106 protein-coding genes and 5 pseudogenes (2 of these 111 only partly in view) are annotated in these 113959 nt (G+C 71.4%); 51 read left to right on the top strand and 60 right to left on the bottom strand.

All coding sequences use genetic code 11. The annotated features are described in order from the left end of the window. The 3 genes in view from hydA to IE241_RS02275 are tightly spaced (each overlapping or abutting the next) and all read right to left on the bottom strand, a layout consistent with a single transcriptional unit that may run on beyond the window. A protein-coding gene (gene hydA / locus IE241_RS02285) for a dihydropyrimidinase (protein ID WP_190019850.1) crosses the window boundary here: on the bottom strand, positions 1 to 205 show its start. 1196 nt of this gene lie to the left of the window's left edge; only the first 205 of its 1401 coding nucleotides appear in the window; it begins with the start codon at positions 203 to 205; its stop codon lies off the left edge, out of view. Continuing rightward, complete coding sequence (locus tag IE241_RS02280) at positions 202 to 1542, bottom strand: aspartate aminotransferase family protein (RefSeq protein ID WP_190019849.1); 1341 nt, start codon at positions 1540 to 1542, stop codon at positions 202 to 204. Before IE241_RS02280 ends, hydA begins: the two co-directional genes overlap by 4 nt. Then, complete coding sequence (locus tag IE241_RS02275) at positions 1539 to 2381, bottom strand: nitrilase-related carbon-nitrogen hydrolase (RefSeq protein ID WP_190019848.1); 843 nt, start codon at positions 2379 to 2381, stop codon at positions 1539 to 1541. The genes IE241_RS02280 and IE241_RS02275 overlap by 4 nt, the downstream gene beginning before the upstream one ends. 192 nt (positions 2382 to 2573) lie before the next feature. Here IE241_RS02275 and IE241_RS02270 point away from each other — a divergent pair, with 192 nt between their 5' ends. The 3 genes from IE241_RS02270 to IE241_RS02260 are packed head-to-tail and all read left to right on the top strand — an operon-like array spanning position 2574 to position 4978. Continuing rightward, a complete protein-coding gene (locus IE241_RS02270; protein WP_190019847.1) occupies positions 2574 to 3086 on the top strand; it encodes a MarR family winged helix-turn-helix transcriptional regulator in 513 nt (170 codons plus the stop codon). Beyond that, positions 3083 to 4366: an MFS transporter gene (locus tag IE241_RS02265; RefSeq protein ID WP_229898688.1), complete on the top strand. Its 1284-nt coding sequence runs from the start codon at positions 3083 to 3085 to the stop codon at positions 4364 to 4366. The genes IE241_RS02270 and IE241_RS02265 overlap by 4 nt, the downstream gene beginning before the upstream one ends. Before the next feature lie 60 nt (positions 4367 to 4426). Then, entirely contained in the window at positions 4427 to 4978 is a 552-nt protein-coding gene (locus IE241_RS02260; protein WP_190019846.1) for an isochorismatase family protein, read from the top strand. Positions 4979 to 4987: 9 nt separating this feature from the next. Here the strand turns inward: IE241_RS02260 and IE241_RS02255 are convergent, their stop codons facing one another. The 3 genes from IE241_RS02255 to IE241_RS02245 form a co-directional block, all read right to left on the bottom strand. Continuing rightward, entirely contained in the window at positions 4988 to 6046 is a 1059-nt protein-coding gene (locus tag IE241_RS02255) for a ligand-gated ion channel (protein WP_190019845.1), read from the bottom strand. Positions 6047 to 6114: 68 nt separating this feature from the next. Further along, on the bottom strand, positions 6115 to 7965 hold the full coding sequence (gene ggt / locus IE241_RS02250) for a gamma-glutamyltransferase (protein ID WP_190019844.1): 1851 nt from the start codon (positions 7963 to 7965) through the stop codon (positions 6115 to 6117). Between the two features lie 457 nt (positions 7966 to 8422). Further along, complete coding sequence (locus IE241_RS02245) at positions 8423 to 9325, bottom strand: SGNH/GDSL hydrolase family protein (RefSeq protein WP_229898687.1); 903 nt, start codon at positions 9323 to 9325, stop codon at positions 8423 to 8425. A 136-nt stretch (positions 9326 to 9461) separates the two neighbouring features. Between IE241_RS02245 and IE241_RS02240 the strand changes: the two genes are divergently transcribed. From IE241_RS02240 to IE241_RS02230, 3 genes are all read left to right on the top strand, one after another. Beyond that, the gene (locus IE241_RS02240; RefSeq protein WP_190019842.1) at positions 9462 to 9902 is read left to right on the top strand and encodes an RrF2 family transcriptional regulator; all 441 of its coding nucleotides are present in this window, start codon (positions 9462 to 9464) and stop codon (positions 9900 to 9902) included. A 74-nt stretch (positions 9903 to 9976) separates the two neighbouring features. Beyond that, positions 9977 to 11167, top strand: a complete 1191-nt coding sequence (locus tag IE241_RS02235; RefSeq protein ID WP_190019841.1) for a globin domain-containing protein — start codon at positions 9977 to 9979, stop codon at positions 11165 to 11167. Between the two features lie 134 nt (positions 11168 to 11301). Beyond that, positions 11302 to 11667: a cupredoxin domain-containing protein gene (locus IE241_RS02230; RefSeq protein ID WP_229898686.1), complete on the top strand. Its 366-nt coding sequence runs from the start codon at positions 11302 to 11304 to the stop codon at positions 11665 to 11667. A gap of 12 nt (positions 11668 to 11679) precedes the next feature. Here IE241_RS02230 and IE241_RS02225 read toward each other — a convergent pair whose 3' ends face one another. From IE241_RS02225 to IE241_RS02210, 4 genes are all read right to left on the bottom strand, one after another. Next, positions 11680 to 12546, bottom strand: coding sequence for an amino acid ABC transporter permease (locus IE241_RS02225; protein ID WP_190019840.1), 867 nt, complete (start codon positions 12544 to 12546; stop codon positions 11680 to 11682). Continuing rightward, positions 12543 to 13187 carry an amino acid ABC transporter permease gene (locus tag IE241_RS02220; protein ID WP_190019839.1) on the bottom strand — a complete coding sequence of 215 codons (645 nt, stop codon included), beginning with the start codon at positions 13185 to 13187 and terminating at the stop codon, positions 12543 to 12545. The genes IE241_RS02225 and IE241_RS02220 overlap by 4 nt, the downstream gene beginning before the upstream one ends. Positions 13188 to 13275: 88 nt before the next feature. Beyond that, positions 13276 to 14277, bottom strand: a complete 1002-nt coding sequence (locus IE241_RS02215) for a glutamate ABC transporter substrate-binding protein (RefSeq protein ID WP_190019838.1) — start codon at positions 14275 to 14277, stop codon at positions 13276 to 13278. An 18-nt stretch (positions 14278 to 14295) separates the two neighbouring features. Continuing rightward, a complete protein-coding gene (locus IE241_RS02210; RefSeq protein WP_190019837.1) occupies positions 14296 to 15039 on the bottom strand; it encodes an amino acid ABC transporter ATP-binding protein in 744 nt (247 codons plus the stop codon). Between the two features lie 209 nt (positions 15040 to 15248). Here IE241_RS02210 and IE241_RS02205 point away from each other — a divergent pair, with 209 nt between their 5' ends. Then, on the top strand, positions 15249 to 16064 hold the full coding sequence (locus IE241_RS02205) for a GntR family transcriptional regulator (RefSeq protein ID WP_190019836.1): 816 nt from the start codon (positions 15249 to 15251) through the stop codon (positions 16062 to 16064). A 34-nt stretch (positions 16065 to 16098) separates the two neighbouring features. Here the strand turns inward: IE241_RS02205 and IE241_RS02200 are convergent, their stop codons facing one another. Then, on the bottom strand, positions 16099 to 16539 hold the full coding sequence (locus IE241_RS02200) for a DUF6278 family protein (protein WP_190019835.1): 441 nt from the start codon (positions 16537 to 16539) through the stop codon (positions 16099 to 16101). Between the two features lie 148 nt (positions 16540 to 16687). Here IE241_RS02200 and IE241_RS02195 point away from each other — a divergent pair, with 148 nt between their 5' ends. Further along, positions 16688 to 18556: an SGNH/GDSL hydrolase family protein gene (locus IE241_RS02195; protein WP_190019834.1), complete on the top strand. Its 1869-nt coding sequence runs from the start codon at positions 16688 to 16690 to the stop codon at positions 18554 to 18556. Positions 18557 to 18622: 66 nt separating this feature from the next. Here the strand turns inward: IE241_RS02195 and IE241_RS02190 are convergent, their stop codons facing one another. From IE241_RS02190 to IE241_RS02145, 10 genes and pseudogenes are all read right to left on the bottom strand, one after another. After that, on the bottom strand, positions 18623 to 19402 hold the full coding sequence (locus tag IE241_RS02190; RefSeq protein ID WP_190019833.1) for an exodeoxyribonuclease III: 780 nt from the start codon (positions 19400 to 19402) through the stop codon (positions 18623 to 18625). Positions 19403 to 19441: 39 nt separating this feature from the next. Continuing rightward, complete coding sequence (locus IE241_RS02185; protein WP_190020406.1) at positions 19442 to 20077, bottom strand: MBL fold metallo-hydrolase; 636 nt, start codon at positions 20075 to 20077, stop codon at positions 19442 to 19444. A 60-nt stretch (positions 20078 to 20137) separates the two neighbouring features. After that, positions 20138 to 20410: pseudogene (locus IE241_RS34750) on the bottom strand (carboxymuconolactone decarboxylase family protein); the annotation flags it as partial. A gap of 1107 nt (positions 20411 to 21517) precedes the next feature. Then, positions 21518 to 22396: pseudogene (locus tag IE241_RS34745) on the bottom strand (alpha/beta fold hydrolase); the annotation flags it as partial. Between the two features lie 34 nt (positions 22397 to 22430). Next, the gene (locus IE241_RS02170) at positions 22431 to 23006 is read right to left on the bottom strand and encodes a hypothetical protein (RefSeq protein WP_229898684.1); all 576 of its coding nucleotides are present in this window, start codon (positions 23004 to 23006) and stop codon (positions 22431 to 22433) included. Beyond that, positions 23006 to 24124: an ROK family glucokinase gene (locus IE241_RS02165; RefSeq protein ID WP_190019832.1), complete on the bottom strand. Its 1119-nt coding sequence runs from the start codon at positions 24122 to 24124 to the stop codon at positions 23006 to 23008. Before IE241_RS02165 ends, IE241_RS02170 begins: the two co-directional genes overlap by 1 nt. A gap of 202 nt (positions 24125 to 24326) precedes the next feature. After that, on the bottom strand, positions 24327 to 25151 hold the full coding sequence (locus tag IE241_RS02160; RefSeq protein WP_190019831.1) for an ATP-binding cassette domain-containing protein: 825 nt from the start codon (positions 25149 to 25151) through the stop codon (positions 24327 to 24329). Beyond that, the gene (locus IE241_RS02155; RefSeq protein ID WP_190019830.1) at positions 25148 to 26200 is read right to left on the bottom strand and encodes an ABC transporter permease; all 1053 of its coding nucleotides are present in this window, start codon (positions 26198 to 26200) and stop codon (positions 25148 to 25150) included. The genes IE241_RS02160 and IE241_RS02155 overlap by 4 nt, the downstream gene beginning before the upstream one ends. Further along, positions 26197 to 27207: a sugar ABC transporter substrate-binding protein gene (locus tag IE241_RS02150; RefSeq protein ID WP_444545141.1), complete on the bottom strand. Its 1011-nt coding sequence runs from the start codon at positions 27205 to 27207 to the stop codon at positions 26197 to 26199. The genes IE241_RS02155 and IE241_RS02150 overlap by 4 nt, the downstream gene beginning before the upstream one ends. A 289-nt stretch (positions 27208 to 27496) precedes the next feature. Continuing rightward, a complete protein-coding gene (locus tag IE241_RS02145) occupies positions 27497 to 28246 on the bottom strand; it encodes a GntR family transcriptional regulator (protein ID WP_190019828.1) in 750 nt (249 codons plus the stop codon). A gap of 235 nt (positions 28247 to 28481) precedes the next feature. Between IE241_RS02145 and IE241_RS02140 the strand changes: the two genes are divergently transcribed. Both IE241_RS02140 and IE241_RS02135 read left to right on the top strand, forming a co-directional pair. Further along, positions 28482 to 29111, top strand: coding sequence for a LysE family translocator (locus IE241_RS02140; protein WP_190019827.1), 630 nt, complete (start codon positions 28482 to 28484; stop codon positions 29109 to 29111). Positions 29112 to 29236: 125 nt separating this feature from the next. Then, on the top strand, positions 29237 to 29944 hold the full coding sequence (locus IE241_RS02135) for a DUF6875 domain-containing protein (RefSeq protein ID WP_190019826.1): 708 nt from the start codon (positions 29237 to 29239) through the stop codon (positions 29942 to 29944). A 102-nt stretch (positions 29945 to 30046) separates the two neighbouring features. Here IE241_RS02135 and IE241_RS02130 read toward each other — a convergent pair whose 3' ends face one another. From IE241_RS02130 to IE241_RS02120, 3 genes are all read right to left on the bottom strand, one after another. Next, positions 30047 to 31270 carry a cytochrome P450 family protein gene (locus IE241_RS02130; RefSeq protein WP_190019825.1) on the bottom strand — a complete coding sequence of 408 codons (1224 nt, stop codon included), beginning with the start codon at positions 31268 to 31270 and terminating at the stop codon, positions 30047 to 30049. Positions 31271 to 31322: 52 nt separating this feature from the next. Beyond that, positions 31323 to 33125, bottom strand: coding sequence for a pectate lyase-like domain-containing protein (locus IE241_RS02125; protein ID WP_190019824.1), 1803 nt, complete (start codon positions 33123 to 33125; stop codon positions 31323 to 31325). A 135-nt stretch (positions 33126 to 33260) separates the two neighbouring features. Continuing rightward, entirely contained in the window at positions 33261 to 33716 is a 456-nt protein-coding gene (locus tag IE241_RS02120; RefSeq protein ID WP_190019823.1) for a guanyl-specific ribonuclease, read from the bottom strand. A gap of 173 nt (positions 33717 to 33889) precedes the next feature. Between IE241_RS02120 and IE241_RS02115 the strand changes: the two genes are divergently transcribed. The 4 genes from IE241_RS02115 (at position 33890) to IE241_RS02100 (ending at position 36052) form a co-directional block, all read left to right on the top strand. Next, entirely contained in the window at positions 33890 to 34516 is a 627-nt protein-coding gene (locus IE241_RS02115) for a helix-turn-helix domain-containing protein (protein WP_190019822.1), read from the top strand. Positions 34517 to 34587: 71 nt separating this feature from the next. Beyond that, positions 34588 to 34704, top strand: a complete 117-nt coding sequence (locus IE241_RS33950; RefSeq protein WP_229898683.1) for a DUF6126 family protein — start codon at positions 34588 to 34590, stop codon at positions 34702 to 34704. A gap of 115 nt (positions 34705 to 34819) precedes the next feature. Continuing rightward, positions 34820 to 35479, top strand: coding sequence for a thiaminase II/PqqC family protein (locus IE241_RS02105; protein ID WP_190019820.1), 660 nt, complete (start codon positions 34820 to 34822; stop codon positions 35477 to 35479). Positions 35480 to 35503: 24 nt separating this feature from the next. Continuing rightward, positions 35504 to 36052 carry a GNAT family N-acetyltransferase gene (locus IE241_RS02100; protein WP_190019819.1) on the top strand — a complete coding sequence of 183 codons (549 nt, stop codon included), beginning with the start codon at positions 35504 to 35506 and terminating at the stop codon, positions 36050 to 36052. Between the two features lie 26 nt (positions 36053 to 36078). Here the strand turns inward: IE241_RS02100 and alc are convergent, their stop codons facing one another. Further along, complete coding sequence (gene alc, locus IE241_RS02095) at positions 36079 to 37242, bottom strand: allantoicase (protein ID WP_190019818.1); 1164 nt, start codon at positions 37240 to 37242, stop codon at positions 36079 to 36081. After that, the gene (gene allB, locus IE241_RS02090; RefSeq protein WP_190020403.1) at positions 37239 to 38582 is read right to left on the bottom strand and encodes an allantoinase AllB; all 1344 of its coding nucleotides are present in this window, start codon (positions 38580 to 38582) and stop codon (positions 37239 to 37241) included. Before allB ends, alc begins: the two co-directional genes overlap by 4 nt. Positions 38583 to 38737: 155 nt before the next feature. Between allB and IE241_RS02085 the strand changes: the two genes are divergently transcribed. Next, the gene (locus tag IE241_RS02085) at positions 38738 to 39529 is read left to right on the top strand and encodes an IclR family transcriptional regulator (RefSeq protein WP_190019817.1); all 792 of its coding nucleotides are present in this window, start codon (positions 38738 to 38740) and stop codon (positions 39527 to 39529) included. Positions 39530 to 40521: 992 nt separating this feature from the next. On the opposite strand, the gene IE241_RS02080 is transcribed toward IE241_RS02085, so the two are convergent. Continuing rightward, positions 40522 to 40794 (bottom strand): DUF5955 family protein, encoded by a 273-nt coding sequence (locus tag IE241_RS02080; RefSeq protein ID WP_229898682.1) that lies wholly within the window; start codon positions 40792 to 40794, stop codon positions 40522 to 40524. A gap of 189 nt (positions 40795 to 40983) precedes the next feature. Between IE241_RS02080 and IE241_RS02075 the strand changes: the two genes are divergently transcribed. Then, positions 40984 to 41646 (top strand): nucleotidyltransferase family protein, encoded by a 663-nt coding sequence (locus IE241_RS02075; RefSeq protein ID WP_190019815.1) that lies wholly within the window; start codon positions 40984 to 40986, stop codon positions 41644 to 41646. Positions 41647 to 41730: 84 nt separating this feature from the next. Continuing rightward, a complete protein-coding gene (gene aceB, locus IE241_RS02070; RefSeq protein ID WP_190019814.1) occupies positions 41731 to 43347 on the top strand; it encodes a malate synthase A in 1617 nt (538 codons plus the stop codon). 40 nt (positions 43348 to 43387) lie between these two features. Here aceB and IE241_RS02065 read toward each other — a convergent pair whose 3' ends face one another. From IE241_RS02065 to IE241_RS02025, 9 genes are all read right to left on the bottom strand, one after another. After that, positions 43388 to 44839, bottom strand: coding sequence for a YfcC family protein (locus IE241_RS02065; protein WP_229898789.1), 1452 nt, complete (start codon positions 44837 to 44839; stop codon positions 43388 to 43390). A gap of 170 nt (positions 44840 to 45009) precedes the next feature. Beyond that, the gene (locus IE241_RS02060; RefSeq protein WP_190019813.1) at positions 45010 to 46428 is read right to left on the bottom strand and encodes a nucleobase:cation symporter-2 family protein; all 1419 of its coding nucleotides are present in this window, start codon (positions 46426 to 46428) and stop codon (positions 45010 to 45012) included. Between the two features lie 133 nt (positions 46429 to 46561). Continuing rightward, complete coding sequence (locus IE241_RS02055) at positions 46562 to 47920, bottom strand: 8-oxoguanine deaminase (protein WP_229898787.1); 1359 nt, start codon at positions 47918 to 47920, stop codon at positions 46562 to 46564. A gap of 89 nt (positions 47921 to 48009) precedes the next feature. Then, positions 48010 to 48936 carry a factor-independent urate hydroxylase gene (pucL, locus tag IE241_RS02050; RefSeq protein ID WP_190019811.1) on the bottom strand — a complete coding sequence of 309 codons (927 nt, stop codon included), beginning with the start codon at positions 48934 to 48936 and terminating at the stop codon, positions 48010 to 48012. Between the two features lie 6 nt (positions 48937 to 48942). Next, entirely contained in the window at positions 48943 to 49371 is a 429-nt protein-coding gene (uraH, locus tag IE241_RS02045) for a hydroxyisourate hydrolase (RefSeq protein WP_190019810.1), read from the bottom strand. Further along, a complete protein-coding gene (uraD, locus tag IE241_RS02040) occupies positions 49368 to 49913 on the bottom strand; it encodes a 2-oxo-4-hydroxy-4-carboxy-5-ureidoimidazoline decarboxylase (protein WP_190019809.1) in 546 nt (181 codons plus the stop codon). The genes uraH and uraD overlap by 4 nt, the downstream gene beginning before the upstream one ends. 114 nt (positions 49914 to 50027) lie before the next feature. Next, entirely contained in the window at positions 50028 to 50966 is a 939-nt protein-coding gene (locus tag IE241_RS02035; protein ID WP_190019808.1) for a helix-turn-helix domain-containing protein, read from the bottom strand. 114 nt (positions 50967 to 51080) lie between these two features. Beyond that, a complete protein-coding gene (locus IE241_RS02030) occupies positions 51081 to 51464 on the bottom strand; it encodes a helix-turn-helix domain-containing protein (RefSeq protein ID WP_373300541.1) in 384 nt (127 codons plus the stop codon). After that, positions 51461 to 51715, bottom strand: a complete 255-nt coding sequence (locus IE241_RS02025; protein ID WP_190019807.1) for a hypothetical protein — start codon at positions 51713 to 51715, stop codon at positions 51461 to 51463. The genes IE241_RS02030 and IE241_RS02025 overlap by 4 nt, the downstream gene beginning before the upstream one ends. A gap of 96 nt (positions 51716 to 51811) precedes the next feature. Between IE241_RS02025 and IE241_RS02020 the strand changes: the two genes are divergently transcribed. The 4 genes from IE241_RS02020 to IE241_RS02005 all read left to right on the top strand — a co-directional run bounded on the left by IE241_RS02020 (position 51812) and on the right by IE241_RS02005 (position 56685). Further along, complete coding sequence (locus IE241_RS02020; RefSeq protein WP_190019806.1) at positions 51812 to 52639, top strand: TIM barrel protein; 828 nt, start codon at positions 51812 to 51814, stop codon at positions 52637 to 52639. A 352-nt stretch (positions 52640 to 52991) separates the two neighbouring features. Continuing rightward, positions 52992 to 53960 (top strand): 2-hydroxy-3-oxopropionate reductase, encoded by a 969-nt coding sequence (locus tag IE241_RS02015; protein ID WP_190019805.1) that lies wholly within the window; start codon positions 52992 to 52994, stop codon positions 53958 to 53960. Further along, a complete protein-coding gene (gene gcl, locus IE241_RS02010; RefSeq protein ID WP_190019804.1) occupies positions 53957 to 55765 on the top strand; it encodes a glyoxylate carboligase in 1809 nt (602 codons plus the stop codon). Before IE241_RS02015 ends, gcl begins: the two co-directional genes overlap by 4 nt. A gap of 173 nt (positions 55766 to 55938) precedes the next feature. Beyond that, positions 55939 to 56685, top strand: coding sequence for a hypothetical protein (locus IE241_RS02005; RefSeq protein WP_190019803.1), 747 nt, complete (start codon positions 55939 to 55941; stop codon positions 56683 to 56685). A gap of 245 nt (positions 56686 to 56930) precedes the next feature. Here the strand turns inward: IE241_RS02005 and IE241_RS02000 are convergent, their stop codons facing one another. Both IE241_RS02000 and IE241_RS01995 read right to left on the bottom strand, forming a co-directional pair. After that, the gene (locus IE241_RS02000; RefSeq protein ID WP_190019802.1) at positions 56931 to 58559 is read right to left on the bottom strand and encodes an AMP-binding protein; all 1629 of its coding nucleotides are present in this window, start codon (positions 58557 to 58559) and stop codon (positions 56931 to 56933) included. Further along, positions 58556 to 60352 (bottom strand): AMP-binding protein, encoded by a 1797-nt coding sequence (locus tag IE241_RS01995; RefSeq protein ID WP_373300540.1) that lies wholly within the window; start codon positions 60350 to 60352, stop codon positions 58556 to 58558. The genes IE241_RS02000 and IE241_RS01995 overlap by 4 nt, the downstream gene beginning before the upstream one ends. Positions 60353 to 60498: 146 nt before the next feature. On the opposite strand from IE241_RS01995, the gene IE241_RS01990 reads away from it, so the two are divergent. The 3 genes from IE241_RS01990 (at position 60499) to lysA (ending at position 63473) form a co-directional block, all read left to right on the top strand. Beyond that, positions 60499 to 61341: a helix-turn-helix transcriptional regulator gene (locus tag IE241_RS01990; protein WP_190019801.1), complete on the top strand. Its 843-nt coding sequence runs from the start codon at positions 60499 to 60501 to the stop codon at positions 61339 to 61341. 199 nt (positions 61342 to 61540) lie between these two features. Beyond that, on the top strand, positions 61541 to 61948 hold the full coding sequence (locus IE241_RS01985; protein ID WP_190019800.1) for an SAV_915 family protein: 408 nt from the start codon (positions 61541 to 61543) through the stop codon (positions 61946 to 61948). 169 nt (positions 61949 to 62117) lie between these two features. Next, complete coding sequence (gene lysA, locus IE241_RS01980; protein ID WP_373300575.1) at positions 62118 to 63473, top strand: diaminopimelate decarboxylase; 1356 nt, start codon at positions 62118 to 62120, stop codon at positions 63471 to 63473. 24 nt (positions 63474 to 63497) lie between these two features. Here lysA and IE241_RS01975 read toward each other — a convergent pair whose 3' ends face one another. Then, on the bottom strand, positions 63498 to 63662 hold the full coding sequence (locus tag IE241_RS01975; protein WP_190019798.1) for a hypothetical protein: 165 nt from the start codon (positions 63660 to 63662) through the stop codon (positions 63498 to 63500). A gap of 250 nt (positions 63663 to 63912) precedes the next feature. Continuing rightward, positions 63913 to 64956 carry a serine hydrolase domain-containing protein gene (locus IE241_RS01970; protein ID WP_229898680.1) on the bottom strand — a complete coding sequence of 348 codons (1044 nt, stop codon included), beginning with the start codon at positions 64954 to 64956 and terminating at the stop codon, positions 63913 to 63915. A gap of 931 nt (positions 64957 to 65887) precedes the next feature. Between IE241_RS01970 and IE241_RS01965 the strand changes: the two genes are divergently transcribed. The 5 genes and pseudogenes from IE241_RS01965 (at position 65888) to IE241_RS01945 (ending at position 68353) form a co-directional block, all read left to right on the top strand. Then, positions 65888 to 66103, top strand: a complete 216-nt coding sequence (locus tag IE241_RS01965) for a DUF6243 family protein (protein ID WP_086574882.1) — start codon at positions 65888 to 65890, stop codon at positions 66101 to 66103. Positions 66104 to 66352: 249 nt separating this feature from the next. Next, complete coding sequence (locus IE241_RS01960) at positions 66353 to 66598, top strand: DUF8757 domain-containing protein (RefSeq protein WP_190019797.1); 246 nt, start codon at positions 66353 to 66355, stop codon at positions 66596 to 66598. A gap of 261 nt (positions 66599 to 66859) precedes the next feature. Next, positions 66860 to 67057 (top strand): annotated as a pseudogene (locus IE241_RS01955) (CorA family divalent cation transporter); the annotation flags it as partial. 400 nt (positions 67058 to 67457) lie between these two features. Further along, positions 67458 to 67670, top strand: coding sequence for a hypothetical protein (locus tag IE241_RS01950; protein WP_190019796.1), 213 nt, complete (start codon positions 67458 to 67460; stop codon positions 67668 to 67670). A 68-nt stretch (positions 67671 to 67738) separates the two neighbouring features. Further along, on the top strand, positions 67739 to 68353 hold the full coding sequence (locus IE241_RS01945) for a restriction endonuclease (protein ID WP_373300537.1): 615 nt from the start codon (positions 67739 to 67741) through the stop codon (positions 68351 to 68353). 62 nt (positions 68354 to 68415) lie between these two features. Here IE241_RS01945 and IE241_RS01940 read toward each other — a convergent pair whose 3' ends face one another. The 3 genes from IE241_RS01940 to IE241_RS01930 form a co-directional block, all read right to left on the bottom strand. Further along, on the bottom strand, positions 68416 to 69663 hold the full coding sequence (locus IE241_RS01940; protein WP_190019794.1) for a tyrosine-type recombinase/integrase: 1248 nt from the start codon (positions 69661 to 69663) through the stop codon (positions 68416 to 68418). 45 nt (positions 69664 to 69708) lie between these two features. Next, positions 69709 to 69945, bottom strand: a complete 237-nt coding sequence (locus tag IE241_RS01935; RefSeq protein ID WP_229898783.1) for a helix-turn-helix transcriptional regulator — start codon at positions 69943 to 69945, stop codon at positions 69709 to 69711. A gap of 196 nt (positions 69946 to 70141) precedes the next feature. Then, positions 70142 to 70414, bottom strand: a complete 273-nt coding sequence (locus IE241_RS01930) for a helix-turn-helix domain-containing protein (protein ID WP_190019792.1) — start codon at positions 70412 to 70414, stop codon at positions 70142 to 70144. Between the two features lie 280 nt (positions 70415 to 70694). On the opposite strand from IE241_RS01930, the gene IE241_RS01925 reads away from it, so the two are divergent. Both IE241_RS01925 and IE241_RS01920 read left to right on the top strand, forming a co-directional pair. After that, entirely contained in the window at positions 70695 to 71912 is a 1218-nt protein-coding gene (locus IE241_RS01925) for a DUF3631 domain-containing protein (RefSeq protein ID WP_229898679.1), read from the top strand. A gap of 188 nt (positions 71913 to 72100) precedes the next feature. Continuing rightward, on the top strand, positions 72101 to 72892 hold the full coding sequence (locus tag IE241_RS01920) for a DUF2637 domain-containing protein (protein ID WP_190019790.1): 792 nt from the start codon (positions 72101 to 72103) through the stop codon (positions 72890 to 72892). A 590-nt stretch (positions 72893 to 73482) separates the two neighbouring features. Here the strand turns inward: IE241_RS01920 and IE241_RS01915 are convergent. Together IE241_RS01915 and IE241_RS01910 are read right to left on the bottom strand one after the other, a co-directional pair. Next, positions 73483 to 73686, bottom strand: a complete 204-nt coding sequence (locus IE241_RS01915) for a DUF397 domain-containing protein (protein WP_190019789.1) — start codon at positions 73684 to 73686, stop codon at positions 73483 to 73485. Further along, on the bottom strand, positions 73664 to 74521 hold the full coding sequence (locus IE241_RS01910) for a helix-turn-helix domain-containing protein (protein WP_190019788.1): 858 nt from the start codon (positions 74519 to 74521) through the stop codon (positions 73664 to 73666). The genes IE241_RS01915 and IE241_RS01910 overlap by 23 nt, the downstream gene beginning before the upstream one ends. A 234-nt stretch (positions 74522 to 74755) precedes the next feature. Between IE241_RS01910 and IE241_RS01905 the strand changes: the two genes are divergently transcribed. From IE241_RS01905 to IE241_RS01865, 9 genes are all read left to right on the top strand, one after another. Further along, entirely contained in the window at positions 74756 to 74965 is a 210-nt protein-coding gene (locus tag IE241_RS01905; protein WP_190019787.1) for a hypothetical protein, read from the top strand. A 192-nt stretch (positions 74966 to 75157) separates the two neighbouring features. Beyond that, positions 75158 to 75328 (top strand): hypothetical protein, encoded by a 171-nt coding sequence (locus IE241_RS01900; protein WP_190019786.1) that lies wholly within the window; start codon positions 75158 to 75160, stop codon positions 75326 to 75328. A 258-nt stretch (positions 75329 to 75586) separates the two neighbouring features. Further along, a complete protein-coding gene (locus tag IE241_RS01895; RefSeq protein WP_190019785.1) occupies positions 75587 to 76780 on the top strand; it encodes a radical SAM/SPASM domain-containing protein in 1194 nt (397 codons plus the stop codon). Between the two features lie 10 nt (positions 76781 to 76790). Further along, a complete protein-coding gene (locus tag IE241_RS01890) occupies positions 76791 to 77771 on the top strand; it encodes a hypothetical protein (RefSeq protein WP_190019784.1) in 981 nt (326 codons plus the stop codon). A gap of 30 nt (positions 77772 to 77801) precedes the next feature. Then, the gene (locus tag IE241_RS01885; RefSeq protein WP_190019783.1) at positions 77802 to 78572 is read left to right on the top strand and encodes a creatininase family protein; all 771 of its coding nucleotides are present in this window, start codon (positions 77802 to 77804) and stop codon (positions 78570 to 78572) included. A 74-nt stretch (positions 78573 to 78646) separates the two neighbouring features. Next, positions 78647 to 79861: an arylsulfotransferase family protein gene (locus IE241_RS01880; RefSeq protein ID WP_190019782.1), complete on the top strand. Its 1215-nt coding sequence runs from the start codon at positions 78647 to 78649 to the stop codon at positions 79859 to 79861. Continuing rightward, on the top strand, positions 79858 to 80823 hold the full coding sequence (locus tag IE241_RS01875; protein WP_190019781.1) for a glycosyltransferase family 2 protein: 966 nt from the start codon (positions 79858 to 79860) through the stop codon (positions 80821 to 80823). Before IE241_RS01880 ends, IE241_RS01875 begins: the two co-directional genes overlap by 4 nt. Then, positions 80810 to 81517 (top strand): class I SAM-dependent methyltransferase, encoded by a 708-nt coding sequence (locus IE241_RS01870; RefSeq protein WP_229898678.1) that lies wholly within the window; start codon positions 80810 to 80812, stop codon positions 81515 to 81517. Before IE241_RS01875 ends, IE241_RS01870 begins: the two co-directional genes overlap by 14 nt. A 27-nt stretch (positions 81518 to 81544) precedes the next feature. Then, entirely contained in the window at positions 81545 to 82120 is a 576-nt protein-coding gene (locus tag IE241_RS01865; RefSeq protein WP_190019779.1) for a P-loop nucleotide/nucleoside kinase family protein, read from the top strand. Between the two features lie 88 nt (positions 82121 to 82208). On the opposite strand, the gene IE241_RS01860 is transcribed toward IE241_RS01865, so the two are convergent. Then, positions 82209 to 83561 carry an AbiJ-related protein gene (locus IE241_RS01860; RefSeq protein WP_229898677.1) on the bottom strand — a complete coding sequence of 451 codons (1353 nt, stop codon included), beginning with the start codon at positions 83559 to 83561 and terminating at the stop codon, positions 82209 to 82211. Between the two features lie 344 nt (positions 83562 to 83905). Between IE241_RS01860 and IE241_RS01855 the strand changes: the two genes are divergently transcribed. Together IE241_RS01855 and IE241_RS01850 are read left to right on the top strand one after the other, a co-directional pair. Then, positions 83906 to 84784, top strand: coding sequence for an SMODS domain-containing nucleotidyltransferase (locus tag IE241_RS01855; RefSeq protein ID WP_190019777.1), 879 nt, complete (start codon positions 83906 to 83908; stop codon positions 84782 to 84784). Next, entirely contained in the window at positions 84774 to 85337 is a 564-nt protein-coding gene (locus IE241_RS01850; RefSeq protein WP_190019776.1) for an SLATT domain-containing protein, read from the top strand. Before IE241_RS01855 ends, IE241_RS01850 begins: the two co-directional genes overlap by 11 nt. Before the next feature lie 188 nt (positions 85338 to 85525). Here the strand turns inward: IE241_RS01850 and IE241_RS01845 are convergent, their stop codons facing one another. Then, positions 85526 to 85804, bottom strand: a complete 279-nt coding sequence (locus IE241_RS01845; RefSeq protein WP_190019775.1) for a hypothetical protein — start codon at positions 85802 to 85804, stop codon at positions 85526 to 85528. A gap of 19 nt (positions 85805 to 85823) precedes the next feature. Between IE241_RS01845 and IE241_RS01840 the strand changes: the two genes are divergently transcribed. The 4 genes and pseudogenes from IE241_RS01840 (at position 85824) to IE241_RS01825 (ending at position 88631) form a co-directional block, all read left to right on the top strand. Next, complete coding sequence (locus tag IE241_RS01840) at positions 85824 to 87203, top strand: hypothetical protein (RefSeq protein WP_190019774.1); 1380 nt, start codon at positions 85824 to 85826, stop codon at positions 87201 to 87203. Positions 87204 to 87360: 157 nt separating this feature from the next. Further along, positions 87361 to 87690, top strand: a pseudogene (locus tag IE241_RS01835) (UDP binding domain-containing protein); the annotation flags it as partial. Positions 87691 to 87739: 49 nt separating this feature from the next. After that, a complete protein-coding gene (locus IE241_RS01830) occupies positions 87740 to 88069 on the top strand; it encodes a MazG-like family protein (protein ID WP_190019772.1) in 330 nt (109 codons plus the stop codon). A gap of 103 nt (positions 88070 to 88172) precedes the next feature. After that, positions 88173 to 88631, top strand: coding sequence for an NUDIX domain-containing protein (locus IE241_RS01825; RefSeq protein WP_190019771.1), 459 nt, complete (start codon positions 88173 to 88175; stop codon positions 88629 to 88631). A gap of 47 nt (positions 88632 to 88678) precedes the next feature. Here IE241_RS01825 and IE241_RS01820 read toward each other — a convergent pair whose 3' ends face one another. Then, the gene (locus IE241_RS01820) at positions 88679 to 90106 is read right to left on the bottom strand and encodes a hypothetical protein (RefSeq protein WP_190019770.1); all 1428 of its coding nucleotides are present in this window, start codon (positions 90104 to 90106) and stop codon (positions 88679 to 88681) included. A gap of 355 nt (positions 90107 to 90461) precedes the next feature. Between IE241_RS01820 and IE241_RS01815 the strand changes: the two genes are divergently transcribed. After that, positions 90462 to 91445, top strand: coding sequence for a hypothetical protein (locus IE241_RS01815; RefSeq protein ID WP_190019769.1), 984 nt, complete (start codon positions 90462 to 90464; stop codon positions 91443 to 91445). Positions 91446 to 91615: 170 nt separating this feature from the next. Here the strand turns inward: IE241_RS01815 and IE241_RS01810 are convergent. Further along, positions 91616 to 92364, bottom strand: a pseudogene (locus tag IE241_RS01810) (transposase family protein). Positions 92365 to 92665: 301 nt separating this feature from the next. Between IE241_RS01810 and IE241_RS01805 the strand changes: the two are divergent. Together IE241_RS01805 and IE241_RS01800 are read left to right on the top strand one after the other, a co-directional pair. Next, a complete protein-coding gene (locus tag IE241_RS01805; protein ID WP_190019768.1) occupies positions 92666 to 93082 on the top strand; it encodes an effector-associated constant component EACC1 in 417 nt (138 codons plus the stop codon). Then, positions 93079 to 96846: a caspase, EACC1-associated type gene (locus IE241_RS01800; RefSeq protein WP_190019767.1), complete on the top strand. Its 3768-nt coding sequence runs from the start codon at positions 93079 to 93081 to the stop codon at positions 96844 to 96846. The genes IE241_RS01805 and IE241_RS01800 overlap by 4 nt, the downstream gene beginning before the upstream one ends. A 985-nt stretch (positions 96847 to 97831) precedes the next feature. Here the strand turns inward: IE241_RS01800 and IE241_RS01795 are convergent. From IE241_RS01795 to IE241_RS01760, 8 genes are all read right to left on the bottom strand, one after another. Next, on the bottom strand, positions 97832 to 99004 hold the full coding sequence (locus IE241_RS01795) for a Glu/Leu/Phe/Val dehydrogenase dimerization domain-containing protein (RefSeq protein WP_190019766.1): 1173 nt from the start codon (positions 99002 to 99004) through the stop codon (positions 97832 to 97834). After that, positions 98997 to 100709, bottom strand: coding sequence for a thiamine pyrophosphate-binding protein (locus IE241_RS01790; protein WP_190019765.1), 1713 nt, complete (start codon positions 100707 to 100709; stop codon positions 98997 to 98999). The genes IE241_RS01795 and IE241_RS01790 overlap by 8 nt, the downstream gene beginning before the upstream one ends. Further along, positions 100706 to 101185 (bottom strand): SET domain-containing protein-lysine N-methyltransferase, encoded by a 480-nt coding sequence (locus IE241_RS01785; RefSeq protein ID WP_190019764.1) that lies wholly within the window; start codon positions 101183 to 101185, stop codon positions 100706 to 100708. The genes IE241_RS01790 and IE241_RS01785 overlap by 4 nt, the downstream gene beginning before the upstream one ends. A gap of 58 nt (positions 101186 to 101243) precedes the next feature. Then, the gene (locus IE241_RS01780; protein ID WP_229898676.1) at positions 101244 to 102509 is read right to left on the bottom strand and encodes a beta-ketoacyl-[acyl-carrier-protein] synthase family protein; all 1266 of its coding nucleotides are present in this window, start codon (positions 102507 to 102509) and stop codon (positions 101244 to 101246) included. After that, complete coding sequence (locus IE241_RS01775; protein WP_190019762.1) at positions 102506 to 104020, bottom strand: class I adenylate-forming enzyme family protein; 1515 nt, start codon at positions 104018 to 104020, stop codon at positions 102506 to 102508. Before IE241_RS01775 ends, IE241_RS01780 begins: the two co-directional genes overlap by 4 nt. 98 nt (positions 104021 to 104118) lie before the next feature. Continuing rightward, entirely contained in the window at positions 104119 to 104415 is a 297-nt protein-coding gene (locus tag IE241_RS01770; protein ID WP_190019761.1) for an acyl carrier protein, read from the bottom strand. A gap of 52 nt (positions 104416 to 104467) precedes the next feature. After that, positions 104468 to 105496, bottom strand: coding sequence for a 3-oxoacyl-ACP synthase III family protein (locus IE241_RS01765; RefSeq protein ID WP_190019760.1), 1029 nt, complete (start codon positions 105494 to 105496; stop codon positions 104468 to 104470). A 115-nt stretch (positions 105497 to 105611) separates the two neighbouring features. After that, positions 105612 to 106934, bottom strand: coding sequence for an MFS transporter (locus IE241_RS01760; RefSeq protein WP_229898675.1), 1323 nt, complete (start codon positions 106932 to 106934; stop codon positions 105612 to 105614). Between the two features lie 235 nt (positions 106935 to 107169). Between IE241_RS01760 and IE241_RS01755 the strand changes: the two genes are divergently transcribed. Continuing rightward, positions 107170 to 107508: a PadR family transcriptional regulator gene (locus IE241_RS01755; RefSeq protein WP_229898674.1), complete on the top strand. Its 339-nt coding sequence runs from the start codon at positions 107170 to 107172 to the stop codon at positions 107506 to 107508. Next, positions 107505 to 108467 (top strand): HAAS signaling domain-containing protein, encoded by a 963-nt coding sequence (locus IE241_RS01750; protein ID WP_190019757.1) that lies wholly within the window; start codon positions 107505 to 107507, stop codon positions 108465 to 108467. The genes IE241_RS01755 and IE241_RS01750 overlap by 4 nt, the downstream gene beginning before the upstream one ends. Positions 108468 to 108592: 125 nt before the next feature. On the opposite strand, the gene panD is transcribed toward IE241_RS01750, so the two are convergent. The 3 genes from panD to IE241_RS01735 all read right to left on the bottom strand — a co-directional run. Further along, positions 108593 to 108964, bottom strand: a complete 372-nt coding sequence (gene panD / locus IE241_RS01745; protein WP_190019756.1) for an aspartate 1-decarboxylase — start codon at positions 108962 to 108964, stop codon at positions 108593 to 108595. A 32-nt stretch (positions 108965 to 108996) separates the two neighbouring features. Then, positions 108997 to 109209 carry an MbtH family protein gene (locus IE241_RS01740; protein WP_190019755.1) on the bottom strand — a complete coding sequence of 71 codons (213 nt, stop codon included), beginning with the start codon at positions 109207 to 109209 and terminating at the stop codon, positions 108997 to 108999. Between the two features lie 102 nt (positions 109210 to 109311). Next, on the bottom strand, positions 109312 to 113959 hold the 3' portion of the coding sequence (locus tag IE241_RS01735) for a non-ribosomal peptide synthetase (RefSeq protein ID WP_229898781.1). 1802 nt of this gene lie beyond the right edge of the window; the window shows 4648 of its 6450 coding nt (coding positions 1803-6450); its start codon lies beyond the right edge, outside the window — the gene reads right to left on this strand; the stop codon is at positions 109312 to 109314.

Below are 113959 nucleotides of genomic sequence, written 5' to 3'. Positions count from 1 at the left end.
GGTCGAGGTGCGTGTGGGCGTCGACGCCGCCGGGGATGACGTACTTCCCCGTGGCGTCCAGGGTGCGGTCGGCGTGCCAGCCTTGGGCGAAGGCGCTGCCGGACGCGGCGAGGGCCGCGACCTTGCCGTCCTCGACGAGCACGTCGGCGCTGGTCTCTTCGGCGGCGGTGATGACGAGGCCGCCACGGATGGCCGTCGTGGTCATGGCCGTTCCTTTCCGGCGATGGTGAACTGCACTTGGCGCAGCACCGTTTCAAGGGCGGCTGCGCCCTCCTCCGCCTCGGTGATGGTGAGGGACAGCGGCGGCGCGATGCGCAGGACGTTGGCCTCGCGGCCGCCCTTGCCGATCAGGAGGCCTTCCTCCCTGGCCAGTTCGAGGACGAGGGATGCCGCTTCCGGCGAGGGCGATCCGTCGTGCTCGACCAGCTCGATGCCGATCATCAGGCCGCGGCCGCGCACCTCACGGACGGCGGGGAAGCCTGCGGTGACGGCGCGGAGCCGCTCGATGAGCAGGCCGCCGACCCGGCGGGCGTTGCCCTGGAGGTCGTGTTCCAGGAGGTGGGTGAGGTTGGCGAGGCCGGCGGCCATGGTGACGGGGCTGCCGCCGAAGGTGGAGATGGAGTTGGCGTCGAGGCAGTTCATGACCTCGGCGCGGGCGACGACGCCGCCGACGGACATGCCGTTGCCGATGCCCTTGGCGAAGGTGAGGAGGTCGGGCGGGCCGTGCTCGGCGTGGGCCTGCCAGCCCCAGAAGTGGTCGCCGGTGCGGCCCCAGCCTGTCTGCACCTCGTCGGTGATCCAGAGGATGCCGCGCTCGGCGAGGACCTCGCGGAAGGCGGCGTAGAGGCCGTCGGGCGGGGAGGTGAATCCCCCGACGCCCTGGACCGGTTCGGCGATCAGGGCGGCCACCCGGCCGTGGGTCTGGCCGAGCATGTCCGTGAGGTCGGCGACGCAGGCGGCGGTGAAGTCGGCGTCGGACAGGTGGGCGTAGGGGCCGGAGGTGCGCACTCCGCCGTGGACGTAGAGCGTCTGGAGCGGCGAGAGGCTGGTGGGCGACCAGGAGGAGTTGCCGGTGATGCCCACGGCGGAGAAGGAGCGCCCGTGGTAGCTGTTGCGCATCGCCAGGATCTGGTTGGAGCGGCGGTAGGAGGTGGCCAGCAGGAGGGCGGCGTCGTTGGCCTCGGTGCCGGAGGTGGTGAAGAAGACGCGGGCGTCGGGGATGCCGGAGAGGGCGGCGATGCGCTCGGCGAGCTCGACCATGTGCCGGTCGAGGTAGAGGGTGGAGGTGTGCAGGATGCGCCCGGCCTGCTCGGACACGGCCTTGGTGACCTCGGGCAGGGCGTGGGCGGTCATCGTGGTGAGGATGCCGCCGAAGAAGTCGAGATAGCGGCGGCCGCGGGCGTCCCAGACGTGGCGGCCCTCGCCGTGGGTGAGCTCCAGGGGCTCGCGGTAGTAGAGGGAGAGCCACTCGGGCATCACCGCGCGGTGCCGGGCGTGCAGGTGGGTGGCCGGGGAGCCGCCCGGCCCGGGCGCGGAGGTCATGGCCGGACCAGCCCGTCGTAGGCGTCGGGCCTGCGGTCGCGGTAGAAGGCCCACTGCTGCCGGACGTCCTCGATGAGGCCGAAGTCCAGGTCGCGGACGAGGAGTTCCTCCTTGGTGTCGCTCGCCACGTCTCCGACGAACTGCCCCCGGGGGTCGACGAAGTAGGAGGTGCCGTAGAAGTCGTTGTCGCCGTACTCCTCGCGGCCGACGCGGTTGATGGCGGCGATGAAGTACTCGTTGGCGACGGCCGCGGCGGGCTGCTCCAGCTTCCAGAGGTAGCCGGAGAGGCCGCGGGAGGTGGCCGAGGGGTTGTAGACGAGCTGGGCGCCGTTGAGGCCGAGCTGGCGCCAGCCCTCGGGGAAGTGGCGGTCGTAGCAGATGTAGACGCCGACCTTGCCGACGGCCGTGTCGAAGACGGGCCAGCCGAGGTTGCCCGGGGCGAAGTAGTACTTCTCCCAGAAGCCCTTGACCTGGGGGATGTGGTGCTTGCGGTACTTGCCGAGGTAACGGCCGTCGGCGTCGATGACGGCGGCGGTGTTGTAGTAGAAACCGGGGCCTTCGGTCTCGAAGACGGGCACGACGATCACCATGCCCGTCTCGCGGGCCAGCTCCTGCATCCGGCGGACCGTGGGCCCGTCGGGGACGGGCTCGGCCCAGCGGTAGTGCTCGCTCTCCTGCACCTGGCAGAAGTAGGGGGCGTTGAAGACCTCTTGGAAGCCGATCACCTGCGCGCCCTGGGCGGCGGCCGCGCGGGCGTGCTCCTCGTGCTTGGCGAGCATGGATTCGGTGTCGCCGGTCCAGGTGGCCTGGACCAGAGCGGCGCGGACGACATTGGCCATGAGCTGCTCCTTCACGGGGGCGTCAGCCGGGCCGACCGGCCAGGCTGACACGTGTAGATCCACGTGTGGTTGCGACCGTAGGACGCGGCACGCCGCGCGGCAAGACCGTCGATCGTCCTGTGGATAACTCGGCTTGCGCATAAGAACACAGAAAAACTTGCAAGTTTGCCTGTCGATATTTACGGTGGACGCATGCCCGACAAGGAACCCGACCAGAAACCCGGCCAGGAATCCGACCAGGAATCCGGCACGGCCGACGCGGATACCGGCCAGCCGTCCGGCAAGGATCAGGAACGCGCCGCCGCCGATCTGGCCGCGACGGTCTCCCAGCTCATGCGCCGCCTGCGCGTGGCGTCCCCGCAGGGCGCGCTCACCCCCTCGCAGCGCGCCGTCCTCGGCCGTCTGGACACCGCAGGGCCCGCCACCACCGCCGAGCTGGCCCGCGCGGAGCTCGTCCGACCGCAGTCCATGCGCGTCATCGTCGCCAGGCTGGAGGAGCTGGGCCTGGTGACCCGCTCCCCGCATCCCACGGACGGGCGGCAGGTCCTGTTCTCCCTCACGGAGCACGGTGACGAGGCCATCGCCTCCGTACGGCACTCCAAGCACGCCTGGCTCGCCGACGCCATGGCCCACCGGCTCACCCCGGAGGAACAGCGGGCCCTCGCCGACGCCACCCTCCTGCTCAAGCGCCTGGTGGAGGAGTGAAGGCCTTAAGGGCGCCCCTGCGCGCCCGCGGCCCCGGCGCCGCCCCGGACGAGGGCTTCGGCGCGCGCCTGATGACGCCGCTGCTCCTCGGTGCCGTCCTCAACCCCCTCAACAGCACCATGATCGCCACCGGTCTGGTGGCCGTAGGCCGCGACTTCGGCACCGGCCCCTCCGGCACGGGCTGGCTCCTGTCCTCCCTCTACCTCACCAGCGCCGTCGGCCAGCCCGTCATGGGCCGCCTCGCCGACTCCCTCGGCCCCCGCCGCGTCTTCCTCGCGGGCCTCGCCATCGTCTGCGCGGGCGGCCTGCTCGGCACGCTGGCGCCCGCCTTCGGCTGGCTGATCGCCGCCCGTGTGCTGCTCGGCCTCGGCACCTCGGCCGCCTACCCCGCCGCGATGGCGATGCTGCGCGCCGAGTCCCTGCGCACCGGCCGCCCCGCACCCCGCCCCGTGATGGGCCGCCTCTCGCTCGCCGCCCTGGGCAGCGCGGCCCTCGGCCCCACCCTCGGCGGGCTCCTCACCGCGACCACAGGCTGGCGGGGCATCTTCGCGGTCAACGTGCCGCTCGCCCTGCTGGCGCTGGCCGTGGCCCTGCCGTGGCTGCCGCACGACCGCACCGGCCCTGCAGAACCTGTGCGGGGCTCCGTGCAGCAGGGGCCCGTACAGCCGCAGCAGCCCGCCGGCTGCCCGTCCGGCGACTCCCCGACGCGCCACGCCCTCCTGCGCACCTACCTCCGCCACGGGCTCGCCTACCTGACGATCTACTGCGCCCTGTACGGATACGCCCAATGGCTGGAGGAGGCCCGGGGCTGCACCTCCTTCCAGGCCGGTCTGGTCATGCTGCCGATGTCCCTCGCGGCGGCCGTCTGCTCGCTGCTCGGCGCCCGGACGAAGGGCCTGCGCGCCCCGCTCACCACGGCCGCCGCACTGCTCGCCGCGGGCAGCGGCATCCTCGTGGCCGCCACCGGCGGCACCCCGCTCGCCGCGCTGCTGATCGCCTCCGCGCTCTTCGGCGTGCCGCAGGGCCTGGCCTCCACCGGCAACCAGGCCGCCGTCTACGCCCAGGCGCCGCCCGACCGCGTCGGCTCCGCGGCCGGACTGCAGCGCACCGCCCAGTACACGAGCGCGATAGCCGCCACCGGCCTCCTCGCCCTCTGCTTCGGGCGGCAGGCGAGCGACGCCGGGCTCCACCGGCTCGCGGCCGTCACCGGCGCGCTGAGCCTGCTGCTGCTCGCCCTCACCGCCACCGACCGCGCCCTCCGCGCGCGTGCCCGCACCTGACTCCCGTACCCGACCCCCGCACCCGACCCCGACCCCGACCCCGAAAAGGAGTCCACAGCCATGCCCGTCACCACCCTCGACACGACCACCGCCCTCGTCCTCATCGACCTCCAGAAGGGCATCGTGGCGCTCCCCACCGCCCATCCCTCCCAGGAGATCGTCGAGCGCGGCGCGCGCCTGGCCGCCGCCTTCCGAGAGCGCGGCCTGCCCGTCGTCCTCGTCCGGGTCGTCGGCTCCGCACCGGGCCGCTCCGAGGCGCCCCTGCGCAGCGGGCGCCCGCCGGCCGGCTTCGCCGACCTGGTGCCCGAACTCGGCCGGGAGGAGAGCGACATCGTGGTCACCAAGCACACCTGGGGCGCGTTCCACGCCACCGACCTGGACCTCCAGCTGCGGCGCCGCGGCGTCACCCAGATCGTCCTCGCGGGCATCGCGACGGGCGCGGGCGTGGAGTCCACCGCGCGCGCCGCCCACGAGCACGGCTACCACGTGACGGTCGTGACCGACGCCGTCACCGACCCCGATCCGGAGGTGCACCGCATCGCCGTGGAGAAGGTCCTGCCGCGCCTGGCGGAGACCGGCACGACGGACGAGGTGATCAAGCTGCTGGGCTGACGGCCCCGGCTAGCCCACGTAGGCGGCGTACGCGACCATCGCCCCGGCGGCGGCCGCGTACGCCGCGAGGGCGATGACCGCACCGCGGTGGTGCAGCCGCTCGACGCGCTCCGGGTCGCCGCCGCGGACCGTCCAGCGCCAGGACAGCACGGTGGCGACCACGGCCAGCAGCACGTAGACGAGAGTGAGCAGATGCAGCGCGTCGATGAGCGTCAGCCCGACGCTGCTGGTGATGACGGTGTTCACCTGCTGCATGTTGAGCATGACGACGAACAGGCCGCCGCCCAGCAGGGACAGCCTGCTCTGCATCGAGTCGAGCTTCTCCCCCATGCCCAGCTCCTCGCTGTGCGAGGGCAGCAGGAAGGTGGCGGTGCCGATGAGCAGCATCAGGTACAGCGGGCCCGTCAGCTTCCAGAAGATGACGGGGTCGCTGCGCGAGAGGGAGATCTGGACGAGCAGCCTGCTGCGCGTGCTGCCCTTGCCCCTGGGGAGGGTGGCGTCGCCGAAGTTGGTGGGGAAGTGCCGGTCGACCGCAACGAGGCGGAAGCCGGTGATCCGCCAGCCGGGCGGCGCGATCCCCTCGTTCACCCCGGAGTCCTCGTTGTCGGGAACGAACCGGGTCTCCTCGGCCTCCTTACGGGAGGTGATCTTGATTTCGATGCGGTGGCGGTCGAAGGGGAAGGCCCGGACGCCCCAGTCCTGCCGGAAGGTCCCCTGGACCCGGACCACATCCCTGAACATGCCCTTCTCGCTGGTCAGGGCGGGCTCGCTCTTCTCCAGGTCGTCGTTGTAGTTGCTGAACGCCGCCCCGGGCAGCGGGTCCAGGTCGCGCCGCGGGCAGACGCTCCACACCGTCACCCGCGCCCCGAAGGTGTGCCCGACGGGATCGAGGCCGTAGAGGTCGCTGAGATAGGCGCCGGTCCGGCAGGTGCCCGGCTCCGCCGCCGCGCTCGCGGCGGGACTGCCCAGCAGCCACGCCGCGAGCGCGCCGAACAGCGCTGCCAGCATGCCCGGGACGCCGGTGAGAGCCCGGCGCCGGCCTGCGGATTCCTCACAGTGCACAGCCATATGCCGGTGATCCTGACCGGATCGGAGGCCGGAGATTCACTCTCCTCCCTCACCCGCCCGGGCGCATTTCAGCGCACCGGCGGCTTGCCGCTCGGGCGCACCACCATCGCCGAGCCCCCGCCGCGCCGTGTCCGCTCGGCGGCGGCCACCCACCGGCCGTCCGGCAGCAGCTGGACGCCGGTCGCCGCGCCGATCTCCGGGTTGAGCTTGAAGGTGTGCCCGATGGCCTCCAGCCGGCCGCGCAGCGGGCTGTTCCACAGGTCCGGTTCCAGCTCGGTGGCCGCGGCGTTGCGCTGGCTCGCGCGCGGCGCGGCGATCGCGTCGACGAGCGGCATCCCGCGGTCGACGTGGTTGAGGAGGGTCTGCAGTGCCGTCGTGATGATCGTGGCACCGCCGGGCGAGCCGAGGGCGAAGGCGGGCCGCCCGTGGTCGAGGACGATCGTGGGCGACACCGACGAGCGCGGGCGCTTGCCCGGGCCGGGCAGGTTCGGGTCGTGGACGCCCGGGGTGACGGGGACGAAGGAGAAGTCCGTCAGCTCGTTGTTGAGCAGGAAGCCGCGGCCGGGGACGGTGATGCCGCTGCCGCCGGTCTGCTCGATGGTGAGCGTGTACGCGACGACGTTGCCCCACTTGTCGGCGACCGTCAGATGGGTGGTGTGCTCGCCCTCGTAGGGCGTGGGCGCGGCCTTGCCGTGTGCGCCGCAGGGCACCGGGCGGCGCGGGTCGCCGGGCGCCAGCGGGCTGGTGAGCACCGCGCCGTCCTTGATCAGGCAGGCGCGGCTGTCCGCGTAGCGCTGGGAGGTGAGGGCCTTGGTGGGCACGGATTCGAAGGCCGGGTCGCCCACCCAGCGGTTGCGGTCGGCGAAGGCGATCCTGCTGGCCTCGATGTAGCGGTGCAGGTAGGTCTTCGCGTCGAGCTTCGAAAGGTCGCCCTTCTCCAGGATGTTGAGGGCCTCGGCGACCGTCGTGCCGCCGGAGGACGAGGGGCCGATTCCGTAGACGTCCAGGCCCCGGTAGGACGTGCGGGTCGGCGCCTGGCGCTTCGCCGCGTACTCCCGGAGGTCCCGCTCCGTCAGGTCGCCGGGGCGGGCCACGCGCCCGGAGGCCGGGTCGACGGGCGGCTTGCGCACGGTACGGACGATGTCGCGGCCCACCTCGCCGCGGTAGAGGGCGCCGACGCCGCGCTCACCCAGGAGCGCGTAAGTGCGGGCGAGGTCGGGGTTCTTGAGGGTGCTGCCCACGGCGGGCGGGCGGCCGCCGGGCAGGAAGAGCTTCGCCGTCGCCGGGAAGTCCTTGAAGCGGGCCTCGTTGTCGGCCGTCTGCCGGCGGAAGGTGGCGTCGACGGTGAAGCCCGAGCGGGCGATGCGCTCGGCGGGCCGCAGCACCTGGGCGAGCGAGCGGGTGCCCCAGGTGCGCAGGGCGGTGTCCCAGGTGGCGGGGGTGCCGGGGGTGCCGACGCTCAGGCCGCTGGTGACGGCGTCGGCGAAGGGAACGGGCTTCCCCTTCTCCAGGAAGAGGTTCTTGTCCGCGCTCAGCGGGGCGCGTTCGCGGCCGTCGATGGTGGAGACCTGGTGCCGCTTCGCGTCGTAGTGGACGAAGTAGCCGCCTCCGCCGATGCCCGCGGAGTACGGCTCGGTGACGCCGAGCGCGGCCGCGGTGGCCACGGCCGCGTCGACGGCGTTGCCGCCCTTGCGGAGCACTTCGATGCCGGCGGCCGAGGCATCGGCGTCGACGCTGGCCACGGCGCCGCCGTAGCCGGCGGCGACAGGGGTCTTGGCGGGGGTGCGGTCCGCCTCGGCGAGCGGGCCGCCGGGCTGGGCGGCGGCCGGGAGGGCGCCGAGTCCGACGACCAGGGAGGCTGCCGCGGCGAGCACGGGCAGACGTCGGTGCGGGGGCTTCTTCGTTCTCGGGCGGGCCATTCTGCCTCCAAGCGGGCGAGCGGGCCCCGGAGCCTACCCGCGCCGCCACGGCGCGCAACCCCACCGGACACAATCGGCGGTGCCGCGACGCGCCTCCGGCGCGGTGCCAACCACCCCCGCCGTCACGGGGTGCAACCCCCGCACACGCGACCGGCAGTGCCGGACAGACCGCCGCCTGTACGGCACCACCGCACACCACCGTCGCGGCGGGAGGAATCGGCCCACACACTCGCAGAAGCCTGCGCAACAAACCACTCCCGCCGCCGCGGCGCGCGCCCACCACCGAACGCGACCGGCGGTGCCGCACCAGCCTCCGCCCGTACGGCACCGCCGCACACCAGCGTCGCAGCGCGCCGCCGTCGCGGCGGAAGGAAACGCCCAGCACCCGGGCCGTCAGGTGACGGCAGGGTGCCGGGCAAGAACCGGCGCGCCCCCGCGGGAGCGGTGCGCGTGCGCGTCAGCGGCCGCGGGCCGCCGTCGTCACTGCGCCGGCCATGGCGGCCTCACCCTTGGCGTTGGGGTGGAACGGCGCAGCCGGGTTCTCCGGCTGTGCGCCCTCGATCCAGCGGTCCGCGGCGGGCTTGCACACGTCGTGGCCGAGGGTCGGCTTGTAGGTGTCGGCGAAGCGGACGCCGGCCTTGCGGGCCTCGCCCTGCAGCATCGTGTTGAGCTTCTTCTCGGTGTCGCGCAGGTAGGCCACGTCGCCCGCGGCGATCGGCACCGCCGGGAAGCAGCCGGTGCCCTCCTCCGGCATGATCGCCGGGTAGCCGACGAGCACCACGCGCGCGTGCGGGGCGCGCGCGTGCACGTCCTTGAGCACCTTGGCGACCTTGGGCGCGGCGTCGGCGATGCGGGCGGTGAGCTGGTCCGCGCCGCCCTCGGTGTACTTCGTACGGCAGGGAGCGCCGGCCGGGTCGCTCACGGACAGCTGGGCGCAGGTGCCGATGATGTCGCCGAAGCCGATGTCGTTGCCGCCGATACCGAGCGTGACGAGGCGGGTGTCCCGGCCGAGCGCGTTGAGCTGCGGCGGGTTGTCGCCCTGGGCGCGCCACATGTCGTCGGTCTTGGCGCCGCTGCAGCTGACGTCCTTGAAGGACGTCTGGTGCAGGGCCTTCGCGGTGAGCGCGGGGTAGTTGACGCTGGAGCGGGCGCAGTCGCCGCCCGTCTGCTCGGGAACGCCGGGGGCGGAGGTGTAGGAGTCGCCGAGGGCGACGTAGCGCTGACCGCCGGTGGGGGTCGCGGTCGCCTCGGCGTCCGCCGCCGTCGCAGTGCCGGCGACGGACGCCGCCAGGGCCGCCGCCGCGCCGAGCGCCGCAAGTCCCTTCCCGTACCGCCCACCACGTCTGTGCGCGTGTACCACCAGTGCCTCCATGAAATTGTCCGATGTATGTCTTGCGATGATCGCGGACGTCAGACTCGCCGGGTGGTGACCGTCTGTCAACTAACGACCCGAGGTTAAATTGGAGTACAAGAATCGGATTAGGTAGAGTGCAGATGTGCGACTGACCAAGAGCACCGACATAGCGCTGCGCATCGCCATGCGCCTGGCCGTGACCGGCGACGACAGCCCGACCACCCGCGAGGTGGCCGAGGCCGTCGGCGTGCCGTACACCCACGCCGCCAAGGTCGTCAGCAGGATGCAGCACCTGGGTGTCGTCGAGGCCCGCCGGGGCCGCGGCGGCGGACTCACCCTCACCACCGCCGGGCGGACGGGCTCCGTCGGCCGGCTGGTGCGCGAGCTCGAAGGCACCGGCGACGTCGTCGGCTGCGAGGACGATCCACCGTGCCCCCTGCGCGCGGCCTGCCGGCTGCGCGGGGCGCTGCGGAACGCCCAGGAGGCGTTCTACGCCGCCCTGGACCCCATCACCGTCGAGGAGCTGACCGGACCGCCGACCGGACCGGTCCTGCTGAGCCTGGGCACGCACCCGCAGGACTGAACCGCCCTGCCCCTCCACCGGGTCTTTCGCACGACCGAAAATACGCATCCAAGATACCGATTCAAGGAGCGCCGATGCTGTCCCCCAAGTCGACCGAGATCGTCCGCGCCACCCTCCCCGCCGTCGGCGGCGCCATCGGGGAGATCACCCCGCTCTTCTACGACAAGCTCTTCGCGGCCCACCCCGAGCTCCTGCGCGACCTGTTCAACCGCGGCAACCAGGCGAACGGCGCCCAGCAGCAGGCCCTCGCCGGCTCGATAGCCGCCTTCGCGACCGCCCTGGTCGAGCACCCGGAGGCCCGCCCCGACGCGATGCTCTCGCGCATCGCCCACAAGCACGTCTCGCTCGGCATCGGCGCCGAGCAGTACCGCGTGGTCCACCTGCACCTCTTCGCCGCCATCGCGGAGGTCCTGGGCGACGCGGTCACCGAGGAGGTGGCGGCGGCCTGGGACGAGGTCTACTGGCTGATGGCCAACGCCCTCATCGCCCTGGAGGCGCGGCTGTACAAGCAGGCCGGCACCGCCGCCGGGGAGGTCTTCCGCCCCTACCGCGTCACCGGCCGCATCGAGGAGACCGCGGAGGTCACGACCTTCCTGGTGCAGCCGGTCGACGGCCGCCCGCTGCCCGCCGCCCGCCCGGGGCAGTACGTCTCGGTCCGCACGGAGCTCGCGGACGGTGCCCGGCAGATCCGTCAGTACAGCCTTTCCGGCCACCCCGACGACGCGCTGCAGTTCTCCGTCAAGCGCGTGACCGGCGACCCGGCCGGCGAGGTCTCCCAGCACCTCCACGACCGCGTGCCCGTCGGCGCGACCTTGATGATCGGGGCGCCCTGCGGGGACGTGGCCCTCGACGACGGCACCTCGCCCGTCCTGCTGGCCTCGGCCGGCATCGGCTGCACCCCGATGACCGGAATGCTCTCCCACCTCGCCGCGACCGGCTCGCGCCGCCCCGTGATCACCGTCCACGCCGACCGCAGCGAGGCCACCCACGCCTTCCGCGCCGACCTGCTGCAGCTCACGGAGAAGCTCCCGGACGCGGTCGCGCACATCTGGTACGAGCAGCCCGAGGGCGACTGGCCCGCCGACCGCACAGGCTACGCCGACCTCTCCCGCCTCGACATCCCCGCAGGCACCACGGCCTACCTCTGCGGTCCGCTGCCCTTCCTCCGCTCGGCCCGGACGCAGCTCCTGGAGGCGGGGGTCGCCGCCGCGGACATCCACTACGAGGTCTTCGGCCCGGACCTGTGGCTGGGCGCGGACGCATGACACGGCGGCGCCGTCACCCACCGGCGCCCCACCCGCACACAGGCGCCCCTTTTCGTTAGCGCATTCGAGTGACGGGCGGTTCTCCGGCCCACCCGAGGGAAGAGTCATCGCACTCACGTCCGAGGAGGGCTCCCATGCCGTACTCACCCGCCCGTTCGCTCCTCCGCCTCTTCGTCGCCCTGCTCGCGGCGCTCTCGCTGGGCGCGCTCATGGCCGGCCCCACGGCCGCCGACAGCAAGTCCCTCGTCGCACGCACGGTGTCGATGGTGAACTTCCGGTTCGTCCCGCAGACGCTGACGGTCAACGTCGGTGACACGGTCACCTGGGTCAACGACAGCGGCAGCACGCACACCACCACGTCCGACACACCGCGCTGGGACTTCACCGTCGGCCCCGGCCAGTCGTCCCCGCCCGTCTCCTTCAACACCCCGGGGACCTTCCCCTACCACTGCACCCCTCACGCGGGACTCGGCATGACGGGCACCATCACCGTCCAATAGCCGCCGCGGCCGTCACGGATGGATCTGCCCGGCACCCGGCAGCAGGGTGCCGGGCTCCGCCGGGGCGACCTCCACCGCCTCCGTCTTCAGGCTGCGCCGCTGCCGCTTGGCGACCCATGTGGCGAACCACGACAGGAGCATGCACATGCCGATGTAGATCGGGGAGATGATCAGGACGACGGGGATGAACGGCAGCCCGTAGTCGAGGTTGCTGGCGATGAGCTTGCCCGCGTGCAGGAACTCCTCGTAGGTGATGAGGAAGCCGAGCGAGGTGTCCTTGAGCGCCACGACCAGCTGGCTGATGATCGCCGGCAGCATGGCGCGGACCGCCTGCGGCACGAGGACGTGCGTCATCACCTGCGTCTTGCGCATCCCGAGGGCGTACGCCGCCTCCCGCTGGCCGCGGTCGACGGAGTTCACCCCGCTGCGGAAGACCTCCGCGAGCACCGAGCCGTTGTAGAGGGTGAGCCCGGTGACGAGGGCCGGCAGCGGCTGGACCTTGAGGGCGACGAAGACGAAGAAGATCATGACCAGCACCGGCATGGCCCGGAAGAACTCCACGAAGAGCGTGGCGATCCAGCGCACGAGGCGGTGCTCGGAGAGCCGTCCGCAGGCCAGCAGCCCGCCGAGGGCGAGGGAGAGCACGGCGGCGTAGGCGAAGGCCTTCAGCGTGTTGCCGAGGCCCCGCAGCAGCAGCTCCTGGATGCCCTCGTACGCGAACGGCCGCCACTTCTCGGCCGTGAACTGGTTGGTGTCGAAGAGCAGGTAGAGCGCCCAGGCGATGATCCCCAGGATCACGGCGGTGGCGGCCAGGCCGTAGACGAGGTGGCGCCGCCGCGCCCGCGGCCCGGGGATGTCGTAGAGCGCGGTGTCGGTCATCGGGGCACTCCCCAGCGCTTCTCCAGCACGTTGAAGATCGCGCTGATGGACAGGGTCACGATCAGATAGCCGACGGCGATCCAGACGAAGGTCCAGACGATGCTGTAGCCGAGCTCGTTGAGCGGCTTGTACGTGCCGAGGAGCTCGGTCACGCTGAAGGATCCGGCGATCGCGGAGTTCTTGGCGAGTGCGATCAGGGTGGAGCCGATCGGCGGGATGACGGAGCGGAAGGCCTGCGGCAGGACGACGAGGCTCAGGGTCTGCCCGAAGGTCATGCCCAGGCTGCGGGCCGCCTCCCCCTGCCCCGTCGGGACAGTGTTGATGCCCGAGCGCAGGGCCTCGCAGATGAAGGCCGACGTGTAGCAGCCGAGGGCGAGGACGGCGAACAGCTCGAAGGGCAGGACGACCCCGAACCGCGGCAGGCCGAGCAGCACCGCGAAGAACAGCAGCGTCAGCGGGGTGTTGCGCAGCACCGTCACCCACGCCGTGCCGAAGACCCGCAGGGAGCCGACGGGAGCGACGCGGAAGGAGGCCATCACGAACCCGAGGACGAGGGCGAGCAGCGAGGCGTAGACGGTGAGTTCGACCGTGCCGAGCAGCCCTTTGCCGTAAAGGGAGAGGTTGTCGGTGAGGACGTTCACAGCGGGCGCCTCCCGGTGAGGTGACGGGCGGGCCGTTCCGGCCGGGGGTGCGGGGGACGTCCCCCGGGAGAGTGCAGCACGGGACTCCTCAGCTCGCCGGGTAGCGGTCGACGGCGGGCGGTTTCGGGGCGGGCACCCCGGAGAGGCCGAGCGTGGCGTCGTACGCCTTCTTCCAGTCGCCGTTCTTCTCGTGGGCCTCGATGGCGTCGTCCAGGGCGAAGCGCAGGGCGTTGTCGCCCCGGGGCACGCCGATGCCGTAGGGCTCCTTGGAGAAGGGCTTCCCCGCGATCTTCAGCTCGTCGGGGGCCTTGGCCGCAAAGCCCATGAGGATGGTGTCGTCGGTGGTGACGGCGTCGACCTGGAGGCTGAGGAGGTTGTCCACGCAGACCGAGTAGGTGTCGTAGGCGACCGCAATGGCCTTGGGGTACTCGCGCTCGATGCGCTGCAGCGGGGTGGAGCCGGCGGCCGAGCAGACGCGCTTGCCCGCCAGGTCCTGGGGCCCGTTGATGTCCTTCTCGTCGGTGCGGACCAGCAGCGACTGCCCGGCGATGAAGTACGGCCCGGCGAAGCCGACCTGCTTCTTGCGCAGGGCGTTGATGGTGTAGGTGCCGACGTAGTAGTCGATCTGGCCGTTCTGGAGGCCGGTTTCACGGTTGGCGGAGGCGATGGTGCGGAAGTGGATGGTCTTGGGGTCGAAGCCCAGGGAGGCGGACATCATGCGGGCGATCTCGATGTCGTAGCCCGAGTAGACCCCGGTGGCGGGGTCCTTCTCGCCCATGTAGGGCTGGTCCTCCTTGGCGCCGACGACCAGGTGGCCGCGGGCCTTCGCGGCCCGCCAGGTGGGCGAGTCGGGGAGCCGGAAGCCCTGGTCGACGGTGTAGACGGGCAGCGCCTCGGGTTTGGGCCCCTTGACGGGCGGGCTGCCGGGCTTGCCGCAGGCGGCGGCGAGCAGGGCGAGCCCGGCGAGGACCAGGCCGGCCGCTCGGCGGCCCCGCGTGCGGGCTTCTGGAAGGTGCCGGTTTCCTTGCCTGTTCCGGTTCTCTTGCCTGTTCCGGTTCTCTTGCCCGTTCCGCTTCCCATGCCTGTTCATGTGCGCAGCACTCCCCGCTCAGTGCTTGAGGATCTTGGAGAGGAAGTCCTTGGCGCGCTCGCTCTCGGGTGCGGTGAAGAACTGCTCGGGGGAGCGGTCCTCGACGATGCGGCCGTCGGCCATGAAGACCACGCGGTTGGCGGCGGAGCGGGCGAAGCCCATCTCGTGGGTGACGACGACCATCGTCATGCCGTCCCGGGCGAGCTGCTGCATGACCTCCAGCACCTCGTTGATCATCTCCGGGTCCAGGGCCGACGTCGGCTCGTCGAACAGCATCACCTTCGGATCCATGGCCAGGGCGCGGGCGATGGCCACACGCTGCTGCTGACCACCCGAGAGCTGCGCCGGGTACTTGTCCGCGTGGGCGAGCAGGCCGACGCGCTCCAGCAGCTCGCGCGAGCGCCGGTCGGCGTCCTCCCTGGACCGCTTGCGGACCTTCAGCGGCGCCAGGGAGACGTTGGCGAGCACGGTCTTGTGGGCGAAGAGGTTGAAGGACTGGAAGACCATCCCGACCTCGGCGCGCAGCTTGGCGAGCTCGCGCCCCTCCTCGGGCAGCGGCCGGCCGTCGAGGAGGATGGTGCCGGACTCGACGGGCTCCAGCCGGTTGATCGCCCGGCACAGGGTGGACTTTCCGGAGCCGGAGGGACCGATGACGACGACCACCTCGCCCCGGCCGACGGTGAGGTCGATGTCCTTCAGGACATGCAGCTTGCCGTAGTGCTTGTTTACACCACGTAGTTCGATCAGGGGATCGACGGCCATGCCCAGTCCCGCCCACTCTCCGCGCTCTTCGGGTCGACGCTCACCATCCGGGCAAACTATTCCCCTCCATAGGGGACTTCAGCCATGACACGCATTCATATGGGCATTCGTTGCACATTGCCCGCCATTTGCCCTAGGTACACAGACCGGGCCTGGGTACCTAGCCTGAGGGGGACGGACTGGGGGAACTCGGGGGAAAGGAGCCGGGGGTGGGCGACAGCAGGCCCGTCTACCAGCGCATCGCGGACGATCTGCGCCGGCGTATCGACGAGGGCGGGCTCGCCGTGGGCGAGCGCATCCCCTCCCGCTCCGAGCTCAAGCGCGCCTATGCCGCCAGCGACCAGACCGTGGACCGGGCGGTGCGCGTACTGAAGGCCGCCGGGTATGCGGAAGGCCAGTTCGGGCGCGGCGTGTTCGTCACCGACCGGGCGCCGCTCGGCAGCCTGCTCCGCTCCACCGGAGCCGTTGATTCCCCCTTCGCCGCCCAGATCAGGGGGTACGGGCCGCCCGTCCCGCGCCGGGGCGAGCCGTCCGGCGGGCAGCCCCCGCCCGACGGCGGCACGGCCCGCAACACCACCCTTACGTGGGAAGCATCGTCCACCGAAACCGCCGCCCCGGAGCGGATCGCCGAGCGGCTGCAGATCGGCGCGGGCACCCGTGTGCTCTGCACCCAGTACGAATATCTGGCCAATCGGCACCCCGTGCAGCTCGCCACCAGCTGGGAGCCGCTCGCCATCACCGAGGGCACGGACGTCGCCCTGCCCGAGCGCGGGCCCTACGCCCGGCGCGGGGTCCGCGGGCGGCTCGCGGCCATCGGCATCCGGGTCGTGCGGGCCCGGGAGCTCGTGGGCTCCCGGCCTGCGAGCACGCCGGAAGCCGAGGCGCTCGGCTGCGCCGCGGGGAGCTGCGTCACGGTCATCGAGCGCACCCACTTCGACGGCGACGGCCGGGCCGTGGAGACCTCCGACATCGTCGTGCGCGCCGACCGCTGGCGGGTCGAGTACGACATCGCCTTCACCAGCTGAGCCCGCTCCCCCGGCCGCACGCCCCCGCTCCTGGTCAGTTCTCCGCGAGCTCCGCGTACAGCTGCGACAGCTCCGGCACGCCGTCGGCCGCCCACTCCCGGCCCGCCTCGACCACGTCGACCTCCCGGCCGTTGGCGAGCCGCACCACCGGCTGGCCGTCCGGCCAGATCCACCACCCCGCGCCCGGCACCGTACGGATGACGACCGTGCCCAGGTAGAGGCCTGCGTCGTTGCCCAGCCAGGGCAGCAGCTCCGGGTCGTCCCGCCAGCGCGGCTGCAGCTGGTCCAGCGCCTCCAGGGAAGCGGGGGAGTCATCGAGCACCACCCCTGCGGACTGCGCGTGTGTGCGCAGCAGTTCGCACTCGGACAGCAGCTCCGCAAGACCTTCCGGGTCGCGGTCGACCGCGTTCGCCAGCGCCGCACCGCGCCCCGGTCCGTGTCGCTTTCGCCAACTGTCCAAGAAGGGAATGTTCATACCGGACAGGATCGCACTCGCACGGATGGCCCCACCACAGGCGCGCGGCGCCCGACGTGACCGGATGGCCTCCTTGACGTTGCCCATACGTCTCCTTAGCTTCATGCAGCCACTGACCGAGCGGGGAACCAAGGGAGGCATGAGACACATGCTCCGAACGCAGACACCGGGCGGGAGACGGCACAGACGGTGGACGGCGGTGCGGGCTGCGGCCCGGGCCGCCGCGGTGGGGATCGTGGGCGCCGCCTGCGCCGTCGCTGCCGCAAACACTCCGGCGCTCGCCGCCGGATCACAACCCGGTGCGCAACCCGACAGAGAGCCGCTCCCGCTGGAGCGGCTCTTCGACAACCGGGCGGTCAGCGACGACGCCCGCCCCGGCGGTGCCGACTTCGACGGAGCGGGCAACTCCCTCTCCGCCCAGGACCTCACGGCCGCCGGCTGGACGCCCGGCCGCGAACTCGCCTTCGACGGCGCCCGGCTGCACTGGCCACGCTCCGCCGCCGGGAAGCCCGACAACGTCCGCGCCGCAGGGCAGGCCGTCCGCCTCGGCGGCCGCGGGGAGGCCCTGACGTTCCTCGTCGCCGGCACGACGAAGGGCGCGCCGGGCGGCGACGCCACCGGCACGGGCACGGTGCGCTACCGCGACGGCTCGCGCAGCACCTACCGGCTGGCCGCACCGGACTGGCGCAGCGGCCTCCTGACGACGAAGGCCGTCGGCCTGCCCCACCTCAACACGGGCAGCGGGCGCAAGGCGGCGACCACCCGGCTGTACACGGTGTCCGTGCCGGTCGCGCCCGGCCGCGACATCGAATCCGTCGTCCTGCCGCAGGACCCCGGGCCGGAGCGCGACCTGCACGTCTTCTCCCTCGCGCTGCGCGGCGGCAGCCGCGGCTGGACCGGCACCTGGGCCGCCTCCACCTCCGGCTACGCGGCCGTCGGGCCGTGGACGGACCGCACGCTGCGGCTGGTCGTGCACAGCAGCGCCGGCGGGCCCGCGACGCGGATCCGGCTGGAGAACACCTTCGCGCCGCGCCCGGTGCGGATCGGCCGTGCCACCGTCGCCCTGCAGGGCAAGGGCGCGGCCACGGCCGGCGCGCCGCGGGCCCTGGCCTTCGGCGGCCAGGCGGGCACGGTGATCCCCGCCGGTGCGCAGGCGTTCAGCGATCCGCTGGGCTTCCGGGTACCCGAGGGCACCAACCTGCTGGTGAGCATCCACCTGCCGGGCAAGGTGACCGCCGTGCCCGTGCACAGCTACACCAGCCAGGTCTCCTACCTGACCGGTGACGGAAGCGGCGACCGGACGGGCGAGCGCGGCGCGGGGGCGTACACCGGCACGCTGGAGACCTGGCCGCTGCTGACGGGCGTGGACGTCGCGGACGGGCCCGGGTCCGTGGTGACGCTGGGCGACTCGATCACCGACGGCGAGCGGTCGACGCCGGGCGCCAACGGCCGCTGGCCCGACCTGCTGGCGCGGCGGCTGCAGGCCCAGCACGCCCTGCCCCGCTTCGGGATCCTCAACCACGGCATCTCCGGCAACCGCGTGGTGACCGACCGCTATCCGGGCGACGGGACGAGCACCATCATGAGCGGCGTCAGCGCCCAGCACCGGCTGGAGCGTGACGTGCTGGCGCAGACCTCGGCCCGTACGGTCATCGTCTTCGAGGGCGTCAACGACATCCGGTCCGGCACGAAGGCCGGGCAGGTCATCGCGGGGCTCAAGGCGATCGCGGCGCGGGCCCACGAGCGCGGCATGCGGGTGATCGCCGCGACCATCGCGCCCTGCGGCGGCTTCTACGACTGCACGCCGGACGCCGAGGCCCAGCGCACCGCCATCAACCGGCACATCCTGGAGGACGGCGGTACGTACGACGCCGTGTTCGACTTCGACGCGGCCATCAGGGACCCGCAGCAGCCGGACCGGATGCTGCCGGCCTACGACGGCGGCGACCACCTGCACCCCAATGACGCCGGCATGAAGGCGTTCAGCGACACGATCGACCTGCGCAAGCTGCTCTGACCGCGCCGGCCGCCGGGAGAACACGGCGGCACGGGCGGGAGAGCGCGGCGGGCGGGGCGCCCCGGCTCAGACGTCCAGGTCGACGACGACCGGGGCGTGGTCCGAGGCGCCCTTGCCCTTGCGCTCCTCACGGTCGACGAATGCGTCCTGCCTCGCCTTCACGAAGGGGGTGTTGCCGTAGACGAGGTCGATGCGCATGCCCCGGTTCTTGGGGAAGCACAGCTGGCGGTAGTCCCAGTACGTGTACGGGCGGTCGTACTTCAGCGGGCGCGGCACGACATCGGACAGGCCCAGGTCGCGCAGGGCGCCGAGCGCCGCCCGCTCGGCCGGGGTGACGTGCGTGGCGCCCTCGAAGACGGCCGGGTCGTAGACGTCCTCGTCGGTCGGGGCGATGTTGTAGTCACCGAGGACGGCGAACGGGCGCTCGCCCTCCGCATCGGTGGCGACGGCATCGCGCAGGGCCTCCAGCCAGCGGAGCTTGTACGCGTAGTGGTCGTGGCCGACCTCCCGGCCGTTGGGCACGTAGACCGACCAGACCCGGACGCCGCCGCACGTCGCGGAGATCGCGCGGGGCTCCTGCCCGCCGTCGTAGTCAGGGCCGCCCGGCAGACCGCTCACCACGTCCTCCAAGCCCACCCGGGAGACTATGGCCACGCCGTTCCACCGGCCGGTGGCGTTCACCGCGGCCTCGTAGCCCAGCTCACGGAGCTCGTCGAACGGGAAGGCCTCCTCCGCGCACTTCGTCTCCTGTATGCACAGCACGTCCGTGCCGCTGCTCTCCAGCCAGGCCAGCAGCCTCGGGAGACGGGCGGTGATCGAGTTCACGTTCCAGGTGGCGATGCGCATGGAGCAACCCTAACGGCCGGGTCTGACATTCCTCGTGCGTCAGAGGGTCACGCTCTCCCCGGGCGCCAGCCGGGCGTGCTCGGCGCCGACCCGGGCGGGCGTCAGCATCCGGTCGTACACCGGCCGCGCGAGATCGGTGAGCAGCGCGTCGTGAACGTCGATCGCGAGGCGCGGCGCCAGCTCCCGCACGTAGTCGATGACCTCCGAGATCTTGTTCCAGGGCGCCATGACCGGCAGCATCAGCGTGTCCACCGGCACGTCCGGCAGCGTCAGCGCGTCGCCCGGGTGGAAGACCGAACCGTCCACGAGATAGCCCACGTTGGTGATCCGCGGGATGTCCGGGTGGATCACGGCGTGCAGCTGCCCGTGCACCTGCACGTCGAAACCCGCCGCCGTGAAGGTGTCCCCCTCCCCCACCGTGTGCACCCGGCCCGGGTAGGCCGGGGAGATCTGCTCGGCGACGCTGCGCAGCGTCCACAGCTCGGCCGCGGGGTTCGCCTCCAGCGCGGCCCGCAGCCGGTCCTCGTTGAAGTGGTCGGGGTGCTCGTGGGTCACGAGGATCGCGTCGGCGCCGACGGCCGCGTCCGCCTCGCTGAAGGCCCCGGGGTCGATGGCGAGCGTGCGGCCGTCCTTCTCCAGGCGGACGCACGCGTGGCTCTTCTTCGTCAGCTTCAGCTCCATGAGCCCATACTGCTACGCCCCTGCCGCTACGCCCCTGCTGTTACGCCCCTGCTGTTACGCCCCGGAGCCCGTCTCCTCGGCGATGACACGCTGCGCAGCGGCGAACGCGGCGCCTGCGGCGGGCAGGCCGCAGTAGACGGCCGTGTGCAGCAGCGTCTCCTTGATCTCGTCGGGGGTGACACCGCTGCGGAGCGCTCCGCGGGTGTACGGGGCGATCTCGTCGACGTGGCCGCGGGCCGTGAGGGCGGTCAGGGTGATCAGGGCCCTGGTGCGGCGGTCGAGACCGGGCCGGGACCAGGCCCCGCCCCAGGCGGAACGGGTGACGAGGTCGTGGAAGTCGGCGGTGAAGGCGTCCCGGTCCACGGGCTCGTCGCCGAGGACTTCGCGCCGGATGCGCTCGCCGCGCTCGTGGTCGCCGGCGGGGGCGTGCATGTCCGCCGGGGGCGGGCCGAATCCGCGGGGAGCGGCGGAGCCCACGGCGGCGGAGCCGTTGCCGGGGCCGTCCGGGGCCCCGCCGCCCGGGACGGCGGCACCCGACCCGGGAGCCCCGAAACCGGGCACACCTGCGCCTTGAGCGCCGGTCATGCCGGGCAGTCCCGGCCCGGAGGCGGCGAGGCCCGGAGCCCCGAAACCGGCGCCGGTGCCGCCGCCGGCCGGCGCCGGGCCGGGTATGCCTCCGGGCACGGCGGAGCGGGGAGCGCCCACGCCGGGGACAGCGGGCCCCGCGGGATCCTGCGCGCCGGGCCCGTGGCCCGCAGCCCCGAATCGGGCACCGGAAGTACCCGGGGCACCGGGAGCACCGGAACCCGCGGGATCCTGTCCCACCGCCCCGAACCCCGTACCGGAAGAACCCGGGGAGCCCGTACCGGAACCGGACGCACCCGAACCCGCGGGCCCGAATCCCGTACCGGAAACCCCCGGGCCGACCCCTCCGGAGCCGGGGACGCCAGGTCCCTCAGGACCGGGCATGCCGGGCGCGCCCGGACCGGAGGCGGCAGAACCCGCCCCCGGCACGCCGAAGCCGCCGTTGCCGACCGGAGTCGTACCCGCCGTTCCCGGGCCGCCGTCGGCCGATCCCCGTGCGCCCTGACCCGCGAAGGCCTCCCCCGGCGCCCCGAAGCCCGCGCCGCCGCCGGACGAAGCCGTGCCCGGCATCCCCGGTCCACCGAAGCCGGCGCCCGCGCCACCGGCCGAAGCCGTATCCGCCGTTCCCTGGCCGCCGTCGGCGGAGCCCACTCCCGGCGTGCCGAAGCCCGCGCCGGCAGGGCCCCCCGCACCGGGCGCCCCGAAGCCCGTGTGCGCACCGTCCTGGCCCGCTCCCGGCATCGCGGAGCCCGTGCCCCCGGCCCCGCCCCCGCCCGCGCCCGTACCGCCGGAAGGCGAGCCCGTGCCGAAGGCGCCGGACCCGCCGGAGCCCGGCGTTCCGAAGCCCGTGCCGGGCGCGCCCCCGGCCGCCCCCGGCGCCGGAGCGGAAGCCGCGGAAGCCGCAGAGCCCGCCGACACCGTCGGCAGCCCCTGCTGCGTCGACAGCTGCCACGCCGTCGTGAAGTGCCGGACCAGCAGGTCCGTCACCGCCGCCGGCTGTTCGACCGGGGCCAGGTGCGACGCTCCCGGCACCACGGCCAGCTTCGCGTCGTGGATGCCCGCGACGAGGACCCGCGCGTCCGCGGGCGGCGTCGTGGTGTCCTCGGCGCCGACGATGACGAGCGCCGGCACGCTGATCCGGGTCAGCTCGGCCCGTACGTCGAAGGCGGCCAGCGCGTCGCACGCGGCGATGTAGGAGTACGTGTCGGTGGTGCCGACCATCTGCACGGCCCAGTCCACGATGGCGGGCTGGGCACCGGAGAAGTTCGCGGTGAACCAGCGCTCGGGCGCGGAGCGGGCGACGGGGTCGAGCCCGTCCCGGCGGACCGAGGCGCCGCGCTGGCGCCAGGAGTCGGCCGTGCCGTAGCGGGCGGAGGCGGCGACGAGGGCGAGGGAGGCGAGCCGACGCGGGTGGCGCAGCGCCAGGTCGAGGCCGACGGCGGCGCTGAGGGAGCAGCCGGCGTAGCCGAAGCGTTCGACGCCGAGGGAGTCGAGGGTGGCGATGAGCCGGTCGCCGAGCTCGTCGACGGCGGGGGCGGGCGCGGCGGGGGCGCCGCCGTGGCCGGGCAGGTCGAAGCGGAGCACCCGCCAGTGCCGGGTCAGCTCGGGTATCTGGCGGTCCCACATGTGCCAGGTGGTGCCGAGTGCGGGGCCGACGACCAGGACAGGCCCGTCCTCGGGGCCGTCGGTCCGGTACTGGAGGGGCTGCGGGGTCTGCTTCTCGCTCACCCGCGCCACGCTATCCGACGGCCCGGAAGAGCGATCAGGGCGTGGTCGTGGACACCACAAAGACCCGCGGGTACTTCGGGTCGTCGAGGTTGGCGGTGATCTCCAGGGACGGCTTGGGCTTGTCCTGTTCGAGGGTCAGGCCCGCCCAGTGGTGCCCGGTGCCCAGGTCCCAGCCGACCTCGGCGGCCTCGTCCTCGTCGATGGTGACCTCGCCGTCCTCCAGCTCGGAGGCGCTGGTGCCGACGTCGGAGAGCCACTTGTCGAACTTCTCGCGCGTGGTCGTGAACTGCAGGAAGAGCGAGCTCGCCTTCCACGCGTTGGTCTCGTAGCTGGCGACGTCCTCCGCGTAGGGCGGGACGGTCACCTCGTACAGGCGGCGCTGGAGCCGGGTGGGCCAGCCCTCCTCCAGGCCGGACGCGGCCGCCTGCTCCTTCTTGGACTCGCTGCCGCCGCGGCTCTGCATCGCGGAGATGTAGAGGTAGCCGGCGGGGATGGCGATGAGCAGGAAGACGATGACGGCCTTGAGGCAGCGGCGGCCGAAGCCGCCGTCGGCCCGCGGGGGGCCGGGCGGCAGCGCGGTGCGCTCGGCGGAGTGCTCGGTGGTGGTCATCAAGCGCGGCCCGCCCTCGCGTACCGCTCGTAGCGCTCGACGCGGCGGCGGTTGGCGCGGCGGAACCGGCGGGCGACGAGCCGGGCCAGGTCCGCGGCGCCGACCATGCCGGCCTCGGGGCCGAGCTGGGCCTTGACGATGCGGGCCTCGGGGCGGTAGCCGCGGCCGGTGAGGTGGCGGCGGAAGGCGTCCCGGGCGGGCGCGATCAGCAGGTCGTCGGCGGCGCTGACGCCGCCGCCGATGACGAAGCAGGAGGGGTCGAGGGCGGCGGCGAGGTTGGCGATGCCGACGCCGAGCCACTGGCCGATGTCCTGCAGCAGCTCGACGCACATGGCGTCGCCGGAGCGGGCCAGCTCGGTGATGAGGGGGCCGGTGATCTCGTTGATGTTGCCGCCGACGCGGTCGATGATCCCGTACGCGACGGGGGACTCGGCGGCGGCCAGCTCGCGGGCCTCGCGCACCAGGGCGTTGCCGGAGCTGTACTGCTCCCAGCAGCCGCGGTTGCCGCACGGGCAGCGGTGGCCGCCGGGCACGACCTGCATATGGCCGAACTCGCCGGCGACGCCGAACTTGCCGCGCTTGACCTGGCCGTCCTCGAGGATCGCGCCGCCGATGCCCGTACCGAGGGTGATCATGACGAGGTGGTCCTCGCCGCGGCCGGCGCCGAAGCGCCACTCCGCCCAGGCGGCGGTGTTGGCGTCGTTGTCGACCATGACGGGGACGGCGAGGCGGCCGGCGAGGCGGTCGCGCAGCGGCTCGTTGCGCCAGGACAGGTGCGGGGCGAACAGAACGCGGTTGCGGTCGGCGTCGACCCAGCCGGCCGCGCCGATGCCCACGGCGTGCACGTCGTGCCGGTCGGAGAGGTCGAGGACGAGCTCGACGATGGTGTCCTCGACGACCTTGGGGCTCTTGGACTTGTCCGGCGTCTCGGTGCGGACCTTCTCCAGGATGGTGCCGTCGGCGTCGACGACGCCCGCCATCACCTTGGTGCCGCCGATGTCGATGCCGACCGTGGGGACGCGCGGGGCGGTCAGGTGCGAGCGGCGCTCGCGCGTGCCGACGGTGCGGAGCACGGTGGCCCGCGCCGCGCCCCGGTGGAGCTCGCGGTACATGCTCATGAGGCCACCGCCACGGCGTGGAGCTGTGCGGTTCTACGGTCGCTCCGGTTGCGTGCTCGCAAGAGTCGTCGTCCCTGCGGTGGTCTCGGGAGGCGTCGGCCTCGTGGATACGGTCGTGGCCGATTGTGCCTCAAGGAGGCGTTGCGTACCGCATCGCGGGAGGCGGGCCCGCCGGCTGCGGGCCCGCCCGGTGAGAGCTCCGTCACCCCTCGGCGGAGGCGACCGGCTTGCCGCCGATCACGTCCGGCCCGGGGGCCCGCTGCAGCTCGTGGCTGAGCTGCTCCAGCTCGCTGCCGCCCGCCATCTGGCGGGTGAGCTCGTCCAGGGCGATCTCCGACTTGGCGTGGCTGCCGGCCATCGCGCCGCGCTTGAGCAGCACGAAGCGGTCACCGACCAGATACGCGTGGTGAGGGTTGTGGGTGATCAACACCACGCCCAGGCCGGCGTCGCGAGCCGCGGCCACGTACTTCAGGACGACGCCGGACTGCTTGACGCCGAGCGCCGCGGTCGGCTCGTCGAGGACGAGCACCTTCGCGCCGAAGTAGACCGCCCGCGCGATGGCCACGCACTGCCGCTCGCCGCCGGAGAGGGTGCCGATGGGCTGGTCGACGTCGCGCAGGTCGATGCCCATGCGCAGCAGCTCATTGCGCGTGGTCTCGCGCATGTGCTGCACGTCGAGCCGCTTGAAGGGGCCTGCGCCCTTCGTCGGCTCGGAGCCGAGGAAGAAGTTCCGCCAGACCGGCATGAGCGGGACGACCGCGAGGTCCTGGTAGACCGTGGCGATGCCGCGGTCGAGGGCCTCGCGGGGGGAGGCGAGGCTCGTCTCCTCGCCCTCGATCTCGAAGGTGCCCGCGTCGTGCCGGTGCAGACCCGCGACGATCTTGATGAGGGTGGACTTGCCGGCGCCGTTGTCGCCGAGCACACAGGTGATCTCGCCCGCGTGGACCTCCAGGGAGACCCCTTCGAGGGCGCGGATGTTCCCGTAGAACTTGCTGACGTCCGTCAGCTTGACCAGGGCAGCACTCATTTGCGGGCCTCCGCCCTCTTGCGCACCCAGGCGTTCAGCAGCGTCGCCAGGAGCAGCATCGCGCCCAGGAAGAACTTGAACCAGTCCGGGTTCCACTGGGCGTAGACGATGCCCTTGCTGGCCATGCCGAAGATGAACGCGCCGACCGCGGCGCCGATGGCGGAGCCGTAGCCGCCGGTCATCAGGCAGCCGCCGATCACGGCCGCGATGATGTAGAGGAGTTCGTTGCCGACGCCCTCGCCGGACTGCACCACGTCGTACGACATGAGCAGGTGCTGGCCGGAGATCCAGGCGCAGAAGGCGACGGCCATGTACAGGGCGATCTTGGTGCCCTTGACGGGGACGCCGACCGCGCGGGCCGCGTCGGAGTTGCCGCCGACCGCGAAGATCCAGTTGCCGGCGCGGGTGCGCAGCAGGACCCAGGTGGCCAGGGCCACCAGGCCGAGCCACCACAGGATGGTCACCTGGAGGTCGACGCCGCCGATCGTCAGGTGCGAGGCGAAGACCTTCCGGGCGGACTCGAAGCCCTCCATGTCCCCGATGGTCTTGGTGGAGACGGTGCCGTCGATCAGCTTGGTGAAGCCCAGGTTCAGACCGGTCAGCATCAGGAAGGTGGCCAGCGTGATGATGAAGCTGGGCAGCTTGGTGCGGGTGAGCACGAAGCCGTTGAAGAAGCCGACGGCGAGCATGGCGAGCAGCGAGACGCCGGCGCCGACCCAGACGTTGGCCGTCATCTGGTAGCTGAACATCGAGGAGACCAGCGCGGCGCTGGTCACCATCACACCGGCCGACAGGTCGAACTCGCCGCCGATCATCAGCAGCGCCACGGGCACGGCCATGATGCCGATGGTCGAGGAGGCGTAGAGGACCGTCGACAGGCTCGACGCCTGCAGGAAGCTGTCGGCGACGACCGAGAAGAAGACGAAGACGGCCACCGCGCCGACGACGGCGCCGAGCTCGGGGCGGCCGAGCAGCCGGCGCAGGCGGGAGCGGTGCGTCAGCCGTTCGTCGGGGGCGTCCTGGACGGGGGCGGTTGCGGGGGCGCTCATCGCGTGCCCCGCTTGGCGTACTCGGCGAGGGTCTTGGCGTCGTCCTTGGTGACGATCTGCGGGCCGGTCAGGACCGGGCGGCCGCCGCCGAGCATGTCGCGGTTGTAGCGGTAGAGCCACAGCAGGTCGACGGCCTCGTAGCCCTGCAGGTACGGGTCCTGGTCGACGGCGAAGCCGAGCTTGCCGGACTGCAGGTCTGCGGCGACCTGGGCGTTGAGGTCGAAGGTGTCGACCTCGGCCTTGCTGCCTGCCTGCCCTGCGGCCTTGACGGCGGTGGGGGCGAAGGGGGCGCCGAGCGTGACGACGGTGTCGATGTCCTTGTCGGACTGCAGCTTCGCCTCGATGGACGACTGCACGCCGGGCATGTTCGTGCCCTCGACGTAGAGGTTCTGCACCTCGCCCTTGAAGGACTTCTTCACGCCTTCGCAGCGCTGCTCGTGGCCGACGTTGCCCTGCTCGTGCAGGACGCAGACGGCCTTCTTCCGGCCGCGCTCGTTGAGCTGCTCGCCAACGGCCTCGCCGGCGATGACCTCGTCCTGGCCGATGTGGGTGAGCGCGCCGAACTCCTTGGACTTGTCGGAGCCCGAGTTCACGGTGATCACCGGGATGCCGGCCTTCCTGGCCTTGGCCACGACGTCCTTCATGGCGTCGGGCTTGGCGAGCGTGACGATCAGGCCGTCGACCTTCTGGTCGATCATGGCCTGGACGCTCTGCGCCTGCTTGTTGCCCTCGGCGTCGTGCGCGTAGAGGAAGTTGATGTTGTCCTTGACCGCCGCCTGCTTGGCGCCCTTCTGGACGATGTCCCAGAAGTTGTCGCCATCGCCCGAGTGGGTGACCATCGCGAAGGTCCAGCGGGGCGTGTCGACCGCGGCGCGGCCCTGGGCGGCCTTGGCGGCCCGCTCTTCCGCACGCTTGCCGCCCGTAGCGCTGCACCCCGCCAGGGTGGCGCCGAGCACCGCTGCCAGCACGGCGCTCACTGCACGTACGCCTGTCCGAACCCTTGCCACGAGGAGTTGCCCTTCTCACTGTCTGTCACGGTGCGGCCGGGCCCCGATTCCGCGGGGACCGGCCGCCCAAGTATCCGTCACCATCCGTCACCGCTGACCGCGGGGGCTTCAGCGGGTACCGCCGGGGGCTGCTGCATGTGGGTGGAGTTCTAGTGGCGGGCGCCCTACGGCGTCAAGACTTTGTCCGAACATTCTGACGGCATGACGTAAGGGGGCGGGGCCGTCCGGGTGCCGTCCGGGCCGACGGAGCCGGGATCGGGACCGGGACCGGGGGGCCGGGGCCGGACCGCTACGACCGGACCAGCAGCTGGAACTCGAAGGAGTAGCGCGACGCCCGGTAGACGTGCGAGCCGAACTCGACGGCGCGCCCCGTGTCGTCGTACGTCGTCCGCTCCATCGTCAACAGCGGCGCACCCTCCGGCTCGGCGAGCCGTTCACCCTCCTCGGCGGTCGCGGCACGGGCCCCGACCGTCTGCCGGGCGCTGTGCAGCGTGATGCCGGCGGCGCGGATGAGCCGGTAGAGGCCCGTCTCCTCCAGCCGGGCGGGGTCGGCGTCGATGAGGCCCACGGGGAGGTGGTTGCACAGGTGGGCCATGGGCTCGCCGTGGGCGAGGCGCAGCCGCTCGATCCGCAGGACCTCGGTGCCCTCGGGCACGCCGAGGGCGGCGGCGACGCCCGCCGTGGCGGCCTCGGTCTCGTGGCGCAGCACCCGGGTGGCGGGCTGCTGGCCGGCCGCTTCGAGGTCGTCGTAGAGGCTGCTGAGCTCCAGGGGGCGCTTGACCTGGCTGTGCAGCACCTGGGTACCGACGCCGCGGCGGCGGATGAGCAGGCCCTTGTCCACCAGCGACTGGATGGCCTGCCGGACGGTGGGCCGGGACAGGCCGAGCCGCGCGGCGAGGTCGATCTCGTTGCCGAGCAGGCTGCCGGGAGCGAGCCTGCCCTGTTCGATCGCCGCTTCGAGCTGCTGGGACAGCTGGTAGTAGAGAGGGACGGGGCTGCTGCGGTCCAGGCTGAACTGGAGGGGTGGTTGGTTCGCCACGAAGGGAGCCTAGCCGCGGGACCGGATGACGGGAAGTTCGTAGGTCAGATTGTCCGGACATGCAACGGCGCGTATCCGGCGTTACCGATACGAGTGACCGCGGCGTCAACCTCGTGCCCCCTGCAGGCGTCTTGTGCAATACAGATGTCAGGACAGATGTCACTGAATATCAACTGATTTCACCTATGCCCTGCTATGTGAGTTATGCGGGCCGGTGAGGGAGATGGGCAACGCCGTGGAAGAGCTGGCTCTGGGGGTGGCGCTCGGCTTCAGCGCGGGGATCAGCCCGGGCCCGCTGCTCGCGCTGGTGCTGTCGGGCACCCTGCGCGGCGGGCTCGGCGTCGGGCTGCGGGTGGCGGCCGTCCCCCTGCTCACCGACCTGCCGGTGATCGTGCTGGCCGTGACCGTGCTGGCCGTGCTGCCCGAGCGGGCCATCGCGGCCGGCGGCGTGCTCGGCGGCCTCTTCCTCGCCTGGCTGGCCGTCTCGACGCTGCGCGAGGCCCGTACGGCCGAGGTGCCCGAGGCCGGCGACGGCGCGGAGGCCCGGCTCCAGGGCCGGCGGACCCTCTGGCAGGGCGCGCTCGTCAACCTCCTCAGCCCGCACCCGTGGATGTTCTGGCTGACGACGGGGGCGCCCCTGCTCGTGGCCGCCTGGCGCAACGGCGCGCCCGGCGCCGGCGGCTTCCTCTTCGGCTTCTACGGGCTGCTGGTCGGCAGCAAGGCCGCGCTCGCCGTCGTGGTCGCCCGGGCCCGGCACCGGATCGGCACCCGTGGCTACCGGATGCTGCTCGGCGGCTCCGGCGTACTGCTGCTGGCGGCCTCGGCCTTACTGCTGGTGGAGTTCGGCTCCGCGCTGACGGCGTAGTCCTTCTCATCCCGACAGCTGCCCGACAGGGACGCAATAGTTCGACTTGCCCCGGCTCGCTCAACCTCCATCCCGGCCTCGTGGGTTCTTCTCACTGAACAGAGACCGTGACGGGGGAACGACGCATGAGTCATGACAACGCACACCGCACGCTCCCGGACAGCGGCGGGACGGATCCCGGCCTCGCGCGCATCCGGCTCTACGACCAGCGGGAGGCCGCCGCGCACGACCTGCTGCGGCCCGTCGGCGACTGGATCACCCGGCACGTCGCCCGGCCGCACCCCGACCTCGGCCGCCGCGGGGCGGTCTGCCCGTTCGTACCGCTCTCGCAGCGGCTCGGGCTGATCCGCTACGCGCTCGCCGAGCCGCCCGTGCGCGACGAGACCGCTCTCGCGGCCGCCGTCGCCGCGCTCAAGGCGCACTGGCTGGCCATGGAGCCGCGCAGTGGCCCGCACACCATCGACAAGACCGTCGTCCTGGTCCTGCCCGGGGTGGCGGCCGCGACCGTGGTCCGCGTCCACGACCGGCTCAAACCGGAGTTCGTGGCGGAGGGGATGATGCTCGGCGAGTTCTTCCCCGGGCACCCGGGGCCGGGGCTGCACAACCCCGGATTCCGCCCGCTGCACAGCGACACCCCGCTGCTCGTCGCCCGCAGCATGGTCGGCAACGACCTGCCGTTCCTCACCGAGCGGCGCTACCCGCCCGCGCGGCGCGCCGGATTCGTCGAGTCCTTCCTGAGGCACCAGCCGGGGGCGAGCCCCTACGCCCGGGAGCGGGCCCGCACCGAACTGGAGCGTGCCCGCGGCGAACTGGGGCACCCGCCGCCCGACTGAGGCCGGGAGGCAGACGACCGGGCGAGGCCAGAACAGGCAGGATCAGAACGGGCAGGGCCAGAACCGACAGGATCAGAACAGGCAGGATCAGAACAGGCAGGGTCAGAAGCGGACGGGCAGCCGGTGCGGGCCCCTGATGAGGAGGCCCTCGCGCCAGGTGAGGGCCGCCGGGTGGGCGTCGAGGGCGAGGTCCGGGCAGCGCTCCAGCAGGGAGCGGATCGCGATCCGGGCCTCCAGGCGGGCCAGCGGGGCGCCGAGGCAGTAGTGGATGCCGTGACCGAAGGCCACGTGACCGCGGGCGTCACGGCGGATGTCGAACCGCTCGGCGTCGGGGAAGCGGGCCGGATCGCGGTGGGCGTCGGCCAGCACGGGGAGCACGAGCTCGCCCCCGCCGGGTATGAGCGTGCCGCCGATCTCCATGGGCTCGGTGGTGAAGCGGTACGTGGGGGTCTCCAGCGGCCCGTCGTAACGCAGCATCTCCTCGACGGCGTTGTCCAGCAGGCCGGGGTCGGCGCGCAGGTCGGCCAGCTGGTCGGGGTGCTGCAGGAGGGCGAGCACCCCGTTGGACACCAGGTTGACCGTGGTTTCGTGGCCGGCCACGAGCAGCAGCCAAGCAGTGCCGAGGAGCTCCTCGTGCGAGAGCCGGTCGCCGCCCTCGTCCGCGGCGCTGATCAGGGCGCTCATCAGGTCATCGCCGGGCTCCTGGCGCTTGGCGGCGATGAGCGCGCTCAGGTAGGCGGTGACCTCGCGGGAGGCGGTCACCTTCTCCTCGATCGGGCCCGCGCCGACGCCGATGTTCGACCAGTGGCGGAAGGCCTCGCGGTCGAGGTCGGGCACGCCGAGGAGGTCGCAGATGACGCCCATGGGCAGCGGGAAGGACAGGGCCTCCACCAGATCGGCGCGGCGGCCGGGCGCCGCCAGCATGGCGTCGAGCAGCTCGTCCGTCATCTGCTGCACCCGGGGCGCCATCTCCTCGACGCGGCGCGGCGTGAACTCCTTGGCGACGAGCTTGCGCAGCCGGGTGTGGTCCGGCGCGTCCTGGACGAGCATGTTCGGCCCGGCGGAGGCCCGGACCAGGCTGATGTCGGCCGCGGCCCTGTTCCAGTCCTTCGTCAGCCGGGGGTCGTTGAGCGTGGCGCGCACCTCGTCGTAGCCGACGACGAGCCAGGCTTCGGCACCCTCGGGCATGCGCACGCGGTGCACGGGGCCCTGCGCGCGCAGGCCGGCGTAGACCCGGTGCGGATGCCGGGCGAACTCCTCCCCCAGGGCCGCCAGATCGACGATCGCTCCTGATTCGCCTGCTTCGGCTGCTTCGGTCGCTCCCATGGCGTCCCCCCTCGCTCCGGAAGATCATCATGGATTGCGGAGAGTGATCGACTCAAGGGCGTTTTTCGGACAGCCGTTCGCCACCCGGCCAGGAGCGGAGGGTGGCGACCCTGGCCCCGGCGCCGGCCGGCCCCCCGGCGTCACCGATGACGTGACGCAGCGTGCAGTCGCCGCCGAGCGAGACGGCGACGAGGCTGTGGAAGCGCACGCCGGGCCGCCGGGGCGCCGCGAAGGCGCGGTCGGCCGCGAGCCCGGGCGCGGCCGTGAAGTGACAGTAGCTGCCCAGGCCCCAGGCCTCGTGACGGGTCACGGAGGGGGCGACCCGGTAGGCGGGGTAGCCCGTGGCCGGGCCGTCGCTCCAGGCGGCGCGGCCGGGCGGGTCGTAGGGCAGCTCGTTCTGGAAGAAGTACGTGCGGCCGCCGTCGCCGTTCCACAGCGTCTGGGTCCGCTGGTAGTGCTCCACGAACAGGCCGTACATCGTGACGTCCGTGCCGTCGACGACCAGCCCTTCGGCCGCGGTGTTGACGGTCCATCCGACGCCGCTGCCGTGGTCGGCGCGCCACAGCCACAGGTTGTCGCCGATCACGTCCGAGCTGTGCACCACCAGGCTCCTGACGGCCCGTCCGGGACCGGCGCCGCCGATGCGGAAGAAGACGTCGTGCAGCGAGACGGGGTCGGCGGCGTGGCGGCCCCGGGCGCCGGGCGGGCCGATCTCCATCAGCGCCGGCGAGGCCGCGCGCCCCGCGTCGACGAGCAGGCCCGCGATGCGGACGCCGTCGACGTCGGCGACCGTCAGGGCGGCGGTGCCCCGGTCCGGCACGAGCGTGGCGAGCCCCAGGCCGAGGACGACGGTGCCGGGGCGGGTGACGTGCAGGGGCCGGTCGAGGTGGTGGACGCCGGGCGTGATCAGCAGGTCCCTGCCCTGCGCGAGCGCCTCGTTGATGCGGGCGGCGCCGGTGCCCGGCCGGACGACGAAGAAGCGGCCGAGCGGGCGGGAGGCGCCCGGCCCGGCCGCCCTGCCGGACCAGGTGGTGCCCCGGGCGGCCCGGCGCAGGGCGGGGACGAAGACGCGGTAGTCGCCCGTCCGGCCGACGTACAGGAAGGGCTTCTCGCGGACGACGGGGGTGCGCCCGACGCTGGTGCGGGGCGGGTCGGGGAAGGTCGTCGGCGGGGCGCCCCGCACCCCGGCGAACACCATGTTCCAGGTGGCGCCGGTCCAGCCGCCGCGGAGCTCGCTGTTGCGCGTGAGCCACTGCTGCTGGGTTCCGGAGAGGACCTTCCCGTCGATCAGCGAGTCGGCGGTGAATCCGCCGCTCGACCAGCCGCCGTCGTCCAGGCGGAGGTCGCCGCGCAGGTGCATGCGGCGGTACGGGGCGGCCTGGGAGACGGCCCAGCGGTCGGCGCCGGAGGCGGGGGTGACGGAGAGGTTCTCGGCGGCGCGCCAGAAGTTCTGCGTCGCGTTGCCCTTGAACCAGTCGGCCTCGGCGTGCACCGCGCCCCTGACGGTGACGTCGTCGGGCCGCAGGCCCAGGCCCGCCACCTGCGTGTAGAAGCCGACGTTGACGTCCACGTCGTAGGTGCCCGGCTTGAACAGCAGCGCCTCGCGGCCGGGCCCGAACTGGGCGCTCTCCTGGCGCCGGAAGACCTCGTCCAGCGTGCGCTGGATCCGCTGCCGGGGCATCGACGGGTCGAAGACGTGGACGCCCGGGCCGAGATCGGGGGCCCCGGGGGCGCCGGGTGCGGCGGGTGCCGCGGGCGGCCGCTGCGGGGTGAGGGCGAGGCAGGCGGTGGCCACGGCGGCGAGGGCGAGGGTGCCGAGGCGGGCTCGGCACCCCGCGGGCCGGGTTCTGGACAAGGGCCGGTGTCTCCTCACACGTCGGTCGGCTGCCCGGTGACCGGAACAACTCGTTTTTGAGCGTGAGGAGACGGTTGGTGAGCGGAATCCGCTCGGATGGCGCTTACGTTTGGATGGCGCCTACGTGACGATCGGTCAGCAGGTGAAGTCGACGCGGTTGAACGTCGCGTAGTGGTCGCCGGTGTAGTAGTCCTCGTGGTCCCCCTGGCCGGCGACGATGCGGCGGGCGCCGCGGTCGGGCGAGCCGGGGGTCTTGACCGTGTACTCGTGGTAGTAGCCCGAGGTCTGCTTGGGCAGCACGCCCTCGCGGTTGGAGAAGACGGTGCCGTCCTTGGGGTACGGGAACGGGCCGCCCGCGTCGATCAGACGCAGCGTGTCGTCGGCCTGGGAGGGCAGGGCCGACTTGCAGATGTCGCCGACGGCCTTCACGGCGGCCGGGGCCTGGGCGGTGACGGCCACGGGGGCCGCCGGAGCGGTGAGCGGCGCGGCGACGGCGGTGCCGCCGGCGAACAGGGCCGAGGCCAGCGCGGCGAGAACGGCCGTGCGGGCGAAGCGCGAAGAGCGCAGATTGCGATGGGGGGTTGCCTTCATGAGGCCAGCATGACGCGCGTAGCTGATGTCATGTCAATGACAACGCCGACTGTTTCCCAGGAGTTAACCGGGGGCGCGATCCAGCCAGACGGAACCTTTGCCTCCATGCCGCGGCTTTTGCCTCACAGGCAAAACTTTTGCCTTTAGGGCAGGGGCGGTCCTATACCGGAAGCATGACACCGCTGCCCGACGAGCCCGCGGCCGACCTGCCCACCGTAGCCCCGCGCCTGCGTGACCTGCGCACCCGCAGTGGGCTGACCCTGGAGGCCGCCGCCGCCCGCGTCGGCCTCTCCCCCGCCCACCTGTCCCGGCTGGAGACCGGCCGGCGGACGCCGTCGCTGCCGATGCTGCTGGCCCTCGCCCGCACCTACGGCACCACGGTATCCGACCTGCTGGGCGAGGCGGCTCCGGAGCGCGACCCCATCGTGCGCGCGAGCCACATGGAGCCGCAGCAGGCCGGGGGCTGGACGTACTGGCGGGCCGGCGGCTCGGGCCGCGCCATGCAGGCCCTGCGCCTGCACGTACCGCCGGAGGCGGGCGGCCAGGCCGAGCTGGTACGCGTCCATCCGGGCGAGGAGTGGCTGTACGTCACGAGCGGCCGGCTGCGCCTCACGCTCGGCGGGAGCACCCACCTGCTGGACCCCGGCGACGCCGCCCACTTCGACTCGCTCACCCCGCACCGCATCGCCGCGGCGTCGCGCGGCGGGGCCGACCTGCTGTTCATGCACACGCTGCTGCAGAGCGGCGCGACCGAGCTGTGCCTCGGAGGCGCCGCGCCCACCCGGAGGGGAATGCCGTGACCGACACCGACACAGAAGCAGTCGCCAACGCAGGCACAGACGCAAACGCGAACGCAGACACAGGCAAGCGCATGGACGAGGAGGACCGCGCGCCCATGGGGATGACCGTGCGGGTGGTCATCTACCTCGTCGCCGTCCACTTCTTCGCCGCCTTCCTCTTCCTCCTCTTCTATCTCGCCGGGGGGTGAGGCCGGCTCTCCCGCCCGGGTGAGGCGTACCGCGCGCCGCCTGCGGACGGCATGCCCCCGGACTACGATCGCGGGAGGCAGCACGCGGACCGTCCCGGGACAGGAAGGCGGAGCGATGACCCGTACGGCCCAGGAGGTACTGGCGGATGCGGTGCAGGGGCTTGCTCCCGGAGAGGGCGCCAACCGGCTCGTCCCGCTGATCGCCGCCGGGGAGGCCCCGCGCGAGGTGATCACCGCGTTCACCCTGGAGCAGCACCACGTCATCGCCGGCGACCGGCACAGCTTCGCGCACCTCGCCGGGCGTGCGGCCGAGGAGCCCGCCGTGGCGCGGTTCTTCGAGTCCCTCACCCTCGGGGAGGACCTGGCCCGGAGCCTGCTCGGGCCGCTGGCGACCGCGTGCGGGCTGGACGAGGAGGCCGTGCGCGCCCACGAGCCGCGCCCCGCCTGCCAGGCCTACCCGTCGTACGTGGCCTGGCTCGCGCTCAACGCCGAGCCCGTGGACGCCGTGGTCGCCCTGACCGCCAATTTCGCGGCGTGGGGCGGCTACTGCGCCGCCGTCGGATCGGCCCTGCGCGAGCACTACGGCTTCGACAACCCCGCGTGCGGCTTCTTCGACTACTTCGCCGGTCCCGGGCCCGAGGAGGAGGAGCGGTCCGCCGAAGCCGTGGCGGCCGGCCTGGCGAGCGGACGGCTGTCCGAGCCGCTCGCACACCGCTACGGACGGCTGCTCCAGGCCTACGAGTTGATGTTCTGGGACGGACTCGCTGTACGGTGAATGCATGCGCTGTACGGTGCGATCATGCCTGCAGCCGCACAGCCCGCAACCGTCGTCTACCGCCCCGCACGCCCCGGTGAGCACGCCGCGGCCGCAGCGATCGACAACTCCTTCACGACGCCGACCGTCCTGGAAGTCAGCGCGTCCGGCGAAGGGTTCCGGCTGCGCGAGACGCCCGTCGACCCGCCCCTGCGCAAGGTCTACCCGCCCGAGGACGACGAGGACGAGGGCGAGGAGGCCCATGTCATCGTCGCCCTCGACGGGGAGGTCCTGTGCGGTGCCGTCACCCTCACCCACTCGGCGTGGAACGACCGGCTGGTGATCGCCGACATCAGGGTGGCGCCCGGGCACCGCGGCCGCGGCGTCGGCCCCGGCCTCATGGAGCGGGCTCTGGACCACGGCCGGGAACGGGGCGCCCGTACCGCCTGGCTGGAGGTCACGAACGTCAACGCTCCGGCCGTACGGGCCTACCGCCGCATGGGCTTCGCGCTGTGCGGACTGGACACGTCCCTCTACCGGGGCACGGCCTCGGAGGGCGAGACCGCCCTGTTCATGAGCCGCCCGCTGTCATGAGGCGTCCGCTGTCGTGGGCCGGCCTGTCATGAGCCGGCCTCGGTGAGGCCCTCCCCGTGCAGGCCCCTCGCCCCCGTCTCCGTCAGCGAGCCGTGGACGCGCAGCCGTGCCACGCCCCCGTCCGGGTGGATGTCCACGCGCACGTGGGTCGCCACCGGGGCACCCGTCAGGGGGAACCGGTGCACGGCGTCGGGCTGGAGGCGCGTGCGGGGCACGACCACCGTCCAGCCGGTGGTGCGGTCGGCCGGATCGGCGCCTCCGGCGGCGTCGAGGACGGACACCTCCGCCCAGCCCGCGGCATTGCCCTTGTAGCAGCCGGTGTCGATCTCGACGGCGCGCAGCACGGCCTGCCCGGTGAGGCGGTAGCGGACCCAGTCATGTCCCCGGTCGCGGCGGCGGCGCGTCTCCCAGCCGTCGTCCATCTTCCGCGAGCGGCCCGGCAGGACGGTGTTGAGCGGGGGCGAGTAGAAGCGGTCCGAGGCGTCCTCGGGGCGGCCGCCGTTCTCCAGCGCGGCGAGGTCGAAGGTACCGAGGGCGGCGAGCCAGGCCGGGTCGGGCCGCACCTCGCCGTGCACCCGCAGCCGGGCGATGCCGCCGTCGGGGTACTGGCACAGTCTCAGGTGGGTGAAGCGCTCCTCTGAGCGGACGGCGAAGCCGTTGGCCGCGTGGCCGCCGACGGGCGTACGGGGCACGAGGACCGTCCACTTGACGTCGTCGGCGAGGAGTTCGCCCGGCGAGGGCGTGCCCGGGAGGCGGGCGGCCTCGACGGACACCGCCTGCGGGTGGTTGCCGCGGAAGTGGGCGGTGTCGACGACGACGCCGCGGATCACGCCGGGTGCGCCCAGGCGGATCAGCGCCCAGTCGTGGTCGCCGTCGGCGGGATGCGGGTGAGCGGCGTCCGGCCCGCGCCGGCGGCGGGTCTCCCAGCCGTCCATGACCTTGCCCTTGTGGCCGAAGAGGGCGGGGTCGAAGTGCGCGGGGGCGGGGGTGAGGAGGTTCTCGCGGTCGGCGAAGAACTCGTCGTTGGCGGCCACGACGCTCCCGCCGAGGCGGCGGTCGGCGAGGTCGGGCAGGGAGGTGAAGGGGAGGTCCGCGGCGCGGTAGTCGGCGTACGGGTTCCCGCCCGCGTACGGTGCGGCGCCGCCCACGAAAGAGGGTATGCCGGGGCTGCCGTCCGGTGTGCTCGTCATGCGCTGCGCTGCCTTTCGAGGAGGAGGCCGGCGGGCTCGGCGAGGGCGCCGTCGTGGGCGATCCTGCGGCCGCGCAGCCAGGTGGACCGCACGACGCCGTGGAGGGTCTTCCCGGCGTAGGCGGTGACGTGGTTGCGGTGGTGGAGCGTGCCCGGGTCGACGGTGAAGGCGGCCTCGGGGGCGAGGACCGTGAAGTCGGCGTCGCGGCCCGGCTCGACGGCTCCCTTGCGGTGCAGGCCCGCCAGGGCGGCGGGGCCGGCGGACATCCAGCGGGCGACGTCGCCGAGGGTGTGCCCGCGGCGGCGGGCCGCGGTCCAGACGGCGGGGAGGCCGAGCTGCAGGGACGCGATGCCGCCCCAGGCGGTGCCGAAGTCGGGGACCTTGAGGTCGGTGGTGCACGGCGAGTGGTCGGAGACGACGCAGTCGATCGTCCCGTCGGCCAGGGCCGCCCACAGGGCGTCCTGGTTGGCGGCCTCGCGGATGGGCGGGCAGCACTTGAACTCGGTGGCGCCGTCCGGGACTTCCTCGGCCGTCAGCGTCAGGAAGTGCGGGCAGGTCTCGGCGGTGACCGCAATGCCCTCCGCCTTCGCCGCGGCGATCGCCGGGAGGGCGTCGGAGGACGACAGGTGCAGGATGTGCACGCGGGTGCCCAGGCGGCGGGAGACGGAGACGAGACGGGCTATGGCCTCGTTCTCGGCGGCGCGGGGGCGGGAGGCGAGGAAGTCGGCGTAGCGCGGGCCGCCGCGCTGCGGGGCGCGCTCCAGTTGGGCGGGGTCCTCGGCGTGCACGATCAGCAGGCCGTCCAGCTCGGCGACGCGCGCCGCGACCGCCTCCAGGTCGCCGGGGCCGAGGGCCGGGAACTCCTCGACGCCCGACGGCGACAGGAACGCCTTGAAGCCGAAGACGCCCGCGTCGTGCAGGGGGCGCAGGTCGGCCGTGTTCCCGGGGAGGGCGCCGCCCCAGAAGCCGACGTCCACGTGGGCCCTGGGGCGCGCCACGTCCTGCTTGACCCGCAGGTGGGCGACGGTGGTGGTGGGCGGGATGCTGTTGAGCGGCATGTCGATGAGCGTGGTGACGCCGCCGGCCGCGGCGGCGCGCGTGGCCGTCCGGAAGCCCTCCCAGGCCGTGCGGCCCGGGTCGTTCACGTGCACGTGGGTGTCCACGAGGCCGGGGAGCAGGGCGTCGTCGCCCAGGTCCGCCACGGCGGCCCCCGGGGGCGGCTGCGCCTCGTACGGGCGGACCGCGGTGATCGTGCCGCCCGTGACGGCGACCGAGGCCGGGCGGGTGCCCTCCGGCGTGACGACGCGCGTCGAGCGCAGCACCAGGTCCTCCGTGGACACGCCGGCCACGTCCCCTCCCGGAAATTCAACGTTCTGTTGAACGACGGTGGGGGCAGTCTTCTGTCGCTCCCCGCGGCCGTCAAGACCTCCGGGGGCGGGGTGGGGGCGTGCGAGCCCGGTAGGCTGCTCCCACCCCGTACCCGAAAGGACCTGCCGTGCCCCCGTCCGCCGAGCCCCGAACCCCCGCCCCCAGCGGAGGCGTCCAGTCCCTGGAGCGCGCCTTCGACCTGCTGGAGCGGATGGCCGACGCGGGCGGCGAGGTCGGGCTGAGCGAGCTGGCCACGAGCAGCGGGCTGCCGCTGCCGACCATCCACCGGCTTATGCGCACGCTCGTGGCCTGCGGATACGTCCGCCAGCAGCCGAACCGGCGGTACGCGCTCGGGCCGCGGCTCATCCGGCTCGGCGAGAGCGCCTCCCGGCTGCTCGGCACCTGGGCGCGCCCCCACCTGGCGCGGCTGGTCGAGGAGACCGGCGAGACGGCGAACATGGCGCTGCTCGACGGCGACGAGGTCGTCTACGTCGCGCAGGTGCCCTCGCGGCACTCGGTGCGGATGTTCACCGAGGTCGGGCGGCGCGTGCTGCCGCACACCACCGGCGTGGGCAAGGCGCTGCTGGCGCAGAGCCCCGACGACGAGGTGCGCTCGATCCTCGCCCGCACGGGGATGCCGGCCGCCACCGAGAAGACCATCACCACGCCCGAGGGCTTCCTGGAGGCGCTCGAGCGCGTCCGCGAGAACGGCTTCGCCGTGGACGACAACGAGCAGGAGATCGGCGTGCGGTGCCTGGCGGTGCCCGTGCCGGACTCCCCCACGGCGGCGGCCATCTCCATCTCCGGCCCGGCGGGCCGCGTCACGGACGCGGCGACGGAGCGCATCGTCCCCCTCCTGAAGGAGGTCGCGGCGGCGCTGTCGACGGACCTCGCCGGAGCGAGTGCCGGGCTCGCTTGATACGCGTGCCCGGCGGGCGCCGGTGCGGTGCGGTGCGGCTGGGCCGGCCCGGTTGACGGTGGCTGAGCGCCACCGCGGCGGGGGCGCTGCGCGCCGGCACCTGAACCGACGGGCTACCGACGACGGGCTGCTGCAGCACGGCACCGCCGAAACGGCCGCCTGTAGCCGATCGCCGTCGCGGCGGAAAAGACTTGCCGCACCTCGGCACCCCAAACACCAGGCTGCAGCGCCAAGCACCACACCGGCCACCCCACCCCGCCGCCACACCTCGCAACCGCCATGGCACAGCGCAGCGGTGCCGCGCCCGGCACCTGAAACGGCCGACCACGGCCGAGCGGCTCGCACCGGCCACCCCATCCCGCCGCCACGGCGAGCAACCACCACACACGAGCCCGGCGGTGCCACACCGACGGCAGCACGGCACCGCCGAAACGGCCGACGGTGGCCGATCACCGTCGCGGCGGAGGAGACTTGCCGCACCTCGGCATCTGAAGCGGCAGGCTGCAGCCAAAGCACCGCACCGGCCATCCACCCCCGCCGCAGCGGCGAGCAACCACCACGCACGAGTCCGGCGGGTGCCAGGCCAACGGCTGCACGGCACCGCCGAAACGGCCGGCGGTGGCCGATCGCCGTCGCGGCGGGAAAGACTTGCCGCGTCTCGGCACCTCAAACACCAGGCTGCAGCCAAGCACCGCACCAGCCACCCCATCCCGCCGCCACGGCGAGCAACCACCACACGCGAGCCCGGCGGGTGCCAGGCCAACGGCGGCACGGCACCGCCGAAACGGCCGACGGTGGCCGATCGCCGTCGCGGCGGAGGAGACTTGCCGCACCTCGGCATCTGAAGCGGCAGGCTGCAGCCAAAGCACCGCACCGGCCATCCACCCCCGCCGCAGCGGCGAGCAACCGCCACGCACGAGCCCGGCGGTGCCACGCCGACCGTGGCACGGCGCCGCCGAAACGGCCGGATTGGCCGGGCGTGCCGCTTGGTGCTACGTGCCCTCGCGTGGAGCGGGGGGTGGTGCGAAGGCGTCCACCGCGTGGCGGACTTCCGTCAGTGCCGGCGAGAGCGCGCTCACCGAGCCCACCGCCCCCGCGACCAGCAGCAGCGAGCGTCGCAGGCGCGAGATTTCGGGGTCCCCGGCGCGGGCCATCGCGTCGAGCGCCGCCAGTTCGTCCTCCGCGACATCGCGGTCGGGTAACGGCGCGGGGTGGCCCGCGAGCGCACGGCGGAGCCGGGAGACCGCGTCCCGCAGCTCGCTCACCCTCGGATCCCCGGCCACTACGGCGCCTTCCGCCACGACAGCCCCCTCCCACGCGCTCGCGCGGATCAGTTAACGCCACTTTCCGTACACCGCGCCATACGCACAGCGAAATGGAGTCCGGAGGTCGCACGCACGGGTGATGGGCGGTCGCCCGTCGCATCGCCGTCAGCGATGCGATATGCAGGGGCCATGACACCCACCCCACCCCCGGTCGCCGGGCTGCTGCTCGCCGCGGGCGGCGGACGCCGCCTGGGCGGCCGCCCCAAGGCCCTGCTCGGCCTGCGCGGCCGCCCCCTCGTGGAGCACGCGGCACAAACCCTGCACGACGGCGGCTGCGCACCGGTGTACGTGGTGCTGGGCGCGGCGGCCGCGGAGGTGCGCGTACACGCCGGCCTCACCCACTGCACCTTGGTGGACAACCCCGGCTGGCCGGACGGCATGGGCTCCTCGCTGCGGGCGGGTCTCGCGGCGGTCGCCGCCACGGACGCCGGGGCCGTGCTCGTCACCCTCGTCGATCAGCCGCGCGTCGGCCCCGCGGCCGTGTCCCGCGTGCTCACCGCGTACCGCGACGGCGCACAGCTCGCCGCGGCCTCGTACGACGGCGAACGCGGTCACCCCGTGCTGTTCGCCCGCCCGCACTGGCAGGGCGTGGCACGTGCGGCCACCGGCGACCGCGGCGCCCGCGCGTACCTGCGCGAGCACGCCGCGGCGGTGAGGCTCGTGGAGTGCTCGGACGTCGCGGGGCCGGAGGACATCGACACCCCGGATGATCTGGCGCTGCTGGAGGCCGGGCTCCCCGGGTCCCGCGGACTCCCCGGCCGCGCCCGGCATCCGATGCCACCGCCCCATTGAACTTCCACCATGAGGAAACTAGCCTCCGGAATCACACCGTCCACGCGGCACCCCGTGCCGTCCTCGCCGAGGGAGTGACCACTCATGTCCGCACCGGCTCCGTCCTCGCCGGCCACCGTCACCGCCCGGCCCCTGGAGCGGCAGGAGGAGGTCCTCACCGAGCCTGCGCTCACCTTCGTCGCCGAGCTGCACCGCCGCTTCACCCCCCGCCGCGACGAGCTCCTCGCTCTCCGGGCCGCGCGCCGCGCCGAGATCGCCCGCACCGGCACGCTCGACTTCCTCCCCGGCACCCGCGCGGTCCGTGAGGATCCGTCCTGGCGCGTCGCCCCCGCCCCGCCCGCCCTGGAGGACCGCCGGGTGGAGATCACCGGCCCGACGGACCGCAAGATGACGGTCAACGCCCTCAACTCCGGCGCCCGCGTGTGGCTCGCGGACTTCGAGGACGCCTCCGCGCCCACGTGGGAGAACGTCGTCCTGGGTCAGCTCAACTTGATCGACGCCTTCGAGCGGCGCATCGACTTCACCGACGCCCGGGGCAAGGCGTACGCACTGCGGCCCGCCGATGAGCTCGCGACCGTCGTCGTACGCCCCCGCGGCTGGCATCTGGACGAGCGTCACGTCACCGTCGGCGGCCGCCCGGTCCCCGGCGCCCTGGTCGACTTCGGCCTGTACTTCTTCCACAACGCCCACCGCCTGATCGGCCTCGGCAAGGGCCCGTACTTCTACCTCCCCAAGACCGAGTCGCACCTGGAAGCCCGCCTCTGGAACGACGTCTTCGTCTTCGCCCAGGAGTACGCGGGCCTGCCGCGGGGGACCGTCCGCGCCACCGTGCTGATCGAGACGATCACCGCCGCGTACGAGATGGAGGAGATCCTCTACGAACTGCGCGACCACGCCTCGGGCCTCAACGCCGGCCGCTGGGACTACCTCTTCTCCCTCATCAAGAACTTCCGCGACGGCGGCGCCCGGTTCGTGCTGCCCGACCGCAACGCCGTGACGATGACGGCCCCCTTCATGCGCGCCTACACCGACCTCCTGGTGCGCACGTGCCACCGGCGCGGCGCGCACGCGATCGGCGGGATGGCCGCGTTCATCCCCTCGCGCAAGGACCCGGCGGTCAACGAGGCCGCGTTCGGGAAGGTCCGGGCCGACAAGGACCGCGAGGCGCGGGACGGCTTCGACGGCTCGTGGGTCGCCCACCCCGACCTCGTGCCCGTCGCCCGCGCCTCCTTCGACGCGGTCCTCGGCGACCGCCCGCACCAGAAGGACCGGCTGCGCGAGGACGTACGCGTGACGGCCGATCAGCTCATCGCCGTGGACTCGCTCGAGGCCCGCCCGACCTTCGCGGGCCTGCGCAACGCCGCGGCCGTCGGCACGCGCTACATCGAGGCGTGGCTGCGCGGCGTGGGCGCCGTCGCCATCTTCAACCTGATGGAGGACGCGGCCACCGCCGAGATCTCCCGCTCGCAGATCTGGCAGTGGACCGCCGGCGGCGTCGTCCTCGACAACGGCGAGAAGGTCACCGCGGAGCTCGTCCGCGCCGTCGCCGCCGAGGAGCTCGCCGCGATCCGCGAGGGGGAGGGCGAGGAGGCGTTCGCGGCCGGCCGGTGGCAGCAGGCCCACGATCTGCTGCTGAAGGTCGCCCTGGACGAGGACTACGCGGAGTTCCTCACCCTGCCCGCGTACGAGCTGCTGGACTGAGGCCTCATACGAGGCCTCGCACGAAGCCTCGTATGAAGCCTCACATCACGGCGCCCAGCGCCACGAATCCGCAGATCAGCACCGACAGGAGCACCAGCAGCGGCCAGACGAAGCGCAAGTACTTGTCGTAGCCGATCTTCGCCAGCGCCACCCCGCCCATGACGACGGCGGTCGTCGGCACCCACAGGTTCATCACGCCGCTCGCCGACTGCCAGGCCGTGACCACCACGGAGCGCGGGACGCCCGCGAAGTCGGCGAGCGGGGCGAGGACGGGCATGGCGAGGGTGGCGTGGCCGGAGGTCGAGGGGATGAGGAAGGCCAGCGGGAGGTTGATGACGTAGACGAGGACCGCGAAGACCACGGCGGGCGTGCCGGATACGGTGCTCTCGACGGCGTGCAGCACCGTGTCGATGATCTTCGCGTTCGTCATCACCACGGTGACGCCGCGGGCGAGGACGATGACCAGGGCGGGGGCGATGAAGTCGGCCGCGCCCTGCACGATCGTGGCGCTCAGCCGCTGCTCGCCCAGCCGGGCCAGCAGCCCGATCAGCACGGCGGCGACGATGAACAGCGCCGCCAGCTGGGCGAAGGACCAGCCCAGCTCCCAGCCGTACGGGGTGGCGTCGGCCTTGCCGGTGAGGGCGCTCGCCCAGGGGATCACCGAGAAGATCATGAAGGCGAAGACCAGGGTCACCGCCACGAGCACGAGCTTCTGAAGCCTCGTCAGCTCCGGTGGCTCGGCGGCGGCCTCCTCCGCCATCTCGCGGTCCCCCGGCAGGAAACCCGTCAGGGAGCGGTCCGGGGCGGTGCGCACCCGGTGCGCGTAGCGCAGGACGTAGCCGATGGTGACGGCCGTGAGGACGATCCACATGGCGAAGCGCAGGGCGATGCCGTCGCCCAGCGAGATGTCGGCGGCCGAGGAGGCCACGCCCGTGGCGAAGGGGTTGACGGTCGAGGCGAGGACGCCGACGCCCGCGCCGAGGATGATCGTGCCGGTGGCGACCATCCGGTCGTAGCCGAGCGCGAGCATGAGGGGCACGATCAGCCCGTAGAAGCCGAGGGTCTCCTCGGCGAAGCCCTCGACGGTGCCGAGCAGCGAGAAGACGGTCATGACGCCGGCGATCAGCAGGGCGCCGCGGGTGCGCAGCCGGTGGGCGAGGCGTTCGATGCCGCGGTCGAGGGCGCCGGTGGCGAAGACGACGGTGATGAACGCGCCGATCGCGAGGACGAAGAGGAAGACGCCGGCGCTGCCGTAGAGCGCGCCGACCGCGTCGGGGGCCACCTCGCCGGTGGCGGTGTCGCGGATGCCGTAGAGGCCGTTGACGGGGGCGAGGAAGAGGTCGCCGAGCCGGTGGACGAAGCCGCCGGGTGCCGCTTCGCGGTGGTAGGTGCCCTGCAGGGGGCGGCCGTCGGCGTTGCGCTTGTAGGTGCCGGCGGGGATGACGAAGGTCAGGATCCAGACGGCGATCGTCACGGCCGCGAGGACGGTCAGGGCGCTGGGGAAGACGAAGCGGCGGCGCGGCCTGCCCGGCGCTTCGGGCCCGCCGGGTACCTCGGGCCCGCCGGGTGCTGCGTCCTCGGCTTCCGCGTCCACGACGGAACCCCTCTCCGCACTGAGGGTGGTCACTTTGACCTTATTGTCGCGAAGTGCGGAGCGAGCCCCTAGTCGCCACGCACGGGCGACGGATCCGGTGACGTTCCCGGCGACGCCTCGTCACGTCGCCGCCTGCCCAGGTGGTTGAACGCGAGGTTGAGCACGACGGCGGTCAGGCAGCCCGCGCTGACCCCCGAGTCCAGGAGCGTCCGCAGCGTCTCGGGGACGCCTGCGCCGTCGTAGAACGTCCGCGAGACCACCGGTATCGTGCCGATGCCCAGCGAGGCGGCCGCCACCAGCAGGTTGTCGCCCTTGTCGAGGCCGGCGCCGAGCAGGACCTGGATGCCGCTGGCGGCGACCGTGCCGAACAGCACGATGCCCGCCCCGCCGAGCACCGGCCGCGGCACGACCGCGATCAGCGAGGCGAAGGCGGGGCTCAGGCCGAGCAGGACGAACATCGCCCCGCACGCGGCGACGACGAAGCGGCTGCGCACGCGGGTGATCGCCACCAGGCCGATGTTCTGCGCGAACGCGCTGTTGGCGAAGCCGTTGAAGACCGGGCTGACGGCGGTGCCGAGGGTGTCCGCGCGCAGGCCGCGCGCGATGGTCCGCTCGTCCGCCGGGCGGCCGACGACCTGGCCGAGCGCGAGCATGTCGGCGGTGCTCTCCGTCATGCAGACCAGCATGAGCACGCACATCGAGACGATCGCGGAGAGCGTGAACTGCGGGGGCCCGAAGTGGAAGGGGGACGGGAAGCCGACGAGGCGGGCGTGTGCGGCCGGCCCGAAGTCGACGGCCCCCGCCGGTACGGCGATCAGGGTGCCCGCCGCCAGTCCCAGCAGGATCGCGATCTGCCGCAGGAATCCCCTCAGCACGCGGCGCAGCACGAGGACGATCACGAGGGTGGCCGCGGCCAGGCCGAGCCCGGTCACCGAGGCCGGCCGGCCCGGGTCGCCGCCCTGGATCCAGCCGAAGGCCACCGGCAGCAGGGTCAGGCCTATGAGGGTGATGACGGTGCCGCTCACCAGCGGCGGGAAGAAGCGGACGAGCTTGCAGAACCAGGGGGCCAGGACGAAGCCCAGGGCTCCGGCCACCATCACGGCGCCGAAGATGACCGGGAGGGCGTCCCTCTTGTCGGCCTGGGTGTCCGCCACGGCGATCATCGGCGCGACGCCCGCGAACGAGACCCCGTTGACGAAGGGCATCCGCGCCCCGACCTTCCAGAACCCGATGGTCTGCAGCAGGGTCGCGATGCCCGCCGTGAAGAGGGCGGCGCCGACGAGGAAGGTGGTCTGGAGCGGGGGGAGCCCGAGGTACGCGCCGAGCACCAGGGGCGGGGCGACGACGCCTGCATAGCTCGCGGCGACGTGCTGCAGCCCTCCGGCAAGCAGCCGCCCCGGCCGGAGCACCTCGTCGACCGGGTGAACGGCACCCTCGGTGCGGGTGCCCTCGGCTTCGTCCAGGGCCACGACGTGCCTCCTTAGCATTGACCGACCTTGAATCCGCCGCGACGGCCGATCGCCGTCGCGGCGGAAGAAAGGACGCGGGCCCGCCCGAGCCCGCTGATCCGCCGCCCGCGGCGAAGGGCCCGGCCGAGGGCCGTCCCCCTCGGCCGGGGGTTCAGGTGGCGGCGGCGATACGGGCCAGGCGGCGCGCCTCGTCGCGCGCCCCGCGGGCCACGTCGTCCTCGTCGGCGGTGACGAGCCGGCCGTTCTCGACCACGGGCCGGCCGTTGATCAGGGAGAGGGTGACGGGCGCGGGGGCGCCGAGGACGAGCGCGGCGACCGGGTCGGCGATGCTCGAATGGCCGAGCCCGTCGAGCTTCCACAGCACCAGGTCGGCCAGCTTGCCGGGTTCCAGCGAGCCGATGCCGTCCGTCCGGCCGAGGACCTGCGCACCGCCGTACGTGCCGAGCCGCAGGGCCTGACGGACCTTCAGCGCCTGCTCCCCGCCGGCGAGCCGGTGGACGAGCAGGGCGTTGCGCAGCTCGGTGTGCAGCTCGCCGGACTCGTTGGAGGCGGTGCCGTCGACGCCGAGGCCGACGGGGACCCCGGCCCGCAGGAGGTCGGGCACGCGCGCGGTGCCGGCCGCGATCCGGGCGTTGGAGGAGGGGCAGTGCGCGACACCCGTACCGGTGCGGGCGAAGGCCGCGATGTCGGAGTCGTCCATGTGGATGCAGTGGGCCATCCACACGTCGTCGCCGAGCCAGCCCGTGGACTCGAAGTAGTCCGTCGGGCCCATGCCGAACTTCTCCTTGCAGTACTGCTCCTCCTCGACGGTCTCGGAGCCGTGCGTGTGCAGCCGCACGCCCTTGCGGCGGGCCAGCACGGCGGCCTCGCGCAGCAGCTCGGTGGTGACGGAGAAGGGGGAGCAGGGCGCGACGCCGATGCGCAGCATGGAGTCGAAGGCCGGGTCGTGGTGGGTGTCGACGGCCTCCTCGGTGGCGGCGAGCGCGGCCTCGGTGGTCTCGACGGCGAAGTCCGGCGGCAGCCCGCCGTCGGACTTCCCGAGGTCCATCGAGCCGCGCGTGGGGTGGAAGCGGACGCCCATCTCGCGCGCGGCGCGGATCTCGGCGCCGAGGAGGTCGCCCGCGCCCCGGGGAAAGACGTAGTGGTGATCCGCCGCGGTCGTGACGCCGCCGCGGACCATCATGGCGAGGGAGCCGCGCGCGGCCGCGTACACCATGGGCTCGTCGATGCGGGCCCAGGTGGGGTAGAGGGCGACGAGCCAGTCGAAGAGGTTGCAGTCCTGGGCGAGGCCGCGGGTGAGCCACTGGTAGAAGTGATGGTGGGTGTTGACCAGGCCGGGGGTGGCCAGATGGCCGGTGCCGTCGACGCGGCGGACGACGCCGGCCAGGCCCTCGGGCGCGGGCCCGGGGCCCACGGATTCGATGCGGTTGCCGGCGACGACGACGTGGCCCGAGGCGTGTTCGGTGTCGTCGGGGTCGACGGTGGCGATCGCGCAGTTCTCGATGACGATGCGCTCGGCACCGTCGGCGGCGGTGGCGGCGGTGGCGGTGCCTGCGGGGGATGCGGGGGGTGCGGCCACGGTGATTCCTCGCTGTCGGTTCACGGAAGGTTCGTCAGGTCCACCGGGACGGCCGCCGTCGCGCCGTCGCGCAGGACGGTGGCCTCGATGAGGCCGTACGGGCGGTCGGCCGCGAAGTACACCTCGTTGTCGTTGTCGAGCCCGAACGGCCGGAGGTCGGCCAGGAAGTGGTGCTTGTTGGGGAGCGAGAGGCGTATCTCGTCGATGCCCGGCGTCTGTTCGATCACCCGGGAGCCCATGGCGTAGAGGGTCTGCTGGAGGGAGAGGGAGTACGTCTCGGCGAAGGCGGCCAGCAGGTGGCCGCGCGTCCGCTCGTAACGCTCGTCCCACCCGGCCTTGCCCTCCTCGCCCCCGCCGCCCTCGCCGTCCCGGACGTGCCGCCAGCAGGCGTTGACCTCGGTGGCGAGGATCCGGTCGCGGGTCTCGGGGAGGGTGGTGTAGCGGTCCTTGACGTAGCCGTGGAACTCGGAGTCGGTGGTGTTCATGACCACGAGGCCCTTGAGGCCGGAGAGGATCTGCCAGCGCTCGCCCGCCGCGCCGCCGGAGTCGAAGGTGACCTGCGCGGTGCGCGTCTCCCGGCCGCGGCGGACGAAGGAGTGCCCGCCCGGGCCGGGCACCGGTATCCGGTCCCAGGCGTACTCCTCGATACGGATCCGGGCGGTGCCGATCGCCTCCTGGCCGGTGACGAAGTGGCGCGCCAGCCGTACGGCGAACTCCTCGGCCGACGCTATGCCGTGTTCCTTGGCGAAGGCGAACACGGTGTTCTTGGTGGTGTCCGTCGGCAGGACGCGGGCGTTGGAGCCGGAGAGGTGGACGTCGTCCATGGCACCGGAGAGGGCGATGGAGACGTTGAGGTCCCTGATGTGGTGGACGGGCCCGTCGCGGGTGACCCGCACGACGCGGGTTTCGGCTTTGCCGTACTGGTTCTGGCCGAGAACGGTGGGCATCGTGTGCTAGCTCCCTCGGTACACGGAATAGCCGAACGGACTGAGCAGCAGCGGTACGTGGTGGTGCTCGCCCGGAGCGACGGCGAAGACCACCGCCACCTCCGGGAAGAACGCCCCCTGCCCGGCGGGCCCCCGGGCGGCGTACGGCCCCACGTCGAACCGGAGCCGTACGTGGGTCGCACCCTCCGGAGGCGGCGGGAGTCCCCGGCAGCGCCCGTCCGCGTCCGTCACGGAGGAGCCGCACACCGACCAGGGCCCGTCGGCGTCGCCGCCGCTCCGTGTGGACAGCTCGACGGCGACGCCCGCGGCGGGGCGGCCGGCGGCCGTGTCCAGGACGTGCGTCGACACGGAGGCGACCGATGCGGTGGCGTCCGGCGCGGTGTCGGCCGGGGCGGTGGAGTCCGGCGCCGTGGCGTCCGGTGCGGGGCCGCTCATGGGCGGGCTCCTTCCTGCGCGGAGGCGTACGGGCCGGCCGGGTCCTCCAGCAGCCGGGCCAGCCGGATGCGGTTGATCTTGCCGAGTTCCTCCCGCACCGCCTCGCGCTCGCGTTCCGGCGTGTTGCCGATGCGGTGACGGATCGCGTCGAGCAGGTGCGCGGCGTCGAGGCCGGTGGCGCAGATCAGGAAGACGTGCCCGAACTTGCGCTGGTAGGCCAGGTTGAGTTCCAGCATCTCGGCACGGAGGCCGGGAGGGGCCTGCGCCATACCGCGCTGCTCGCGGGCGGAGGCCGGATCGCCCGGCTTCGGGCGTCCGATCGGCGGGTGCGCCGCCATGGCCTCGGCCAGCCCGGTCACGGTCAGCGCGGCCGTCGCGGCGTCGCTCGCGGCGTAGAGCGCCTCGGCGGTGGGATAGGGGCGCCGGCCGAGGACCGCCTCCGCCCAGGAACCGCCGGCGCAGATCGCGTGGAGGGCGGAGCGGGCCGCGCCGGGGTCGGCCGCGTTGAACCGGGTGAGTCCCGGAGTCGAACTCGAAGACACGGGCGCCTCCGTGGTGGGGACGGGCTGCGCATGGCTGTCGGGCTGCGCATAGCTAACGCCCCACGGAACGCCGCGTCAACAGTTTGTTGAAGAACTCGGCTCCGGCGGCCGCCGTCAGGACCGGGCAGCCGAAGGGGCCGAGGCGTCCAGAGCGGCGCACAGCCAGTCGTGCGCGGCGCCGGGGGTCGGCTCCGGCGGGCCGGACGGCGGCGAGGTCAGTTCGGCGACGAGCTCCCAGTAGTGGTCGATGCGGGGTTCCGCGGCGAGTTGGACGCCGAGCCGGCGGCGGAAGGCGGCGGTGTCCCGTACGCCGCGGGCGCGGGCGTGGGCGGAGACGAAGCAGTCGAGCGCCTCGCCCGGGTGCGGCGGCCGCAGCGCCCGCAGGTCCGGCGCCGCCAGCGCGAAGGCCTCGCGGAGACCGTCGTAGAGCACGGCGGGGCGGTAGTCCTTGCCGGGCCGGTGGACCTCGGGCTGACCGCGGTCGCGGTCCTCGCCCGTGCAGGGACCGGAAGTGAAGGCGTGCAGCCGGGCGAAGGCGAGGACCTGGGCCGGAGTCGGGTCGTCGGGCGGCTGCGGCACCGCCTCCTCGACGATCGCGGAGACCAGCCGGGCCGGGAGCCGCGGGGGCAGCCAGCGCCGCCAGAAGCTCGCGAGGGCCGCCGTACTGGGCGGGGTGGACACGGCGCCGATCAGGCCCAGCCGCTCGGCGCGCTCCGCCGGGGTGCAGTCCTGGAGCAGCCGGAGGGCGGCGTCCCGCCAGCGCAGGGCCGTCAACTGCGAGCCGATCTCCCGCAGCCTGCCCGCGACGACGTCCTCCAGCGCGTCGTCCCGCTCCAGGACCCGGCCGACGTCAGGGACCGGCACGTCGAGCGTGCGCAGGGAGCGGATCAGGCGGAGCCGGTCGAGCGCCTCGGGGCCGTACCGGCGGTGGCCGCCGCCGCTGCGGCCGGCCTCGGGCAGCAGGCCGCGGTCGGAGTAGAAGCGGACGGCCTTGACGGTGACGCCCGCGCGCTCGGCGAGCTCTCCGATGCTCCACGTGGCGTCGGGGGACACGGCTCGGACCTCCCTCGGGGCCTCAGGGAGTTCCTACCGTACCGGCGGGTACGGGCGGCGGCCGCGGGCGGTCCCGCGGGTGGGCTCGCAGGGGGTCCCGCCAGGTCGGCGGCCCTAGCGGGAGGCCCCGGAACCGGCCTCGCGGTTCAGGTAGTTGTAGACCGTGAAGCGGCTGACGCCGAGCGCCGCGGCGACGGTCTCCACGCCGTGCCGCAAGGAGAAGGCGCCGCGCTCCTCCAGCGTGCGCACCACCGACTGCTTGGTCCTGCGGTCGAGTTCGGCCAGGGGTCTGCCGTGGCGGCGCTCCAGGTCGGCCAGGATGTGGTCGAGCGAGGCCGACAGGCGCGGCAGGCGTACGGCGACGACCTCGCGGCCCTCCCAGGACAGCATCACGTCGTCGGCCGCGGCCTGTTCGGGCTCGACCATCTCCCCGCCCATGGCGTCGACCAGCGGCGCGACCGCCGCGCGGAGCGGGTGCGCGGCCGCCTCCCCGGTCACGGCGCCCCCTCCTCGTCGACCACGCTGACCTGCAGCGACACCCGGGTGGCGCCGGCCTGCAGCGAGGTGTTCAACACCTGCTGGACGGCGGCGAGGACGGCGGAGCCGCCGCCCTCCGCGGTGTTCCCGAAGGGGCCGACGTCCACGGCGTCGAGGCCGGCGCCCTGCAGGGCCTCCCGGGCGGCCTCGGCGTGGGGCGGCACCCGGTCGAGGTCGAACGGTTCGGTCGTGAACTCCACTCGCAATCGCACGGTGGCCAACCTACCCGCCTTGACAGGGGGCGGGAACGACAGCAGGATTCCGTAAAGCAGAATTCCATTTCCGCGATACGGAAGGAGGTGGGCGGGATGCCCCCTCCCCGGCACCGCTTCGCCGTCAATCTCTCGATGCTGTTCACCGAACTGCCGCTCCTGGAGCGGCCGGCGGCCGCTGCCGCGGCAGGCTTCCGCGCCGTCGAGCTGTGGTGGCCCTGGCCCGCGACGCCCACGCCGGAGGCCCGCGAACTCGACGCGCTGCGCGGGGCGCTGGAGGACGCCGGTACGCAACTGGTCTGCCTGAACTTCTACGCCGGGCGGCTGCCCGGGCCCGACCGGGGAGCGCTCTCGCTTCCGGGGGCGGAATCCGGCCGCTTCCGCGCCAACGCCGCCGTCGCGGCGGACTTCGCGGCCTCGGTGGGGTGCACGGCGCTCAACGCCCTGTACGGCAACCGCGTCGCGGGCGCCGGGCCCGGGGAACAGGACGCGCTCGCCCTGGAGAACCTCGTGCTGGCCGCGCGGGCGGCGGGCCGGGTGGGTGCGACGCTCCTGATCGAGGCACTCAACCCCGTGGAATCCCCCGCGTACCCGGTCACCCGCTCGGCGCGCGCCGTGGAGCTGGCGGACCGCGTCAACGAGGCCTCCGGGCTCGGCAACGCCAGGTACCTGATGGACCTCTACCACGCGGCGATGGCAGGCGAGGACCCGGCCGCGGTCGTGTCCGCCTACGGGGGTACGCACACGGGCCACGTCCAGCTGGCGGACGCGCCGGGGCGGGGCGAACCGGGCACGGGGACGTTGGACGTCCCCGCGCTGCTCAAGCGGCTCGAACAGGCCGGGTACGGCGGGTGGGTGGGACTGGAGTACCGCCCGTCCGGGCCCAGCGGGGGTGCCTTCGGCTGGATGGAGGGGTTGCACTGACGGCGGGTCCGGCACCGCCGGGATCCGCGGTGGGGGTTTCTCGCCGTAGCGGCGGAAGGAAGTGCCCGGGCCCGGGCAGGACGCCCCGGCGTAGGCCGTGGCGTGACGAGCCCGACCGGGAGAGCTCGTTCGGCACCGCCGGAATCCACCGTCGGGGTTTCCCGCCGTCGCGGCGGAAGGAAGTGCCCGGACCCGGAAAAGGCGCCCCGGCGGATGCAGCACCCCGGCGAAGTACCCGGCACCGAGCAGGACGCACCGGCGTAGGCAGGGCCCTGACGGGTTCGGGGCTTCCATCCCGTCTTGGTCCCTTGCGCCCTGAGGAATCAGCCTCGTTCGAGTGAAAGGATCCCCGATGTCCCCTCTTCCGCCCCCTGCCCCGCCCCTTCCCCGCATCGCGTGGATCGGTCTCGGGATCATGGGGTTGCCCATGGCCTCGAACCTGCTCAAGGCCGGGTACGCCGTCACCGGTCACACCCTCGAACAGGCCGGCCTCGACCGGCTGGCGGCCGCGGGCGGCACGCCCGCCCCTTCCGTCGCGGCGGCCGTCCGCGGCGCCGACGTCGTCGTCACCATGCTCCCCGCCTCACCGGAGGTGGAAGCCGTGGCGCACGGCGCGGACGGCGTCCTCGCCCACGCCGCGCCCGGCACCCTGTTCATCGACATGTCGTCCGTCACTCCCCGGACCTCCGTCGGACTCGCGGAGGCGGCCGCCCGCAAGGGCATCCGCGTCCTGGACGCGCCCGTCTCCGGCGGCGAGGCCGGGGCCGTCGAGGGCGTGCTGTCGATCATGGCCGGCGGGGAGCAGGCCGACTTCGAGCGGGCCCTGCCGCTCTTCCGGGCCCTCGGCACGACGGTCGTGCTGTGCGGCCCCCACGGGGCGGGACAGACCGTCAAGGCCGCCAACCAGCTGATCGTGGCCGCGAACATCCAGGCGTGCGCCGAGGCCGTGGTCTTCCTGGAGAAGTCCGGCGTGAACCTGGAGGCCGCGCTGGACGTACTCGGCGGCGGGCTCGCCGGCTCCGCCGTGCTCAGCCGCAAACGGCACAACTTCCTCTCCCGGCACTATCCCCCGGGCTTCCGGATCGATCTGCACCACAAGGACATGGGCATCGTCACGGACGCCGCCCGCGCGGTCGGCGCCGCCGTCCCGGTGGGCGCCCTCGTGGCGAGCCTGGTCGCCGCGGCGCGCGCCCAGGGCGACGGCGGGCTCGACCACTCGGCGCTGCTGCGCGGCGTCGAGCGGCTCTCGGGCATCGAGCGGCCCTCCGGAGCCGGGGACAAGGCCGGAGCCGGGGCCAGGGCCGGGAGGGCGCGGCGATGACGACGATGCCCGCCATGCACGCCGCCGTCCACATCCTCAAGGACGAGGGCGTGGACGTCGCCTTCGGCTGCCCTGGCGCCGCGATTCTGCCGCTGTACCAGGCGCTCGAAGCCGTGGGCGGCATCGAGCACCTGATCGTCCGTCACGAGGCCGGGGCCACGCACATGGCCGACGGCTGGGCGCGGACCAACGGCAGGCCCGGCGTCGCCATCGCCACCTCGGGCCCGGGCGGCACCAACTTCGTCACCGGCTTGTACACCGCGTTCGCCGACTCCGTCCCGATGGTGTGCATCACCGGGCAGGCGGTCTCCGCCAAGCTCCACCAGGAGGCGTTCCAGGCCGTCGACATCGTGGAGATCGTCCGGCCGGTCACCAAGCGGGCCGTGCAGATCAAGGAGGCGGCGCAGATCCCGTGGGCGTTCCGGGAGGCGTTCCGCACCGCACGCGAGGGGCGCCCCGGGCCCGTACTGATCGACATCCCCGTCGACGTCGCCCGCCGCGAGATCCGCTACGACCCGGCGCTGGACACCCGTCTGCCGGTGCCCGTCGTCGCGCCGCACCCGCCGCGCGTGGAGGCCGCGCTCGACCTGCTCCTGGCCGCCGAGCGGCCGCTCGTCCTGGCCGGCGGCGGGGTGATCCTCTCCGGCGCGGCGGGCGAACTGCGGGAGCTGGTGGAGCACCTGGGGGTGCCGTTCCAGGTGACGCTCATGGGCAAGGGAGCCGTCGAGGACGACCACCCGCTCCACATGGGCACCACCGGCATCCAGACCTCGCAGCGGTACGCCAACGCCTCGTTCCTGGAGTCGGACTTCGTCCTGGCCGTCGGCGCCCGCTTCGGCGACCGGCACACGGGCGCGGACCTGTCCGTCTACCGGGGGCGGCGGGCCTTCGTCCACGTCGACATCGACCCCTCCCAGCTCGGCAGGGTCTTCGAGCCGGACCTGGGCGTCGTCTCCGACGCGAAGCTGTTCCTCACCGCCCTGCTCGCCGCCGCGAAGGCCCGCCGAAGGGCCGGTACCGGACAAGTCGGTGCCGGACACGTCGGTGCCGGGCACCGCGCACAGCGCACCGCCTGGGCCGCGCGCTGCCGGGAGCTGAAGCGCACACTCACGCGCCGCGAGGACTTCACCGCCGTCCCCGTGAAGGCACCGCGCGTCTACAAGGAGATCAACGAGATCTTCGGCGAGGACACGTGGTTCGTCACGGCCATCGGCCTGTACCAGATCTGGGGCGGTCAGCATCAGAAGGCCCACCGGCCGCGCCACTACCAGGTCTGCGGGCAGGCGGGCCCGCTCGGCTGGGAGGTGCCGGCCGCGATCGGCGTCAAGAAGGCGCTGCAGGGCATGGGCAGGGGCGCGGAGGAGGTCGTCGGCGTGGTCGGCGACTACGGCTTCCAGTTCACGGTGGAGGAGCTCGCCGTGGCGGCCCAGTACGACGTCCCGTTCGTGCTGATCATGCTGAACAACGCCTACTTGGGCCTGATCCGCCAGGCCTCCGCCGGCTACGGCATGAACTACCAGGTGGACATCCACTACGACGAGACGGGCACGGACCACGTCAAGCTGATGGAGGCTTACGGCTGTTCGGGGCGGCGGGTGGCGGACCCCGCGGAGATCCGGCCGGCGATCGAGTGGGCGCGCAAGGAGGCCGCCGCAACCTCCCGCCCCGTCCTGGTGGAGATCATGATCGAGCGCGAGGCGGACACCCCGCACGGCCCGGACATCGACGCGGTCCGCGAGAGCGAACCCGTAGAACCCGTCGAACCCGTCGAACCCGTCGAACCCACAGAACTCGTAGAACCGTAGAACCCGTACCTGAGCGCTAGCGCACGACGGGCGCGTGCGCCCTCGCGCCCCTCGGCGCCGCGCGGCGCACGGAGGGCGCAGCCGCCCGCTTCCGCATTCGCTCCCCCGGCGCGCCCTCATCGTGGACGATGGGCCCGTACGCATACCTCACGGACCCGTTGCTGGAGCCGAATATGGCCAAGAGCGTGCCGGTTCACTGCCCGACGTGCCGTCGCGAGCATTCCTTCACCCCGCCCACCTTCCCCTGTGCGTGCGGTGCGCCGCTCACGCTGCCGGTGCTGGCGGACGCCTCCCCCGAGTTATTGGCGCACCGCACCTGGCGCGACGCGTGGGTGGCCGTCCGCTGCCCCGCCTGCGACCGCCAGGATCAGTGGCCGCGGCCGGAGTTCGGCTGCTCCTGCGGCACGGTGGTGCGCCTGCCCGTCCGTTCGCCCGCACCCCCGCCCGTACCCCCGCCCGCACCCGCGCCCGCTCCCGGGGAGGGAGGTCCGGGGGAGGACGGCTCCGGGGACGGGGAGCGGCCCGCCGCGGTGCAGCGCCCCGCCTTCCGGCCGGTCGCCATCCGTACGGCCGACGATGCGCTGGCCGCCGCCGAGCGCTATCTGACGTGGCTCGGCTGCCCGGAGGTCACCCGGCCGGGCGATCCGGAGGCGGCCGGCGTCGACCTGCGCGCGGGCCGCCTCGTCGCCCGGGTCGACCCGTCCACCGTGCCCACCTCGCTGCGGGCGGTCGAGTGCCTGTGGCTGCACGGACTGGTGGACTCCGCGGCCGGCGTCTTCTTCTCCCTCGCCGGCTATGCGCGCGAGGCCCGCTCCCGGGCGGACGACCTGCACGTTCCGTTGTTCGTCATGGACCTCACCGGCACTCCGCAGCCGCTCAACCGCCCGGCCGACGAGCTCGTCGAGCGCGGGCCCGTGTGAGCCGTCCGCACCGCCAAGCTCAATTTTTCCTCTGAACCACGCCCGGACGATGGCGAGTCGGGGGCCCGCGGGCGGAGACTTCGTACCGGGCCCGCGAAACATACGGGGGATCGCGGGCCCCTCCAGCTTCCGGGGGCCACCCACGCATCCGGCCCTCCGCCGCCCGCCCCGGCCTCCGCCTCAGGCGCAGGCCGGGCCCCGGGCCTCCTCCCGGGCACCGCGCCGGACACCGAGCCGGAGGCCCGTCACGCCTCGGCCACCGCCGGCCCCGCAGTCGCCTGCTCGCGCAGCTCCACCTTGCGCACCTTGCCGCTGACCGTCATGGGGAACGCCTCCAGGATCCGCAGATAGCGCGGGATCTTGTAGTGCGCGAGCCGCCCGCGGCAGAAGCGTGCGAGCTCGTCGCGGCTGAGCGGCCGCTCGGGGTCGCGGAGTATGACGCAGGCCATGATCTCCTCGCCGTACTTCTCGTCGGGCACCCCGATGACCTGCACGTCGGAGATCTTGGGGTGGGTGTAGAGGAACTCCTCGATCTCGCGCGGGTAGACGTTCTCCCCGCCCCTGATGATCATGTCCTTGATGCGGCCGACGATCCGTACGTAGCCGTCCTCGTCCATCACGGCGAGATCGCCGGTGTGCATCCAGCGCTCGGCGTCGACGGCCTCGGCGGTGCGCTGCGGCTCGTCCCAGTAGCCGAGCATCACCGAATAGCCGCGCGTGCACAGCTCGCCCGGCTCGCCGCGGCCGGTGGTCTCCCCCGTCTCGGGGTCGACGATCTTCACCTCGATGTGCGGCAGCACGCGCCCGACGGTGCCGGTGCGCCGCGTGATGTCGTCGTCGCGCCGGGTCTGGGTGGAGACCGGCGAGGTCTCGGTCATGCCGTAGCAGATGGCGACCTCGGACATGTGCATCTCGCCCATGACCCGCTTCATCACCTCGGTCGGGCACGGCGAGCCGGCCATGATGCCGGTGCGCAGCGAGGAGAGGTCGTACGTGGCGAAGTCGGGCAGGTCCAGCTCGGCGATGAACATGGTGGGGACGCCGTAGAGGGAGGTGCAGCGCTCGCGCTCGACGGCGTGCAGGGCGGCGGTGGCGTCGAAGACCGGGGCCGGGATGACGGCGCAGGCGCCGTGGCTGGTGACCGCGAGGTTGCCCATGACCATGCCGAAGCAGTGGTAGAAGGGCACGGGCAGGCAGACCCGGTCGGCCTCGGTGTAGCCGAGGAGCTCCCCCACGAAGTAGCCGTTGTTGAGGATGTTGTGGTGGGAGAGGGTGGCGCCCTTGGCGAAGCCCGTGGTCCCGGAGGTGTACTGGATGTTGACCGGGTCGTGGCAGCTCAGCTGCGCCTCGCGCTCGGCGAGCCGCTCGCGGGGCACGCCCTCCCCGATCCGGACGAGGCCCGCCCAGGTGGGGTCGTCGATGTAGACGACGTCGCGCAGCGCGGGGCAGTCGGCGCGGACCTGTTCGACCATGCGGCGGTAGTCGCTGGCCTTGTGCTCGACGGAGGCGACGAGCACGCCGATGCCGGCCTGGCGCAGCACGTAGCCCAGCTCGTGGACGCGGTAGGCCGGGTTGATGTTGACCATGATCGCGCCGATGCGTGCCGTGGCGTACTGGGTCATGACCCACTCGGGGCAGTTGACCGCCCAGATGCCCACCCTGTCGCCCTTGGCCACCCCCTTGGCCAGCAGGCCCAGCGCCACCTCCTCGACGGCCCGCCCGAACTCGGCGTAGGTCCAGCGGCGTCCGCTGGGGACGTCGACGAGGGCGTCGCGGTCGCCGAAGCGCTCGATGGTGAACGCGAGATCGGCACCGATGGTGTCGTCGATCAGCGGGATGGAAGTGCTCCCGGCCGCGTACGAGGGTGTGGTCACCGGTGGTCTTCCTCTCGGTACTCGTCTCCGCCGCACGACGCTTCGCCGCGGGCGGTGCGCTCGCGCAGCTCGATACGGCGGATCTTGCCGGATACGGTCTTGGGCAGCTCGGCGAACTCCAGGCGCCGGATGCGCTTGTAGGGGGCGAGCACGGCCCGCGAGTGGGCGAAGAGGGCCTTGGCGGTCCCGGGGCCGGGCTCCCAGCCCTCGGCGAGGACGACGTACGCCTTGGGTACGGAGAGCCGCAGCGGGTCGGGCGCGGGGACGACGGCGGCCTCGGCGACGGCCTCGTGCTCCAGCAGCGCGCTCTCCAGCTCGAACGGACTCACCTTGTAGTCACTGGATTTGAATACGTCATCACTTCTGCCCACATAAGTGATGTACCCGTCGGCGTCGCGGGAGCCGATGTCGCCGGTGCGGTAGTAGCCGCCGGCCATGACCTCCGCGGTGCGTTCGGCGTCGCCGGCGTAGCCCGTCATCACTCCCACCGGGCGGTCTGCGAGGTCGAGGGCGATCTCTCCCTCGTCGGCGGGTTCGCCCGTGACGGGGTCGAGGAGGACGACGGTGAAGCCGGGGCTCGGGCGGCCCATGGAGCCCACCTTCACCGGCCGGCCGGGCGGGTTCGCGATCTGCACGGTCGTCTCGGTCTGCCCGAAGCCGTCGCGGATCGTCACGCCCCAGGCCCGCCGTACGGTCTCGATGACCTCGGGGTTGAGGGGCTCGCCCGCGGCCACGGCCTCGCGGGGCGGGGTGCGCAGCCCGCCGAGGTCGGCCTGGATGAGCATCCGCCACACGGTGGGCGGGGCGCAGAAGCTCGTCACGCCCGCCCGGTCCATCTCGGCCATGAGGCGGGCGGGGTCGAAGCGGGTGTAGTTGTGCACGAAGACGGTGGCTTCGGCGTTCCAGGGGGCGAAGAGGCTGGACCAGGCGTGCTTGGCCCAGCCGGGCGAGGAGATGTTGAGGTGGACGTCGCCGGGGCGCAGGCCGATCCAGTACATGGTGGTCAAGTGACCGATGGGGTACGAGATGTGGGTGTGCTCCACGAGCTTGGGGCGGGCTGTGGTACCCGAGGTGAAGTAGAGCAGGAGGGGGTCGTCGGCGCGGGTGGGACCGTCGGGGACGAAGGTGTCGTCGGCGTGCGCGGCGTCGGCGTAGCGGATCCAGCCGTCGGGCCTCTGGCCGTCCGGCCTCTGGCCATCCGTCCTCCTGCCGTCCGGCCTCCTGCCGTCCGGCTCCGCCCCCGGGCCCTCCCCTGTCCACTCCCCGGCCGCGATCCGGGTGTAGTCGCCGGGCACGTCGGCGAACTTGGGCGTGTCCTCGGCCCGTACGAGCACGTGGGAGACCCGCCCGCGCTCGACGCGGTCGACGAGGTCGGCGGTGCCCAGCAGCGGCGTGGCCGGGATGACCACGGCGCGCAGCTTCATCGCGGCCAGTGCGGTCTCCCAGAGCTCGGTCTGGTTGCCGAGCATGACGAGGATCCGGTCCCCCGCGCGCACGCCGAGCTCGCGCAGCCCGTTGGCAACCTGGTTCGAGCGGCGGCGCAGGGCGTCGAAGGAGAGCCGGACCTCGGTGCCGTCCTCCTCGGCGATCCACAGGGCGGTGCGGCCGTTGCCGTCCGCGATGGTGTCGAACCAGTCCAGCGCCCAGTTGAACTCCGCCGGGCGCGGCCAGGCGAAGCCCGCGTACGCAGCCTGCCGGTCCTCGCGGTGCGCGAGCAGGAAGTCCCGGGCGGCGCGGAACTCCGCGGCGGAGCCGGGCACTCCGGCCGCGTCCCTCGGCTTCGATGACGTCACATGTCCTCCAGATTGCGGGGCGCATCGCGGGCGCGCACGGTTAGCATCGTGCGACGGTGATCTGAGTCTCACCACCCCCGAACGGGGGTGGCCGCATTTCAGGGATACGGAGATTCCACCTCCGGATCCGGGACGGGGAGGCAGCGATGGGAGATCCGGACGGAACGGCCGAGGTGCGGGCCGCGCTGATGCGGATGCGCAGGGGCGCCGGGCTGCCGGTCGCCTTCGGCGGACTGCTCACGGGAGCCCGGCAGTTCCGAATATCGGATATGACGGGGACGACGACGCCGGTCCTGCGCGGGCTGGCGATCCGCACGGGCAGCGGGCTGGGCGGCAAGGCGGCCGCCCTCACCCGCCCGCTGTCCGTGACCGACTACCGGTCCTCGCACGTCATCACGCACGAGTACGACGCGGCGGTGGCGGCGGAGGGCCTGCGCTCCGTGCTCGCGGTGCCCGTGGTCGTACGGGGCCGGGTGCGCGGCGTGCTCTACGGCGCCCTGCGGCGCCCGCTCACCCTCGGGGACCGCTCTCTGACCGCCGCCGTCGACGCGGCGCGCGAGCTGGAACAGGCGCTCGCCGTCCAGGACGAGGTGCAGCGGCTGCTGTCCGTGGCCCATCAGCCCACCACCGCCGACCCGGCGATGTGGGAGGAGGTCCGCGAGGCGCACGGCGAACTGCGCGCCCTGGCACAGCGTGTCACCGACCAGCGGCTGCGGCAGGAGCTGCTCGCGGCGTGCGGGCGCCTCGCGGCCGCCTCCTCCGCGGACCCTTCGGTGCGGCGCGCGGGGCCCGGCGTGGACCTGTCGCCGCGTGAAGTGGACGTCCTCGCGTGCGTGGCGACGGGTGCGACGAACGCCACGGCGGCGGACCGGCTGGGCCTGCGCCCGGAAACGGTCAAGAGCTACCTCCGGTCGAGCATGCGGAAGCTGGGGGTGCACACGCGCCTGGAGGCGGTGGTCGCGGCGCGGCGGGCGGGGCTGCTGCCGTAACCCTTCGGGTGGACCGCCCGAGTGGGACCGTCCGGGTGGGACCGTCCGTCAAGAAGACGTCAAAGGCGTGGCACCGAGGGTCAACAGGCTGTCAAGGAGGAGCTCGGCGGGGTTCGGTACGGGCATAGCGTGAACGGCGGCGCCGCGGCGCCGTCAGCGACGTTCCCATCCGACACCTCCCGAGCTTCCGAGGACCGTCATGCACCTGAGCCGTACCCCCGCCGAAGCCGCCGCAGTCGCCGCCGTCACCGGCACGGCCACGGAGAGCCCGCAGGCAGGCGAGGGGGAACCCTCCGAACCTTCCCATCCCGCCGGCCGCACGTCCGAGCAGCCGCTCTACGTGCCCGTGCGCCGCTGCGCGTGCGGCTTCGCCCTGCGGGTCTTCCGCTCCCCTCTCGGCACCAGGACGGCCGTCGCCTTCACCACGGAGCGACGGCTTTCGGACGTTCTGGGACCCGATCAGCCCTCCGTCCGGCTGGCCCTGCCGGCGGTCCGGGCCCTGGCGACCCCTCTCGGCGTCGACGCCGTCTCGGTGGACCCCCAACTGACGGCCCCACCCGTACAAACCGACCCGGCCGACCCTCCCTTGACGACACTTCCCGGCTGACTCGGCCGACCCGGCTGACCCGGCCGACTCGACTGACCCGGGCTTGCGCCGGGGCGGGGCGGGTGCCGTCGTGGCCGGGCGGGTGCCGTCGCGACCGGGGTGCGTCCGGCACCGCCGGCCTGGCCGCACCGCCCCGCATCACATCTCTCCGAAGGAGACCCCCATGGCCATGTCGACCGCCCCCGCGTCCCCGGCCCGCCCGCCCGGCTCGTCCGGCCCGTCGGGCGCGCCCGCGGCACCCGTATGGCCCGCTTCCGCGCGGGAGGCGCCCGGCGGCGGGCTCGCCGTCGGCGGGGTGCCGCTGGCCGAGATCGCCGACCGCTTCGGCACGCCCGTCTACGTCATGGACGAGGACGAGGTCCGGGCCCGCGCCCGCGCCTGGCGCACCGCGCTTCCCGGTGCCGACGTCGCCTACGCCGGCAAGGCGTTCCTCTCCCGCTCGATGATCCGCTGGATCGAGGAGGAGGGGCTGTGCCTGGACGTCTGCTCCGCCGGTGAGCTCGAACTGGCGGCGCACAGCGGCTTTCCCGCCGAGCGGATCGTGCTGCACGGCAACGCCAAGAGCCCGCAGGACGTGCGGGCCGCCCTGCGCCTGGGAGTGGGCCGGATCGTCATCGACGGCACGGGCGAGATCGCCCGCCTCGCCGCCCTCGTGCCGCCGGGCGCCCGCCAGCGGGTGCTGCTGCGGGTCGTACCGGGCGTGTCCGCGGGGGCGCACGCGGCCGTGCGGACCGGGGTGGAGGGCCAGAAGTTCGGCGTGCCGGTCGCCGGCGGCGAGGCCGAGGAGGCGGTGGAACGGCTCCTGGGCCAGCCGCGGCTGGAGCTGGCCGGCCTGCACTGCCACCTCGGCTCGCAGATCGCGGGCCTGGGCCCGTACGTGACCGCCGTGCGCCGGATCGTGCCGCTCCTGGCCCGCGTCCGCGACCGGCACGGGGTGACCTTCCCCGAGCTGGACCTCGGCGGCGGCTTCGCCATCGCCTACCGCGAGGGCGACCCGGCCGTGGACCCGCGCACGTACGCCGAGCGGATCGGCTCCGAACTCGCCCTGCAGTGCGACCGGTTCGGGCTCCCGCGGCCGCGGCTGACCGTCGAGCCAGGCCGGTGGATAGCGGGCCCCGCGGGCGTCGCGCTCTACCGCGTGCTGTCGGTGAAGACCACGGGCGGCCGGACGTTCGCGGCGGTCGACGGCGGCATGAGCGACAACCCGCGCCCGGCGCTGTACGGGGTCCGCTACACGGTCCGGCCGGCCGGGCGTACATCGGCGGCGCCCGGCCGCACCATGACGGTGGTGGGGCGGCACTGCGAGGCGGGCGACGTACTCGCCGAGGACGTGGAGCTCCCCGGCGACCTGCGGCCGGGCGACGTGCTGGCGGTGCCGGCGTCCGGCGCGTACCACCTGTCGATGGCCTCGGCCTACAACCTCGTCGGCCGGCCGCCGGTGGCCGCGGTGTCCGGGGGCCGCGCCCGTCTGCTCGTACGCCGCGAGACCTTGGACGACCTGCGCAGCCGGGACGTCGGCGAGTAGGGAGGATCGGCGAGGGGCGGCCTGTCAGGCGACCGGCATGACGCGCAGGTCGTGGGCGGCCCCGGGCGCCGCCATGGCCAGGACCCGGGCGGCCTCCTCCTCCAGCCCGGCGCGGTCCGCCCGGCGGATCACCTCGAAGGGCTCGACGACGAGCGTCGTGGTGCCCGGGGCCCGGTCGAGGCGCCACACGTACGACGCACACCACCCACGCCGAGGCCGGCACCGCCCCCCAGATCGACCATCGCCGTCGCCCTCGCTGACGGAAGTGGCCCTGCCTCCACCAAGGGGAGGCAGGGCCACATTCACATGCACCACAAACAGCCCCGCGCACGCGGGAAGCACGCCATCACCCTGGTGGCAGGCGCCGCCGCGTTCGAACCATCCCCGCGGATATGGGGACATCTTTGTCGTCGACAATCCCATGGGCGGCCCCGAAGCCCTACGTTTCATCGCTCACGGCTTTGAGCGCGAGGGCTCGGAGTGGAGCAAGGCGGGCGCGGTTGTCCTGGTGGTGGTAGACGGCGTTGGCGCAGATGGCCAGGTAGCGGCCGGTTGCTGGGGAGATGTAGAGGCTGGTACCGGTGAAGCCGTGATGGTAGGCGACACGGGCCTGGTCGGCGAGGATCCAGGCCAGTCCGCGATCGAGGCCGGGCTCGATCGCCGCCTGCGGCATCATGCTGTCGGCCAGCCAGCGGCCGAGCGGCGACCGGTCCTGCAGGCTGGTCAGCAAGGCGATGGCGTACGTGGCGAGGTCAGCCGGAGCAGAGAACACTCCGGCGTGGCCGGCCGCTCCTCCCAGGAGTGCGGCGTTGTCGTCGTGGGGCAGGCCCCACAGGCGTGGGGCGCCGGGGAATCGCTGCTCGGTCGGAGCGACCCCGGCCCCCCGGGCCACCGGCCCGTACGTGGTGGCGTGCATGCCGAGGCTCCGCCAGAGTTCGGTGGCCAGCTCGTCCAGGCGCCGACCGGTGGCGGCGGCCAGGAGGAGACCGAGGAGGATGAAGCCGCGGTTGATGTACCGGTGGCCGGCTCCCGGATCGCTGATGAGGTCCTCGCCGCAGATGAGTTCTGCGAGGTCGGTGCCAGTGTTGCGGTACTGGTCGAGGCGGGTATCCGCGCGGAGGCCGGAGGTGTGGGAGAGGATCTGCCGTACGGTGATCTGTCCGCCGGGCGCCCCGGGCTGCAGGTGGGGCAGGACATCCCGGACGGGAGCGTCCAGGGGAAGCCTCTCAGCCAGCACCATGCCGGTCAGGGACCAGGTGGCGACGACCTTGGTCAGGGACGCCACGTCGTAGAGGGTGTCCGGGGTAGGAGGGGCATCGCCGCACTCGGGGGCGACCACGCCGGAGGTCAGGTACGACGGCTGCCCCTCCCGCGTGCCGTAGGCGATGACGCCTCCGGGCACAATGCCGTCGGCTGTCATGAGGTCCAGGCAGTCGCGCAGTTCGGCGAGCGTCGCGGCCCTCCAGGGCAGGGTGCTGGTCAAGACATCTCCTCGTCGATCATCAACCGGGCACCGAGGGCGGAGAGCTTGGGCAGCAGGCTGCCGTAGCCGCGCCGGAGGTGATACATGCCGCGAATCGTAGAGGTGCCTTCGGCCGCGAGGGCGGCAAGCGCCCACCGGCAAGGAGCACTCCCCTGGCCGGCGAGGTCGGCGGAGTTCCGCGAGCAGCCTTGGCGCCATCCACTTCACCGACATGGTCCGGGCCAACACCGAGGACGCCGATCCGGACCCTGTGATTGCGCTCCGCGAAGCGAGCGGGTCCTTCCTCGTCTGCACACCCGGCATGCTCTGGTGGGCCGAGACGTCGGCTGAGGAAGGCCGACTCGCCTCGCACCAGAGGTTCCGCGGCACCGATGGCAAGTCCTGGACGTGGGGCCACGAGGTCATCCGAGATGTGGACGTCGAGGGGCGGCCTTACTCATGGGAAGCCTGGGTCTGTGTGACGGAAGCAACCCCGACCCTGTGGACCCGGCCTACGCGGCCCGCTCGGCCGAACAGCGCCGCACGGCACGGGCCAGAAACAGCTAAATTCGGTGGTCCCGTCGTTCGCCGGCACCAGGCCTGTGCCGTGCCGTCAGTGTGCTCGCGATCATTGACAACGCCCGCGACGGCCCAGTAGAGCCCATCTGGACCTGCCCCGGGCGGACGGCGATCACCGGCGGGTGAGGGCGGTGCCGAGGTTCCCGGAAGGAAGCTGATCCCGGGCGCTCGCCGAAGGCCCGACCGGCGCTGGGGCGGCGAAAAGCTTGGTGCGCGCGGCGAACGGAACCGGGTAACGTCTTTGTCATGTTCTTCCAGACGCCGATTTACGAGTGAGAGCGTGACGGGCCCCTGCTGACGTCCCTCGACGTCGCCGCACCCGTCCCCCACCGATGAATCCGTAGATCACTTCACATCACCACCGGGAGAACCCGTGACCGACAGCAAGAACATCAACAACCCCGTGGGCCAGGGCGGCGGCCAGCGCAAGAAGCTGTCCCGCGCCGAACGGCAGAACAACGGTCCGCACCGCAACCGCGACCGCCAGAACGCCGCCGACCAGAAGGCCGAGCTGGTGCGCAAGATGCGCGAAAAGGCACGCGCAGCTGAGGCCGCCGGGCAGGCGAGCGACGACACCGCACAGAGCTGACGCACGGCCGCCGCAGGGCGGCACCCCACGGTGCAGGGCCCGGACCGCGACGCACGGTCCGGGCCCTGCCGCCGTATCGGGGCTCCGCTGCCGTACCGGGCGCGGCCGGTCCCGCTCAGCGGGGTACGAGGACGCGCTGATGGTGACGCTGCTGGTGCAGCTCGGGGTGATGGCGGTGACGGAGCTGCTGAATCTGCGGCTGCCGCGGGTGGTCGGCCGAGACGTGGGTGATCCGCCGCCGCCACGGCAATGGCCCTCAGGGGCTGGGGGGCCGGCGAGTGCTACCGGAAGTTCCTGCGCAGGCACGGTGAGACCGACGTCCGCGAGAAACTGCATGAGCGCCGGTACGAGCGCGTGGTCACCCCGAACCGCGCCGTCCACCTCTTCGTCGGCAACATCAGCGCCCACCCCAGGACGTTCATGCTGCTCGGCCTCTTCTACCCCCAACGATCGGTGGTCGCGCGCGGCATCCAGGAGGGCTTGTTCTCCCTGTGAACGAGCCGCCGCACTCTGCGAGCGAGCACTGCCGAGCAAACAGCGGCGCCTGTCACGGCATGCCGATCACGGTCCCGACCAGCGGCGATCTGCCTTCAGAAGCAGCCCTCTCTAGGGAGAATCTGGGGAGAATGAAGCCCCGTTGGGGGAGCGGCTGGGGAGGTTCGGCCGCATCAGCGGGTAGCACGACGAAAGGGCCGGAGAGAGGCATCGCTGCAGGTCAGAGCGCCCACTCAATCATTTTCCGCAGGTCAGCGCGGTCAGGGTGACGACTTCAAGAAGATCTCGTCGTGGGCGGCGATTCTGTTCGCGCCGACGTTGGTGGGGACGATCTACGGCATGAACTTCGACAACATGCCGGAGCTGCACTGGGCGGGCGGGTATCCGTTCGCGATTGTGCTGATGGCGGTGGTGTGCACGAGCCTGTACATCATCTTCAAGAAGCGCGACTGGCTGTAGCCACTCACCCCACAACCTTGATCGAATTAGCGCCAGCGAATCACGGATCGTGCTTCCGGAGGCCGCCTGGGGAGAATCTGGGGAGAATGCGCGACAGCGGGCCGACCGGGCTCAGAGCCTCCACCTCATCGAGGGGCGGCGCCCGGCGCAGCCGCTGCTCGCCGCACTCCACAGGAACAGGCCATTCGGAGCGCCTTGCGCATCCGCAGCGCGGCGCCCGCCGGAAAGCCTCGGCGCAGACCAGAGGACCGCGAGGGCCGGTAGACACTCGCGAAGGCGTGGCCGACTTACACCAGCACCTCCCGCACGATCATGACGGGGCATCAGGTTCTGTCAGTGGGCACCGCTACAACCGAACTAGAGGTCCGCGCAGCGCGGACCAATGGGGAGGGGATGCGGCATGCCGAAGGTTCCGGACGGATACGTGCGCGTACGAAGCCACCTCCGCCGCAAGCCGGGGCCCAAGTCCGCCAAGGGGCTGAGCGTCTGGGCCGTGGCCGGCTTGTGTGCGGTGGTATGGCTCTGGGGCCAGATCTTCGGGTTCGGCGACGGCGACGCCGAGCAGCAGCCCGCCCCGCAGCCGGTCGCCTCCGCGCCGGCGGGCGGGCAGTGACAGCCCGACCGTGGCGAAGGCTCCAGTGGCGACCGCGCAGCACCACGGACGCCCTGGGTGCGGCAGCCGTGGCCCTCGCGGTCACGGTCGCACTGGCGCAGGCCGCATCGAACCTGATGACGAGGGCCGCTGCGGCCTGGCCGCTGCTGCTCTTGGTCGTCTTCGCCTTGGCCGTCGCCGTAGCTGGCCTCCGGGTATGGGGCCACCGCCGGGATCGCGCAGACAGTGAACGGCTGGCTCGTCTGCACATCACCCTGGCGGAGCTCGATGCTATGGACGACGGGCAGTTCGAGTACGCGCTGCGCGACCTCCTCGTCCGCGACGGCTGGGCGGCCAGGAAGGTGGGCCGGGCTGGGGACCAGGCCGCCGACGTGATCGGCGTCCGGCCCTCCCTAGGGCGGGTCGTGGTGCAGGCCAAACACACACGGGTCGGCGGCAAGGTCGGCTCGTCGGTGACGTACCAGGTGAAGGGCACGGCGGGTCCCGTGCACAAGGCGGACCACGCGGTCGTCGTCACCAACGGCTCGTTCACCCGCGACGCCACGGCTTGGGGCGACCGACACGGCGTGCGGTGGGTGGACCGCGACCGGCTGAACCGTTGGGCCCACAAGGGCAGGCCCCTGCACGAACTGCTCGAGCTGCCCACGGGAGGCTCCCGCTTGCCGTGGCGTCGAGCGGCATGACCCGCGCGCCGCGACGCACCAACGAGAACGGGTGGCACAGCGTGTGCTGTGCCACCCGTTGCTCAGACCGCGACCAGGTTCTCCGGGACGTGCTCGGGGATCGGGCCGAGCAGCGCATCGAGCGCAGCACGCCCCTTGCCGCCGGCCTCCGGCATGAAGTGGGCGTAGTGGTCGAGGGTGATGGTCGGGCTGGAGTGGCCGAGCCATCGGGCGAGGGTGACGACGGATTCGCCGGCTTCGAGGATGATCGAGGCGTAGGTGTGCCGGAGGACGTGGAAGCCGTCCTTGCGGGACGCCTTCCAGCGCTTCCCCTTCTCCCGCATGGGGATGACCCCGGCCGCCGCGAGGGCGGGCTTCCAGACCTCGTCGTTGAAGATGTTGGCCCGCAGCGCGTTGCCGTACGTCGTCGTCAGGACGAGCGGGAACGATCGTTTCTCCCGCTCCGGCTCCGGGCCGCCCCAGGGCAGCTCCACCTCGACGGCTGGGTGCTGGAGGAAGTGAGTGGCCAGTTCGGCGGCGACGGACCGGGGCATATCGACGATGCGCGTCTTCCCGCCCTTAGGAAGGGTGAAGTACAAGCGGCCATTGAGTAGTTGGACCTGCCTTCGCACGCGTATGATCCCGCGCTGGAAGTCGACGTCCTCCGGCGATAGGCCGAAGACCTCTCCCTGCCGAAGCCCGCAGCCGAGCGCGACCACGACGGCAATGCGGTACCGCGCTTTGATCGCGTCCCGCACGCGCTGCGCGGTCTCCAGCGGCCATGCTTCCCGCTGGTCCTCCGGCACCTTGGGCCACCGCACCGACTTGGCACGCATCGGATTGCGTACCAGGCGCTTGTCGTCGATGGCCGTCTCGAAGACGTTCGAGAGGGTGGTCAGGATCTGCCGGGCGTAGCGCGGCGCGCATTCTCCTTCCAGCGTGGCGATGTAGCCGCGCAGGACGGTCGCAGAGATGTCCCTCAGTCCCACCGTGCCGAGGTGCGGAAGGATGTGGAGGCGTACGCGCTCGTCGACACGCTTGATCGTGCCGGGCGCGCCCCGTACGCCCTCCTTCCAGAAGCGGGTGACGTAGTCGGTCAGCGGGATGGAGCCGTCACGCGGGTCGACGAACTCGCCGCGTTCGCTGTCGGTTCCGGCCCTGCGAAGCCACGCCTTGGCGTCCTCCAGCGTGTCAAACGACATGTTCCGTACGCCGGGGATCCCGGCGACGCGATACCGCGAGCCCTTCCCATAGCGGGTGGTGCGCTCCCGCTTGCCGCTGGTGGGGTCCTTCTTCTTGTTGATCCAGCGGTCTTCGATGTAGCCGGCCAAGTACTTCCTCAGGATCGGGGTGGGAGTGCCGTTGGCGCTGGGGCGTCAGGCCGTGGCCGAGTAGCCGACGCGGCGCTTCGGAGCCGCGCTCACGGGGTTCAAGGCGGGGTTCGAACGAGAGTCCGCCTGCTCCTGCTCGCGTATCCACGCGTCGAGAGCATCGAGCCGGTACGTCACTCGCCTGTGGGCTCCCATTCGGAAGCTCGGCGGCCCCTGCCGACGGTGGCGCCAGACGTACAACGTGCGGGGCGAAAGCCCGAGGTATGCGGCCGCGTCCTTCACCCCGAGAAATGCACGACCGATGGTGGGGTCGCCTCCGGCTTCGGGGAAAGAACGAGAGGAAATGGGGGTGACGACAGACAAGCGGGATTCCTTAAATCGGCGGGCAGAAAGGAGCAGCGCACCTCGACTGCCGGGAGAGCGCCAGGACGATCAATGGTCCGGAGAGTCCCCGGTTAGGGAAACCGGAGATCGTCGGCTACATTGCGCCCGCTCCGACCGGCTCAGGGCCGGCGAGGAGGGTCTGGGGCGAGATTCCGAGGGCGGCTGCGATGGCGACGAGGTCGTCGATGTCGCAACGGCGGACTGTGCGTTCGATGCGGGAAAGCGCGGTGAAGGTCATGGGCCGACCGAGTGCGGTGACGCGGGCGGCGAGCTGGCGCTGCGAGTGACCGCGGGCGATGCGGGCGCGTTCGATGGCACGGGCGGCGGCTCGTCCGGCGGGTCCGATTTCGAGTGGGCGTGGCGGCATCGGTGTGTTGTAGCTTGCGCGCCTGCCGCCTGGGAACGTTTCTCTGTCTGCTGTGAGCGATGCGCCGACCGCCGGCGAATTTCCGGGGTTATTTCGCCAACCGGGATCCCGGTCTTACAGTCAAATGGACCGGCGAAACGAGCTGTCGCGAATTCCAGTGCCAAGGCTGGACTTTCACGCACCGGGTGTGGCTGTGTTGTCCACGCACCCCGACAACGCCGGATGCCCCACCCATTCCCCGAGGTGGTCTCTCGATGCGACCACCAGTGAAGGAGCCGCCTTGGAAGCCGCCGCCCCAATACCCTCCCCCGAAGACGCTCAGCCGTCCTGGCCGCCGATCGCCGTCCCCGGCGAACCGGCTGTATCCCAGCCCGACCCCGCCCAGCCCTCCGAAGGCGAGCAGGTGCTGTCCGACCTGCGGGCACAGTTCCGGCGTTACGTGGTGCTGCCAAACGAGGACGCACTCACCGCGGTGACGCTGTGGGTGGCGGCCACTCACCTGCAGACCGCGTGGCAGCACGCCCCACGCCTCGCGGTCGTCGGCCCGGCCAAGCGATGCGGCAAGTCACGCCTGCTGGACGTGGTCACCGAAAGCGTCCACGACCCGCTGATCACGGTCAACGCCTCCCCGGCAGCGGTCTTCCGGTCGATCACCGAGAACCCGCCCACCCTGCTGGTAGATGAGGCCGATACCCTCTTCGGCTCGGCGAAGGTCGCGGAGAAGAACGAGGAGATGCGCGGCCTGCTCAACGCCGGTCACCAGCGCAACCGCCCCACTCTGAGAGTCTCCGGCCCCAACCACGAGGTGTCGAAGTTCCCCACCTTTGCCATGGCCGCCCTCGCCGGCATCGGTGAACTACCCGACACGATCATGGACCGCTCGGTCGTCATCCGGATGCGCCGCCGCAGGCCGGGCGAGAAGGTCGCGGAGTTCCGCACCGTCCGCGACACCCCCGCCCTGCATGCCCTGCGCGACCGCCTCGTGGCCTGGCTCGCCCCGCTCCACGCCACCGCGATGGACCTCACGCCGCCGATGCCGGTCGAGGACCGCGCCGCCGACACATGGGAGCCGCTCATCGTCGTCGCCGACCTCGCTGGAGGCCCCTGGCCCGAGGCCGCCCGCGCCGCCTGCCTGGCGATGACGAAGCACGAGGCCGAGCAGGACCAGGACAACAGCGCCCTGAACATCCGCCTCCTCGCCGACATCCGCCGCGTCTTCGCCGCCGAAGGAAACCCGGCGATCATCCGCACCAGCCGCCTGATCGACTCCCTGAACGAGGACGCCGAGTCCCCCTGGCCGGGGTACAGCGACAAGGGCCTGACCGCACGCGGGCTGCAGCTCCTGCTGAAGGACTACGGCATCGGCTCGGCCAACCGCCGCTTCCCCGACGGCCACCAGGCCAAGGGCTTCACCCGCCTGCAATTCACCGACGCCTGGGCTCGCTACTGCCCCGAGTCCGAGCCGACGGCCGAGCCAGAACCCACGACCGGCCCCTGACCCGACACCACCCGTCCCCACCCGTCGCCACGCAGGTCAGAGCCGGGACGACTCACCAGCCCGCAACGAGTCGACCCGACATCAACGCCTGTCCCGTACCTGCTCTGACCAGGCACGCGACGAGTCGCAACGGGTCCCCACCCGTCACGGACACACCCTCCACCCCCACCTCCTGGAGCACCCCACCCTTGCCCTCGCCCACCACCACTCTCACCTCCGTCTCCGTACCAGCGGCCCTCGCCACCTTGATCCGCACCGGTGTGGCCCTGCTGGCCCTGGCCGCCTTCGCCCTCTCCTACGACGCCCTGCGTCAGATGGCCGCCGCCAGCCACATCCACCAGGTGCTCACCTACGCCTTCCCCCTCGTGATCGACGGCTTCATCGCCATCGGCATCGGCGCCCTGCTCGTCCTGCGCACCTCGCCCCTGCGGCCTCGCTTGTACGTCTCAGCGCTGGTCGGCATCGCCACCGGCACGAGCATCTGGGCCAACGTCCTGCACGCCGTCCGTCTCAACGAACAGACCCGCCGGAGCGGACTCGCGCTCGACGACATCACCGTCGGCGTCATCTCCGCCATCGCCCCACTCGCCCTCGCCGGCGCCGTCCACCTCTACCTACTCGTCCAGCGCCGTCCCACCCAGACGGAGCCATACGAAGAGCCCAGCCACATCGCCGCAAGTGGCGCCACAACTACCCCGGAACCGGCGCCGGTCAGCGATGTGGCTCCGGACGCCACCTATCAAGTGGCTCAGCCCAAAAAGCGGCCCGCCGGACGGCCCGGCCAGCAGCCGAGCGCCACGTTGGAACAGGCCATCGAGATCGGCCGCACCGCACCGCTGGGACGTGGCGGCCACGTATCCCGTCGCCACATCGAGAAGGCCATCCGCGACAAGGGCTTCGGCATCGGCCGTGAACGCCTGGACGAGGTCAAGGGCTTCCTCCAGGACGAACTCGACCAAGACCGGGTCGACGCCGCATAGACCCAGCCCGGTCCGCAAGCTCCTCGCCCCAGAGGCTCCTGGGGCGAACTCACTCCTTCTCCCCCCAGCTCACCGACAGATGGCCCGCCGATGCGCGAACAGCGCAATCCCGCCCCTCCTCCACCCCCGACCAGAGATCCCCGCTCACCCAGCTCCGGGCGAAGCAAGTTATCGGCGAAGACACTCTTCGCCAGGTCGCCTGAGGGCGAGCAAGTTATCGCAAGAGCATTGCTCCCGCGGCCCGGCCGAGGCCGAGCAAGTTGAAGCTTTGGATACCCCCCAGTGGGGGGAGCATCCAAAGCCGCCTCCGCCCCGGGGGTGACGGAAGCGGGCCGACGTAGGGGCGCGGCCAAGCGGTCACCTGAGGGCTGCGGCGACACATCGTCCCAGCTGCTCGTCGGGAAGAGCTTCCACATCCTCCCAGGCCATGTTGGTGACCTCCTCCGCCTGGAGCTGGTGAACACAACCCGTGGTGCGGTGCGCAGCGCCTCTGCCCGTGACGACTCATCGCTGCATACACTGGCGGTCCACGCAAACACTGTGGCCACTCCCCAACTCATCTGGGGAGTGGCCACTTGCGTGCTACGCGATCAGACGATGCGCTCGGACTGGATCTCGTCGACGAACGAGGTCCAAGCCGCGCCGGTGAAGGTGATGATCGGCCCGCTCTTCCTCTTCGAATCCCGGACCGGCACGACGCCAGGAAGGTCGTCGGAGACTTCGACGCACTCGGTTCCGTTACCGCTGTGGCTGGACTTGCGCCAGGTAAGTTCAGTGGTGCTCGCAGCGTGCATGGTGCTCCTCACGTGCCTTACGGATCAGATCAGTTGACGCCTGCGGGGACAGGACGTCCAGGTCCAGATGGTCGTAGAAGGACCTGTATACCTCCACTTCCCTTGGCACCTCCAAGAAAGCGCCGTTGAGGCCGCTCTCCCAGTACACTGCCTCGTTTTTCCCCGGTCGGGACAGCAGCAGGAGCGCTCCGATGGAGATCACCCCGCCGGGCATGCCTCTGTCGTAGGGCAGGACGCGGAACGTGATGCGGGGGCGTGCGGCGAGGTCCAGCAGGTGGGTCAGCTGGGCGCACATGACATCGTGGCTGCCCACGACCCGGTAGAGCGCCGACTCGTCCAGGATGCTCCAGAACCACACGGGGTCATCGCGGTCGAGGATGATCTTGCGTTCCATCCGCGCCTCGACCTTGTCTTCGATGTCGCCGCCGAACAGTGGCGCAGCGGACGTGATGATCGAGCGTGCGTAGTCCTCGGTCTGAGTCACGCCGGGGACGATGTTTGCGAAATGCTGGATGCGGGTCGCTTCCGCTTCGGCGGTGAGGTAGGCGTGGGACCACACCGGATACGTAGCCTGCGTGTGAAGGTCTTTGCGGACGTGGTGCCACATCGCGGCCAGTTCTCCGTCCCCGCCCACGGCATCGTCGAGAAGCTTGCCGGCCTCGGCGCTGGGGACCTCCTTGCCCAGCTCAATTCCGGCGATCATGGCTTGCGAGAGTGGGATCAGCGCTCCGAGACCGGCCTGCGTCAGCCCCTTGGCCTTGCGGCGGTTGCGAAGCATCTTGCCGGCGAGTGACGCGAGGTCTCGTAATGGATCAAGTTCCCTTGGTGCAGGCATCGTTGCCTCCCTGAGGTATCAGCACGTCAACTGATATACGGCCTCAAACGTCGATACCGCAAGCATGGCGACCCCGCTGGAGGCGGTCCTACGGTGGGTGACCTGGCCGGGTCCTTGAAGACTCCGATGCCGGGGCCCGGCCTGCCCTGCGCGTGGTGGGCCGCCGTGTCCCGAGGCGATGAGTAGCGGCGGCCGGCCACGCCGCCAACAACTCCCGCCCCTCGTGGAGACCCCATGCCCGTTTTCCCTCGTACTGCCGTGCCCGGGCCCTCCCCCAGGCTGACGTTGCAGCAGCGCCTGCACGCTTCCGTGAAGCCGCTCGTGGACCCGCCCGAGGACTGCCCGGGGGCGGCGTTCGTGGCGGCGCACGGTGACCCGGCGACCTGGTCCGGCGAGACCTGCGATGCCTACCTCGACCTCGTTCACGCCGAGGGCCTGCGGTGACCGCCCCGGTGCACGACCGCGCCTTCGACGAGGCGACGGTCAGTGCCGTGATTCGCCGGGCGCTGGACCGCTTGCCGCTCGCTGACACCGTGGACAACCTCATCGCCGCCTTGTGCTGGCACACCGAGCGCCTGCTTCCCGTCGTCGAGGCGAAGGACTGGGGCCGCGCACGGGCAGGGCAACCTCGTCACCTTGACCGTGGACGAGGTACGCAAGAAGCTCGCCGCCCGCCCCGCGCCCGGCACCATCGCCGCCACCCGCGCCGTCTACGCCCAGGAACTCGCACGTACCTGCCGCGCGCTCCTCGGCCTGGCCCTCGTCGAGCCCGGCGACGAGGAACGGCTGCGAGGGGGCCCGCAGTGACGGGCCGGCACGCTCGCGACGACGCGCCGATCGACTTGTCGCACCCGGCGCGCATGGTGCTCGCACTCCTCGCGCTCGGGCTGGCCGCGCCGGGGGCGATCCTTGGCCGCCACGTGGCCACCGGGTACCTCGTGGCCGGGAATCGGGCCCACACCCTTGCCCCGGCGAAGGCGACGGTCGTTACGGTGCCGGACGCTCGCCCCGAAAGCTGACGTGGAAGGCAGTTCAACCAGTCCGGTCCCACCGCGAGGAGTGATCATGCTGCCGAACATGCTCCAAACGTCTCCGTACCTGACACGCATCGACCCGGAAGCCGACCCGCCGATCACCTACTGGACCGACACCTTCGGGCCCGTCTTCCCGGAAGGGGATGCCCCTGCGGCAGACACGGCCTTCGGGATCGTGGGCCTTGATCGCAGGATCGTGTGGGAGAGCGATCGCGAGATGCTGTCGATGCTCCGGGCTTGCGCGGCCGAGCCCCAGGCCGCTGAGCCTTTGGTGACGCGGTACGGCACCAACCGGGTAACCGCAGCCACGGCACGGAACTGGCTCCAAGCACCCGAGGAACTTTGCCGGGCCTACCGGCTGGTGTCCGGAGAAATCGAGGTCACCGCCCACTGCAACTGGGGCTGCCGCTACTGCCCTGTGGCCACCGACCCGAAGCCGCGGCGGACCATGCCGATGGACCTGTTCGAGGAGATCATCACCAAGCTCGCCGCCGTCGACACGATCGACTACGTCACGTTCCAGTTCTTCAACGAGCCGACGCTGGACAAGTACTTCAACGACCGCGTGACCGTGCTGGCCGAGCACGGCATGCAACTCGCCCTGTACAGCAACGCCTCCGCGCTCACCCAGGACAAAATCAACACGCTGCAGCGACACGGCGTCCTGCGGCACCTGATCGTCAACATGCCCAGCGCCGACCCGGACGAGTTCGCACAGCTGACTGGCTCACGGAGCTACCCGCACACGGTGCGCAACCTTCACGCGGCTATCGACGCGGGCCTGCGCACCCAGATCGTCGTCAACGGCGTCGGCGAGGACCTGGCCCGCAACCTCGACGGCGTCATACGCCGCTTCCAGCCGCTCGGGGTCGAGGTCTTCCCGAGCCTGACCTGCGACCGGGCCGGCGACGTGAGCGGCCTGTACGCCCAGGACGTGTACGTCGGGGGACGGCTGGCCGGCTGCGGCTGGCCCGTCCAGCACGCCAACATCAGCGTGACCGGGGACCTCTTCTTGTGCTGCAACGACTACTACCAGCGCGAAGTCTTCGGCAACATCCGCGACGGCTCCATAGACGAGCTCATGACCAGCGAGGCGGCAGTGGGTCTGCGCCGCCGCGTGTTCGGAGTGGCCGACGCCCCCAACGACTTCCTGTGCCGGCGCTGCCACAACCAGGCGCCGGACTTCCCCAACCGGGACTTCCGACCGATCGCCACCTTCGGGTAGGGGAGGGACCATGCCGGATCACCCCGTGAAGATCTGGTACGTCGCCGGACAGCGCCTGTGCAACCTGAAGTGCCCATACTGCGTATCCACCGGCGACTGGGCCAAGAGCAACCGGTACGACTGGAAGAACCCCGCCGACCGGGACACCTTCGCCGCCGTGGTGCAGTGGATCGCGTCACGGCCCCGCCCGGTCGAGGTACGTCTCGGCAGCCTCGGGGAGCCCTTCGCCTCCACGTTCTTCCTGGAGAAGGCCGCTTGGCTCACCCAGCAGCCCGGCGTGCGGTACGTGGAGCTGCTGTCGAACGGCTCTCTTATCCGGCAGCGGCTGCCCAAGCTGGAGCCCCTGGCGAACCTGGGCAAGCTGTCGCTGTGGCTGACCTGGCACGAGGGACAACTCCCCCTGGGGAGGTTCCTGGAGGGTGCTGTGTTCGCCCAGGAGGAATACGGCTGCTTCATCGTCGTCAACACGCTGCTCTTCGACAGCCGCGACACCGGCGGCATCCAGCGGGTACGCGACGCGGCACGCGCTGCTGGTCTGCGCTTCAACGTAGACCTCGGCTACGACCCTTCCGCGCCCTCCGAGTCCTCTGAGTCCTCCGACCACGCGGGCGACCCGTTCCGCACGGTGCCCGCGATGCGTGACGCGGACGTGGTGGCCGCGGTGAACGCCTGCGGCGGCGACCCCGCCCTCACCCAAGCCGCCCTGGCCGGCCTGTCCTCGCCCCTGGGGCGACCCTGCCGCGCTGGGCACGACTACCTGTTTATCGACATCCACGGCCAGGTCTACCGGTGCTCCCGGTACGCGGCCTTGGACCGTGCACCGCTCGGCAGCGTCCTGGACCCCGGCTTCGAGCTGCCGCTGCGGCCCGAGCTGTGGGCACCGTGCGAAGCGGCCAGCAGCTGCTGCAACAAAGAGGACTTCCTCAACCTGCAACTCGCCGCCCCCTTGCGGCCCCGGGACGTACCCAGCCTCGGCTGGACAAACGCCTGACCTTCACTGCCGACACCACGGAGGACTTCGATGCTGCTGGGAGACATGACCTGGCCCGACTTCCACCGCCGCGCCCAGGAGGGCTACGCCCTCGTGCCGGTCGGCGCCGTAGAACCGCACGGCCCGCACCTGCCGCTCGCCTCGGACACGTTGATCAGCGACTACTTCGCGACTCGGCTCGCCGGCGCCGTGGGCGGCTTCGTCACCCCGTCGATCGGCTACGGGATCGCGACCAAGCCCTACCGCCTCGGCGGCACCTTCCCCGGGGTCATCAGCATCAGCGGCACGACCTTCATGAACCTCATCCAGGATGTGCTGTCCTCGCTGGCCGACAACGGCGTCCGCAAGTTCGTCATCGTGAACTCGGCCATCGACAACACCGGCTTCCTGTGCGAAGCCGTTCGTTCGTTCACCGAGTGCGCACCGGACGCACGAGTCGTGATCGTCGCCTGGTGGGACGTCGTCGGCGATCAGTTCCGCGACGACCTCGCCGTCGAGACCGGCATCGCCCGACGGGACGATCACCACGCGGCCATGGTCGAGTCCAGCCTGGTCATGCACATCGCCCCCGACTCCACCCGGCCCGATCAGCTCACCGCAGAGTCCGGCACGGGCCGCGAGCCGCGCCGGATGCGCTACCACGTCTACCCGTTGCCGTCAGAGGCCGAGACCGAGTCCGGCATCGTCTACACCGCCGACAAGGCCAGTGCCGCCCTGGGTGAGCGAGTTGCCGACCAGGTCGCCCGGCAGCTCGAAGCCGCCATCCGCCTGGAGTTCAACGACCCGCCCCACAGCACGTAGCCACGCCCGCCTCATCGCAGCACTCATGGCGTGGCCCGGTGGGCCTCGCCCGTGAGCGGACAAAGGAGAAGCCAGTGGCACCAGCACGCCCCGGCCAGGACGACACCCATTTCCTGCTCTCCCCGTCGGCCTCCTACCCCCAGCCCTTCGCCTGCCTGATCGACCGCCACGGCCAGGTCGTCTACGCCTGGTCCAGCACCCTCGACCAGCCCGCACCCGAGAGCGAACCGCCGGCCTACCTGCGCGGCTGGAACCACGTCGAGCTGGGTACCGACGGCAGCCTGTACGTCATGGTCCCGCTTCACGCGCTGCTCAAGCTCCGCCCGGACTCCAGCGTCGCCTGGCGGGCCGAACTGCCTGTGCACCACGACCTCGACCTCCACCCCAACGGCGAGATCTACGCCCTCACCGAGGAACCCCGAGCCGTCCCGTGGCCGGGCGGCGCCCGCATCCTGCTGGACAACACCATCACCATCCTGGGCAGCGACGGCGAAGTCCACGCCGCGCACTCGCTCTACGACATCCTCACCACGGACCCGACCCTGAAGGCGCTGATCGAGAAGGAGGGTGACCAGCGCGCCACGGGCGGGCACCTGCCAGACCCAGCCATGTACGGATTGGATGGCCGACGCGGACGTGACATCTCCAGGCGGCTGCGGGACCTGCCCGGCTCGCCGTGCGACGTTCTGCACGCCAACACCGTCGAGATCCTCCGAGCTCATCCCCAAGGGCTGTGGGACGAGGGCGATGTCCTGGTCTCCCTGCGCAACCTCGACCTGATCGCGGTGCTCGACCTGCATGCCCAGGCGGTGCGCTGGTTCTGGGGACCGGGCGAGCTATCCGCGCAGCACCAGCCCTCCGCCCGTCCCAACGGCACCGTGCTCGTCTTCGACAACGGCCAGGCCCATGGTCGCTCCCGCGTCCTGGAGATCGAGCCTGCCACCGGCCAGATCGTGTGGCAGTACATGGCGAACCCGCCCGAGAGCCTGTTCTGCGCGATGGCCGGCGGCTGCGAGGAACTGCCTGGCGGCACCGTCCTGATCAGCGATGCCCAAGGCGGACGCGGCATCGAAGTGACCCGCGACGGTCACACCACCTGGGCCGTACGGATCAGCACCCGCCAAGCTTCGGCCATCACTTCCCGGGCCGAGTTCTACCGGATGGCACCGATCCCGTACGCCACTGTCGCTCTCCTGGACGGAGACTGCCCCGCACGGGACATGGTCCGCTCCCGACTGCGGTGCGAACTACGGGACAACCTCCCTCTCACCCTCCGGGGCACCCTGTGATCAGCATCATCATTCCCACCGCTGACCGCCCAGGACCCCTCCACCGCGCTCTGCGCAGCCTGGCACGCCAGACCTTCCGCGACTTCGACGTCATCGTCGTACGCGACGGCGGTCCGCCCGTGCGACCGGTCATCGACGCCTGGAAGCACGACCTGCCGATCACCTCGATCGACATCGAACCCCGGCAGGGCGTCTCGCACGCCCGCAACGCGGGCCTGGCCGCAGCCGGCGGGGACTACGTCGCATTCCTCGACGACGATGACATCTACCTCCCGGCCCACCTGGAGGTGGCTCACCGCGCCCTGGAAGGCGGCCACGCCGAGACGGTGTACGGCGGGGCGCTCGTCAGCCCCCACTGGATCGAGTCCGCCCCCCGAGAACCCGAGGCGTACCAGCGCAAGGACTACCCCTTCGACGACGCCTTCCTGATGGTGGCCAACTACATTCACACCGGCTCGGTCGTGACTCGGAATTTCGCCTCCACCAGCGTGCGGTTCGACGAGGAGATGACGCACTGCGAGGACTGGGACCTGTGGCTGTCGCTGCGCCGGACCGCCGGCTACGAGTTCGCCTTCCTCGGCGACATCACCTGCGTCTACCACCAGGTCCCGCGCCCCAGCGCCGTCTCCTCCGCGTACCTGACCAGCCCCACGCCGTTCACCCGCGCCCGCGCCCATCTGTACGAAAAGTGGCCGGACCCGCACCCGCTCGTCAGGAGCTACCGCGAATGGTTCCGGCGATTCGACGCACGCCTCGACGCTCGCATAGAGCGCGAACAGCCCGCCCCACCACACGTCTACGAACTCGCGGTCCGCGGACTCCATCCGGGCTTCGTCGACTCGACTGCGCCCAGCACCGCACTGCTCGACCGGATCCTCCCGGTCGATGACGCGACGAGTACGCGGCATGAAGAACCGGTTGCCGACTGCCTCCTGCTTGGAACCGGCCGTGCAGCCGAGTGACCGTACGGCGGCCTACGACGGCTTCGCCGAGACCTTCGCCCAGGAAGCCGCCGTCAGCGCCTACAACGCCTTCTACGACCGGCCTACGGTCCTCGCCCTCCTCGGCGACGTACGCGGCAAGCGTGTCCTGGACGCCGGCTGCGGCCCGGGGCTCTACATGACCGAGCTGATCGCGCGAGGGGCCGAGGTCATCGGCTTCGATCAGAGCGCCGACATGGTCGACCAAGCGCGCTCACGCCTCAGCTCCGACGTCCTGGTGCGCCGGCACGACCTCGAAGACCGGCTCGACTGGCTGCCCAACAGCACCATCGACATCGCCCTCGCCGCGCTGGTCATCCACTACGTCCGCAACCGCTCAACCGCACTGGGCGAACTCTTCCGAGTACTGCGCCCCCAAGGCCAACTCGTACTGTCTACCAGCCACCCAACGGCCGACTGGCTTGCCGACGGCGGCAGCTACTTCGACGCTCGAGAAGCCGAAGAGAGCTGGTCGTGCGGTCTGCGGCACCACTACTGGCGTCAGCCACTTCAAAGCTGGATCGAAGAGTTCACCAGCGCGGGGTTCGCCATCGAACGCCTGGTCGAGCACCGTCCGCATCCGGCAATGGCCCACGAACACCCCGCCGACTACGCCAGACTCTCCCGCGAGCCCGGATTCATCGCCTTCCGGCTCGCCAAGCGCACCCCTCCCTGACATGCCGAGTCGAAAAGCGAGAGGCGTATGACCACACCGACACTGACTGTCGTGAGCGGGCCGCCAGGCACGGGAAAGACAACACTCGCCCATGTGCTCGCTCAGGAACTCGGCTGTCCCGCGGTCATCCGCGACGAGATCAAGCAAGGGATGGTCCTGTCCACCCCGGGATACCAGGGCGGCGGCGAAGATCCACTCAATTACCCGACCCTCGACGCGTTCTTCGAGGTGACGAGGGTCCTCCTCCGCGCGGGGGTCACGATCGTCGTGGAGGCCGCGTTCCAGGACAAGCTCTGGCGACCGCACCTGGAACCCCTCATGGACCTCGCCCAGCTGCGCGTCATCCGCTGCGCCACCTCTGCCGCCGTCGCCCACGATCGGATCGCCCACCGCGTGAAGCACAGCGGCCATCGCGCCGCCCACGCTGATCACGACCTTCTCGAAGCGATCGCCTCCGGGGAACACTCACACGAATCGTTCGTGCCGGTCTCCCTCGACGTACCCACACTGGTGGTGGACACCTCGGACGGCTACCACCCGGGCATCGCAGACATCGTCTCCTTTGCCCGAGAGCCCGCGATGACGCAACACCGGCGGGAGTAGCGCACCACCGCAGCTGGTCGCCCTCAGTACGACGGAGGCGACCCGACCGACGTGCCCCGTGTGCCTCGCCAGCCGGAGAATTCTGCGGCTAGTTGATCACGCCGTACCGCCGCAGGAGCTCCGGGAGGAACCGCTCCAGAACGCTGTGAGCTGCGGATTCGTCGCGCAGCTCGTCGTGTCCGAAGCGGTAGACCTCATAGCCTCTGAGTTTGAGGTTCCGGTCGCCGGCCATCATCTCTGCGTACTTGGAGGTGTCGGGGGTCCGGCCGTGGTCTCGGGTGTAGTGCTGGGATCCGTCGACTTCGAGGACGACCCGTTGGCCGTGGGGCAGCAGAAGCAGGAAGTCCATGCGGAAGCGCAGGAGGGCCTGGGCACCGCGTTCCTTGACCGTCTTGGGGTCCCAGTGCAGCCATACCTCAGGCAGGAGCGCGGGCATGTCGTAAACCTCGGTTTTGAGGATCCGGTGGTAGCAGTCGAAGAGGTTCCGCTGCCCGGGAGAGTTGCTGGGCAGGCTGCTGCGGAGCCGGGCGTAGAGGGTGTTCTTGGCCTCGGTGTCGTTGGCTATCTGCTGGGTCTCCTGCCACCAGGACTGCAGGTCGCGCCAGCGGATGCCGTCGTCGGTGACGGTGCGGTCGTAGACCAGGGCGTCGCTGCCGACGAGCTCGATGTCGTTGTCCACGGCGGAGCGGAAGCGAATGTCGGGTTTCGTGGGTGAGGCGAAGATGACGTTCTTCGGGCGCCGTGTGTGGGCGAGCTGGGTGGGGACCAGGGCGAAGCGTGGATAACCGCCGTCGGTTCCCGTCTCCCTGAGCTCGATCGCCGCCGTGCGAAGGTGCTCGTTCATCGTGTCCGTGAGTTGGCGCTGTGCGGTCTCGTCGAGAAGCACGTCCGCGGCGACGGCCGCCTCGAGGAAGCGGGCGAACCTGGCGTCGCCTGCTTCGAATGCGCCCAGTGCCTCGAAGAGATCCTCGGCCGACCAGTCCGGGTTGCGGATGACGTGCCGCTCTACGCGGGCTCGCAGGCTCCTCGTGCTGGGAGAGAAGGACCACGCGGCGAGGGGGTCGTCGTCCAGGACCCAGAATCGCTCCAGCATTGCTATGAACCGGGCCGCGTGCCGCACAAGGACCGTCGGATCGATGGCCCGGGCCAGCTCGCGGCGGGCCCGCATGGGGATCTCTGGTGGGGTTGCCTCGACCCAGAGCGCGTCCTGGAGCTGGTTGCGGGTCAAGGCGTCGACGCTCTGCGTCTGTAGGAAGCGTTCGGCGAGACGGTGGAGATCGCTGTCTGGGACTTGGGCGAAGCTGTGCTCGACGCGCTCGCGCTTCGACCCTTCATCGGCTGGCGGCATACCCAGGACCGTGAAGGACTCGGTCAGTGTCTTGTGCGTGTTCCGGTCCCCGAGCAGAGCCGTGATGTCACCCAGCAGCTGGCGAAGTGCCATGCTGTCCCCGCCCTTCGTCATCTATCGATGATCTCAGGCGGTGGTCCGGCCGTCACCGGTTCACCGGACGCACCGGCGTCAGCGGAGAGCTCAGACGCGCCTGACGGGGTCTGAGTTAGTGTTCCGCGAGTGTTCGCCGAATTTCGGCTTGAGCTGGCGTCTGGGGCGCCTGGTGCCACCATGGCGAGCGAGGGCTTCGTGGACACCACAGCCAGCGCCCTCCACCGCTACCTCATCTACGGCCCCAGGCGTCACTCGACGGATGGCATTCCCCCTGTTTCGTCAGGCCGGTCGCCTGTCAGTGGCGCCCTCTACGCTCCCCTTGGGACGAGCGAGGAGGGTCCATGAGTACGGCGAGTAGGTTCGACACCTTCCTGAAGAACATCATGGTGACGAGTGATCAGTGTGCATCCGCGCTGACAAGCGCGAACGCCATCGCCCGTAAGCTGCACGGGCACTACAGCAACCGACCGTATTCGGACGATTGTCGGCTGATTATCGGCTCGTACGGGAAGGACACGGCGGTGAATCCGCCGCGGGATGTCGACGTACTGTTCTTCATGCCCGTCAGCGAGTACCACCGCTTCAACGGGCACAAGTACAACGGGCAGTCGGCCCTCCTGCAGGAGCTGAAGGGCCTTTTCCAGGCGCGCTACCCACGAACCATGGAAATCGGTGGTGATGGCCAGGTCGTGGTCGTCGACTTCTCCACTGGCCACACCGTGGAGGTCCTGCCCGCCTGGCACCGACAGGGAGGTGGGCTCCTCGTGCCCAACACCCATGACGGCGGCAGTTGGCAGCATGTCGACCACAAGGCCGAGATCGCCTACGTGGCCGATTCAGACGCCCGGACCAACGGCAATACCCGGAACCTCATCAGGATGATGAAGGTGTGGCAGAAACACTGCTCGGTCCCCATCAAGTCCCTGGTGCTGGAACTGCGGAGCGTGAAATTTCTATCGACGTGGAACCGCTCCAGGGAGTCAATGACCTTCTACGACTGGATGGTCCGGGACTTCTTTGCCGAGCTGGTCGAGAAGGCCAACTGCTGGCACACGATCCCCGGGACAAGCGAGAAGAAGCAGTACGGAGACGTCTGGCTGAGCAAGGCGCAAAGCGCGCACCGCAGGGCGGTCAAGGCGTGCGAGTACGAGCTGGCGAGCAAGCACATCGACGCCTCTCTAGAGTGGCAAAAGATCTTCGGGAGCCAGTATGAGCTCTAACGAGAACACTGAGCACACGGCCAACGTCCAGTCGATCCGAGAGTGCTTCGGCCGCGTCGTCTACTCGCACAAGGCACACGAGAAGGCCAGGGAGCTGGAAGCATCCAACGCGGACCGGGCGAAGTGGATCAATATTGTCCTGATGACGCTGACCTCCGGGACGCTGCTGACCTCGGTGATCACGGACCAGCGAATCCTGCTCTACATCAGCAGCGGCGCCTCCGCGCTAGCGCTCGCGTTCACTATCTTCCAGCTGAGTTTCACTCCGGAGAAGGTCGCGGAGCAGCACCGCCTTGCGGCCAAGGAGCTCTGGTACATCCGGGAGCTGTATCTGCACCTGCTCACCGACATACAGACCAACCCGCAATCCGTGGACATACCTCGCCGCAGAGACGAGCTACTCGAGAAGCTGAACCACGTCTACCGGCTGGCACCGGACACATCGAGTAGCGCCTATCGGGCTGCACAGCGAGCCCTGCAGATCGACGAGGACATGACGTTTAGCAGCACAGAGATCGGCCGCTTCCTCCCGGAGGCACTTCGCACGTCCTGATGCCTGCCCCGGGGGCTCTGCTGGATGGATCACTGGCGGAACAAAAGGATCTCAGTGCTGGCGCGCTGATCTGGCGGCAAAAACTCCTCCGCGCAGAGCCCGATGCGCCATGGACTGATGTGGCATGGGCTGATGCTTACCTTTCTCGCAAGCAGCGGCTCGCCCCTCTCAACCCGCAGAAAGAAGTCTCACGCCACCTTGCCGCCAATGAGTCCCACAATCGCCCCGAAGCCCATCATGTAGGTCGTGGAGCATGCGCCGGCAGCGGCTTGCACCTGGTCAGAACCTCCCCCAAACGCGGCAAGTAGCACATTCAAAATCAGGGCCAGGGCCGTCAGCGCAGCCACCGTAGAAAAGATCAGTTTGAAGCGGGGCGTCAGGTCGGACTTGCCCTCAAGCACGTGGATTTCCTGCGGCTCGGATGCGTACGATCGCGCCCGCTCAAGACGGGGGTTTTCACTCTCCATGCCCTCGTATACTGCCCGGATGGGACATTGGTCCGAGGGCCTTGCCGAGGAGACCGCGAAGCTGATCGGCGGTAGCCCAGGCCGCCACATGCTGATTGACGTACTCGGCCGAGTCGGCCGCGAGATTGACGTCCTGTCGGGCCGTAGCTTCCAGCCATTGCGCCGAACGACCTCAGTGATCGAGCCCAACGGCTTGCCCTTCGCGGACATCCCAGATGCGCAGGTCGGCTCGCTGGAGCCAGAGGCGGGAGCATGGGAAGTCCCTGACCCAGTGAACGGCGAGATTGCGACCGTCCTGCAAGTCTCCCCCTTGGCCAGCCCTGCGCCGAACGCCGCACGGGCGGCTGACGCACTCTGGATTGCCGGCCAGCTCATCGCCGGGGCATCGCAGACGGGGCGCCTGTCGGCGGACTACGTCCTCCACTGGCTGGGCACGTCCGTGGACCATGAGCAGCGAAAGTACCTATTTCGCCGGATTATGGACCCTGCCGTTCGATTTTGCGTCCCAATCCTGGGGGTCTCTATCGACGGGTGGTGGATCCAAATCGCCCGCCGTCTCATCTGGGTGACGAGCGAGACCGAGGACGACGGACGGCTTGTCGAGCTGCTGCTGGACAAAGCGATGACCGACAGAGAGACCCCACCACTTGCAGCCGTCGAAGCCATCCTGATCGCGGCTCGGATGACGCGACAACCCGCAGATTGGGCGTTCACCGCACGCATCTGGCCCGAGCAGGTCCAGCGCCCCATTGATCGGCCATGGGGAAGGCTGGCGAAGGCCATCCACGGTCACGGCATACCGACCGTCACCCCCGACCCCGCCTCGACCCCCTACGAGATCGCGTGCCAGGTGGTCTTGAAGGGCTACTGGCATGGCTACATCAAGGGCGATGAGCCGGCGCTAGTGAACGCCGTCGCGCTGGCGTATCCGCGGCAGGTCGATCGCATCCAGCGTGAGACCCGTGCGCCAGACAGGGCTTCTGCCGCCGCAACACTGCTCGAACAACTGATCCACCCCGGATTCGATCCAGCGCGGGGCGCGGAGGCAACTCGTCGGTACGTGCGCCGGAAGGCGAGCATCGCGGTCATGCAGTACCGGAAGAGCGAGGCACCGGACCGGTACCCGTGGACCCAGGTCGGAATCAGCGAACGTCGCTACTACAAACTCCTGCCACTGTTCACTCAGAAGGTGAACGGTCGCTATGAGTATGACTACGACGACGTGGTGGCGCGCATGAAGACCCACCTGAACCGCGTAGACGAGGCGCGAGCAGTGCGAGCAGCCGCCCTTGAAGTCCTCCGCTCACACGGCTTCGGCGACGAAGCCGCACGCAAATGGCTACAGCGGCATCCGCCTATGGAGGCCGTCAACGCCTGGCCACGTGGTCGACTCCCGTAGTGCAGCTGGCGGCCTCTGCACCGTGCTGCCACCCCCAGAGCCTCATCACGCGATCACCGCCACACTATCCGACCCTCGTGGCAGGCTGCCGTCATGGACTTGGGCGAGCTGATGAACACCATGGACCGGGCAGCAGCCAACCCAGGCCGGCACCGACGACGTGCGCGAGTCTCCGGCCCTTGCCGTCGCCGCCCTCATGCACCAACGCGGCGCGACCGTCACGGTCCACGACCCCCACGCCGTGCCCACCACACTCGTACGCCACCCCGAACTCGACTACACGGAAGACCTGGAGGAGTTGGTCAAGGGCGCGGACCTGATCGCCCTGGCCACCGAGTGGCCCCAGTTCTGCGACGCCGACCCCAAGGCCCTGTCCGCCCTGGTCGAGCAACCGGTCATCGTGGACCTCCGCAACCTCCTAAACGCCGACACCTGGCGCACAGCCGGATGGACCGTGCGCCAGCTCGGCCGACCCGCACAGCCGTAGGACCCCAGGCCCCACCCCGGGGCCGGGACACACGGATGGGAGATCCGTCATGGACGACCTGTGGGACGACATCACCAAGCTCTCCGCCGTCTGCCGCGAGGCCGGTGAACACCTCCCGAACGAGGAACTCAAGGCCCTACAGGTGGGCAAGGTCGCCGAGGAGGCCGGCGAGGCCATGCACGCCCTCCACGGCCTGAAGGGCCTGACCACCTGCGGTGACGTACACAGCTGGTCCGAGGTCCAGAACGCCCTCGTCGGCGCCGTCATCGCCGCCCTGCTGGCCATGCACTACGTCGACCCCGAAGGCGCCCGCGCGACCTTCGAGGAGATCTTCCACCGCCGTACCCGCAGGGGCCGCGAAGCCGCTGCTGCCGCCTGACCGCTCCTCCCTCCCCACGCCGGCGGTCGCGCGCCCTCGGGACGCGACCGTCGGCCCGTGTCGTAGACGCTCCACCCCCACCCCCAGGGTGGACGATGGCGGGATGACCGACACCGAGCTCGAAGCGGAAGCGATCAAGTCCGGTACGGGGGTATCCGCGCTGATCACAAACAGCCGGGGCGAATACCTGCTCCACCTCCGCGACGACATCGAAGGCATCTGCTGGCCCGGCTACTGGACACCTGTCGGCGGACGCCCCGAACCGGGCGAATCACTGGCCGACACCGTCGCACGCGAGGTAGTGGAGGAGACCGGACTCACCATCCCGCTCGAGGAGTTCACCACCGTCCAGCAGAGGAACGTCGAACACCTCGGCAAGGGTCCGATCGCCATCTACACCGGCCACTGGGACGGCGACGCCCACGCCCTCCCCCTCACCGAGGGCATCATGCTCCACTGGTTCCCGGCCTCGGTGCTCCCACGGCTCCGCGTACCCCCGTGGTGTCGAGAGGCGATCGCGCTCCACCAGGATGCACGAACGAGCCTCCCCAAAAGAGCCTGACCACTTGAGCGATCGCGGTCAGGCTCTTATGCAGCGCTGCCGGACAATCAGCGGCGGAACCCGCGGTGGGGGTCACGGGCAGGGACGTTCAAGAACGGCTCGAACCATGCCGCAGCACGGAGATCGCCGACGCCCATGTCCCGGTTCGTGTCGTCGTCCGGGTCCTCGATGCCGTCGAAGCGAGCGCTGTACAACATCAGCACATCAGAGTCCTGGAAGAAGACCTCGGCACACATGTCGAAGTCGTAGTCATCCCGGTGAGTGGGCAGGCTTCCGTGCCCACCCACGGCGTGGTCCTCATCCTCCTTGTCACGGGCGTAGCGGACGGCGAGGTGGAGGGCGAGTTCCTCAGCCGTGCAGGTGGGCTCCGGCCACTCCCCGCGTTCGAGGTCGCCAGCAAGGTCGTCGGCGGCCCGGGCGAACCGACGGCGCCACTGCAGATCGGCTGCGAAAGTCAGCTTCGGGAGAGAGGTGAACACTCCCCAGAGGCCCTCTTGCTCGTCGGGTACCACGGACCTGTCGCCCAGTTCCTCAGAGTCGTCGTACGCCTGGTCAGCGAGCACGCACAGCTCCGTGTACAAGATATCGGCCGTTCGAGGGGTGAGCTGCCACTCACACTGCTCGTCCTCGCACTCCGGGTCCTCACAGTGCGGTGGCTGCACCTCGAACAGCGCGGCGAAGTCCGGGACCTTCTCCTTGGTAGACGGCATCGCCGACTCAACTCGGCGGACAGCCGCCTTGCGCCGCCAGCCCGAGCCGAAGTCGGCGACAACCGGCTCATCGCTCCAGTCGGCGACCTCGTGTCCGCTCTCGGTACGCAGCCTCATTCCCTGGCAGGCGTCCGTGACCGTGTCCGCTCCCTCGATCTCTCTGTCTGTCTCCCCAAGCCACATGACGGCGTCGACGACGTCCTGTGGGTCATCATTCTCGGGATCGTCATTCGACAGGGGCTCCCAGCCCGCGCTCCTGGCGGCCTTCAGCACGGCCTGCGGGTCGTGCAGGTGGAACTCGCGGAGCACCTCTACTCGGACCACCGGACCCGCCAGGTCCGCGAGCCGCGCATCGTCCGGAGTGCGCAGGGCACGGGTGACCACCTCGGTGTCAGTGTCCTCGTCAGCACCCTCATCGGCGCCGTCAGCGATCTGATCCCACTTGAGGTAGCTGCCCGGCGGCATGGGCCAGACGCCGGCGACTGCATGCCGTGCGGCGCTGCGGAGCGAGGAAGCCGGGGCATCCGGCAGTTGGGCGCACAGCGCTTCTAGCGGCTCGGGCTTCCAGGCGTCGGAGGTAGAGCGGATGGCCTGCTGGAGGATGTCCACTGCCTGCTGTGCGAGCTCGGGCTGCCGGCAGGTGAGGACGGCCTGCAAAGAGGCGGGGCCTTCGCGGTGGTGGACGAGAGCCAGGATGCGGCTCTTGCTGGGCGTGTGCTCGCAGTGGAAGCTGCGAAGCGCGGCCAGGGTCGGCTGGGGGGACATGCGGAGGACTCCGAACGTGTGGGCGCACGGGGGCCGTGCGTGGAAGCAAGTGGAGTTCCGCTGGTGGGCACGCTGCTGACGCGCCTCCGGACGGTGAAGACTGGATGCACTCGGCTGGTTCCCCCGGTGCTACCGGGAGTCCGGACCTGGCTCCCACAGCTTACTCATACGAAGCGGCCAAGAACGATGCCATCGCCCGAATCGCAGCCGCTTCCAAAGTGCGGGCCTCGCGTTGCTTCAGGCCGCAGTGGCCATGGGGTCCTGAGCCAAGGATCAGCTGGTCACGCCAGCACGGGACCGTGTTGTCAGTGGCGCGGTCTAGCCTTGCAGGGTCAGTGTTCCCAGGAGGTACGGGTTGGCCGGATTCGAGATTAATAAGAGCGCCATCGACAAGCTGCAGCGAGAGATCGCCAAGGAGTTCGAACGGGCGAACCGCAAGCATCCCGTACGCATTTCAGTCGAGGTCGAGGCACCGCGCTTGGGGGCAGTGGCGCTTTCGAGCGTGAGCGGAATCGAGTTCGATCCGTACCTGTCCCGGCTCCTGATCTGGCTTTACGGCGCCTCCCCCCATAGTCCTAGTCGCGTTGTTGACGTTGCGGAATTTCTCGAGGTCGAGGGACTTTCGACGGGCGAGGCAGCCGAGATGGCGCTTCGGCTGAAAATGCTCGGGCTCGTACGCGTCGTCGAGACTTGGGGTGGCACCGGCTCGGAGGTGTACCCCACGGACGACGGCGTGCTGGAGGCCAAGCGGCTGCTTGACCTGCGCGCCGATACGGTGGCCCGCTTTCGGCACACCTGCGACGTGCTGTTGCAGTGGGCACTGCGAACCGGTGGACGGGACTCCATCATCCCGGTCCTGTCGTACGCGGAGGATCCTCAGTGCAATTTTGCCGGGGATCGCCTGGCTGAGGAGGAGGTCCTCAGCGCCCTGGACTACCTGGTCGACGACGGCCTCGTGCATGTCCACGCCACCGACAACGGTGCCATGGTCTGCATCACCGCGGCTGGCACTCGTTGCGTACTCGCCGGAGGAAGCGTGAGCGACTACTTGAGCCGTCAGCCCAACGGCGGCGACACCTACAACATCACCCACTCACAGGGCTTCGTCGCCGGCTCTCAGCAGCACGTCGTCCAGAACAATGACATCGGCCTAGACGCCTCCAAGCTAGCAGAGTTCGCCCAGGCGGTCAGGCAGTTCGCGCCGACCCTGGGGGGGCGGCCGACGACCAGCAGAACCAGGTCATCACGGACGCCGAGGTGCTGGAGGATGCCGCCACCGCCGACGCACCCGAGCCGGGCCGGATCCACGCCGCGTACGAGCAGCTACAGACGACGCTGAACGCCATCGGCGCCGTGACTCCTGGCCTGGCGATGCTCCTGCAGGCTGGCCAGAGCGCATTCCAGGCGACCTTCGGCGGCTGACTCCTCACGCCCTCGCTCACGCACCGAACCGGTGAACCGAGCCACGTAGTGACAGTTCGACCTCGCCTCCGACACCACGAGCCTTTTTCACGTGTAGATCACGAGGGTGAGGATGGCTGCGGCGACTGACGTGAGCCGGTTCGGGCTGATGCGGGCGTGGCGGAAGATCCTCCACTGCTTGATCCGGGAGATCGTCCGCTCGACAGGAGCGCGCAGTGCAGCGTGGGCTCTGTTCGACCTCTTGTGTTTGTCCGGGAGTTCGGTGTCAGGGCGGCGCTTGATGGGCGTGATCACGGTGCCGCCGGCTCCCTGGTATCCCTTGTCAGCAAAGGCGTCGAGGTCCAGTGCGGTGCAGACCTCGACGATGCCGTGCTCGCGGGCGGCCTTCATATCGTGGACGCCGCCGGGCAGGGCGGGCGAGAGCCACAGCAGCCTGCCCTCTTCCGTGGCGATGACCTGCAGGTTCACACCCTCGCGGCGGACCTTGCCGGAGAAATCACCTGGCGCCTGGACCCGGTCGGTCTCCGCGACGGTCCCGTCCAGCAGCACGTATCCGTCGGCGTGATGGCTGGTCAGCGTTGGGTCAACGACGGGGCGAAAGCAGCGAGGCACTCGCTCGTGTCGTTCGTGTAGCGCCAGGCCGTGGCCACACCGATACCGAACCCTGCGGCGAGCTGTTCGAAGGTGTCGTGCTTACGCAGATAGACCAGGGCACACCGGGCCCGGTCGTACGGACGCAGCTTGCAGGCACAGTTGCCGTCGCACGCGACGATCGCCATTGTCACCAGTTCGAGGACCTCTTCGTCGAGGTCGCATGCGGCAAGATAGGAGAACACGGGGCATCTCCGCAGGTCAGGCTAGTTGTGGTGATCTGCCAAACCAGCGGGGTGCCCCGTTCGTCACCCCCCCGTCAACACACGATGGCCGCCTCACCCGCCAGCCGTACGCGTGGAAAAGACTCCTTGATACCTGCGATCGCCCGGGAAGACGACAGTCGACGGCTGAGACGCTGCTGCACATCGCGGAGGTGGCCAGATGCTGCCCCTCCTGTCGCCCCGGGCTGTCACCAGGGAACGGCCTCGTGCCAAAGTCGCTGGTCGGACAGGACAAGCCGAACACCGACGCGAGGAGCAGCACATGCGCAACGGGGGACCACAGTGGACACTCACCGTGCCCACAGGCGGCGACACACTCCGGCAGGAGCGCCTCACCCGGGATCTCCACGACACTCTGCGAAGGACGGACGGCCTCGTCGTCGGCTTCCATGACGCCGACGGGCCCAGCGAACCGGGTCGTAAGGGCACCGGCGTCGGCGAGGTGGCTCTCTGGGCCTCCGCCACCGCCGCCGTCGCCCGTCCGGCGTCCCAGGTCCTGATCACCCTGATCAAGGAGTGGTGTGCCAAGGAGCGGCACCGCAAGGTCGTGGTCACCGTCAGGGATGACTCCATCGAGATCACCGGACGGCCGGACGCCGCACAGGAGCGCATGGTCCGCGAATTCCAGGACCGGGTCGCCGGCGGCGACGGTCCCGAACCGAATGACGGCGCGGCGTGACCCGCTTCCACAAGCGCCGGGCTCTCCTGATCGGCAACGAGCACTACGACGACGGCCGCTTCTCGCCGCTGGCTTCCGTACGGGCGGATGTATGGGGACTCACCCAGGTCCTGAAGCATCGCAACATCGGCAACTTCGTCTCCGTCCAGACCGAATCCGATCTCACCGCCGACGACATGCGGGCGGCCATCGGCGAGTTCCTTCAGGAGCGCGACGAGGACGAACTTGCGCTCGTGTACGTCTCCGGGCACGGTGTGCGCACCGTACGCGACGGCGGCGAGTTCCACTTCGTCGCCAAGGACACCGACTACGACCGGGTGGCCTCGACCGGTGTCAGCGCAGGGTTCCTCAACGACGCGCTGGAAGAGTGCGTCGCCCCCCAGAAGATCGTGATGATCGACTGCTGCCGCAGCGGCGGGTACGCCGTGGGCCTGCGCACATCGGACCGAGGGCCCGAGAACTCTGTGTCCAAGTCCGGCGAGCAGCCCCCGCTGACCAGCAGGGGCGTGTACGTCCTGTCGTCCTCGCGGGCCGGGGAGGACTCGTATGCGGACGCGGGCGGCGGCGATGACGTGAAGCCGTCGGCGTTCACCGGCGAGGTCATCGAGGCGCTGCGCACGGGGAAGGTCAGCAAGGACGGCGGCCAAGCGGTATCGGTCAGCGACCTGTTCCACTACGTCAACCGGCGCATGCGTGCCCAGGACGGTGGACGTCAGGTGCCGGTGCACTCCGCGCTCGGCGTCGACGACCGCATCGTCATCGCGGACAGCCCCTTCGGCCGGGCCCCCATCCTCGATCCTCTGAGCTCTCGGCCCCGGGCTGCCGCCGGAGAAGCGGCACAACCGCATGCCGCGAAATTCGCTCACGCGCAGCCCGCGTGGGCCAACCTGCTCGACTACTACCGCGAGTGCGTCCTGGCCGAGAGCGCCGAGACACCTCTGATGGAGGTGAGCCATCAGGACACGTCATACGTGTGCCTGGGGGGCGCGGAGAGGTTCATCTCCGGCGACGTCGATGACGACGGCTGCGTCGCGCTCCCCAAGGAAGCGGCCCCGCTCGTGGACTCAGCGGCCGAGGAGGACGCCGAGCTCTGGGCGGGCTACCCGGCAGTGGTCCTCACCGGGCCTCGCGCCGGGCGCCCCTGGCGGCAGCCGAAGTTCGCGCCCCTGCTGGTACGCCGGGTCGAGATCGTCCAGGACGAGGGCGAGGTGCGGCTGAAGCCGTACGGCCCCGTCCAGCCGCATCCTCAGCTGGCGCACGACTGGCTGGGCGAGGAGGAAGCCAACCAGCTCGTCGATACGTTTCAGCCGTCGTGGCATCGAGGACAGCACGACCGTATGGCGGTGGAAGTGCGCAACCTCCTCACGCAGGAGTTCGAGCTGCCGTGCGTGCAGGAGCTCCGTCCCGACCAGCTCGCCGACCGCATCGATGTCCGCACGCCCGGCCACGGGGCCCGCAACACCGCCGTCCTGTTCGCGGCACGCCCCCAGACAGGCTTCACGAAGGGGCTTCTCAACGACTTCGCCGACATCGCCAGAAAGACGGACCAGATCGGGAAGACCGCCCTCGGGGGCCTCGCGCCCGACACCGCGCAGCGCGCCCGATCCCTCGCCCACGCGGACCCCGAACCCGTACGCCTCGTAACGCCGCTGCCCTGCAACGAGGCCCAGACGGCGGTTCTCCGGTCCGCCATGTCCCGCCGCCTCACAGTGGCCACGGGCCCGCCCGGCACCGGCAAGAGCCAGTTGGTCGCCAATCTCGTGGCCACGGCGATCGCGGCAGGTCAGACGGTACTGGTCGCGTCCACCAACAACGATGCCGTGGACGAGGTCTGGCGCCGCTGCGACAAGCTGGTGCCCGGCAGCGTCGTGCGTACCGGCTCAGCGCGGAAGAATGGCAAGAGCAACGCGGAGCACGAGGCCGCCGCGCTGCACGCGCTGCGCACCGGCCCGGAGCCGTCCACCACCGCGGCCACGGCATCCATGGCAACCGCACTGGCCACCGACCGTCGGGCAGAAGTACGGCAGCTTCTGGCCCACATCGCGGAGACCGAGCTGCGGCTTCGCCAAGCAGGCGAAGCCCGCGCCCGTCACGCGGAAAAACTCGGGATCACCGTCACCGAACTCCAGGACCTGCTCGATGGCCCGCCCCGACCGAAGGAGCTGGAGGACAAGGCACGTCGCCTCGCCCACGCGCGTTTCCTAGGATCGTGGCGCCGAACCCGTTTCCTGTGCAAGGCCGGTCTGGAGGGGTACGCCGGTGATCCCGCCACGGGGTGCCTCGCGCTCGCCGGCTTCGCCGCGGCCGAGGCGGAGTGGCGTGACGGGCGCGAACATGCGGCCACCGTTGACGACACAGCGCTCACGCGTACCCTGCGCGATGCGGAGAGCACCGTCCAGGACGCTTCACGTACGCTCCTCGCCACCACGGTCCAAGCCGCCGCCTGGGCCGGACGCCGCCGCATTCTGGACCTGTTGACGGCTCGGGACGGCAAACGCAGTGACTGGCCGCAGTTGGGAAGGGTCCTCGGCCGCTCGGGAACATCAACGGACGCACCCGTAGTGGCTGGATGGGCAGTCACCAGCCTCTCCGCCCGGCGTTTCCCTCCGGACCCGGCCCTGTTCGATCTCGTCGTCATCGACGAGGCCAGCCAGTGCGCCATCCCCCACGTCCTGCCGTTGCTATTCCGCGCGCGGCGGGCCCTGGTCATCGGCGATCCCATGCAGCTCACGCACATCACGCAGACCAGCCCGCACCGCGAGGCTCTCATCCGGCGCGGGAACGGACTGCGGTCCGACTGGCTGGAGAAGCACCACCTCGCCTACCGGCGCCACTCCGCCTTCCACGCGGCCGAGCAGTCCGTAGGCGGCACGCTGCTTCTCGACGAGCACTTCCGCTGTCATCCGCACATCGCCGGGATTTCCAACGAATTCTTCTACGACGGTGGGCTGACCGTTCTCACCGACACCCGTGGCCGTCCCTCTCTGGCGCGCCGCCCCGCCGTTATCTGGACGGACGTGACCGGGCGGGCTGCCCGCCCTCCGTTCGGTGGCTCCTGGGTCAACGATGACGAGACCCACAAAGTGCTCGCCAGCGTCACGTACCTGTTGCACCAGTTGCCGCCTGAGGCCACCGTCGGCGTTGTCACTCCCTTCACAGCGCAGGCTGAAACGCTGCGCAAGCGGCTACGACCGTACGACGAGGAGCGTCTGCGCATCGGTACGGTGCACACCTTCCAGGGGGGCGAACGCGATGTCATGGTGTTCTCCCTCGTCGCCGGAGAAGGCATGCATACGGGCGCAGTCGAGTGGGTCAGTGGACAGCTGAACCTGTGGAACGTCGCCATCACCCGGGCACGCAGTCACCTCATCGTGGTGGGGGACAAGGAACTCTGGCGACAGCGAGGAGGCGTGGGCGCCGCGCTGCTGGAGGCTGCAGAGCGGAACGGCGTACCTCCGGGTGGCGGAGACGAGGATGTGCTGCTCAAACGCCTGTATCAGACCCTCTCCCGCACGAAGGAAGCCACCGTCACGCTGGGCGAGACAGTTAACGGGCATCCGGCGGACACTCTGGTGGGAGGCATCGGCGCCACCGCACCTAGAGCTGTACTACTCGACAGGGGAATCGAAGAGGGCTCCGACGCAGCCCGCCACCTCCGGCTCATGCTGCATCGACGGAACTTGCTGGGCAGCGACGACGGAGAAGTCGAAGCCATTCGATGGCCGGCCTGGAGGTTGTACGAGGCAGACGAACAGTGGGGGTGAGCTCTGGCCCGCGCCCTGATCCGGGCGCGGCTCTTGCTCCCCATGCACCTGCCCTCACTGAGCCCGCCATCCTGCCGCTGGACGCGGAAAAGGGCCGCTCCAGCGCTTTGGGCCACCTGGCGGGACGGGCCGACCTAGCCTGCCCCAGCTACTACGCCAGTTCTTGGGAGCCATCTGGGAGCCAACCCACTCCCAAACCCCTTCCAAACCATCCGAGACCACCCGACGCCAACGCCCTGAGCAGGTAAAATACCGAACTACCTGGCCCGGCTCGACCCGAACTTCATGCGGGACGAGGAGGTCGTGGGTTCAATCCCGCTCATCCAGACCTTCAGCCCAGCCTCCGGATCCACCGACTGAGGCAGCCACTCTCCCCATTACACGACCGAGCAGTTGAGCGGGAACAGGCTTTCGGAGCGCTCCAGACCGTCCTCCGAGCGCAGCCGTACCGTCAGCGGCCTCATGCCGTGATAACCAATGCCTAACGTCGTGCGTGAATCGCGGGACGAGTTGGATCTCGCTCGGGTTCACCGCCAGGTACAGCACCACCTCGCAGTTATGCATGCTGCCGAAGCAGGCGAATCTTCATGTGGAACACCAGGGCCGTTGGGCGCCCGACCCGGACGAGCGGAGCGAGGACTAGCACCCTCTCCCCCTGTGACTCCCCAGTACAGTGAGTGACACCCCAGCCACGACCAAGGCTCCAAGACCAGCCCTCCTTCTACGTGATCTGTCAGCCCCGCTGGGGAGAATCTGGGGAGAACCGAGCCCTGTTGGGGAGCGGCTGGGGAGAATCGGCCGCGCAAACCGGCAGCCCGGTGAAAGAGCCGGAAACACCCATCGCCGCAGGTCAGAGGGGTCCGCCAAGCAATCTCCGCAGGTCAGCGCCGCGAAGGCGACGACTTCAAGAAAATCTCCTTGAACGCCGCGACCGGCTCTGAGTAGCCGGCCCGGCCCGGCCGAGGGTAAGCGGCAGTGAACGCCGTCAGCCCCTCGGGCGTTCGTTCAGGAGGGCCATCGACGTTTCGGCGCGGGCCGCGGCCGTGGTGCGTGGTGTCGTGGACGTGTCGGCCGCGCCGTCGAGTGATGAGACGACCAGGTCCTCCATGACGGTGGAGACGCGGCGGAACGCCGAGGCGGCGGTGGGTTCGATGTCTCCGAAGAGTGTCCACCACCACCAGGCGTTGCCCGCGGAGTTCGCGACGAAATCGGGGATCACGAGCGTGCCTCTGGCGAAGAGTTCGCGCTCGGCAGCAGGGGTGACCGAGATGTTGGCGCCTTCGACCACATAGCGGGCGGTGATCAGGTGGTGGTTGCTCTCGTTGACGGCGTACGGGACGGCGGCCGTCACGAGTACGTCGCACGGGGTCGCGAGCCAGTTCGATGCGATCGGCTTGTCGTACGGCTTCAGACGGTCGCGGTCGATGCGGCCGTCCCGGGTGCGGTGGGCGAGCAGGTGTTCCACAGCGAGCCCTGCGGGGTTCGCCACCACGCCGTCCTGGTCGGCTACGGCCACCACGCGGAGTCCGGCCTCCGTGAGATAGCGGGCTATGGCGCCTCCCATCGTCCCGAAGCCCTGCAGCGCCGCCGTCGCTCCGTGCACGCGGTCGCCGCGGTGCTCCAGCGCGGCGACCGTGGCCCTCGCCACGCCGTAGCCGCCGATGAGGTCGGCCAGCGAGATCCCGTCGACCTCGGCCGCGAAGCCCGCCGCGAGACGGGCGAGCCCCGCCGCACGGCCGTCCGGCACATGGGGCAGCGCCGCCTGGACGGTCGACTCGATGCTCGCCTCGGCGGCGGCCTCGTCGAGGGTGCGCTGCTGGACGCCGAGGTCTTCCCCGGTCGCCCAGCAGGTCTCGATGAAGGGCTTCATCGCGCTCAGGTATCTGGTGAGCACGGCGCGTGCGCCGGGGTGCCGGGGGTCGAAGTCGATTCCGCCCTTCGCCCCGCCGTAGGGAACGTAGCGATCCGACGGACGGTAGTTCAGCGCCTCTTTCAGGCTCATCGTCCTGGCGAGGTCGGCCACCTCCGCGAGGGTGCAGCCGCTGCGCATGCGCAGGCCTCCGCTGGAGGCGCCGCCCAGCAGCCGGTCGATCACCAGGTAGCCGCGCGCCTCGGTTTCCCGGTCTGTCCAGGTCACCTGGAGATAGGGGTCATTCATCGCAGCCTTCCGGGGTGGTCAGCGAGTGTTCGGGGATCGTGATCAGGGTGGGGCCGGGGCGTTCGAGGGCCGCGGAGATCTCGGCGGCTACGGAACCGGGTGATCCGGCTGCCACCCCGTGTGCTCCGTAGGCGGCGGCCAGGGCGGCGAAGTCGGGGCTCGGCAGGTCCGTTCCCAGCGGGGCGACGCCCAGGCGGGCCTGTTCCCTGCGGACCGATCCGTAACCGCCGTTGTCGACGATGACGACGGGAAGGGGCTTTCCCAGCATGACGGCGGTGGCCAGCTCGTTGACGGTGAACTGGAGGCCGCCGTCGCCGGTGAGGGCCACCACGGGCCGTTCCGGCCGGCCCGCCAGGGCACCGATCGCCGCCGGAAGCGCGAAACCGAGGGTCCCGAATCCGGTGGGGTGGAGGAAGGAGTCGGGGGCCGGCACCCGGAAGCCCTTGATGGCACCGTAATGGCACACCATGGAGCTGTCGCTGGTGAGGACCGCCTCGGGCGGCATGGCCGCCCGCATCGCGTCGATCAGCCCGGCCCACGGGGCTCCCAGGCCGGCGTGTTCGGCCTCGATGCGTGCGCGGACCCCGGCGATTTCGCGGAGGTACGCGCCGCTCGCCCCCGCGCGGTCCGGCACGGAGCCGAGGGCGGCCAGGACACGGCGCAGAACGGCGTCCGCGTCACCCGTCAGCGCGCAGGCCGCGACGGCATTGCGGTGGCTCTGCCCGGGGTCGATGTCGACGCGGATGACGTCACCGGTCAGGGCCAGGGGGCCGGACCAGGTGTCGGTGTCGGACAGCTCGGTGCCGACGGCGATCACCACATCGGCGCGGCGCAGGAAGTCACGTGCGGACTCCAGGTGGAGAGCCGCGCCCAGCGCGTTGCGGTGGTCCTCGTCGATCACTCCTTTCCCGTTCGCGGTCGTGATGACCGGGGCGCCGGTCTCCTCCGCCAGGCACGTGACCGCGGCGGACGCGGCCCGGGCGCCCCCGCCGGCGATGACCACGGGCCGCCGGGCCCCGGCGAGCAGCCGGGCGGCGTGCTCGATCCCGCCGGGTCCGGACAACTCCTCCGCCGGGGCCCTCTCCCCTCCCCCGGCCGGTGGGTTCTCCCCCGGGCCGGCCCACGCCGCCTCTGTCGCGAGGACGTCAGCGACGACATCGGCCAGGACGTCGGCCGGGATCTCTACGTGAGCGGGCCTCGGGCGACAGGTACGGAATTCCCTGAACGCCTTCCCCAGCAGCTCTTTCAGCATGCCCGGGCCGTCGGCGCGCTCGCTCCACGCACAGATGGCGTTCATCGCGCCGGTCTGGTCCTTGACCTCGTGCAGCAGCCCGTCGCCCGGCTCCTGCCCCCGGGGAGGCCCGGCGGAGAGGAACAGCACCGGCACGGAGTCGGAATAGGCCTGCCCGGCCGCCGCCGCGGCGTTGAGCAGCCCGGGTCCTGCGGTGGTCAGGACGACGCCGGGCCGTCCGGTGACCCGCGCGTATCCGTAGGCCGCATACCCCGCGCCCTGCTCGTGGCGCGGGGTGATGTGCCGGATGCCGCTCTCCCCGAGATGCCGGAAGATCTCCAGGTTGTCGATTCCGGGGATGCCGAACACGGTGTCCACTCCGTGGCCGGTCAAGGTCTCGACCAGCAGGCGGCCCCCGGTAGCGGCGGCCGGGACAGCATGGAGTTCCGCCCCGGCGTCATGACCTGACGTCATGAACCGAAGTCCCTCTCCGCCAGCAGCTCCTGGATGTGGGCGTTGATCCGGTAGCCCTTGAGGACGTCGGCGGTCAGGAACGCGGCGCCGGTGACCTCGCCCACGCACGCCGCGGCGCCGCACCCGCAGCGGAAGGGGCACGACATGTCCCACTCGGTGGAGGGGTAGAAGAAGGTCAGTTCGTCGCCGGGGAGGATCCGGCGGGTGCTGATGACGTTGCCGGCGACAGCGTCCACATACGTGCTCGGGTCGCAGGAGTGGTTCAGGTACCGGATGTCCGTCCCCATGACGTGCAGGTCGCGTTCGACCTGGATCGTGTACTTGGAGGCGGCCTCCGGGGTGCAGTCGCTCAGGGTCATGACCTCGGCTCCCTCCTCGATGACCGTGCTGGCCACCAGGCCGGTTCCGGAGGTGCATCCCGTGGCGATCCGGTAGTTCTTCTCCACCGCGAGCCGGTCACCGTGCAAGTTGCTCATGACTATGGTGCCTTTCGTCGTTTCCGTTCCGGTGCTGTGCGCAGCCGGTGGTAGGGGATCAGCCGCCGTCGAACGACCTCACGACGAGTACGGCGTTGTGGCCGCCGAACCCGAAGGAGTTGCTCATGGCGGTACGGATCTCGCGCCGCCCGGCCTCCCGGGTGCCGAAGTCCAGCTCGGGGTCCTCGGGTTCGGTGCAGTTCGTGGTCGGCGGCACGGTTCCGGTGCGCATCGCCTCGACGGTCGCGATCAGGTCGACGGCGCTCGCCGCCCCCATCATGTGACCGAGGACGGACTTGACCGAGGTGAGGGGGATCTTGGCGAGACGTTCTCCGAACACCTGCCGGAGGGCCGTGATCTCGACCCGGTCCCCGCCGTCGGTTCCCGTGGCGTGTGCGTTGATGTAGTCGATGTCCGTGACGTCCGCGTCCGCGTCGGACAGCGCGAGCCGCATCGCCCGTTGCAGCCCCCGCCCCTCCGGGTCCGGCGAGGTCAGGTGGTAGGCGTCGGTGGTCGCGGCGTAACCGGCCACCTCGGCGAGGATTTCGGCGCCCCGCCGCATCGCGTGCCCGGCCTCCTCCAGCAGCACCACACCGGCGCCGGCGCTCATCACGAACCCGTCGCGCCCGAGGTCGAAGGGCCGGCTCGCGCCGGCGGGGTCGTCGTTGCGCCTGGACAGCACGCCGGTCTTGGCGGTCGCCGCCATGTCCGCCTTGGTGAGGCAGTCGTCGGAGGCGCCGGCGACCATCACGTCGGCCACGTCCGTCGCGATCATGCGCGCGGCGTCGCCGATGCAGGTCGCGCCCGTCGCGCAGGCGGTGCTCATCGAGCCGGACGGTCCCTGCGCGCCGAAGCGCATCGCGACTTCGACGGCCGCGGAGTCGCTGCCGCCGCTGACGGCGAAGTACGGGCTGACGCCGCGGGGGCCCTCGGTGATCAGGGCCTCCGCGGCCTTGATGATCGTCTTCTCCGCTCCGTAGCCCGAACCGATGAGCACCCCCATGCGGTCGGGCCGGGACACCGGCACGGTCAGGCCCGCCGCGTCCACCGCCTGGACGGCCGCGGCGAGCGCGTACTGGGCGAAGGGGTCGAGGCGCCGGACCGCCCGCTTCGGCATGTACACCAGGGGGTCGAAGTCACGGACCTCGCCGGCGATGGTCACCGGCAGGCCGTCGGGGTCGAACCCCGTCACCGTGCCGATTCCGCTTCGCCCGGACAGCAGCGCCTGCCACAGGGACGGGACGTCCGGTCCCACCGGGGTGACCGCGCCGTAGCCGGTCACCACGACCCGCCGCCGCGTCTCCCGTACCGCTCCGGCCCTCACAGCACGGCTCCGTTCTGCACGCGGCCGCTCCATATCGCCGGGTGGTCGTCGCGCAGCAGCAGTTGCAGCCGCGCGGTGTCGGTCTTCCCGTTCCGGTTCAGCGGGAGGGCGGGGACGACCACGACGTGGTTGGGATGCTCGTACGAAGGGAGCATCGAACAGATCAGCTCCCGCCAGAGCCGGGGGTCGCCGTCCTCCGGATCGGCCACGACGAAGATCAGGCGGCTTCCCCACCTCTCGTCGTCGACCGGGACGACCACGACCTGGCGTCCGCAGCCGCTCGCCTTCGCGGCGAGGGCCTCCGGGTAGAGCAGATGCCCCATCCGGTGGACGGCGTGGGCGCGGCCGATCACGTACAGGTCGCCGTCGTCCGTGAGGAAGCCGAAGTCGCCGGTCTCGTACCACTCTCCGGCCTGCCGGCGAATCGTTCCGTCAGGTTCGAGGTAGCCGGCCATGGCGTCCGGAGAGCGCACCCAGATCCGGCCGAACTCCGCTCCCGCCGCGTCCCGGGGGCCGGGCGCGCCCTCCTCGCTGCGCTGAGGGGCCACCCGGACCTCGATCCCCTTGAGCGTCCTGCCGCATCCCAGCGGACGGGCGGGCGTGGCGAAGGAGACGTTGCCCAGCTCGGTACTGCCGTAGCCGTCCAGCAGCGGGGCGCCCACGACGGACCGGAACCGCGAGGTCAGCGCCTGGTCCAGGGGAGCGCCCCCGGTGCACCACAGGCGGACCCCCTCCAGGCCGTCGAGCAGCGCCGGGTTCCGCCCCGCGAGGTTGAGCAGGCTCCGGTACGTCGCCGGTGTGGCGTCGACGACGGTGGCGCCGTGGGCCGCGCCCGCCCGGATCGCCAGGTCGATGCGCCGGAACGGGGAGACGAGCAGGGAGGCGCCGGCGAGGTAGGCGAGGAAGATGAGCGAGAGCCCGTACTGGTGGGAGAACGGCAGCAAGGGGAGGAACGTGTCGCTGTCGCGGTAGCCCATGTGCGCCAGGGTCCGGTGCAGGTTGGTCAGGAAGCCTCCCCCCGGCTTGACGATCGCCTTGGGTTTCCCCGTCGATCCGGTCGACCACGCCACCAGGGCGTCGGTGCGCCGCTGCCACCGGGAGAAGTCCAGGCCGGCGGGCGCTTCGGAGGAAGGAGCGGGGGCGGGAGCGGAGTCGGGAGCGGGAGTGGCCACGAGGGTTTCGAGGGCCAGGAAGTGCGGCGCGCCGGGTCCCCGGAACGAGCCGTCGTCCGGGCCGTCCCCGATCACCCAGCGGACCCGGCACTGCTCGATCACGGTACGGGTCTCCGCACCGGTCTGGCGGTGGTCCAGGAGCACCAGGGAGGCGTCCAGGTGCGCGAGCGCCAGCAGCGCGAACACGTAGGCGGCCGAGTTGTCGGCCTTGAGGACGACCCGGTCGCCGGGCCTGAACCCCTGTCGTTCCATCTCCCGTGCGACGCCCAGGGAGGCGGTGACCATATCGGACCGGGTCGGGACCTCGACGCCGTCCGCGACTTCAGTGGACAAACTCATCGCTTCTCCTGAGCCGTTCAACAGCCGTTCAACGCTTCATTCACCACAGGCCGGCCTCCGCGGACGCCGGGTCCTTCCCGGCTCCGCCGGGCGTGCGCTCACGGCTCGCCGCCGCCGGCCGCGGCGCGCTCGGCGGCCTCCCGGATCGCGCGCACGGAGCGGAAGTTCCTGAGGGACAGCGCGCCGTCCGGCAGCGTCACGCCGTACTGCTTCTCCAGCCAGGCCGCGACGTGCAGCACGCCGAGGCTGTCGATCGCGCCGTCGGCCAGCAGGTCCTGATCCGGGTCGAGGCCGTCCGCTTCGTCGTCCAGGAAGTGGTCGGTGACGAACCGGGCGATCTCCTCCTCGGAGATCACGGGCACCTCCGTCGGTGCGGCGGGGCGCTCAGGGGGCATGGGTGGTCTTCCTCTCGGAGGGGCGGGAGCCGTTACGGCATCGTTCGTGGCGTCAGACTTCGATGAGCGTGCAGAACCAGTGCATTCCCGGCACCGCGATCCCGGCGAGGGCCACGAGATCGCCCGGTGCCAGCTCCCCGGCCCGGATGTGCTCGTCCAGGCAGACCAGCTGGTCGACCGCGCCCATGTGCCCGTACTTGCGGGCCAGTTCGGCATTGGTGCGCTCGACGGGCAGGCCGACGGCGTCGGCGGCCTCGCGGATCGCCTGCTGGTTGTCGTTGAGGAAGATCAGCCGGGCGAGCCGCCCCCGGTCCTTCCCGGCACGCGCGAAGGCCCGGTCGACCACGTCCGTCAGACGCCCGTTGATCTCGTCCACGAAGCCCTGGAAGCGCTGCGGGTCCCGGCCCACGTGCCGGTAGACGGCGGCCATGGGGTCGACCTTCAGGTTGTGCTCCCCCTCGGGCGGCACGGGCACGGCGGAACCGCCGTACTCGATGCGGAAGAGGTTCGCGAACTCGGGGTTGGTGTAGTGCGCGGAGGCGAGCCGGCGGCAGCGCGCGTGTCCGCGCCGCAGGACCACCGCGACGGCGCCGTCGCTGGCGACACTGGTGTTGAAGGCCATGCGGTTGGCGTGCTGTTCGCTGACCACGTTGACGACGACCACCAGGGCGGTGTTCGTCTCGGGCGAGAGCGCCATCGCTCCCGCGGCGTGGTCGACGGCCAGCGACCACGCGGCGCAGGCCTGGGTGACGAGCACCGTGGGCGTGGCGTGCGCGCCCAGTTCCTTGGCCACGGCGGCCGAGGTGTCCCAGCCCAGGTACTCCGGCACGTCGGAGTTGCCGGCGACGATCAGGTCCACGTCGTCCACCGTGAGACCGGCGCCGTCCAGGGCCGCGCGGGCCGCCTCCGCCGCGAGTTCCGTCGGCGTGCGGCCGTCGGTCAGGCGGTGGTAGGTGTCGTAACCCCAGCTGAGGGCGAACTCGGGGTCGCTCACGTACTCGGCGGCCGTACCGGCCACGCTGAGCCGTTCACCGAACGCCGTGCCGGTGGCGACGATGCCCGGCTCCACGGGGGCTTCCATGTGGTGTCCTTTCATTCCAGCGGTGACCGGGTCCCGGGCCGTGGCCCCGGCCGTGACCCCGCCTGCGGGCACGGCTGCGGGCACAGCTGCGGGCAGAGCCGCGGGCACGGCGGTGTCACGGGTGTGCCGGCCGTTCGGGGGTGAGCAGCGGGAGTTCCCGCACCTCGCCCAACGGGGTGCGCAGGAGGTCGAGTTGGCGGCTGCCGCCGAACAGGGCGAGCGCCAGCGTGATCATGGCCACCGCGAGGACCAGGATCGCTCCTCGTACCCCCATCGCGTCGGCGAGGAAGCCGGCCCCCAGCGGGCCCGCCCACTGCACCACCTGGACGCAGAACCGGCTGGTCGCGGCGACCCGGCCCAGGTAGGCGTCGGGGATGAGGCGCACCTGGTACGACTCGGTGACGACGTTGAGCGGCACCATGCCGGTCATGCCGACCAGCAGGACCAGGCCGATCTGCCAGGGCTCGGGGACCCACACGATGACCGCGAAGGACGCCGCGAAGACCCAGGCCGCCAGGTGGAGCACCCGCAGCGCCCCCAGCCGGCGCATCAGCCACGGTCCGATGAAGGACCCGATGACGCCGCCGACGAGTGCGAGCGAGGTCGCGGTGCCGACTTGCGTCGGCCCGCCGCCCCGGTGGTGCAGGAGCGCGATGAACAGCAGGGTGAAGCCCTCCGCCACGGCGTTGAGCAGCGCTCCCCAGACGATGGTGAACATGAGGTAGCCGCTGCGTCTGACCATGCGGAGGCCGTCGGCGATGTCCGCGGCCATGCCGGGGCGCGGGCCGCTGCGGGTGTCCGGGTCCCGGTCCGGGCCGAGGGGCCGGCGGATGACCAGGGTCCCCAGGGTGACGAACAGGTAGGACAGGGCGTCGAACAGGAACGGCACCCAGCGGGTGACGGAGAACAGCACTCCGCCGAGGGACGTACCGACGATGTGGGCGACCATGTCGCGGCCCATGCCCTGAGCCGTCGCGGTGGCGACCTGCTCCTTGGGCACGAGCCGGCGCAGTGCCGGCGCCGCGACCGCGGTGCGCAGCCCGCCCGCCAGTCCGCTGACCAGGGCCAGGGCGGCGAGCGCGAGGACCGGGGCGTCGCTGCGGTACACCAGCAGCGCCACGGCGCCCAGGGCCAGCGCCTCGACGAGCGGGGAGACCGCCATGACCAGGCGGCGTGACACCCGGTCCGCGAGCGCCCCGCCGATCACCAGGGTGGCGAGGGTGCCGATCATCTGGGCGGCGGTGATGTTGCCGGCCTGGGCCGCCGAACCTGTGGTGTCCAGGATCAGCAGCGGGAACGCCAGCGTCGAGACGGCCGTGCCCAGGGAGGACAGCCCGTTGCCCGACCACCAGGCCATGTAGTCGCGATCGCGCCAGAGAGACACGGGCCGCACGGCGGCGTCCAGCGGCTCCTCTCGGTGCGACCGCGCTGTTTTCACGCGCTCCCCCATCCGTCTGCTGCCGTGCCGGCCGGGCCACTTGGCGTGATCCCCGCCATGGATCCTCGGCGATGCCTGATCGCTCGGCCAGGCAGCACACCGGCAATACGAGAGGACACAGCACCGGCAATTCAGGCGGCGGAGTGCACCGTTGCCGCCGGCCGGACCAACTCCCGGACAGCACGCTCACCTTGGCCATGGACAGTACTGTGCGCCGCACACTATGGTGTGGCTCGTGACATTGGATGAGCTACTCCTCAGCCAGGCCCAGGAGCTGCGCCGTGGCACCACCGTGCTGGCCTGCCTCACACTGCTGGAAGAACGGCAGTACGGTTATGCGCTCCTGGAGACGCTCAACGACGCCGGGATCCCCGTCGAAGGCAACACCCTCTACCCCTTGCTGCGCCGGCTCGAGAAACAGGGGCTGCTGGTCAGCGAGTGGGAGACCGACGACACCCGGCCGCGCAAGTTCTACCAAGTCACCCCTCAGGGCGCTCTGGCCCGCGCCGGCCTGACACGAGAGTGGCAGACGCTGGTCGGCTCGATCTCACAACTGACCAAGGAGAAGCGTTGAGCACGAACGCGTCGACGACTACGGGCACACTGACCGAGCGCTATGTGCACGAGGTCGTCCGGCGGGTCCCCGCCGGAGCCCGCGACGAGGTCGCCGAAGAGCTGCGCACCGCCATCGCCGACACCATCGAAGGGGCCCGGGCGGCCGACCCGGCCTCGGCCGAGCGCGAGGCGCTCAGCGACATGGGGGACCCGATCCGGCTCGCCGCCCGCTACGCGGACCAGCCGCTGACACTGATCGGGCCGGACCTCTTCCCCGCCTACCGGCGGCTGCTGAAGATCCTGCTGGCCACGGTCCTGCCGGTGGTCACCGCCGCGGTCATCGGGCTCGACGTCCTGGACGGGAAGCATCTCGGGGAGGTGATCGAATCGGGCATCGGCACCGTGGTCGTCCTCGGCTCCCAGATGATCGCCTGGCCCACCGCGGTGTTCGCGCTGGTCGAGCGGTCCCGGTACCGCGCCCGGCTGACCGCGCGGAGCAACCGCTGGACCCCCGACGACCTGCCCGACCTTCCCCCGCAGGAGAAGCACGGCCTGGCGGGGGCCGCCTTCGGGGCGGTGGGCAACGCGCTCCTGCTCGGGCTGATCGTCTGGCAGCACTCCGCCAAGCCCTACACGGCACACGGCAAGCAGCTCGAAATCCTCGACCCCGCCCTGTGGTCGGGCTGGATCTGGCCGGTCGTCGCCGGGCTCGCCGCGCTCACGGTGCTCAACCTGGCGCGGGCCGCCGCCGGGCGCTGGACCATGCCACTGGCCACCGGATACGCCGTCGCCAAGGCGCTCTACGCACTGCCGCTGGCGTGGATCTTCCACCACCAGACGGTCTTCGACCAGGAGTTCCTGACCGACTTCAACAGGGACTGGACGACACCGGACTCGTTCTACACCGCCGTGGCGGTCGGCCTGCTCGCCGTCGCCGCCAGCAGTGCGGTCAGCCGCATCCGCCAAGCCGCCAAGTAAGACAGGCCGCCGAGTAAGACGAGCCGCCCCGCCCTGCCCCGGCGGCGGGCGAAAGCACCGGGGCACGCGAAACGGCGGCGGCCTCCCCGGCCGCCGCCGACCGGCGGGAGACGAACGGCCCCTGATCAGGACGCCGGGTCCGCGCCCAGCTTCACGATCCGGTTCGCCTCGTCCACGAAGACGACCCGGGGCTGCAGCGTACGGGCCTCCTCGTCGCCGGTCATCGCGTAACCGATGATGATGACGATGTCCCCCGGGGCCACCAGGCGGGCGGCCGCGCCGTTGATGCAGATCGATCCCGACCCGCGTCGGCCCTCGATGACGTAAGTCTCCAGCCGTGAACCGTTGTTGACGTCCACGATGTGCACCTGCTCACCCACCAGCAGGTCCGCCGCCTCCATGAGGTCGGGGTCGATCGTCACCGAGCCGACGTAGTGCAGATTGGCATCGGTGACCGTGGCACGGTGAATCTTCGACTTGAGCATGATCCGCTGCACGTGCGTACACCTTTCGAGCGGGAAGGGGGAGGTCAGGCCCGGGTGGTCGCGCCGATGAGGCTCGCGGGGCGCATGTCCGTCCAGTTCGTCTCGATGTAGTCCAGGCAGCTCTGCCGCCCGGCGTCGGCCAGGACGGTGTTCCAGCCCGCCGGCACCTCGGCGAAGGCGGGCCACAGGCAGTGCTGGCCCTCGTCGTTGACGAGGACGTGGAAGGTGCCGTTCTCATTGTCGAAAGGGTTGGTCACGGAAATGGGTCCTTCTCGTTTCGGGGACGGACGTTCGCCGTCCGCGGATCACACGGTGTTCGGTCCTTGCGGTACTGCGCTCCTGCGGTCCTGTGGTCCTTCTCAGGTGAGTGCCCCGGCCAGGGCGCGCGCGGTACGGAGGCGGAAGACGGTGCCGACGTCGACGGCCCGGCGCAGCTCGGTCTCCAGCCGGCCCGCCAGCCGCAGTGCCGTGAGCGAGTCGCAGCCGCGCTCGAACAGGTCGTCGTCCACGCCGATGGCCTCGACTCCCAGCACGTCCGCGATCACCTCGCACAGGCGCTGCTGGTCAGCGGTGGCGGACGGCGGCGGGGCGGGCGGCGAGAACCGCTCCACCGGCACCGTCATCGCTCCGGGCAGGTCGGTGAGCAGCGCCCGCAGCCGGTCGGTCACGTCGCGCGCATACCCGGCGCCGAGCAGGTCGGAGCGGCAGCCGAGTTCCAGGCGGAGCCGGCGGCCGGGCACCACCATGAGCTTCAGCGGATAGTGGTACGCGTCCACGCCGTTGACGCCGACCAGCCGCAGCTCGTCGCCGGAGCCGGAGCCGGAGTCCGGTCCCGGGACGGAGTCCGAGCCGGAATCCGGGCCGGAATCCGAGTCCGAGCCGGAGGAGCCCGGCATGCTCTCGGCGTCCGGGAAGTTCTCGAAGACGACGCAGGTGTCGAAGAGCGCCCCCAGCCCGGCCGCCCGCTGGATCTCGCCCTGGGCGAGGTGGTGGTACGGGAGGAGTTCGGCCTGCTCCCGCTGGAGACGCCCGAGCAGCTCCGCCGCCGGCTCGGCCGGGTCGAGGCGCACCCGGACCGGCACGGTGTTGATGAACAGCCCCACCATGTCCTCGATGCCCGGGACTTCGGGCGCCCGGCCCGAGACCGTGGCGCCGAAGGTGATGTCCCGCGCCCCCGTCCGCTGGTGCAGGAAGAGCGCCCACGCCGCCTGGACGAGCGTGTTGAGCGTCACGCCACAGCGGCGCGCCGCCTCGCCCAGGGCGGAGGTCTCCGTCTCGGAGAGCTCCACGACGACGCGCTCGGGGAGCTCGCGCACGCGGGCGGTGTCCGTGTCCGGGCAGAGCAGCGTGGGCTCCTTCAGTCCGTCCAGCGCGGTGAGCCAGGCGGCGCGCGCCAGGTCCCGGTCCTGCGCGTCCAGCCATCGCAGGTAGTCCGGGTAGGGGGGCGGGGTCGGCAGGCCGCTCTCGTCGCCGTCCCGCTCGTAGAGCGCGAGCAGGTCGCGCAGCAGGATCGAGGTGGTCCAGCCGTCCACCAGCAGGTGGTGCACGGTGAGCACCAGCTCCCGGCGGTCCCCGGCGAGCGTGATGCACATGCAGCGCATCAGCGGCGGCCGGGCCGGGTCGAAGCGCCGGCGCCGGTCGGCGTCCAGCAGCGCATCCCGCCGGCCGGCCCGGGCATCGGGGTCGAGGCCGCTCAGGTCGTGCGTGTGCCAGGGCATCCGGAGCGGCCCGGGGATGATCTGCACCGGCTCCCCCGACGCCCGCTGGAGGAATCCGGCGCGCAGCATCGGATGGCGCCGCAGCAGGGCGTCGCACGCGTTCCGGAACCGCTCGGTGTCGAGCGGGCCCGCGATCTCGATCGCGATCTGCGCGGTGTAGACGTCGAGGTCCCGGCTGTCGTACCGGGCGTGGAACAGCAGGCCCTCCTGCATCGGTGTCATCGGCAGCACGTCGGTGACGGGGGTTCCCGTGCGCGCCCCGAGCCAGGCCAGTTCCTGCTCACGTTCTGCTTCCGCTTCTGCTTCCGCTTCCGCACGGGGGGCGGGGACCGGCAGCTGTACGGAAGTCCCGCCGGCCGTCGCGTGCGCCACCAGTGCGCGCAGGGCCGCGAACCACAGCCCGGCCAGCTCGCGGACGTCCTCCTCGGGGAGGAGCAGACCGGCCCACAGCCAGTGGGCGACCAGGCGCGGTCCCGCCCCGCCGTCGTCGATCGCCGCCTGCACCTCGACGGCGTGCGGCATCGGCATGCGGGGGTCGGCGCCCAGGGGCAGCGCCGACGACTCGGGTGCCACGCTCCAGTCGGCTGTCCCGGGGGTGCCGCTGTGCCTGCCCAGGTAGTTGAACCCGATCTGCGGGGCCGGCCGGGCGGAGAGTTCGGTGGCCGTGTCCTTGTTCAGATGACGCAGCAGGCCGAAGCCGATTCCGTTGCGGGGAACCTCCGCGAGCTGCGCCGTGACGCGGCGGACGGCCGCGCCGAGGCGCGGGTCCCCTGCGTCTGTGTCCGTGCCTCTGTCTGTGTCTGTGCCGGCGTCCGGGTCCCGGTCGCCGGTCCGTGCGTCGATCCGTACGGGATAGAGCGTGGTCAGCCAGCCCACGGTGCCCGACAGGTCGGTGTCGGTGTCGCTGTCGTCGTCGAGCTGCTCGCGCCCGTGGCCCTCCACGTCGACCAGGACGGCCGTGCCGTCGCCGGACCCCCGGCCCCTCCGCCAGGCCGCGACGGCGAGCGCCAGGCCGGTGAGCAGGACCTTGTGGGTGTCGCTGCCGAAGGCGGCCGGGACGGTGGTGAGGAGCGGCGCGGTCAGGTCCGCGGGCAGCTCCAGGCTGAGTCGGCCTGCCGTCGAGTACAGGTCCCGGGAGGGGACGAGCGGGGCGTCGGTGAGCGCGACGGCACCCTCGGCCAGGGTGCGGCGCCAGAAGGGCAGTTCGTCCAGGACAGTGGGTGCCGTGGCCGCCGTGTGCAGTCTGCGGGTCCATTCCCGCAGCGGAAGCGGTACGGGGTCGAGCGCGGGTACGGTGTCCGCCGTCGCGCCCTGCCAGGCGGTGTGCAGATCGGTCAGCAGGATGTGCCAGGAGACCGCGTCGACCGCCAGGTGGTGGACGGTGACCAGCAGCCGTCCCTGTGCGCTCTCGCCGGCGTCGAACCAGGTGACGCGGACCATCGCGCCGTCGCGCGGGGCGAGCGCGCCCGCGTCCTGGCGTGCACAGGCGGCGATGCGTTCGCGCAGGGCACGAGGGGTGAGGCCGTGGACGCCGATCCGGCGTACGCGGTCCGGCAGCCCGGTGGCGCCGGCGGGCAGCGGGGCGAGGGAGCCGTCCTCCCGCAGGCTCGCGCCCAGTGCCTCGTGGCGCCGTACGACGGCCCCCACCGCGGCGGCGAGCCGGTCGGTGCCGAGCCCCGGCGGCACCCGCAGGAGCGTCGACTGGTGGAACGCGTCGTAGGTCCCGCCGTGCTCCCGGAGCCAGTGCGCGATCGGCGTGGCCGGGATCGGCGTGGCGGGAATCGGTGTCGGCGGGACCGGTGTGGCGGGGATTGGCTCGGAGGCCGGGGCGCTGCCGGGGCGGTCGAGGAGGAAGGCGGCGAGAGCGGCCGGGGTGCGGTGGGTGAAGAGGTGCTTGGGGGTGAGCTTCAGCCCCGCCTTGTGCGCGCGGGCGGCGAGCTGGATGGCGGTGATGGAGTCGCCGCCGAGGGCGAAGAAGTCGTCGTCGGCCCCGGCGTGGTCGAGACCGAGTACCTGCGCGACGAGTTCGGTGAGGCTGCCGGCGATGCTCTTCTCCGGCGCCTGCTCCTCCCCCTCGGGGCGGCCCGCCGGCCCGCCCGCCTCGCCCTGAGCCTCCCCGGGCTCGGGCCCCGGCCCCGGGAGCGCGGCCCGGTCGAGCTTGCCGTTCGGGCTCAGCGGGAGGCCGGGCAGCGTCACGAACGCGGAAGGGACCATGTACGAGGGCAGCTGCGCCGCGATCCGCTCCGCCAGCGCGTCTGCGTCCGCATCGGTCTCCCGGCCGGCCACGGGCACGACGTAGGCCACGAGCTGCGGTGCCCCGCGCCGGTCGGCCCGTACCGCCGCGGCGGCCCGGGCGACGGCGGGGTCGGCCGCGACCACGGCCTCGACTTCGCCCAGCTCGATCCTGAAGCCGCGGACCTTGACCTGGTCGTCGCACCGGCCGCCGTAGACCAGGACGCCGTCCGGCCGCCACCAGGCGAGGTCCCCGGTGCGGTACATCCGGTCGCCGGGCTCGCCGAAGGGGTCGGCGACGAAGCGGGTCGCGGAGAGCCCCGGCCGGCCCACGTAGCCGCGGGCGAGGACGGCGCCGCCGATGTACAGCTCGCCGGGGACGCCCGCGGGGACCGGGCGGAGGAAGCCGTCCAGGACGTGGATCCGGGCGCCGGGCACGGGCCGGCCGATCGGCACCGCGCCGTGCGGCAGCGGGTCGCCGGGCTCGATCCGGTGTTCCGTGCAGCCCACGGTCGCCTCGGTGGGCCCGTACTCGTTCACGATCGTCGCGTGCGGGTGGAGGGCGCGCCACTCGGCCAGGGCTTCGCCGGTCAGCTGTTCGCCGCCCAGGACCAGTTCGCCGGTCGGCGAGTACCCGGCCGGGGACGCGGTCAGCACCGGCAGGTGGCTGGGCGTGGCCTTGACGAAGGAGGGGGCGTGGTCCGGGGCGTCGAAGTCGTCGAGGTCGACGATGCGCGCCAGGCCGCCCGAGGTCAGGGGGCCGAAGATGCCGGTGACGGTGAGGTCGAACGACGGCGGCGAGTGCACCAGCGCCTCCCCGGCGAGGCCGGGGTAGGCGTCGCGGGCGAAGGCGAGGTAGCCGTCGACCGTGCGGTGTTCCACCGCGACGCCCTTGGGGCGGCCGGTCGATCCGGAGGTGTACAGGACGTAGGCGATGTCGGCGGGCCGCACCGGCGCGCCGCGTTCGGCGTCGTCCGGCGCGTGCCCCGGCAGGAGGGCCAGCTCGGCCCGTACGGCGGGGTCGCCGAGCGGGATCACCTGGGGGTGCCCGGTGAAG

Origin of the sequence: Streptomyces hiroshimensis, from assembly GCF_014650335.1 — a bacterium.
Classification (GTDB): domain Bacteria; phylum Actinomycetota; class Actinomycetes; order Streptomycetales; family Streptomycetaceae; genus Streptomyces; species Streptomyces hiroshimensis.
This window is presented reverse-complemented; position numbering and strand designations above follow the sequence as displayed.

Bases quoted from the DNA above. Each gene is read 5' to 3' on its own strand.
- IE241_RS02280 (WP_190019849.1), bottom strand. From the start codon at position 1,542: ATGACCTCCGCGCCCGGGCCGGGCGGCTCCCCGGCCACCCACCTGCAC.
- IE241_RS02275 (WP_190019848.1), bottom strand. From the start codon at position 2,381: ATGGCCAATGTCGTCCGCGCCGCTCTGGTCCAGGCCACCTGGACCGGC.
- IE241_RS02270 (WP_190019847.1), top strand. From the start codon at position 2,574: ATGCCCGACAAGGAACCCGACCAGAAACCCGGCCAGGAATCCGACCAG.
- IE241_RS02260 (WP_190019846.1), top strand. From the start codon at position 4,427: ATGCCCGTCACCACCCTCGACACGACCACCGCCCTCGTCCTCATCGAC.
- IE241_RS02255 (WP_190019845.1), bottom strand. From the start codon at position 6,046: ATGGCTGTGCACTGTGAGGAATCCGCAGGCCGGCGCCGGGCTCTCACC.
- ggt (WP_190019844.1), bottom strand. From the start codon at position 7,965: ATGGCCCGCCCGAGAACGAAGAAGCCCCCGCACCGACGTCTGCCCGTG.
- IE241_RS02235 (WP_190019841.1), top strand. From the start codon at position 9,977: ATGCTGTCCCCCAAGTCGACCGAGATCGTCCGCGCCACCCTCCCCGCC.
- IE241_RS02230 (WP_229898686.1), top strand. From the start codon at position 11,302: ATGCCGTACTCACCCGCCCGTTCGCTCCTCCGCCTCTTCGTCGCCCTG.
- IE241_RS02225 (WP_190019840.1), bottom strand. From the start codon at position 12,546: ATGACCGACACCGCGCTCTACGACATCCCCGGGCCGCGGGCGCGGCGG.
- IE241_RS02215 (WP_190019838.1), bottom strand. From the start codon at position 14,277: ATGAACAGGCATGGGAAGCGGAACGGGCAAGAGAACCGGAACAGGCAA.
- IE241_RS02210 (WP_190019837.1), bottom strand. From the start codon at position 15,039: ATGGCCGTCGATCCCCTGATCGAACTACGTGGTGTAAACAAGCACTAC.
- IE241_RS02200 (WP_190019835.1), bottom strand. From the start codon at position 16,539: ATGAACATTCCCTTCTTGGACAGTTGGCGAAAGCGACACGGACCGGGG.
- IE241_RS02195 (WP_190019834.1), top strand. From the start codon at position 16,688: ATGCTCCGAACGCAGACACCGGGCGGGAGACGGCACAGACGGTGGACG.
- IE241_RS02190 (WP_190019833.1), bottom strand. From the start codon at position 19,402: ATGCGCATCGCCACCTGGAACGTGAACTCGATCACCGCCCGTCTCCCG.
- IE241_RS02170 (WP_229898684.1), bottom strand. From the start codon at position 23,006: ATGACCACCACCGAGCACTCCGCCGAGCGCACCGCGCTGCCGCCCGGC.
- IE241_RS02165 (WP_190019832.1), bottom strand. From the start codon at position 24,124: ATGAGCATGTACCGCGAGCTCCACCGGGGCGCGGCGCGGGCCACCGTG.
- IE241_RS02160 (WP_190019831.1), bottom strand. From the start codon at position 25,151: ATGAGTGCTGCCCTGGTCAAGCTGACGGACGTCAGCAAGTTCTACGGG.
- IE241_RS02155 (WP_190019830.1), bottom strand. From the start codon at position 26,200: ATGAGCGCCCCCGCAACCGCCCCCGTCCAGGACGCCCCCGACGAACGG.
- IE241_RS02135 (WP_190019826.1), top strand. From the start codon at position 29,237: ATGAGTCATGACAACGCACACCGCACGCTCCCGGACAGCGGCGGGACG.
- IE241_RS02130 (WP_190019825.1), bottom strand. From the start codon at position 31,270: ATGGGAGCGACCGAAGCAGCCGAAGCAGGCGAATCAGGAGCGATCGTC.
- IE241_RS02120 (WP_190019823.1), bottom strand. From the start codon at position 33,716: ATGAAGGCAACCCCCCATCGCAATCTGCGCTCTTCGCGCTTCGCCCGC.
- IE241_RS02115 (WP_190019822.1), top strand. From the start codon at position 33,890: ATGACACCGCTGCCCGACGAGCCCGCGGCCGACCTGCCCACCGTAGCC.
- IE241_RS33950 (WP_229898683.1), top strand. From the start codon at position 34,588: ATGGACGAGGAGGACCGCGCGCCCATGGGGATGACCGTGCGGGTGGTC.
- IE241_RS02105 (WP_190019820.1), top strand. From the start codon at position 34,820: ATGACCCGTACGGCCCAGGAGGTACTGGCGGATGCGGTGCAGGGGCTT.
- IE241_RS02100 (WP_190019819.1), top strand. From the start codon at position 35,504: ATGCCTGCAGCCGCACAGCCCGCAACCGTCGTCTACCGCCCCGCACGC.
- alc (WP_190019818.1), bottom strand. From the start codon at position 37,242: ATGACGAGCACACCGGACGGCAGCCCCGGCATACCCTCTTTCGTGGGC.
- IE241_RS02075 (WP_190019815.1), top strand. From the start codon at position 40,984: ATGACACCCACCCCACCCCCGGTCGCCGGGCTGCTGCTCGCCGCGGGC.
- aceB (WP_190019814.1), top strand. From the start codon at position 41,731: ATGTCCGCACCGGCTCCGTCCTCGCCGGCCACCGTCACCGCCCGGCCC.
- IE241_RS02060 (WP_190019813.1), bottom strand. From the start codon at position 46,428: ATGCTAAGGAGGCACGTCGTGGCCCTGGACGAAGCCGAGGGCACCCGC.
- pucL (WP_190019811.1), bottom strand. From the start codon at position 48,936: ATGCCCACCGTTCTCGGCCAGAACCAGTACGGCAAAGCCGAAACCCGC.
- uraH (WP_190019810.1), bottom strand. From the start codon at position 49,371: ATGAGCGGCCCCGCACCGGACGCCACGGCGCCGGACTCCACCGCCCCG.
- IE241_RS02020 (WP_190019806.1), top strand. From the start codon at position 51,812: ATGCCCCCTCCCCGGCACCGCTTCGCCGTCAATCTCTCGATGCTGTTC.
- IE241_RS02015 (WP_190019805.1), top strand. From the start codon at position 52,992: ATGTCCCCTCTTCCGCCCCCTGCCCCGCCCCTTCCCCGCATCGCGTGG.
- gcl (WP_190019804.1), top strand. From the start codon at position 53,957: ATGACGACGATGCCCGCCATGCACGCCGCCGTCCACATCCTCAAGGAC.
- IE241_RS02005 (WP_190019803.1), top strand. From the start codon at position 55,939: ATGGCCAAGAGCGTGCCGGTTCACTGCCCGACGTGCCGTCGCGAGCAT.
- IE241_RS01990 (WP_190019801.1), top strand. From the start codon at position 60,499: ATGGGAGATCCGGACGGAACGGCCGAGGTGCGGGCCGCGCTGATGCGG.
- IE241_RS01985 (WP_190019800.1), top strand. From the start codon at position 61,541: ATGCACCTGAGCCGTACCCCCGCCGAAGCCGCCGCAGTCGCCGCCGTC.
- lysA (WP_373300575.1), top strand. From the start codon at position 62,118: ATGTCGACCGCCCCCGCGTCCCCGGCCCGCCCGCCCGGCTCGTCCGGC.
- IE241_RS01960 (WP_190019797.1), top strand. From the start codon at position 66,353: ATGGCCCTCAGGGGCTGGGGGGCCGGCGAGTGCTACCGGAAGTTCCTG.
- IE241_RS01950 (WP_190019796.1), top strand. From the start codon at position 67,458: ATGCCGAAGGTTCCGGACGGATACGTGCGCGTACGAAGCCACCTCCGC.
- IE241_RS01930 (WP_190019792.1), bottom strand. From the start codon at position 70,414: ATGCCGCCACGCCCACTCGAAATCGGACCCGCCGGACGAGCCGCCGCC.
- IE241_RS01915 (WP_190019789.1), bottom strand. From the start codon at position 73,686: ATGCACGCTGCGAGCACCACTGAACTTACCTGGCGCAAGTCCAGCCAC.
- IE241_RS01910 (WP_190019788.1), bottom strand. From the start codon at position 74,521: ATGCCTGCACCAAGGGAACTTGATCCATTACGAGACCTCGCGTCACTC.
- IE241_RS01905 (WP_190019787.1), top strand. From the start codon at position 74,756: ATGCCCGTTTTCCCTCGTACTGCCGTGCCCGGGCCCTCCCCCAGGCTG.
- IE241_RS01895 (WP_190019785.1), top strand. From the start codon at position 75,587: ATGCTGCCGAACATGCTCCAAACGTCTCCGTACCTGACACGCATCGAC.
- IE241_RS01890 (WP_190019784.1), top strand. From the start codon at position 76,791: ATGCCGGATCACCCCGTGAAGATCTGGTACGTCGCCGGACAGCGCCTG.
- IE241_RS01885 (WP_190019783.1), top strand. From the start codon at position 77,802: ATGCTGCTGGGAGACATGACCTGGCCCGACTTCCACCGCCGCGCCCAG.
- IE241_RS01865 (WP_190019779.1), top strand. From the start codon at position 81,545: ATGACCACACCGACACTGACTGTCGTGAGCGGGCCGCCAGGCACGGGA.
- IE241_RS01860 (WP_229898677.1), bottom strand. From the start codon at position 83,561: ATGGCACTTCGCCAGCTGCTGGGTGACATCACGGCTCTGCTCGGGGAC.
- IE241_RS01855 (WP_190019777.1), top strand. From the start codon at position 83,906: ATGAGTACGGCGAGTAGGTTCGACACCTTCCTGAAGAACATCATGGTG.
- IE241_RS01850 (WP_190019776.1), top strand. From the start codon at position 84,774: ATGAGCTCTAACGAGAACACTGAGCACACGGCCAACGTCCAGTCGATC.
- IE241_RS01845 (WP_190019775.1), bottom strand. From the start codon at position 85,804: ATGGAGAGTGAAAACCCCCGTCTTGAGCGGGCGCGATCGTACGCATCC.
- IE241_RS01840 (WP_190019774.1), top strand. From the start codon at position 85,824: ATGGGACATTGGTCCGAGGGCCTTGCCGAGGAGACCGCGAAGCTGATC.
- IE241_RS01830 (WP_190019772.1), top strand. From the start codon at position 87,740: ATGGACGACCTGTGGGACGACATCACCAAGCTCTCCGCCGTCTGCCGC.
- IE241_RS01825 (WP_190019771.1), top strand. From the start codon at position 88,173: ATGACCGACACCGAGCTCGAAGCGGAAGCGATCAAGTCCGGTACGGGG.
- IE241_RS01820 (WP_190019770.1), bottom strand. From the start codon at position 90,106: ATGTCCCCCCAGCCGACCCTGGCCGCGCTTCGCAGCTTCCACTGCGAG.
- IE241_RS01805 (WP_190019768.1), top strand. From the start codon at position 92,666: ATGCGCAACGGGGGACCACAGTGGACACTCACCGTGCCCACAGGCGGC.
- IE241_RS01795 (WP_190019766.1), bottom strand. From the start codon at position 99,004: ATGAATGACCCCTATCTCCAGGTGACCTGGACAGACCGGGAAACCGAG.
- IE241_RS01790 (WP_190019765.1), bottom strand. From the start codon at position 100,709: ATGACGTCAGGTCATGACGCCGGGGCGGAACTCCATGCTGTCCCGGCC.
- IE241_RS01785 (WP_190019764.1), bottom strand. From the start codon at position 101,185: ATGAGCAACTTGCACGGTGACCGGCTCGCGGTGGAGAAGAACTACCGG.
- IE241_RS01775 (WP_190019762.1), bottom strand. From the start codon at position 104,020: ATGAGTTTGTCCACTGAAGTCGCGGACGGCGTCGAGGTCCCGACCCGG.
- IE241_RS01770 (WP_190019761.1), bottom strand. From the start codon at position 104,415: ATGCCCCCTGAGCGCCCCGCCGCACCGACGGAGGTGCCCGTGATCTCC.
- IE241_RS01765 (WP_190019760.1), bottom strand. From the start codon at position 105,496: ATGGAAGCCCCCGTGGAGCCGGGCATCGTCGCCACCGGCACGGCGTTC.